Source organism: Pseudomonas fluorescens, from assembly GCF_019212185.1.
Taxonomy (GTDB): domain Bacteria; phylum Pseudomonadota; class Gammaproteobacteria; order Pseudomonadales; family Pseudomonadaceae; genus Aquipseudomonas.
Genome location: NZ_CP078138.1, coordinates 3,774,625 through 3,889,967 on the forward strand (window position 1 = coordinate 3,774,625; position 115,343 = coordinate 3,889,967).

Genomic DNA, 115,343 nt, shown 5'->3' on the forward strand with positions numbered 1-115,343 from the left:
AAGCACGCCTGCAAGGAGATCGCGCAGTTGCAGGGCAAGGCGATCACCTTCATGGCCAAGTGGCGTTACGACGCCGCCGGTTCCAGCAGCCATATCCACAATTCGCTGTGGGACAAAAGCGCGAAAAAGCCGCTGTTCTTCGATGCCAAGGCTGAGTTCGGCATGTCCAAACTGATGCGCGCCTGGGTCGCCGGGCAACTGAAATACGCCGGTGATATCACCTGCTTCCTCGCGCCTTATATCAACTCCTACAAACGCTTCCAGGCCGGCACCTTTGCGCCGACCCGGGCGGTCTGGAGCCGCGACAATCGCACCGCCGGATTTCGCCTGTGTGCCGAAGAAAGCAAATCGATCCGCATCGAATGCCGGATCGGCGGCGCCGACCTCAACCCCTACCTGGCCTTCGCCGCGCTGATTGCCGCAGGTCTGGCCGGTATCGACGAGAAGCTCGAACTGGCGCCGCCCTACGAGGGCGATGCCTACGCCGACGAGCAACTGCCGGAAGTCTCCAAGACCCTGCGCGAGGCCTGCGCCGCACTCAAGGTCTCGGGCATGTTGCGCGAGGCTTTTGGCGACGAGGTGGTCGAGCATTACGTGCACACCGCCGAGTGGGAACAGAAAGAGTACGACCGGCGGATCACCGACTGGGAACTGCAGCGCGGCTTCGAGCGCTATTGAGAACGGCATGACAACCAAGGTCCAGCTGATTTCCCCGGTCAATGGCCGGGTCTATGTCGAGCGCCAGTGTGCCGATGCGGCGCAGATCGACCAGGCCGTAGCGGATGCCTGCGCCGCGCAGATCCTCTGGCGCCGGCGCAGCCTCGACGAGCGTGCGGCACTGTGCAACGCGGCGGTGCAGGCGATGCTGTCGATGCAGGAGCAGATCGTCCCGGAGCTGGCCTGGCAGATGGGTCGCCCGGTGCGTTACGGCGCCGGCGAGCTGCGCGGGTTTGCCGAGCGCGCCCGCTACATGATCGGCATCGCCGCCCAGGCCCTGGCGCCCATCGAGCCCGAACCCATCGCCGGTTTTCGCCGAACCATCAAGCGCGAGCCGCTGGGCACGGTGCTGGTGGTCGCACCCTGGAATTACCCCTACCTGACGGCGGTGAACAGTGTCATCCCGGCGCTGATGGCCGGCAATGCAGTGATCCTCAAGCACGCCACGCAAACCCTGCTGGTGGGCGAGCGTTTTGCCCAGGCCATGCAGCAGGCCAATCTGCCGCCGGGGCTGTTTCACAACCTGCTGCTCGATCACTCGCAGACCGCCGCATTGATTGCCTCGGGCCGCGTACAGCAGGTCAATTTCACCGGTTCGGTGGACGCCGGGCGGGCCATGGAGAACGCCGCCTGCGGGCGCTTTATTGGCGTCGGCCTGGAACTCGGCGGCAAGGATCCGGCCTACGTGCGCGCCGACGCCAACCTCGAGCATGCGGTGGAAAACCTGGTGGATGGCAGCTACTTCAATTCCGGGCAAAGCTGCTGTGCGATTGAACGTATCTACGTCGACAGAAAGCTCTTCCCGGCCTTCGTCGAGCGCTTTATCGCCCTGACCAGCAAATACGTGCTCGGCAATCCGCTGAATGAAGCCACGACCCTCGGCCCACTGGTTTCGGCCGGCGCCGCCGACGCGGTGCGCGGGCAGATCGACGCGGCTGTGAAGCAAGGCGCGACGGCCCTGATCGATGCCCGCGCCTTCCCTGCCGACCTGCCAGGCAGCGCCTATCTGGCGCCGCAAGTGCTGGTGGATGTCAGCCACCGGATGGCAGTGATGCGCGAGGAAAGCTTCGGCCCGGTGGTGGGCATCATGCCGGTGGACGATGACGAGCACGCCCTCACCTTGATGAATGACAGCCCGTTCGGCCTCAGCGCCTCGCTCTGGACCCGCGACCTGACCGCCGCCGAGCGCCTGGGCAACGAAATCACCACCGGCACGGTATTCATGAACCGCTGCGATTACCTCGACCCGGCGCTGGCCTGGACCGGGGTCAAGCACAGCGGACGCGGGATCACCCTGTCGCGCCTGGGCTACGAACACCTGACCCGGGCCAAATCCTTCCACCTGCGGCACGAGGTGTAGCACATGAACCTGCGCGGAAACTGGAATTACCCCACAAGCATCCGTTTCGGCGTCGGGCGTATCAATGAGCTCGCCGAGGTCTGTCGAAGCCAGGGGATCCTGCGTCCGCTGCTGGTCACCGACAGCGGCCTGGCCCGCGCGCCGATTACCCTTGCCGCCGTGGAGGCGCTTCGTGATGCCGGGCTGGGGGTGGCGATGTTCAGCGACCTCAAGCCCAATCCCGTCGAAGCCAACCTCGCTGGAGGACTCGCAGCCTGGCGTGCCGGCCAGCATGACGGGGTCGTTGCGTTTGGCGGCGGCAGCGGCCTGGACATGGGCAAGCTGATCGCCTTTATGAGCGGCCAGACCCGCCCGGTCTGGGACTTCGAAGACATCGGCGATCAATGGACCCGCGCCGATGAGAGCCGCATCGCCCCGGTGATCGCGGTGCCGACCACCGCCGGCACCGGCTCTGAAGTCGGGCGCGCAGCAGTGATCATCGACGAACGAACCCACACCAAGCGCATCATCTTCCATCCGAAAATGATGCCCCGCGTGGTCATCAGCGACCCGGCCCTGACCGTGGGCATGCCGGCGAAAATCACCGCCGGCACCGGCATGGATGCCTTCGCCCATTGCCTGGAAGCCTATTGCGCCCCGGGCTTTCATCCGCTGGCCGACGGCATTGCGGTCGAAGGCATGCGCCTGGTCGCCAGTGCACTGGTGCGCGCGGTCCGCACCCCGGCCGACCTCGACGCCCGCGCGCAGATGCTCGCCGCCGCGGCGATGGGCGCCACCGCGTTCCAGAAAGGCCTGGGCGGCATGCACGCGCTGTCCCATCCGATTGGCGCGCTGCACGACACCCACCACGGCATGACCAACGCCACCGTGATGCCCTACATCCTGCAGTTCAACCGGCCGGCCATCGAGGAACGCATCACCCGCCTCGCCGCCTACCTGGGCCTGCCCAACCCGGGCTTCGACAGCTTCCTGGCCTTTGTCCTCAAGCTGCGCCAGGACATCGGCGTGCCCCACACTCTGCGCGAGCTGGTGGTAGGCGATCCCGAGGTCGAGCTGATTGCCGACATGGCGATCATCGACCCGTCCGCCAGCGGCAATCCGCTGACATTGAGCCGGGATGACGCCATCGGGATTTTCGACGCGGCCTGGCATGGCCGTCTCTAGCGCCTACGCCAGGCGCAGCACGTTTCAGGAGCAGTACAACAGGGTGTTGAACGCCAGGCCATCGCGTCCCATCGGCGCCGTGGTTATGAATCAAACCTGCAGGGGCACATGTGATGAATCCAGCAAGCCAGCCCGAATCCGCCGCCCATGACGACGACGTCAAGGCGTTGCACAGCATGGGTTACGCCCAGCAACTCTCGCGCCGAATGGGGGTGTTCTCCAATTTTGCGATTTCCTTCTCGATCATCTGCATCCTCTCCGGCGGCATCAACTCGCTGGCCCAAGGCACCTCGGGTGCAGGCGGCGCGGCCATCGGCATCGGCTGGCCCATCGGCTGCCTGATCTCCGGGGTGTTCGCCCTGGCCATGGCGCAGATCTCCTCGGCCTACCCCACGGCGGGCGGGCTGTACCACTGGAGTTCGATCCTAGGCAATCGCTTCACCGGCTGGCTCACTGCCTGGTTCAACCTGCTGGGGCTGGTGACGGTGCTCGGGGCAATCAACGTCGGCACCTATTACTTCTTCTTCGGCGCCTTCGGCCCGGCCCTGGGCATGGAGGACACCATCACCACCCGGGTGATCTTCATGGCGATCCTCACCGGCATCCAGGCCATGTGTAACCACCTGGGCATCGGCCTCACCGCCAAGCTCACCGACTTCTCCGGCTACCTGATCTTTGCCACCGCGCTGGCCCTGACCATTGCCTGCCTGATCGCCGCGCCCAGCTACGACTTCGCCCGCCTGGTGACCTTCGGCAACTACTCCGGCGAGGCCGGCGGCAGCGTCTGGCCCCAAGTGTCCAATGGCTGGGTGTTCATGCTCGGGCTGCTGCTGCCGATCTACACCATCACCGGCTACGACGCCTCGGCGCACACCTCCGAGGAAACCCGCCAGGCAGCGACCTCGGTGCCCTGGGGCATGGTCATGTCGGTGATCTGGTCGCTGCTGTTCGGCTGGCTGATGCTCAGCTCCTTCGTGCTGATGCTGCCCAGCCTCGACGAAGCCGCGACCCATGGCTGGAGCGTGTTCTTCTGGGCGATGGACACGCAGATGAACCCGACCGTGAAAATGGCCCTGTACGTGGCGATTTTCATCTCGCAGTTTCTCTGCGGCCTGGCCACCGTGACCTCGGTGTCGCGGATGATCTTCGCCTTCTCCCGGGATGGCGGCCTGCCCTGTTCGAAAGCTCTGGCCAGCGTCTCCCCCAGCCATCGCAGCCCGGTGGCGGCGATCTGGACCGGCGCGACCCTGGCGGTGCTGTTCGTCTGGGGCTCGTCCCTGGTGTCGATCGGCGAAACCCCGGTTTACACCATCGTCGTCTCCTGCACGGTGATCTTCCTGTTCTTCTCCTTCATCATCCCCATCGTCCTCGGCCTGTTCACCTACGGCACCGCCAAATGGCCGACCATGGGCCCATGGAACATGGGGCGCGGGCTGTACTCGCTGTTCGCCGTGCTGTCGGTCCTGTCCATGGTGCTGATCTTCATCATCGGCATCCAGCCACCCAACGAATGGGCGCTGTACATCACCATCGGCTTCCTGGTCCTGACCGCTATCATCTGGTTCGCCTTCGAAGCCCGCCGCTTCCAGGGCCCGCCCATGGGCGAGATGATCCTCAAACGCCAGGCGGAGATAGCCGCGCAGGAAGCGGCGTTGCACCGGTCGGGGGAACGGTGACCGCACTCACTCGGCAAACGATCCCGTGCGCACCTCGCCGGCGCGCACATAACGGCAAATCAGCACACCACTGGGTGTGCTGGTGACCTGCTCAAGCCTGAACGCCGCAGCCTGGGCATCGTCACCGAATAGACGCTGCCCGCGACCGAGCACTACCGGAAACGTCATCAAGCGCAACTCATCAACCAATCCCGCCGCCAACAGTTGCCGCACCAGATCGCCGCTGCCCTGGGTCAAGAGCGGCGCCCCTGTGTGGCGTTTCAACGCGCACTGCAGCCCACACTTCAAACCACAATTCCCCCCTTGGCGATCCGCCCAAAACCCGCTGCAATGCGCCCCGCCCAAGCCCGCCAACCAGAAAAACCACTTCCAGGCAAATAAACCAAAATCCCCATGTGTTCCCCTCGTCTTTTTAAACGTCGCACTGTTCATCGCCCGTTTTCAGCCGTCTGGAGTTCCCCCATGCCCTCACCCAAATCCCTGCCCACCGCACTCCTCGGGCTGGCCCTCGCCTGTCCGGCCCTGGCGCACGCCGAGGGGCTGGAGTTGGGGCAGGTGTTGATTGATGCGCCGGGGCTCGAGGGTGCCGACCAGAGCGTGGCCGAGGCCGAGGCGCGGTTGGCGCAGGTGCCGGGGGGCAGCAATGTGGTGGATATGCGTCTGCCGCTGCAGGGTCGGGTGGCGAGCAATCAGGATGTACTGGCGTATCAGCCGGGGATTTATGCGCAGTCGGCGGGTAATGAAGGGGTGAAGATTTCGATTCGCGGCTCGGGCATCAACCGCGCGCCGGGGGCCCATGCTTCGGGGCTCTACGCGATGCTCGACGGCCTGCCGCTGACCGGTCCGGGTGGTACGCCTTATGAGCTGCTGGAGCCGTTGTGGCTCGATCATGTGGAAGTGCTGCGCGGTGCCAACGGCTTTGATCGCGGGGCGCTGGCCCTGGGCGGCGCCATCGATTATGTCAGTCACACCGGCTACAACGCGCCGAAGTTGCAGGTGCGCTATGCCATGGGCAGTCACGGGTATGTGCAGCGTCAGGTCAGTTCCGGGCAGGTGCTGGGGGATCTCGATTACTACGTGGCGCTGACCGACGCCAGTGCCGACGGCTATCAGGACCACACCGCCAGCGAGAGCCAGGGGCTGATCGCCAATGTCGGTTATCGCTTCAACCCGCAGCTGGAAACGCGCTTCTATATGCGTTACCGCGAAACCGATAACGATCTCGCCGGGCGGGTGACCAAGCATTCCATCGAACACGATCCACGGGCCGCCAACCCGGCCTACGTAACCCGGGACGACAGCCGCAAGCAGCCCGGCAGCACCTTTATCGGCAACAAGACCACCTACTACATCGACGACGATTCCAGCGTGCAGACCGGACTCGTCTATCACGATTATCCGATGGACCTGCGTGAAGGCCCGAACCGCCTGAAGGTGGCCTACACCGATGTCAGCGGCACCTTCGACTACAAGCGTCGCGATACCCTGTGGGGCCTGGAAAGCCGCAGCACCCTGGGCCTGCGCAGCACCAAACATCTGCCGAACGCCGGGGCCAGCGAGCGGGTGCGCATTCCCACCATTCCAAACACCATCAACTACGCGCCGGGCACCCCCATGCGCAACTTCACCTACCAGGGCTCAGACAACGTCCTGCATGCCAGCAACGACCTGGAGATTGCCGACGACCTGTGGCTGACCACCGGCCTTGCGGCAATCTACACCCGTCGCGAAAGCGCAGTGACTTACCCGGACGGCGGCGGCAAGACCAGCATGAGCGACTGGGACTATGCCCCGCGCATCGGCCTGCGCTACCAGCTGACGCCCGAGGTGCAAGTATTCGGCAATCTCAGCCGTTCGGTCGAGGCGCCCCATCCGTGGTCGCTGATCTACAGTGCCAACCAGCGCTTCGGCGATGGCAGCGGCCCGGCCACCGGCACCCAGCAAGTGCCCATCGAGTTGCAGAACCAGACCGCGACCACCCTCGAACTCGGCGGTCGTGGCGATGCGGGGTTGGGTCAATGGAGCCTGGCCTGGTACTACGCCCAGGTGCGTCACGAATTGCTCTCGGTGCTGCCCGACGCCAGCGCCGTCACGCCCTATGAATTGAACGCCAGCGCCACCGTGCACCAGGGCGTAGAAGCCAGTCTGCAGAGTGCGCTGTGGGCGGCGGCGGATGGCGGCAAGCTGAGCTTGCGCCAGAGCTACACCTTCAGTGATTTCCACTACCGCGACGACGAGCGTTTTGGCGACAACCGCCTGCCCGGCCTGCCGATGCACTACTACCAGGGGGAATTGCGCTACGACTGGCCGCAGGGTTTCTTCGCTGCGCTCAACACGCAACTGGTGTCAAAGGTGGCGGTGGATTACGCCAACAGCTACTACGCCGACCCTTACGCGCTATTCGGTGCGACCCTCGGCTGGAACGCACCCAAGGGCGACTGGCAGACCTGGCTCGACCTGCGCAACCTGACCGACAAGCACTACGCCGCCACCGTTACTCCGGGCTACGACGACAAGGGCCTGGACGCCGCCCGTTCGACACCCGGCGAAGGCATGGCGGCGTACGTCGGCATCACCTGGAATTTGCTCTAAAGGCGCGCGCCTCAGCCGGCCAATTCGCGCAAGCGCGCCAGCTCGGCGGCCGGTAAGGCGATGCCTTGCGCCAACGAGGTGGCCCGCTCCTGAAAGCGTCGGTCACCGGGCATACGCTGCAGCCCCACCTCACGCATGTGCCGGACCAGTTCTTCGCTGCGGCTGGCGAACCCGGCGCCGCCGGCCTTGCTCGGGTCGATGACGATAATCAGCTGGCCGGTCCACGGCGTTTGCGCGCCAGGATGCTTGGACCAATCGAACTCGAAAGAGAAGTTGCCGCCGGTCAGCGCCGCCGCCAGCAACTCGACCATCATCGACAGCGCCGAGCCCTTGTGTCCACCAAACGGCAACAGCGCGCCGCCGCCAAGAATGGCTTTCGGGTCACGGGTTGGCTGGCCCTGGCTGTCGACGCCCATGCCTTCGGGCAACAACTCACCCTTGCGCGCAGCGATCTGCACATCGCCATGGGCGATAGCGCTGGTCGCCAGGTCGAAAACGATCGGCTCGCCGCCGGCACGCGGCGCGGCGAAGGCGATCGGGTTGGTGCCGAACAGTGGCCGTTGCGCACCGTGGGGCACCACGCAGGTCATGCTGTTGACCACACTCAAGGCGACCAGGCCTTCATCGGCAAACGGCTCGACGTCCGGCCACAGTGCGGCGAAGTGGTGCGAGTTACGAATCGCCAACACGGCGATCCCGGCGCTGCGGGCTTTCTCGATCAGCAGGCTGCGGGCCGCCGCCAGGGCCGGCTGGGCGAAACCGCCGCCAGCGTCGACTCGCACGAAACCCGACGCCGCGTCTTCAACCTTAGGCACTGCCTGGCCGTTGACCCAACCGCTGGCCAGCGACGACAGATAACCGGCAATCCGAAATACGCCGTGGCTGTGGGAGCCGTCGCGCTGGGCGCTGGCGCAGTTGTAGGCCAGCACCTTGGCGACGTCGCTCGAGGTGCCGTGGCGCTCGAAAATCTGTTGCAGCAACAGCGTCAGGTCGGCGAACGAGATGGCGGCCATTTCCGCCGGGGCGGCAGTGGGTTGGGACATGCTGAGGCTCCAATCGAATTGTTTTTATGAGTATGAGGCGGCGCGAGCAACTATCCAGCGATGACAGTTATCTGTCAAATATTGACTTTATGACAGAAAACATCCATTTTCTGCCGCAAGCGCTGAATAACAACAGGAAACAGCCTTGAGCCAGCCTATCAAACAACGCCTTGAAAGTAGCCTGTCCACCGCCGCCGCGTCGGGCCGGGCGATTGCCAGCTATATGCTGGCCAATCTCTATGAGCTGCCGTTCCAGACCGCCGCCGATATCGCCGCCAAATTGAACGTCAGCGAATCCAGCGTCGGGCGCTTCTGCCGCTCCATCGGCTACAGCCATTTCAAGGATCTGAAAAACGACCTCAAGGCCGACCTTGGCGATGGTCCGTGGCTGGTCGGCGACCGCCTGCAGGAATTCCGCCAGCAAGCCAGCGAGGGCCCGCAAGGCCTGCCGCGCAGTTTCGAGCTGGAAGTGGCGGCGCTGGTCAAGGTCTACGAATACAGCCTGACCCCGGCCTGGCACACCGTCAGCCAGCGCCTGGCGACCCGGCGCAAGGTGTTTGTCGCTGGTTTCCAGACCGAGCGCGGCATCGCCGCCTCCATGGTCCACCTGCTGCAGTACCTGCGCGATGACGTGCATTGGGTCGACGGCGCCGCCGGGCATTACGCCGAAGTGCTGCTCAGCGCCCCCGAGGACAGCGCCCTGGTGGTGTTCGAAGCCCGGCGTTATTCGCGCCACGCCTTGACCCTGTGCCGCAAGGCCCGCGAAGCCGGGATCCCGGTGACCCTGGTCACCGACACTTTCTGCGACTGGGCCGAGCAGAACGCCGACGAGGTGTTCCGCGTGCCCACCGAATTCAATCTGTTCTGGGAATCGACCGCAGCGATGCTGTCGCTGGTCCACCTGCTGGTCAACGACGTCTGCAAGCAAATGCCGGCGGCCGTCGAAAAGCGTCTGGAGGCCATCGCGGCGCTGCACAACGAGTTCGTTGGATACACATCGTCACCAAGCTCAAAACAATAAAACGAGGTGCTGGATGAAACACGTCATTCGCTTTGCCGGTGCATGCGCAATGGTCCTGGCTGCTGCCAGCAGCGCGCAGGCTGAAGTACTGAAGATCGCCACCGAAGGCGCTTACCCGCCGTTCAACTACGTGGACTCGGACAACAAGCTGCACGGTTTCGATGTCGATATCGCCAACGCGCTGTGCGAGCGCATGAAGGTCGAATGCAGCATCGTCGCCCAGGACTGGGAAGGCATTATCCCGGCGCTGATGGCGAAGAAATACGATGCGGTGGTGGCGTCGATGATCGCCACCGACGAGCGCAAGCAGAAGATCGATTTCACCGAGCACTACTACCGCACGCCGCTGTCGGTGGCGGTACCCAAGGACTCGCCGATCACCGACGCGCAGACCAAATTCAAGGGCCTGACCGTGGGCGCCCAGGCGTCCTCGACCCAGGCCATCTACGCCGAAGACCACTACGCGCCGGCTGGTGCCGATGTGAAGTTCTACCCGACCCTCGATGAGGCTAACAGTGATCTGGCGGCCGGTCGCGTCGACGGTGTAATCGCCGACAAATTCCCGCTGCTGGCCTGGCTCGGCACTGCCGGCAAGGACTGCTGCAAGATCATTGGCGACGTCAATGGCACCACCGCCGATGCCTCGATCGCCGTGCGCAAGGGCGACGATGCCCTGCGCGAGCGCTTCAACAAGGCGCTGGATGAAATCGTCGCCGACGGCACCTACAAGCAGATCTCCAGTCGTTATTTCGACTTCGATATCTACTGATCCCCCGCCCCTCGGGCTTGCCTGAGGGGCATTCCATGCCGACCCATCGCCTCCTGCCCCGGCGGGCGCGGTGCTGCGTGCGAGCTTAATTTCTGCAGAGGGTTCGAGCATGTTCGAACATCTATCATTACTGTCTTTCGCCAGCGGCGGCTGGGGCTCGGCCCTGCTCGCGGGTGCGCTGGTGACTATCGTCCTGGCCCTGAGCTGCCTGCCCATCGGCCTGCCACTGGGTCTGGGCCTGGCGCTGGCCGCACGCTCGAAACGGCGTTGGCCGCGCGCCATGAGCACGGTGTTCGCCACCGTGTTCCGTGGCCTGCCGGAATTGCTGACGCTGCTGATCATCTATTACGGCTGCCAGATCGGCGCACAGAAACTCTTGGCCGCCATGGGCTACGAAGCCGAAGTGGCGATCAACCCTTTTGTCGCCGCGATGATCGCCTTCAGCCTGGTGTTTGCCGCGTTCTCCAGCCAGATCTGGCTCGGCGCCTTCAAGACCGTGCCCAAGGGCCAGTTTGAAGCCGCTGCAGCACTGGGCCTGTCCAAGTGGACAACCTTCACCAAAGTGGTGCTGCCGCAACTGGTGCGCATCGCCCTGCCCGGCCTCTCGAATAACTGGCTGTCGCTGCTCAAGGACACCTCGCTGGTGTCGACCATTTCCCTGGTCGACCTGATGCGCCAGACCAACCTGGCCGTCAGCGTGACCAAGGAACCGATGCTGTTCTATACCGTGGCGTGCTTCGGTTACCTGTTTTTCTCGGCGCTGTCCGGTCGCCTGTTCCAGTACCTGGAGCAGTACTTCAGCCGCCATCAACGGAGCGCGCGGACATGAGCCTGGTGGAATTGCAGCAGATGTTCCTCAGCCCCGACTTGCTGGAACGCTACGGCCCGCGCTTTATCGACGGCCTGCTGGTGACCGCCAAGCTGGTGGCGATCTCCTTCACCCTCGGCGCCCTGCTCGGCTTGCTGCTGGCCTTGGGACGTTTGTCGAGCAACCGCTTTCTCAATCGTTTTACCAGCGTCTACGTGTACTTCTTCCGTGGCTCGCCGCTGCTGGCGCAACTGTTCATGCTTTATTACGGCCTCGGCTCGTTCAAGGGTTTCTGGCAGGACGTGGGCCTGTGGTGGTTCTTCCGCGATGCCTGGTTCTGCACCCTGCTGGCCTTCACCTTGAACACCGCGGCGTACCAGGCGGAGATCCTCCGTGGCGCCATCCTGTCGGTGGCCCAGGGTCAGCGCGAGGCCTCGAAAGCCCTGAGCCTGTCGCGCTGGACCACCTTCCGCAAAATCATTCTGCCGCAGTCGCTGCTGGTGGCCATCGGACCGCTGGGCAATGAACTGATCCTGATGATCAAGGCCAGTGCGATTGCTTCGCTGGTGACCATCTACGACCTGATGGGCGTGACCAAACTGGCGTTCTCCCGCAGTTTCGATTTCCAGATCTACCTGTGGGCCGCGGTGCTTTACCTGATCATCGTCGAAGTGGTGCGACGCAGCCTCAAGGCACTCGAAGGCCGCCTCGGCCGCCACCTGCAGTAACGCGAATTGACTCGGGCTGCCGTGGCGGCCCCCTGTATCAAGGATCTACCCATGCATTGCGACACCATCGTTCTAGGCGCCGGGATTGTCGGCGTCAGCACCGCGCTGCACCTGCAGGCCCGTGGCCGCAAGGTCGTGCTGATCGACCGGCAACAATCGGGCAACGGCACCAGCCATGGCAACGCCGGGCTGATTGAACGTGCCAGCGTGATTCCCTATGCTTTCCCGCGCCAGCTGTCGAGCCTGCTGCGCTACGCCGGCAATCAGCAATCCGACGTGCGCTACAGCCTCAAGCACCTGCCCAAGGCCGGCCCGTGGCTGCTGCAATACTGGCGTCATTCCGGGGCCAAGGGCCTGGCCGCCGCGACCCGGGCGATGCTGCCGCTGGTGGAGCGCTGCGTCAGTGAACACGACCAGCTCTCGGAGCCGGCGGGGATGCAGCACCTGATCCAGACCAGTGGCTGGATCGAAGCCTACAGCTCACCCGTCGCCTTCGCCAAGGCCCAGCAGGATGCCGCCGCACTCAAGGAGTTCGCCCTCAATTACCGAGTGCTGGACCGTACGCAGATGCACGCCAAACAACCCGGCCTGCACCCGGATGTCATCGGTGGCATTCACTGGCTGGACCCCAAGACCGTCAGCGATCCCGGCGGCTTGACCCGGGGTTATGCCGACCTGTTCGTCGCCCGTGGCGGAGTGTTCGTGATCGGCGATGCACTGACGCTGCAGCAGCGCGTCGGCAAATGGGAAGTGCTCAGTGAACAGGGCCTGGTGGTTGCCGATGAAGCGGTGGTCACCCTCGGCCCGCAGGCGCGGGGCGTGTTCGAACCGCTGGGCTACAAAATTCCGCTGGCGATCAAGCGCGGCTACCACATGCACTACGCCGCCCAGCCCGGCGCCTCCCTGCAGCAGCCGCTGCTCGATCCGGTGGGCGGCTACGTGCTGGCGCCCATGGTCGGTGGGATTCGCCTGACCACCGGCATCGAGTTCGCCGACAGTGATGATCCGATCAACGAAATCCAGTTGCGCCGCTGCGAGGAACTGGCCAGCGCGTTCTTCCCGCTGGGCGAACGCCTCAACGCCGAACCGTGGCTGGGTCGTCGGCCGTGCTTGCCGGACATGTGCCCGGTAATCGGCCCGGCGCCCCGACACAAGGGCCTGTGGTTCAACTTCGGGCATGCCCACCACGGCCTGACCCTGGGCCCGGTGTGCGGACGCCTGCTGGCGGAAATGATGACCGGCGCCGCCCCCTTCACTGACCCAACCCCTTACAGCGCCGAGCGCTTCCACTGATTGTCGGAGATTCACATGTCTGCTCTCTCTGCCGTTAAAGACGCCGCGCCGCAAACCCGTGCCGACAACCGCAAGGTGGTGGTCGATATCGCCGGCCTGAACAAGTTCTATGGCGCCTTCCATGTGCTGCACGATGTCGACCTGAGCGTGCACGAAGGCGAACGTATCGTCCTCTGCGGACCCTCCGGATCTGGCAAGTCGACACTGATCCGTTGCATCAACCAGCTGGAAATCGCCGAGAAGGGTCGGATTCTGGTCAACGGTACCGACCTCGCCCACACCACCCGCGAAGCGGCCAAGGTGCGCAGCGAAATTGGCATGGTATTCCAGCACTTCAACCTGTTCCCGCACATGAGCGTGCTCGACAACTGCACCCTGGCACCGATCTCGGTGCGTGGCCTGAGCCGCAAGAAAGCCGAAGAACTGGCCGAGCACTTTTTGCAGAAAGTCGGGATCGCCAGCCAAGCCGGCAAATACCCCAGCCAACTCTCCGGTGGCCAGCAACAGCGGGTGGCGATCGCCCGCGCACTGTGCATGGAACCGAAGATCATGCTGTTCGACGAACCGACTTCTGCCCTCGACCCGGAGATGGTCAGCGAAGTGTTGGACGTGATGGTCAAACTCGCCGGCAGTGGCATGACCATGCTCTGCGTCACCCACGAAATGGGCTTCGCCCGCCAGGTCGCCGAACGCGTGCTGTTCCTCGACGGCGGCCGCATCATCGAAGACGCCCCGCCCGAAGCCTTCTTCAACGCTCCGCAAAGCGCCCGGGCCAAGGCGTTTTTGGCGCAGATTGTTCATTAAATTCCGGCACACCGCGGACCCGGTGCTCCGCCACTCATACTCGCCGGGACCATCCCGGGCGGCGATCGGCTGCTCGGGATGAGGCCTCCACATCCGCCAGGTGCAACGCCTGACCCACCGCCATCGCGATGCTGCGGTGATCCGATAAGCCAGCGTCCGTAAAACCAATGCAACAATTAACGCCGCACCCATCCTGGCAAACACCGTTATCTTTCTCGCTGCCAAACATTGGCACTCTGCTCATCCACAAAAGGAATTTGATATGGACAGAAACAATGAAAGGTCTTTCGTTGCACGGGTTTATAGCGACGGCAAAAAGATGGAATTTCTTCAAACTTCCAGCAATGCAAACATATTGACCACCCGAGAAGGATCCGGCCCGCCCCACGCGTACGACCCGATAAGCAAAAAGTGGGTTCGCGTAGGTCGTGGTCCACTGAAGTCCACTCTGCTGGTGCACTTGCGCTGCTACGACAGCCACTACCAGTTGCAGATTCTTGGTAAAAACGACACTTACCTCAGCGCCGACTACGACGATATTCTGGGTGCGTTCTCCAGTACGCAGCGCAATGTAACAAACTTCACCCTGCTGAACGCCGAACATCAACCTATCACCCTGGACGACTTGAATGACCCTCAGGCAGATATCTACCTGCAAACCGACAACGCAGGGCTGATAAAGCAATCACTTTTTGAAAAGTGGGGCTACACCTATACCTGCTTCACCCACACCGCCGGTGACCTCAGGTTGTTCAATCTGGATATTTTGCAGCGACAAGTCGTAACCCCCGATAGCCCGGAACAATACGACTAACCCCGGTCGATCCGCAGGCTGATGGATGGCCTGCAATTGAAAAAAACCAAAAAAAAACCCCGCATCTTTCGATGCGGGGCTTTTTCATTCAGCGCCTGATCAGGCCGCCGGTTCCAGCTCGGCAACAGCCGAGGCAGGAACCACTGCTTGACCGCTCAGGGCCAGGTCCAGCAGCTCGCGGTTGGCCACTGCATACATGGCGTAGTCGGTGCCGCTGGCGGCACGGATTTCCACCAGCATGGCGCGCCAGCGTTCGAGCATCGCTTCGTGCTGACCCATCCACAGGGCCAGGCGCGCTTCCACGTCCTGGCTGCCATCGCCCTGCTGCAGGACCGAGATGGTGATCGCCCGCTGTTGCCAGTCGACGTCATCGCGGAACGCTTCGCGGGCCAGGGCCTGCCAGTTGTTTTCCACCGGCAAGGCACTGATCTGCTGCAAGTACCAGGTGATGTCCAGCTTCTCGCCGACCGCGAAGTAGGCCTTGGCCACTTCCGCCGGATCCTGACCGGTCACATCGGAGGCTTCGATCACCGGCAGCAGGGTGTACAGGTGCGAGGTACCCGCCACCATCCGTGCCAACAGCTCAGGTACGCCAGCTTCGACGTACGCCTGGTAACGCTTCTGCCAGCCTTCGCGGGTCGGGCCTTCCAGCAGTTCGTCGAGTTTGAGACCCAACTCCTTGAGGTGCGGACCGAAATGCGCGACGTCACGGGCAGCGTTCTGCTCGTTGCGACGGGTACGCAGGAACCAGCGCGTGGCACGCCGACCGAGACGCATCAGCTCGTCCATCATCTCCAGTTGCACGTCAGCCGAAACCTTGTAGTCCAGGGCTTCGATCTGACGGAACCAGTGCGGGAGGTGGAAGATGTCACGCACGATCACATAGGCACCGGCCACGTTCGCCGGGGTCATGCCGGTCGACTCTTTGAGTCGCTGCACGAAGGTGATGCCCATGTGGTTGACCAGGTCGTTGGCGATCTGGGTGCTAACAATCTCGCGTTTCAGACGGTGACGGCGCATGGCGGCGGAGAACTTGCTCACCAGGGTCGGCGGGAAAGCGGTTTCCATGTCGCGGGTCAGGTAGTCGTCGTCCGGCACCAGGGAGCCCAACAGCTGCTCCTTGAGGTCGATCTTGCTGTAGGAGATCAGCACCGACAGCTCGGCACGGGTCAGGCCATGGCCTGCCGCAACGCGCTCATTGAGGGCATCTTCGGCCGGCAGGAACTCGATGGCGCGATCCAGCTTGCCGCGACCTTCGAGGTCGTTCATCAGACGCTTGTACTCGGCAATCCGTGCATAGGCACGACGGGCTGCCAGGGACAGGGCCTGGGTCTGCTTGTAGTTGTTGCCCAACACCAGGCCGCCGACTTCGTCGGTCATGCTCGCCAGCAACTGGTTGCGCTGCTTGTCGGTCATGTCACCGGCCTGCACCACTTCGTTGAGCAGGATCTTGATGTTCACTTCGTGGTCGGAGCAGTCCACGCCACCGGCGTTGTCGATGAAGTCGGTGTTGGAGCCGCCGCCATTGAGGCCGAACTCGACACGACCCAGTTGGGTCATACCGAGGTTACCGCCCTCGCCCACGACCTTGCAGCGCAGTTCGTTGCCGTTCACGCGCAGCGCATCGTTGGCCTTGTCGCCGACATCGGCGTGGCTTTCAGTGCTGGCCTTGACGTAGGTACCGATACCGCCGTTCCACAACAGATCCACTGGCGCCTTGAGCAAGGCATTCAGCAGTTCGGTCGGGGTCAGCTTGTCGGCCTGGATGTCGAAGCGCTCTTTCATCTGCGGGGAAATCGCGATGCTTTTCGCGCTACGGGAGAAGATCCCGCCGCCTTCGGACATGATGCTGGTGTCGTAGTCCGACCAGGCCGAACGCGGCAGGTCAAACAGGCGCTGACGTTCGACGAAGCTGTTGGCAGGCGTAGGATTCGGGTCGATGAAGATGTGCAGGTGGTTGAAGGCTGCGACCAGTTGCAGCTTGTCGGACATCAGCAAGCCGTTACCGAACACGTCACCGGCCATGTCGCCGACGCCCACTACCGTGATGCTGTCTTCCTGGACATTGATGCCGCGCTCGCGGAAGTGACGTTGTACGCCAACCCACGCGCCTTTGGCGGTGATGCCCATTTTCTTGTGGTCGTAACCCGCCGAACCACCCGACGCAAACGCGTCACCCAGCCAGAAGCCGTAGTCGATGGCGATGCCGTTGGCGATGTCGGAGAAGGTTGCAGTGCCCTTGTCCGCCGCTACCACCAGGTACGGGTCGTCATCGTCGTGGCGAACCACGTTCAATGGCGGAACCAGCGCGCCGTCTTTCAGGTTGTCGGTGATGTCCAGCAGACCGGAAATGAAGATGCGGTAGCAGGCGATACCTTCGGCCGCGATCTCGTCACGGCTGCCGCCCAGTGGCAGGCGACGCGGCAGGAAGCCGCCCTTCGCACCCACCGGCACGATCACCGAGTTCTTCACTTGCTGAGCTTTTACCAGGCCGAGAACTTCGGTACGGAAGTCTTCTTCACGGTCGGACCAGCGCAGGCCGCCCCGTGCGACGTTGCCGAAGCGCAGGTGCACGCCTTCAACACGCGGCGAGTAGACGAAGATTTCGAACTTCGGTACCGGCTTCGGCAGCTCTGGAATGGCGTGCGGGTTGAACTTGAAGCTGAAGTACGACTTGTTCTGGCCGTTGGCATCGGTCTGGTAGAAGTTGGTCCGCAGGGTGGCCTTGATCAGGTCCAGGTAGCGACGCAGGATGCGGTCTTCGTTGAGCACCTGGACGTCGTCCAGGGCGGTCAGAATCGCCTGCTCCAAGCGCTGCTGCTTGTCGTCCAGGTCTTCGCTGGTCAGCTTGCGTGCCAGGTAGAAACGGGTCTTGAACAACCGGGTCAATTCGCGAGCGATGTCGGTGTGGTTGTTCAGGGTGCTGGCGATGTAGCCGAGGTCGAAGCCCAGGCGAATCTGCTTCAGGTAACGCGCATAGGCACGCAGCAGCGCAACGTCGCGCCATGGCAGGCCGGCGGTCAGCACCAGGCGGTTGAACGCATCGTTCTCGGCGTCGCCGCGCACGATGTGCACGAACGCATCCTGCAGGGTGTCGTTGAGTTGCTGGATATCCAGGTCCAGACCTTCGGCAGCGGTGAAGGCGAAATCGTGAATCCAGAACTCGCGGCCATTGGTGTGACGCAGGCGATACGGGAACTCACCGAGCACGCGCAGGCCGAGGTTTTCCAGGATCGGCAAAACGTCGGACAGGGCCAGCGGGGTGTCGGCGTGGTACAGCTTGCAGTGCAGCTCGCGCTGGCCGGAGACTTGGCCCAGCGGCTGGTAGAAGCTCATTACCAGCGGATTTTTTTCGTTGAGGCTCAGCAGGTGCTGCATGTCGACCACCGCCGAATGCGCAGCAAAGCGCTCGCGGTAACCGGCCGGGAAGCCTTTCGGGAAGTCGGCCAGGACATTGGTGCCGTGGGCTTCGCCGAAGCTTTCGACGGTCAGCGCGGCGTAGTCGTCCTGCCAGCTGCGGCAAGCCTGGACCACTTCTTTTTCCAGCAACTGCGTGTCGATGTCGAGGCGGTTTTTCGGGTCGACACGCAGGATCAATTGCACGCGGGCCAGTACCGACTCGGAGAAGAAGGTCCAGAACTCGCAGTCGCTGGCCTTCAGGCGATCCATCAGCACTTGCTGGATCTTCTGCCGCACTTCGGTGGAATAGATGTCGCGTGGCACGTAGGCCAGGCAGTAGCAGAAACGGCCATATGGGTCTTTGCGCAGGAACACGCGAATCTTGTTGCGCTCCTGGATCTGCACGATCGACATCACGGTGCTGAACAGCTCGTCGACCGGGGTCTGGAACAGGTCGTCACGGGGCAGCACTTCGAGGACCTGGGCCAGTTCCTTGCCCAGGTGCGCCTTGGCCTGGAAGCCGGAACGCTGTTCGATCACTTCGACCTTGCGGCGGATGTACGGAATCACCCGCACGCTTTCGCCATACACCGAGGAGGTGTAGAGGCCCATGAAGCGGCATTCCTTGATCACCTTGCCGTCGGCATCGATCTGGCGGATCGACACGTAGTCAGGGTACGCCGGACGGTGCACACGACTCGGGTGCGCGGCCTTGGCGAACGACAGCGGGGTCGCTTCACGCAGGTAATTCACCGCGTAGTCTTCGATGCGCAGGTCTTCGGCGGTGAGGCCGGCGCGCAGCAGCTTGGTCAGGCCAAGGAAGGAATCCTGGTCATATTCGATATGACCGCCCGCCTGGTCTTCACGCACCACAAATTCTTCGTAGCCGAGGAAGGTGAAGTGATTGCCCACCAGCCACTCGAGGAAGCTCTTGATCTCGCCCTTCTCGTCAGCGGCGATGGCGAACTGGCTGTTGTCGACGCTGTCGATCAGCGCCTGGACCTTGGCCTTCATCGGCTCGAAATCAGCAACGGCAACCCGCACTTCACCGAGCACCTGCTCCAGTTCCTTGCTCAACACGTTGAGTTCGGCGGCATTGGCGCAGCGGTCGATTTCCAGGTACATCAGCGATTCTTGCAGAATGCCTTCGCCCTGGGTGCCTTTGGGCAGGATTTCCAGCAACTCGCCCTTGGCACCGCGACGCACGCTGAGCACGGTGGTCTGCAGGGTGTGGATGCTGTAGCCGCGACGGTTCAGCTCGGTGCGTACCGAGTCGACCAGGAACGGCAGGTCATGGTGCAGGACTTCAACCGCGGTGTGGGTCGACTGCCAGCCGTGGCGTTCGTAGTCAGGGTTGTAAACGCGCACTTGCGGTTGCGCATGATCGAAACGCTCAAGCAGGCGCCAGGCGGAAAGCGTGCAGCCGGCGAGGTCGGACAACCGGCGCTGAGTCAGTTCATCAAGAGAAATAATGCCGAAGAATTGTTCAGCGAACAGCGCCACTTGTGGCAGTGCCTGTTCACTGATGTGCTGCGCCAGTGCCGCTTGCAGTTGGTGCTGGAAGTCGGCTTTGCTGGCTGCGGTGAAGAACGCCATCTGTGGTACTCCGCTAGGGCTTGTTATTGATGGAAGCTCGCGTGCAAAACCCCTTTCGGGGCGCTGCGTCACCCTGGTCCTGAAACTCGGGCAGAGGTCGACAGGGTGACAGGTGGGTGAAGCTGGACGCGGCGTTCGCGTCACATTCACGTGTCACGATGGGCATCTGCAAAAACGACTGCCCGCCATCGGGCAATGCCTTTACAGGTGTCCATCCGTTGCGCAGCTTAACGAGAGCGGCAAGACCCGTGCTTGCGATGCTGCGACATATTCGGTCATCGGTACGCTGCTGCGCGGCGCTGCATCGAACAACACTAGCAGGCGATAGTGGAAATGGCGGCTTTATGCCTGGTTTTTCCGGGGTGGCGTACCGGAAATGACTGGTTTGCCCAGACGCGTTCACGACATATTTTTTGACATTTGAGTCAGGCTCAGCGGCCCATTGCCCTTGAAAAAATCAATCGATTACCTCGTAAACCGCCTGAAACCGACTCAGGGTGCCGCAGTCGTAACACAGGGTTTCCACTTGCACCTTGTCCATCCGCAGATCGACATTGCTCGAGTCGCACTCGCGACAGAACAGTTCCATCCCTGACTCGTCCTCGCTGGCGAGAGAGAAAAAGCGCGGCAGCAGTTCTTCTTTCCAATAACGCCCTGGGGATTTTGAATAGCCAGCACTGCTGTCCTTGAGCACCACGTCATACAGCAGTCGATGCAACGCCGAGCGCGGGACGCGGGCATCACGACTGACGGGGTTGCGCCAGCCCTCTTCCAGTGCACGCTGCGCAGTGTTCAACATCCGGTTGGGAATCGTATTGGCGGCGTGGTTTTTGCCCTTGGCGTTGCCGGTCGCATGAAAATGCACGGCATTTTTTACTGCCAGCTTGGCGAAGTAGTGGATTTCGCTGACCGAAAAGTCCTGCAACAGCTGCCCCAGCACCAATTCGGCCTTGTGCTCGGCGCTGAAGTGAAAGTCCACTTCGCTGGCCAGAACCCGGATATAGCTCAGGGATTCGGCACGGGCAAGGCTGAACAGCAAGCCGTGCAGCTCTGCCTTGCAGGCTTGTGCCACGCTGCCGGACAAGTCTTGATAAAGCGCCTGGTACAGCTCCTCGCAGCTACTCCGCGGCCCCGCTGCAAACGCCAGATTGGGCTGCCAGCGCACTGCGCCGTAATGCTGAATGCGGTAGTCCGCCGTCCGTTCGAAAGCTTTGATCGCCGAGCCGGCATCCACCCGCAACACCCCACACTCATGGAGGTTTCTCAGCAAGTCTTCGGCACTTTCGACACTGCTCGCCAGTGGTTCGTTACGCGATGGCGCGTCGAGGGGCGCGATACTTTCGCAGGCCGGCTCACCCCCTTCGAGCAAAGCCAGCAGCGTCAATTTCTGCACGAAACCAAGACTGGCGTAGGCAATTGGCTGGCTTTCCAGCGGGTAGTGCTTGAGCAACGCTTCGCGATCGCGCACGGCCTGGGTGGCCAGTTCCTGCTGGTGGGCCTGATAACAACGAGTGCACTTGCAGGAACTGCGCCTGCCGTAGTGCCCGAGCGGTAGATGGCGGTGCTCGCAGCGCACACATTGATAGGTCGGCCGCTGGGAGGCCGGGGTGCCGCGGGCGTGTCGCCTGGCCCACATCGGCAGGTCGCAGTAGGGACATTTCAAATCTTTGCTGAGCAACGGCGGCAAGACCTTGAGCACACTGCGCACCGTCAGCGGGATCTTGTACTCGGCCAGCAGAGCGCTGGTTTTCTCGCCGGCCAAGTAGCGCTGGTAAAGGTGTTCAATAGCCTCTTCATCGAGGTGCCTGACTTCGGCCAACAGTTCGAAATATTGATTCATTGCAGAGGTTCCTTATTCAATCGGACAACCCCGTCCTCCTTGACATGGGAGCCGAGAAAGTAGAGGCAAAAACCACTGAAAAACAATCAATAAGTGCCGAACTCCATGATTTTCCTACGCCCTCCTATTCTCCTACCGGCCCTGCGGAAATATCGCTGATTGTTGATACTCACCCCCTTCGGAAAAGACCTACATAGTCGCTCGTCGATCTCCAACTCTGGAAAAACCAGCGCAGCAAAAAATGCCCAAGGCTGGCAAAATCCCCCTTTGCCCGCCCAGCACCAGGACTAGCTTGATGAAAATGACCACCGCCCACCTGATCGCCAACCCCTGCGATGACGAAGAAGACAACCTGGCCATGCTCTGCTGCCACAGCGATCAGGGCGAGATGTTCCTGATGACCCGCTATCCGGATGAAGACGAACTGGAGATCACCCTCGACGGCGAGCCTTCGACCCTTGATGGCGTCAAGGTCACTTTCAGCGCGACCCGCCTCCTGCTGGAAATCGCTGCGGCAGACGCCGATGCATTGAATGGCGCCGATCACCTGGAGATTCTCCACAGCACTGCGGCCGCTGACCTGGCCGAGGTCGAGCAAACCCTGCAGAACATCCTCAAGGGCACTGGCACCTACGTCAGCGAGCTGTGAGCCGGCGCTGTTTTCTTGACAAGCGATCAGCCTACGGGCATTGTCTGACAACCTGACTTGCGAGCCACCCCACCCCATGTTGCAGCTACAACGCCCCGACACGCTGGTCGAACGCGTGGTCAACGCCATCCGCGAAGAAATCGAATCCGGACGCCTGACCGCTGAATCGCGCCTGCCCACCGAGCAACAACTGACCGAGCAACTCAACGTCAGCCGCTCCGTGGTGCGCGAGGCCGTGGCGCAGCTCAAGGCCGATGGCATCCTCATCAGCCGGCGGGGCCTGGGCTCGTTCATTTCGCAAAACCCCAACGGCAGCGTGTTCCGCTTCCCCAGCACCAAGGGCCGTACGCCGGACCTGGTGCAGATGTTCGAAATGCGCCTGTGGATCGAGACCCAGGCCGCATCCATCGCGGCTCAGCGGCGTGACGAAGCGGACCTGCTGCGCATGCGTACGGCCCTGCAGGAAATGCACGATCGCCGTAGCGATTTCGCCGCCGCTGCACTGGCCGACGTCGAGTTTCACCGGGCCATTGCCGACGCCAGCAAGAATGACTACTTCGTTGCCTTCCACGACTTTCTGCGCGGCCAACTGGCCGAGGCGCGTCGCACTGCGTGGGAAAACTCCGCAGCTCACTCGGTAGGCGGCTCGGCCGACGCCGGGCGCGAACACCAGGCGTTGTATGAAGCCATCGCCGGTGGCGACCGCCAACAAGCCGCTGCCTGCGCTGAAGCACACCTGCGGGCCTCGGCCCAGCGCTTGAAAATCGACCTGCCCAGCATCGACTGAAACATCGCATCACAGGCGCCGCTTGCCGGCGCTTTTATTTGAAGTACTTTGTCTGACAACCTGATAAGCAGACTCTCTGCCACGCAATCCAAGGTGACACCTGCATGATCTACGACTACTGCATCATCGGCGGCGGCATCGTCGGCCTCGCCACCGCCATGGCCCTGCTGGAGCGACAGCCTGGCGCGTCGCTGCTGATCCTGGAGAAGGAAAACGTCCTCGCCCGGCACCAGACCGGCCACAACAGCGGCGTGATCCATGCCGGCATCTACTACGCGCCGGGCAGCCTCAAGGCCGATCTGTGCAAGCGTGGCGCCCAGGCGACGAAGGACTTCTGCACCGAACACAAAATCAAGTTTGAGGTCTGTGGCAAGCTGCTGGTGGCCTCGACGCCGCTGGAAGTCGAGCGCATGCATGCCCTGCATGAGCGCTCGAAGCAGAACGGCCTGAAGGTCGAACAGCTGGACGCCACTGAACTGCGTCGCCGCGAGCCGAATATCGTCGGCCTCGGCGGCTTGTTCCTCGATGCCACCGGGATCGTCGATTACAAACAGGTGTGCCAGGCCATGGCCCGGGTGATCGAAGCCGCAGGCGGCGAAATCTGCCTGCAGACCACCATCACCGCGATCCAGGAAAGCACCGATCAGGTCACCATCAGCAGCCATGACCGCGTGTGGCAAGCCCGGCAACTGGTGGCCTGCGCCGGCCTGCAGTCCGATCGACTGGCGGCCATGGCCGGGGTCAAAATCGATCACCAGATCATTCCGTTTCGCGGCGAATACTTCCGCCTGCCCGCCAGCAAGAACCAGATCGTCAATCACCTGATCTACCCGATCCCCGACCCGGAACTGCCGTTCCTCGGCGTGCACCTGACGCGGATGATCGACGGCAGCGTCACCGTCGGCCCCAACGCCGTACTGGGCCTGGGCCGGGAGAACTACAACAAGTTTTCGATCAACTGGCGCGACGTCGCCGAGTACGCGCGCTTCCCCGGTTTCTGGAAAACCATCTGGAACAATCTCGGTTCCGGCACCACGGAAATGAAGAACTCCCTGTTCAAGCGCGGCTACCTGGAACAGTGCCGCAAGTACTGCCCATCACTGCAAGTCGACGACCTGCTGCCGTACGAGGCCGGGATCCGCGCCCAGGCGGTGATGCGCGACGGCACCCTGGTCCACGACTTCCTGTTCGCCGAGACCCCACGCATGGTCCACGTCTGCAACGCCCCCTCGCCGGCCGCGACCTCGGCCATTCCCATCGGCCAGATGATTGCCCAGAGGATCTTCAACGCCCGCTGAACCCTGCTGCACGGGTGCCCGACACCCACTTGAAAATAACTACAAAGACCCACAAGGAACTCTCTGATGTCGGTACATCACGCGGCTCCGACCGCCCACGAAACTCCGCAACAAAAGCAAAAACGCCTGCGCAAGGTCGCGGCGGCGACGATTTTCGGCTCGATGCTGGAGTGGTACGACTTTTACCTGTACGCCACCATGGCGGCGATCGTGTTCTCGAAGATTTTCTTCGACCCCAGCAACCCTGCCGTTGCCTCGTTGCTGGCGTTCTCGACCTTCGCCATTGGCTTTATCGCCCGCCCGTTTGGCGGCATTCTGTTCGGCTACCTGGGTGACCGCTTCGGCCGCAAACAGGTGCTGGTGATCACCTTCTGCATGATGGGCGTGTGCACCACGTTGATCGGCCTGATCCCCAGCTATGCCTCGATCGGCATCTGGGCGCCGATCATTCTGGTCTTCGTGCGGATCATCCAGGGCCTGGGGGCCGGCGCCGAACTGTCCGGCGCGGCGGTGACCTCCTACGAGCACGCCAGTGAAGGCAAGCGCGGCAGCCAGGGTGCCTGGCCGGCGCTAGGGCTCAACCTAGGCCTGCTGCTGTCGTCACTGACGGTCTATGCCCTGACCATGAACGGCAACGATTTCCTGCTGGCCGGCGGCTGGCGCATCCCGTTCATCTGCAGCATCGTGCTGGTGGGTGTCGGCCTGTGGGTGCGTCGCAGCATCCCGGAAACCCCACAGTTCGAGAAACTCGACAGCACCCCGGAAAAACCCCAGGTGTCGCCGCTCAAGCTGCTGTTCAAAAACGATCTGAAGGGCCTGGCCGTGGTGCTGTTCGTCGCCATCGGCTACAACGCCCTGAGCTACATTTTCAAGACCTTCTCCCTGGCCTATCTGACCCAGTTCAAGGGCGTCGAAGCCCACGTCACCTCGCTGTCGGTGACCATTGCCAGCCTGGTGGCGATTGTCGCGGTGCCGTGCTTCGGCTGGCTGTGTGACAAATGGAGCAGCAAGCAGGTGTTGATGCTCGGTGGCGTGCTGTCGGCGCTGTTTGCCTACCCGTTCCTGAGCCTGCTGAACACCGGCGAGCCGATGATGATTTACCTGGCCATCGCCATTGGCACCGGGATCCTCGCGCCGATGATGTTTGCCCCTCAGGGTTCGTTCCTCAGCCGCCAGTTCCCGACCCAGACCCGCTCTTCGGGTTTCGGCACCGGGCGCGAAATCGGCACGGCGATTGCCGGTGGCCTGGCGCCCCTCGGCGGCCTCGCTCTGGTGGCCAACTCGGCGACCCACTCCACCGACGGCGTGGGCTTGATCCTGCTGATTTCCGGGGTGCTGGTGGTGGTATTCGCGTTTTTTGACCAGGGCCGCAAGCACTCCAGCTTCAAGAACTGACTCGCCGCACCTGCGCGGGAGCCCGCCAATGGGCTCTCGCCGACCGCCGCAATGGCGTTTATTTGCAGATTTTGCCCGGTGCCGTTAGTCGCCGAGGGCCCGGATAGATTAAAGTAGCAGCCCCCGACCGGGCGCGTTACGGCAAGACAGCCCGGCCCTCTTCCAGGAACACACGACGATGGAACACCGTGAAGCGCTGCTGGCGCTGCGAACCTTTCTCTCCGCGCAGATTCTCGGCCAGGAAAAGCTCATCGAGCGTTTGCTGATTGCCCTGCTCGCCGACGGCCACATGCTGGTCGAAGGCGCACCGGGCCTGGCCAAGACCAAGGCCATCAAGGAGTTGGCCGAAGGCATCGAAGCGCAGTTCCATCGCATCCAGTTCACCCCCGACCTGCTGCCCGCCGACATCACCGGTACGGAAATCTATCGTCCGGAAACCGGCAGCTTCGTGTTCCAGCAAGGGCCGATCTTCCACAACCTGGTGCTGGCCGACGAAATCAACCGCGCACCGGCCAAGGTCCAGTCGGCCTTGCTCGAAGCCATGGCCGAACGTCAGGTCAGCGTCGGACGCAGTACCTATGACCTGTCGCCACTGTTCCTGGTAATGGCCACGCAGAACCCGATCGAGCAGGAAGGCACCTACCCGCTGCCCGAAGCCCAGCTCGACCGCTTTCTGATGCACGTGAAAATCGGCTTTCCCGATGCGGCAGTTGAACGGCGGATCCTGCAACAGGCCCGTGGTGAAGCGCTGAATGGCGAAACCAAACCGGAACGCCGGGTCAGCCAGCAGGCGATTTTTGCCGCACGCAAGGAAATCCTCGGCCTGTACATGGCCGACGCCGTGGAGGAATACCTGGTGCAACTGGTCATGGCCACCCGCACGCCGGGCAAGTTCGACCCGGAGATGGCCGAGTGGATCGCCTACGGCGCCAGCCCCCGGGGCTCGATTGCCCTCGATCGCTGCGCACGGGCCCATGCCTGGCTGGCCGGGCGCGATTTTGTCAGCCCCGAGGACATCCAGGCGGTGCTGTTCGACGTGTTGCGTCACCGCATCATTCTGTCCTTCGAAGCCGAAGCCGCCGGGATCGACCAGGATCGGGTGGTCCAGCGGATTCTCGACGTCGTCGCCGTCGCTTGAGCCCGATGAACACACCGCCCGCGGAACCCGGCATGCGCGTCAGCCTCTCGGAACTGATCGAGATGCGCCATCGCGTGCGCGAAGTGCAGCTGTTTTCCACCCCCAGCCAGCGCAGCCCGTTGATTGGCCTGCACCACTCCAAGCTGCGCGGTCGCGGTGTCGACTTCGATCAGGTGCGGGTCTATCAGGCCGGCGACGACGTGCGCACCATCGATTGGCGGGTGACCGCACGCACCCAGGAACCCCACACCAAACTCTTTCATGAAGAGCGCGAACGGCCGATCTTCATCATGGTCGAGCAAAGCCGCCGGCTGTTTTTCGGCTCGGGGCTGATGTTCAAATCGGTGATCGCCGCCCAGGCTGCGAGCCTGATCGGCTGGGCCGCCCTGGGGCATAACGACCGAGTGGGCGGGCTGGTCTACGGCGACAACGAGCACTACGAAATCAAGCCGCGACGCAGCAAGCAGAGCCTGTTGCAACTGCTCAACCGCCTGGTGCGGGTCAACCAGTCGCTCAACACCGAGAGCGAACCGGCTGCCGACGACCTTGGCCTGGCCCTGCGCCGCGCTCGGGAGGTACTGCGTCCAGGCAGCCTGGTGATCGTGATTTGCGACGAGCGCGCCCTGTCGGATGGCGCCGAACAACAACTTAGCCTGCTGTCGCGGCATTGCGACCTGTTGTTGCTGCCGCTCTCCGATCCACTGGACCACGCCCTGCCCGCCGCCGGCCTGCTGCGCTTTGCCGAACGTGGCGCGCAACTGGAACTCGACACCCTGAATTTCGAGTTGCGCCAAGCCTATCGCGCCCAGGCCGAAGCCCGTATTGCCCGCTGGGAGTTGCTGGCGCAAAAGCTGCGGGTGCTGCTAATGCCCTTGAGCACGCAGAGCGAAATGGTCGAGCAACTGCGCGAGTACCTGAACCCGCAACGCCCGGTCAAAAGCCAATGAACGGCCTCGAGCAACTGCAACCGCTGATGAGCCCGCCGCCCATCCCGTTCTGGCCGCCGGCGCCCGGCTGGTGGCTGCTGCTGATCCTGTTGCCGCTGCTCGGCTTCGGCCTGTGGAAACTGCGGCGGTTTATCCCGATCAAGCGGCGCGTGGTGCGCGCCGAACAGCCGCTGGACCCGTTGCGGGTGGCGGCCTTGGCGGAGCTGGCACAGATGCCCAAACCCTACGACGGTGCGCCAGCCGGGGCCTGGCTGCAGCAACTCAACGGCCTGCTCAAGCGCCTGTGCCGCAATGACTATCCCTACAGCCAGAGCCACACCCTCAATGGCCGCAAGTGGCTGGCCTTCCTCGATAATCGCTGCCCGGCAGCGGGCCTGACGCGCTGGATGATCCTGGTTGAGGGCGCCTACAAGCCGGAATGCAAACTCGATGACAAGGCCATCGCCGGCCTGACCCAGGCCGTCGACACCTGGATCCGCAAACATGTTTGAATTTGCCTGGCCGTGGATCTTCGCCTTGCTGCCGCTGCCGTGGCTGATGCGCATCCTGCTGCCCGCCGCCGACAGTGGCGAGCCGGCGCTCAAGGTCAGTTTCCTCGGCGACCTTGAACAGCTCGCCCGCCGTCGTGCCAGGGCCAATCTGCCGACCTGGCGTCAGCAGGCGCCATTCATCCTGCTCTGGCTCCTGCTGCTGACGGCTGCCGCTCGTCCGCAATGGCTCGGCGAACCGCTGCCGATTGCCGCCAGCGGTCGCGACTTGCTGGTGGCGGTAGATGTCTCGGGTTCGATGGATTTTCCCGACATGCAGTGGCAAGGCGAAGACGTCAGCCGCCTGACCCTGGTCCAGCACCTGCTGGGCGATTTTCTGGAACAGCGCGACGGTGACCGCGTGGGTCTGATCCTATTCGGCAGCCAGGCCTACCTGCAGGCGCCGCTGACCTTCGACCGGCGCACCGTGCGCATCTGGCTCGATGAAGCGCGGATCGGCATCGCCGGCAAGAACACCGCCATTGGTGATGCCATCGGCCTCGCGCTGAAGCGCTTGCGCCAGCGTCCGGCACAGAGCCGGGTGCTGGTTCTGGTCACCGACGGCGCCAACAACGGCGGCGAAATCGCGCCGCTGACGGCGGCCAGGCTGGCGGCCGAGGAAGGCGTGAAGATATACCCGATTGGTATCGGCGCCGATCCCGAGCAGAGCGGTTCCCTGGGTTTTCTCGGCGTCAACCCGAGCCTGGATCTTGATGAGCCGGCACTCAAGGACATCGCCGAGGTCACCGGCGGCCGCTACTTCCGCGCCCGCGACGGCGCCGAGCTGGAAGAGATCCGCCAGACCCTCGATCAACTGGAACCGGTCAACCAACAGCCGACCCAGGCCCGTCCGGCACAGGCCCTGTATAGCTGGCCGCTGGCCGCCGCGCTGCTGATGAGCCTGTTGCTGGTGGTGCGCGAGCGCTGGCCGAACAACCCGGTGCAACGCCTGCTCAGCCGCTCGCATTTCCTCCAGCAACACCCTGACTGGCGCGAACGCCTGAAACGCCTGCGGCTGCGGAGGCGTCGATGATCGATCTCTGGCCCCATTGGTTCCGTCCGTTCTGGCTGCTGTTGCTGCCGCTGCTCGGCTGGCTGCTGTGGCAACTCTGGCACCGGCAAAAGCGCGCCGGGCGCTGGCAGATGATCCTGCCGCCAGCCTTTCACGCAGCCCTGCTGCAGGGCGGCAGTGGCCGCGAAAGCAAGGCGCCGTGGATTGTCCTCGGCCTGGCCTGGCTCCTGGCGCTGCTGGCATTGCTCGGTCCTGGCTGGGATCGGGTCGAGCAAACCGCGCAAAAACCCGCCGATCCGCTGGTGGTGCTGCTCGAACTGACCCCGGAAATGCTCGCCACCGATGTTGCGCCGACGCGCCTGGAACAAGCGCGGCGCAAGCTGCTCGACCTGCTGCAGAGCCGCAGCGACGCGCAGACTGCGATTGTCGTGTACGCCGGCAGCGCCCACACCCTGGTGCCGCTGTCGGATGACCTGGCCACCAGCCGTAACCTGCTCGAAGCCCTCAAGCCCTCGATCATGCCCGAGGCCGGGCACCGTGCCGACCTCGCCGTGACCAAGGCGCTGACCCTGCTCGAACGCGGCGCCCTCGGCCAGGGGCGGATCCTGCTGATTGGCTCGTCCCTCAGCGAGCAGGAACGCCTGGGCATTCGCCAGGCTTTGCGCGGTCAGGCACCACAGTGGTTAATGTTGGGTATCGGCACCGCTCAAGGCGCACCGGTCACCGCCGAAGACGGCAGCTTTCTCAAGGATGCCCAGGGCGCCATTCTCGTGCCGCGCCTCGACAGCCCGAGCCTTAAGGCCTTCGCCAATGAACTGAGCGGGCGCTATCGCCAGGCCCGGGTCGACGACAGCGACCTGCGCGGCCTCGGCCTGTTCGATGCCCCCCACAGCGTGCGCGAGGATGGCCAGACCCTGCGCCTGGACACCTGGGCCGACCAGGGTTACTGGCTGTTGCTGCCACTGTTGCTGCTGGCGGCATGCGCCGGGCGGCGTGGCTGGCTGCTGTGCCTGCCGTTGTTGTGCCTGCTGCCGCAACCGAGCTACGCCTTCGAATTTAACGACCTGTGGCTGCGCGCCGATCAGCAGGGCCTGCGCCTGCTCAAGGAAAAACAACCGCTGGCCGCCGCCGAGCACTTCGCAGATCCGCAATGGCAAGGTGTGGCACTCTATGAGGCCGGCCAGTATGCGGCGGCCGCCGAGCGCTTCGCCCAGGGCAGCGACGCCCGCGCCCACTACAATCGCGGTAATGCGCTGGCCCGCAGCGGCGAACTGGAGGCTGCCCTGGACGCCTACGATCAGGCCCTGGAATTGCAACCCGACCTGCGTCCGGCGCTGACCAACAAAGCCCTGGTCGAGGCCCTGCTCAAGCAGAGCAAGCCGCAACCGCCCGCTGAGGAGCCGCCGGCCGAAGAGCAGCCTGCGCAAACCGCCGAGCAAGCCACGCCACCCGGCCCGACCAGCGAAGCGCCCGGCAGTGAAACACCGCCGCACGAGGGTCAGACCGAGCCTGGCGAGCCAGCCGTCGCCCACGAAAGCGACACCCCGGCGGATCAACCCGGCGCAACCGACAAGCCACCGCAGCCGGGCAATAATGAAGTCCCCGGCAGTGAATTGGGCGACGAGCAGACCACCGTGCCGCCGATCAGCGACGCCGATGTCGACCTCGATGGCGAACACCGCGAAGCTCTTGAACAATGGTTGCGCAAGATCCCCGATCAACCGGGTGAACTGCTCAGGCGCAAATTCTGGTACGAACAGCAGCAACATCAGGATCAGGGAAAAACTCGATGACCCGCTTCACCGCATTCTCGCTCAGCCTGCTGCTCTGGACTATCAATGCCCAGGCTGCCGGGCTGGGCGCCAGCGTCGATCGCAGCCAGCTGAGCGCCGGCGAAACGGTCGAGCTGACTCTGGAATCCAGCGATGTCACGCTGTTCGGCAAGCCCGACCTGAGCAGCCTCGACCCGCTGTTCGAGGTGCGTGGCACGCGCCAGGTCAATCAACCCACGACCCTCAATGGCGAAACCCAGGCCACCACCCGCTGGATCATCACCCTGCTGCCCAAACAGACCGGGACCGTGGTCATTCCAGCGCTGCAACTGGGGGAATTCAGCAGCGAACCGATCGAACTGCAAGTCGCCCCCGAGCAGGCTCAGGAGACCCCGAGCACCCTGACGCCGGTGTTCATCGAAGCCAGTATCGACCAGGACAGCGTGTACGTGCAGGCCCAGGCCATCCTGACCTTGCGCATCTACCACTCGGTGTCGCTGTACGATGACAGCAGTGTCACGCCCTTGCAGATGGCCGATGCCCGCGTCGAACAGCTGGGCGAGTCGCGCACCTATGAAAAACTGATCAACGACGTGCGTCATGGCGTGATCGAAGTACGCTATGCGATCTATCCGCAACACAGCGGCGTGCTGAACATTCCATCCCAGGTGTTCACCGCGACCCTGGTCGACACCCAGTCCGGCCAGGCGCCGAAGTCGGGTAAGTTGCTGCGCATCACTTCCGCCGAAGCCCGCCTCAACGTCAAGGCCAAGCCGGCTGACTATCCAGCCGACACCCCTTGGTTGCCGGCGCGCAGCCTGACCCTGGGCGAGAACTGGAGCCCGGAACCTGACCGCAGCCAGGTCGGCGATTCGCTGACCCGCAGCCTGACCCTTAAGGCCGAAGGCCTGGCCAGTTCGCAATTGCCGCCCTTGCCGGCGACTGACGTCAATGGCCTGCGGCGTTATCCCGACCAGCCACAAATGAGCAACCAGAACACTGATCATGGCTTGATCGGCAGCCGTGAAGACCGCGAAGCGCTGGTGCCGACACGCAGCGGCACTATCGAGTTGCCGGCGGTGGAAGTGGTCTGGTGGAACACCCAGGAAGATCACCTGGAGCGCAGCAGCCTGCCGGCGCGCACCCTGCACATCCTCAACAACCCGAGCCTGATGGTGGACACGCCAGCGGGTAACGCCACCGCGCAAAACGCGGTGGACAGCGAGGAACTCTGGTACTGGAAACTCGCCACGTTGATCCTCGCCTGCACCACCGCACTGGGCTTCGGCCTTTGGTGGCGAGCGCGCTGGCAACCGGCGATCCTGCGCGCCGCGCAAACCGGCCCGAGCCCGCGCACGGTGCTCGACGACCTCAAGCGCGCCAGCCTGGCCAACGACCCGCAAGCCACCCGCCAGGCCCTCGACGCCTGGGCCCGTCAACAACCGGAAACCCTGGCCGACATGGCCGCGCGCTTCGTGCCATTGTCCGATGCGCTGGATGGCCTGAACGGCGCGCTGTACAGCGAAAGCGGGCAGTATTGGCAAGGCGAAGAGCTGTGGCGCGCAATCCGCGCCATCCCCACCGCCGAAGGGGTCCAGGCGCCACAGGGCGACAGCAGTTTGCCGCCGCTTTATCCCAAATAATCACCGCCACCCTGACAATCTTCGCGAGCAGGCTCACTCCCACAGGGATCTGCGGTGAATGCAAACATTGTGATCGACCGAAGGCTGCCCATACAGCGCACCCTTCATGAATTCAACGGAGTCCGCCTTGCGTCTGTTTCACACTTCCGACTGGCACCTGGGGCAAAACCTCCACGGCCAGGAACGCGACTTTGAACACGGCTGTTTCCTCGACTGGCTGCTGCGTCAACTGGGGCAGGAACAGCCCGACGTGTTGCTGATCGCCGGCGATATCTTCGACACGGTCAACCCGCCGGTCAAAGCCCAGGAGCGGCTCTATGACTTCATCGTCAGCGCCCACGAACAGCAGCCGTTGCTGACCATCGTGATGATCGCCGGCAACCACGATTCCGGCTCGCGGATCGAGTTGCCCGCGCCACTGATGCGCCGCCTGCGCGCCCATGCTCTGGGCCGCGTGCTGTGGCTCGATGACGGCCAACTGGACGCCGAGCGCCTGCTGATCCCACTGCCGGACGCCTCGGGGGCGATTGCCGCCTGGTGCCTGGCCCTGCCCTTCCTGCGCCCGGCGGAAGTCACCGGCGCCCATCTTGGTGACAACTACTTGCGTGGCATCGGTCAGGTCCACGAATGGCTGATCGAAGCGGCCAACGCCAAACGCCTGCCGGGCCAGGCGCTGATCGCCATCAGTCACGCGCACATGGCCGGCGGCTCGGTGTCCGAGGATTCCGAACGCAGCCTGATCATCGGTAACGCTGAGGCCCTGCCGGCCAGTCTGTTTGGCCCGAGCATCAGCTACGTTGCCCTCGGTCACCTGCACAAGCCGCAGAGGGTCAACAGCGAGGAGCGCATTCGTTATTGCGGCTCACCGATTCCGCTGTCGTTTTCCGAAATCGGCTATCAGCACCAGATCCTCGACGTGCGCCTCGACGGCGAAACCCTGGTCAGCGTCGAACCTCGGCTGATCCCGCGGGCGGTCAATCTGCAGCGCATCGGCCCGGCGCCGCTCAGTGAAATCCTCGGACAGCTTGCGGAACTGCCAGACATCGACCTGCTGGCCGAGGTTCAGCGCCAACCCTGGCTGGAGGTGCGAGTGCGCCTCGACGAGCCACAACCAGACCTACGCCAACAGCTTGAAGTCGCCCTGCAAGGCAAGGCGGTGCGCCTGGTGCGGATTGCCGTTGAATACGCCGGCAGCGGCAGCCGCGACGGCCATGACGACAACAGTCAATTGATTGAATTGGACCAGCTCACGCCCCAGGAACTGTTCAGTCGCGCCTGGCAGGACAGCTACGGCAGCACCGTTGACGAGCAGACCCTGCAGGACTTCGCCCAACTGCTGCAGGACGTGCAACAGGAGAGCGAACAGCCGTGAAAATCCTTGCCATTCGCCTGAAAAACCTCGCCTCACTGGCCGGGCCGTTCGAAATCGACTTCACCCGCGAACCGCTGGCCAGCTCCGGCCTGTTCGCCATTACCGGCCCCACCGGCGCCGGCAAAAGCACCCTGCTCGATGCCCTGTGCCTGGCGCTGTTTGGCGCCGTACCACGGCTGAACAGTACCGGACGTGACGCCAAGGTCCCGGACGCCGATGGCGAAATCGCCAGCGGCGATCCGCGCACCCTGCTGCGCCGCGGCACCGGCGAGGGCTTCGCCGAAGTCGATTTCCTCGGCATCGACGGCCGCCGCTATCGCGCCCGCTGGGAAGCCAACCGCGCCCGAGAGAAAGCCACCGGCAAGCTGCAAGCGAGCCGCCAGAGCCTGCGCGACCTGGACACCGATCAACTGCTGGCCAGCCAGAAAGGCGAGTACAAGAGCCAGCTCGAAGCCGTGCTGGGGCTTAACTTCGAGCAGTTCACCCGCGCGGTGATGCTCGCCCAGAGCGAGTTCAGCGCCTTCCTCAAAGCTGACGACAACGATCGCAGCGAGTTGCTGGAAAAACTCACCGACACCGCGCTCTACACACGGCTGGGCAAGCGCGCCTTCGACAAGAGCAAGGAGACCCGCGAAGCCCACAAGCTGCTGCAGGACCAGGCCAGCGGCATCACCCCGCTGGCCGCCGAGGCCCGCGCCGAACTGAATCAACGACTGGCAGACGCGCAGCAGCAACTGCAGCACGGTCAGGCACAACTCAAGCAGCTTGAACTGCAACACAGCTGGTTCAACGAATTGCAGCAGATCCAGGCCTTGCACCAGGCCGCCGTCGACCAACTGCAGCAAGCACAACGGGACGCCGATGCCCTGGCCGACGACCGTCTGAACCTGCAGCGTCTGGAGCAATTGGCGCCGCAGCGTCACCAGTTTTCCCGGCAGGTTGAACTCGACGCCCAGCTAACCCCGTTGGCTGCACAGATCCAGCAACACAGCAGCCAACAGAGCGCGCATCAGGCCCGTCAGGCCGAGCTCGAAGTGGGCCTGGCCAGCGCCAAAGCCGCGCTGCTCCAGGCTCAGGAACAACACAGCAGCAATGCCCCGCGCCTGCGCCAGGCATTTGCCGAACAAGCCAATCTGCAGCGGCTGGTCGAGGCCATCACTGCCGCGAACGAGCACAAGCTCAGCGCCGAACAGGCCAGCCTCGGCGGCCAGCAGGCGATTGCGCAGATGCTCGAACAGCAACAGCGCGCCGCCGAGCAACTGGCGAGCATCGCCAGCCAGCTGGAGCACAGCCTGCACCTGGCGCCGGTCTGCGACGCCTGGCGCCTGCACCGCGAGCGCCTGCAGCAACTGATGCTGGTGGGCAATCGCCTGAAACAGGGCGAGACCGAGCTACTTGCGCTGCAGCAGCGCGCCAGCGACAGCGCCAGTCACCTGGACCAGCAACGCCGACAACTGGCGGTGCTCTACAGCGAGGCCGATGTCGAGCCGGCGGCGGTCGCCGAGCAGGTGCAGATCCTCGGCAGCCTGCTGCAGGACAATCGCAAACAGCTGCGGGCGATCGAAGAGCTGTCCCGTCTGTGGGCCAGTCAGCAGCAACTGCACAGCCGCGGCCAGGCGCTGCAAGAACGCCTGAACAGCGTGCACGGCGAACGCGAACGCCTGACCGCTGACGGGGTAAAGGCCAAGGCCGAATTGACCCTCGCCGAGCAGGCCCTGCAGGTCACCCGAGAACTGCTAGAGCGCCAGCGCCTGGCTCGCAGCGCCAGTGTCGAGGAACTGCGCGCACAGTTGCAGGACGACCAGCCTTGCCCGGTGTGCGGCAGTGCCGAGCATCCCTATCATCAGCCTGAAGCCCTGCTGCAAAGCCTCGGCCGGCATGACCAGAACGAACAGGCCAGCGCGCAGTTGGCCGTCGATCAACTCAAGGAAAAACTCGGTGAGTTGCGCGCCGAAGTCGGCGGCCTGATCGCCCAGCAAAAAGAACTGCTGCAGCAACAGGAGCAACTCGCGCTCCAGCAGCAGAGCCTCAGCCCGGAGCTCGAAGCCCATCCACTGGCCATCCAGCTGTTCGATCAGGACGACGCTCGTCGCGAGCCCTGGCTGGCCCAGCAGACCGCGCAATTGCAGCAACGCATCGGCCAGGACGAACAACGCCAAAGCGTCCTGCTCGCCGTGCAACACGAGGCTGCACGCTTGACTCAGGCGCTGCAGGCGGCCGAAAAGGCCAGCCAGCAAGCCAGCCAACAGTTGACCCTGCAGCAACATGAATTAAGCAACGACCGCAAACGCCTGGAGGAAGAGCTCACAGGCTTTGCCAACTTGCTGCCGGCTGAGGTCATGGACGGTTTGCGTAGTGAGCCGGCCGCGACCTTCATGCAGCTCGACCAACAGGTTAGCCAGCGCCTGGAGCAACTGAGCCGGCAACGCGAGGAACTTGAAGAGCAGCAACAGCGCCAACAGCACCTGGAGAAAGAACAGGAACGGCAACTGCATCGCAGCGCGCAATTGCAGGCGGCACTGCAACAGCACGGCCAACTCGCCGAGCAACAGCAAGCCGCCCGCGACACTCTGGGCGAGCTGCTGGGCGAACACGCCCGTGCCGAACAATGGCAAGAGCATCTGGAACAGTCGGTGGAACAGGCACGCCAGGCGCAAAGCCAGGCTGAGCAGCACTTGCAGGACGTTGCCAGTCAGTTGATTCAGGTGGCTGCCGAACTCAAGGCTGAGCAGGAGCGTCAGCAGACGCTAGAGGCGGAGCGCAGTGATCTGGGCAAGCGCATCGCCGACTGGCGCGCCTTGCATCCGCAACTGGATGACGGCGGTCTGGAGCGGTTGTTGGGTTACAGCGATGAGCAAGTCAGCCAGTTGCGCCAGCAACTCAAATCGAGCGAGTCGGCCATCGAACAGGCCAGGGTCTTGCTGCAGGAACGCGAGAAGCGCCTGCACGACCACCAGGCGCTGCACAGCGAGCCATTCGACGCCGAGCAACTGGCCGGCGCCCTGGTCGCGGTCCAGCACGACAACGCCCAGCGCGAACAACACTGCGCCGAACTGCGTGCGCAACAAGCCGAGGACCAGCGTCGCCAGGACGCCAATCAAGCCCTGGCTCAGCGCATCGATGAGGCTTACAACGAGTGGCAGCGCTGGGCACGGCTCAACGCGCTGATCGGCTCGGCCACCGGCGACACCTTCCGCAAGATCGCCCAGGCCTACAACCTTGACCTGCTGGTGCACCACGCCAACGTCCAGTTGCGCCAACTGGTACGACGCTACCGGCTCAAGCGCGGCGGCAGCATGCTCGGCTTACTGGTGCTGGACACCGAAATGGGCGATGAGCTGCGTTCGGTGCACTCGTTGTCCGGCGGCGAGACCTTCCTGGTGTCCCTGGCCCTGGCGTTGGGGCTGGCGTCGATGGCCTCGAGCACGCTGAAAATCGAATCACTGTTTATCGACGAAGGCTTCGGCAGCCTCGATCCGGAATCCCTGCAACTGGCCATGGACGCCCTCGACGGGTTGCAGGCGCAGGGGCGCAAGGTCGGGGTGATCTCCCACGTCCAGGAAATGCATGAACGGATCCCGGTGCAAATCCAGGTCCACCGCCAGGGCAATGGCCTGAGCACCCTGGAGGTCAAATGAATACCCTGTATTCGTTCCGCCGCTGTCCCTACGCGATGCGCGCCCGCCTCGCCCTGCGTTACAGCGAAGTGCCGCTGCAGATCGTCGAAGTCAGCCTCAAGGCCAAGCCCGCCGCCATGCTCGCACTGTCACCCAAGGGCACGGTGCCGGTGCTGAGCGCGGACGGCCGGGTGTTGGACGAGAGCCTGGACATCATGCGCTGGGCCCTGCAACAGCACGACCCGCAGGACTGGATGCTCAAGGACGACGCCGATGCACAACCGTTGATGGCGGCGCTGATTGAGGAAAACGACCAGTCGTTCAAGCTGCAACTCAATCGCTACAAATACGCCGAGCGCTATCCCGAACAGCCGATGGAACACTATCGCAGTGAAGGCGAGGCGTTTCTGCGCAAGCTCGACGGCTTGCTGCAACGCCAGGCTTTTCTCCTGGCCGCACACCCCAGCCTGGCCGACATGGCCCTGCTGCCCTTCATCCGTCAATTCGCCCACGTCGACCGCGACTGGTTCGCGCAGACGCCGTATCGGCATTTGCAGGCGTGGTTGGAGGGTTTGTTGCAATCAGGGCTGTTTGTGGCGGTGATGATCAAGCAGAAGTAGCAGCTCTTGTAGGAGCGCCCATTCGCTAGCCAGCTAGCGAATGGGCCATCAGCAACACACCCGAAATGTGCAATCAATGCTGAACCTTATGATCCAGCGCCGCATAGAAATTGGCGCTCTGCTGCAGGTACTTCTGGGTGTAGCTATGGGTCGCGGATTTTTTCGAGCTGATTTCGACACTGGCGCCCGCCGGCAACACCACGCTGGCGGAAATGGCGGAAGCGGCGATCACGGAGAAGAGATTGAAATTCATGGCGGTAACCCTCGTGTGCAGTTGGCTTGTTTGCCTGTGTAGGCCGTGAAGCAAACTTACGCCTGATGCTTGGAGCGCTTGAAATCTTTTGTAGCAGTAGCCGTTATCACTCTGATTAATACAAGCACGCAGGCCCCGTCAACCGGGGCCTGCAGCCTTATTCAGCAGAGAAGAACTTGATGTCGCTGGGGGCATCGAACGGCAGTTTCTGCACGGTCTTGCCCAGCAAGCCCGTCTGCCGGTCACGCTCGATGACCACGATCTGATTGCTCTTCTGGTTGGCCACCAGCACGAATTTTTCGCTCGGATCGAGACTGAATTCGCGCGGGTGATCGCCCTCCACCGAACGCCGTTGCAGCTCTTTCAGCTCGCCACTGACCGGATCGATGGCAAACACCAGCAGTTCGTTGGCGGCGCCACGGTTGCTGACGTAGAGAAACTTGCCATCGCGCGATGCGTGCAATGCGGCAGCGGCTTTGTTGGCTGCCGGTTGCCCTGCCGCCAGGTCCACCAGTTGGCGTTGGGTCAGTTGCCCCGCCTGGTAGTCGAACACTGCCACTTGCGCACTCATTTCCATGCTCAGGTAGGCGTGCTTGCCGTCGGCACCGAACAGCAGATGGCGCGGCCCACTGCCGGGCGGCAATTGCACCGAGGCCGGCGTCGCGGCGACCAGCGGATGCTCGGGGTGGGCCTTGGGCTCATAGCGATAGACGAATACCCGATCGGCCCCCAGGTCGTTGGAAAACACGTACTGACCATCCGGCGACGACACGGTCGAATGCACATGCGCTGACCGTTGCCGCTCGGGGTTGATCCGACTCGCCGGGTGGCTGCTCAACTGCACCGGCGGCGACAACCGGCCGCCGGCATCCACTGGCAATACCGCCAGGCTGCCGCCCGGATCCTCAGCCACCGAATAATTGCTGACAAACAGGTAACGCCCATCGGCGCTCAGGCTCGAATGCGTCGGCTCATTGCCGAGGCTTTGCACCTGATTGATCGGGCTCAATTGCCGAGACTTGGGATCGACGGCGAAACTGCTGACCCGTCCGACCACATCACGTTGTCCTGGACCGTTCTCGTTGACCGCGAACAGACGGCGCTGGTCGGCCGAGAGCGTCAGCCACGACGGGTTGGCGCTCTTGATCACCTGCAGCGGCTTGGCATCGAGCAGGCCGGTCTGGCTGTCGAAGCTGAGGTGATAAATCCCCTGGCTGGTGCCTTGGGTGTAGCTGCCGATCAGCAATTGATGGGGCTGAGCCGCGACTGCTGGCCCACCCATTGCCCCGATGCCTGCGACCACCAATAGCGGCCAGACCTTAGGCATCCGCATGCTCGTCGTCCTCTTGGTTGCTACCACTGAGCGCGCTCAGGCACACCAGGCGATGCTCGCCGGCATCGCTGCAGAGGGTCCAGCTGTGCAGTGTGCTATCGAACACTGCTGCCTCTACCTGGGCCAGGCTGAACTGCCAACGCTTGTTGGCGCGGCCGTCCATGCACTCGATGTGCAGGTTATCGTCCTCGTCGAGGTAGAAATCGAAGGCGTGCAGGCCGTCGATTTCCAGCATGTCGCAGTTTTCCAGGGCGTTGAGCAAGGTGTCGGTCACAGCAGTCATGGCAATTAATCTTTGGGTGGAAAAGCCAGCATGATACCCCATTGCGCCCAGCGCCAAGTCAGGCTTGAGCAGGCACGTTTGCGGCTGATCCGAGCGGTAGCGCGCTAGCGCACAGACGCTTGCCGCGCCCTCCATTCTGGCAGCGAAGTCCCTTATTTTCGCTGCAGAAAGGAATCCGCCATGCCAGACCAAACCACCCTTCTACCCATATCCTTGAGCGACGCCCCCGCCCAGGCGGTCGCCCTGCGATTTGCCGGCCGACCGACCCTGCGCCAGATCGTCGGGCACGTGCTGGCCGCCAGTATTCTCGAGCAATACCCGAGCCTGCCGCTGGATCCGCAGGTTACCCGCCTGGCCGTCCCGAACCGCACCGGGGGCTGGGATTTCATCCTGCTGATCGACGTCGCCCTGGACTTTCTCGCCCACGGCACTCGCCTCGACCTCACTCAGGAAATCGACGGTCGTACGCACTTCCTCAGCAACCAGTTGCCCTCGCGCTTGTACTTTACTGGCTCGCAGGGCCCCGGGCGTCCGGACATGGCGGTCATCCAGGATCAGATCCTGGCCCTGGCGGATACCCTCGGCACACACCTGCAGAACGCCCTGAGCGACTACTGGAACCAGCTCGACGAACACGGCGACAGCCACTGGAAATGGCTCGGCGACTTGCTGGCCAGCGGCCTGAGCAGCGCTACCAGCCTACTGCCCGTGATGCAGACAACGGCCAGGGACGCGCTCTACCAATTGGCCCGCCACCCAGACCGCCGCGAGCGTAAAGCCATCCTCTGCCCCGGCGGTTTTGTGCATGCCTGGTGCCTGGAAACCCGCTTGCTCAGCCATGGCCAAAGCCACTCGTTGCTCAGCCCCGATCTACTGATCGTCCAGGCCGAACGGGTGTTTTTGTACCGGAGTTGCGGGCGCCTGGAGTCATACCCGGACATGCACGCCTTTAATCAGGCCTGGGGGAGCGAAGTGGAGCGCCAATTCCAAGCCGAGACCCTGGTGATCGAGCGCTCCGAGCCTGACGGCAATATCTTCGATACCCAGGCCGCCTTGCTGCTGGAGCGTCAGTTGCAAAGTCTGGATGCTCTGCGTTTCCCCGCTGATCAAGGGGTGGCCGCCCTGGAGCGACGCATCGCCGCCTGCACCGATCCCAGTCGATTTTTTCGCGATGCGCCTGTGCCAGTCGCGCCCGCCATGGAAAAAATCCACGCTGCCCTGCCGCAATGGCTCAAGGATGGAACCGATACCCAGCGCGACGAGTACCGCCAGTTACTGGTGGAGCAAGCTCGCCTGCAGCGACTGACCGCAGGCAAGTCATTCCTCGACGGCATCGACAACCTGCAAGCCTTCACCCTTGAAGCCTTGCGCACGCAGTTACGCCTCGATCATCCAGATGTGCAAAACGAGCCGCAGGATCTGCTACTCAACTTCCATGTCGCGGCCGGTGATTTCGGCAGTGGTTTCGTCACCCACGTGCCGATGCCGTTGAGCGAATTGGCGATCCGCAACCTCAGCGCCATGCCCTCACGCAACATGACCGTCAGCGACAGCAGCGGCAAAGCCGTTCCTGCCTGGCTGAACGCCGACTACATCCTCGGTGTACCGGGCCTGTTCAGCAGCACCGAGGGGCTGATCAGCCGGGTGAACATTGGTCAACGCTACCCGCAGCAGCTAAAGGCCCTATTGCTCGACGACGCCGGTGAATCTGCCCGCCGCGCCAGCCTCTTTGGCCAGATGCTCAAGGTCCAACTGCCGCTGCAGGCACTTGAACATGCCATACGTGGCGAACACGGCCTGAGCTTCCACGGATACCGCTGCGTCAGGGCGGTTCTGCACAGCCAGGCACCCGAGCGCGTGGTCGACGGCCAGGACATTGTGATCCGTTCGCTGGCCTTTATCCGCCAGCCCGGCGCGAGCGCGGACGTGGTCGAGAATATGTTCATCATTGAACCGCGAGACATTGCGGTTGGCCCGCACATTCTCTACCGCCCCGTGTACCGGGACGCCCTGCTACAGTTCGCCAGCCGTGAAGCCCTGTTCGAGGCCATTGCCCATACCGGTGCCCTGCAAGACAGCGTGTTGAGTTGGCTGCCGGACAAGGCCCGGCCGATCTACAGCCATGACGGTTTCAACAGCCCGCATATCCTACAATTTCTGTCGGGGGACGACAGCGTCCGTTGGGAAAAGCCGCAGCCGGCACAGTTGGCTCAGGATACAAGCGCCCAGGCCCTGGCCAGCGTCAACCTGACCCAGTACCTCTACACCTGCAACGCCCGAGCGCTGGTCGACCTGGCAGACAGAGAGTCGGTGTCCAACGCCGAGAGCCGCTGGGCGATTGTGCGCGAGGGCGGCTGGCTGCTGTTCAACACCATCCTCCTGCCGGTGCTCAGTGGTCCGGCAATGCTCGCCGGCTGGATGCTGCAACTGGCCGTCAGCCTCAATCAGGATATACCGGCGCTGCACAGTGATGATCCGACCGCCAGGGAACTGGCCTGGGTCGACCTGCTGCTCAACGTCGGCCTGCTGCTGATGCAACTGTCCTCCCGTGGACATCCGCCTCTGCCGGTGCACGAGTCGCCAGACCCGGCGCTGCATCTCGCAGCCTTGCGTCGCGCCCCCGAAGAGACATTTGTGGCAAGCGCCGTTATCGAACAAGGTGCCACCGGCCTGCCCGCATCGCCGCCGGCGGGCGACAGCACCCAGATCGATTTCATTCACTCCAGCGCCAGAGATTCGTCCAGCCGACGCTTGCTCAATGCCTTGCTTGAGTTGCACGTCGACTGGCCCGTGCCGGCTCCCGAGCCTGTCGACATTGGGATAGTCAGGGGCCTTTACCGTATCGACCATCAATGGTACGGGTCGGTGGCGGGCCTGTTGTTCAAGGTCACTGTCGATCTCGACCTAGGCGAGGTGTACCTCATTCACCCGCACAAGCCTGGGCACCCCGGGTTCAAGCTGCAGACTGATGGTCAGGGCCACTGGACACTGGATCGCGGGTTGAAGTTGCGAGGGGGCGGCCCCAAGAATCGCCTGCAGAACAAGCTGGCGGAGATCGAGAAGAAGCGCCAACAGGTGCGCGACGAAGTCGGTCGAATCGGCGAGAAGGCGTCACAGCTGATCAGCCAGGCCAGGGATCTGGACCATCTACTGAGCGTTGCCAAAACCGCCTACGAAAAAAATCACAACGAGCTGGGAGTCGCCCGGGCGCGTCTGCGAGCATCACCCGACGACCAGCAACTGATGGATACGCAGCGGTTCAAGGTGCTTGCGCGATCCCGCAGCCGCCTGGATTTCCAGGTGCTGCAGGAACGAGAAGAGATCGTCATTGACCAACTGATCCAGGCCCGGCGTGAGCTGATCGAGGCTTTCCGCCAGCTCAAAGAGGTCGACGCGAGGTTCGACTTCGAGGGCAGCGCGACCGACGAGTACCATAAGATTTTGGGGGCCCACGTCTTGCGTATCCATCGCCTGACCGACCTCTATTTGGCCAGCTTCATTTCCGAGCAAGGCGAACCGCTGATCGAGAGGCAGCACAAAATCAATGACATTGAAGGCTCGCAGCGCATGTACGACATGCTGGAGAACAATTTTGCCGCCTCCGAGCGCTACACCCAGGCGATGATCGCCTTCGACGAGGTGCTGACGGAGCTGGCGCAGAACTTCAAGACCGGGCCGGCCATCCGCCTGAAGTTTCTCAAGGACAATCCGCGCACCCGCTACTACAACCGCGATGCGGCGGTCCTTGAGTCACTGGATGTCCTCAACACCCTGAGCGTTGACTTCTTCAGCGATGCCAGCACGCCCCAGGAACAGTACTTCATCAAGGCCTACGAGGCGCGTCGTGACGACATGGTGGCGTTTGAAAACTCCCACCTCGACCTGATGATCACCGATGGCTTCACCCCACAGGAGCGCAAGGACGTCCTGAGCAACGTGATCAAACACTATGAAGAACGCCTGACATTCAATCGTTCGTTGCAGGAGCTCGGGTCACCGCTGATCCGGCAGCCCTTCATGGACCTGCTGATGACCCGCCTGGAGACCGCCCGCAGCAGTGCCGAGGCCGAACTCGCCGATCTGTTGCGCGAAGATGAATTTCTGCCTCCTTCATCGGCGGCACTTAAAACGCTGAAAGTCCCGTCGAACACCAAGCGCGTGTTCAAGTCACGGGACAAAGGTGCACTGGTGGGTGAGCTGGAGCCGGCGCAGGCCGGTATGCCGTTTGCGACGATGGTCAGCCGCCATCCGGTGACCCTGCAGGTGGGCGGCCGATTCATGGAGCACCCCGGTGAGGGATGGGTCGAGATTGTCGACGCCGCACCGGTAAAACCGACCCTGACACCCCCGCCGCGTGCTTTCGCCGTCCTGCGGGCAGAGGGGCAGCGACTGATCGACGAGGTCCCGGCCATTGAGCGTTCAATCGACTTTCAAAGGAAGAAGCTCGCCGATCCGCTACGCCGCGATCAGCTCAACCCGCGTGACTGGAACGACATGCTGGGCTACCAGGCCGAACGGATCGAAACCCTGGCCGGCGAGCTTGAGCGCACCCATGCCGAGCATCCGCAACTGGCCGGCGCCCTCGAAACCCTACGCAGTGGTGCCGCGCAAGCCCGCCTGAAGGGCCAGCAACACTGCATCGAGGGTTTCAAGGCACAACGTCCGCGCGAGGAAAACATTCAGTACCTGCGTGATCACCAGGCGGTGGATATTGGCCTGGTCCAGGCGCTCAAGCGCACCGCAGCCAAAGACTATCTGACGGAGTTTGCGATCCGTGAGAAAAACTCGCTGAAGGTCCTGTGGTACGCACACTTTCACTATGCCCAGGCGAGCAGCACGCCTGCGAGCTACAGCGTCGCCCACCTGAAGCGCCCGGAGCATCGTTTTATCACGCTCAAGGACCTGATAGCCAAGGCCGGAGCGGACAACACAGTGATCGTCCGCGATCTCTACAGTCCGATTACCGCGCCACGGGATCAACGTCTGTTTCTGAGCATGCTGCCGAATTGATCGCCGCTCGTTGAACGGCGAAAGCCGCGCCTTTTCAGGGGCGCGGCTTTCGCGTTTCAACACAACCGAAGGATCAGTGGGCGAACAGCGAATTGCCCTTCTGCCCTGCCAGTTTCTCCGGCTTGATCAGGAAGCGCGCCAGCGCTGGCAGCAGCCACAGGGCACCGAACATGTTCCACAGCAACATAAAGGTCAGCATCAGGCCCATGTCGGCCTGGAACTTGATGGCCGAGAAGATCCAGGTGCACACGCCGATGGCCAGGCACAGGCCGGTGAACAGCACGGCTTTACCGGTGGACTTCAGCGTCTCGTAGTAGGCCTCTTGCAGCGGCAAACCGGCGCGCAGGAAACTTTCCAGGCGGCTGTAGATGTAGATGCCGTAGTCCACACCAATCCCCACGCCCAGCGCCACCACCGGCAGGGTCGCCACCTTGACGCCGATGCCCATGAAGGCCATCAGGGCGTTGCCGAGCACCGAGGTCAACACCAGCGGCAAGACGATGCACAGGGTCGCCGCCCACGAGCGGAAGGTGATCATGCACATGGTCGCGACGCAGATGTAGACCAGGATCAGAATCGTCAGCTCCGACTCCTTGATCACCTCGTTGGTCGCCGCCTCGATCCCGGCGTTACCGGCCGCGAGGATGAACTCCAGACCGTCCTTGTTGTTCTCCTTGGCGAACTCTTGCACCGCATGCACTGCGCGGTCGAGGGTTTCGGCCTTGTGGTCGTTGAGGAACACCAGCACCGGCGCCAGCGAGCAACTGTTGTTATACAGACCGTCGGCACGGGCGATGGAGTTGTTCAGCACGTCCGGGTTGCGCGACAGGGTCTCCCATTTCAGGTTGCCCTCGTTCATGCCCTTGATCATCTGCTTGGATACGGTGACCAGGGAAATCGCCGACTGCACGCCCTCGGTGTTCTGCATCTTCCACATCAGTTCATCGATCGGCGCCATGGCTTCGTAGCGCGAGCAGCCTTCAGCCTTGGTCTTGACCATCACCACCAGCACGTCGGAACTGGTGGAGTAGTTGCTGATGATGAAGTTGTTGTCCTGGTTGTAGCGCGAGTCCGGACGCAGTTCCGGCGCGCCTTGGTCGAGGTCGCCGATCTTCAGGTTTTTGCTGTACCACAGGCCGCCACCGAAGGCGACCAGGGCGATCAGGATCGACACCGGGGCGACTTTCGAGCTGGCGAAGTTCGACAGCAGGCGCCAGAACGGATGCTCGCGGGTCGCGTCCTTCTTGCTGCGGGCGATTGCACGCTTGCTGATGCCGACATAGGAAATCGCCACTGGCAGCAGAATCAGGTTGGTGAACACGATCACCGCCACGCCGATCGAAGCACCGATGGCCAGCTCGCGAATCACCCCGATGTCGATGATCAGCAAGGTGATGAAGCCCACGGCGTCAGCCAGAATCGCGATCATCCCCGGCAGGAACAGCTGGCGGAAGGTGCGCCGGGCTGCGGTCAGGGCGTTGTCGGCCTCACCGGATTGCAAAGCGATGCCGTTGATTTTCTGCACGCCGTGGGAAATACCGATGGCGAAGATCAGGAACGGCACCAGCATCGAGTACGGATCGAGGCCAAAGCCGAACGCATGCATCAGCCCCAGTTGCCAGATCACCGCCACCAGGGTGGTGATCAATACGGCCACGGTGCTGCGCACGCAATGGGTGAACCACAGCAGGAGGATCAGAGTGATGACGAAGGCCACGCCGAAGAACAGCACCACCATGATCAGGCCATCGATCAAGTCACCGACTTTCTTGGCGAAACCGACGATGTGGATCTTGATGTTGGGGTTCTGCTTTTCGAACTTGTCGCGGATCTTCTCTTCAAGCTCGTGGGAGAACTTCTGGTAGTCCAGAGCCAGCAGCTTGCCCTGGTCCTGCGGGTCCGGGTAGGACTCCAGCAGCGGGATATCGACGATACTCGACTTGAAATCGTTGGCCACCAGACGCCCGACCTGCCCCGACTTGAGCACGTTGTTACGCAGCAGTTCGAGGCTGTCGGCCGAGCCGTTGTAGCTCTGCGGGATCACTTCACCACCGGCAAAACCTTCCTCGGTCACTTCGGTCCAGCGCACGCTTGGACTCCACAGCGACTTGAGCCCCGAGCGATCAACGCCGGAGATGTAGAACACCTCGTCGTTGATCTGGCGCAGGGTCTCCATGTACTCCTTGGAGAAGATGTCGCCGTTGGTGGCCTCCACCGAAATCCGCACGGTGTTGCCCAGGTTGGCCAGGTCGTTGCGGTGCTCCATCATTTTTTCAATGAATGGATGTTCCAGCGGGATCATTTTTTCAAAGCTGGTGGACGGCCGGATTAGCGTCGCCTGCCAGAACAGGAAAATGCTCACCAGCAAGCAGATCACGATGACTGCCGGGCGGTTGTTGAAAATCAGGCGTTCGAGAAAGGTCGCCTTGTCTTGGTGGTGGCTGCTCATGGATGTCATCTCTCCGCCTTCTTATTATGTGCCCGGCTCATTTGCTTAGCTCAGCGCCGGTTGGCATCGACACGCGAACGCCGCCCTGTCCGACCAGAATCAGGTTGCCATTGCCTGCGGCAGTCACGCCCGAGACGGAGATCCGGTCCGGTCGATTTAACACGCTGAAGCTTTGGCCATCGTCACTGCTGCGCACCACACTGCCGCCGTTGCCGACGATGACGATGGAGCCATCGTCGAGCAGGGTCGCGCCCGACAATCCGAACTCCAGCGCACCGCGTGCGGCCTTGAGTTCGACCGGCTCCCAGGTGCTGCCGAAATCACGTGAGCGAAACAGGTTGCCGCGCAGGCCGTATGCCAACAGGGTTGCTGGTTGGGCGGTGCCGATCACGCCGAATAGCGAGCCTTCATACGGCCCTTCGACGTGTTCCCAGGTCTCGCCCCAATCGGCCGAGCGGAACATGCTGCCTTGCTCGCCGACGATGAACAGTCCGGAATCCTTGACCGCGGCAATGCCGTTGAGGTGGTACTGATCTTCGTTGTCGAGGCGGTCGCTGACGTCTTCCCAGGTCTTGCCACCGTCGGTGGTGGTCAATAGAGCGCCATAGGCACCCACGGCAAAGCCGCTGTTGGTGTCCTTGAACCAGACGTCGAGCAAGGGTGCTTCGCGCTTGAGGTCTTCGAATTGTTTGGTCCAGGTGAGACCGCCATCGGTGCTGGCGAGGATCTGCGCATCGTGTCCGACGGCCCAGCCGTGCTGCTCGTCAACGAAGAACACGGAGGTCAGCAGTTGCCGGGTCGGCACTTTGGCCTGGGTCCAGGTGGCGCCCTGATCATTGGAGTAGAGAATGTGCCCGCGATCGCCGACCGCGATCAGCCGGTTGCCGGCGTGCACCACATCGAGCATCAAGCCCTTGGCGGCCTTGGCCGATTCAATTGAATAGACGGTTTCGACGGCGGGCGTCGCGGCCGCCAGCACCGGGGCCGACAGCACTGCAGTCGCCAGCAGCGAGAGCGCTGTAGCCAGCATTGCGAATCTGCGCAGTGCCGGCGGGCGGCCAATACCCACACCCATGACAGGCTCACTCATAGACCTTTCTCCCATTATTATTGTCAGGTCGTTTAACCCTTGGGGCGCCGTTCAGGGAGTTCATGCTCTTTTTAAACAGATTCAACACACTGCTGAAACCTGCCGTCTAGAGCCCCTTCTGCGGGCTGGCTTATCCTATCCAGCTTTGGAATCGTCTGACAATCAACGCCACGTTATGTTTTGTTAACCTGGGGATTGAGGGTAGATGCTGAATGAGCGGTCATTCGTGGGGATGATGAAAAAAGCTCGCTGAACTCGATGTTTGTAGGAGCTTGCTGGCGAAGGACTTGAGAGCGCCGCGTGCAGTCAGGAAACCCGCGTCATCGTTCAAGACCTTCACCGGCAAGCCGGCTCCTAGTGAATCTGCGTCGCCTGGTTGAGCATCAAGCCAGGCTTTTGCTGACCACCTCATACACATCGCTGGACAACTCACCGGAGGCACGGATGCGTTCCAGCTCGGCCTTCATCAATGCCTGGCGGGCGCTGTCGTATTTACGCCAGCGGGTCAGCGGCGCCAATTGCCGGGAGGCGATCTGCGGGTTGAAGCCGTTGAGTTCGATCACCAGATCGGCGAGGAAACGGTAGCCGGAGCCGTCGGCGGCATGGAAGTTGATCAGGTTCTGCCCGGCGAATGCACCGATCAGCGCCCGTACCTTGTTCGGGTTCTTGATGGTGAACGCCGGGTGCTGCATCAGCGTCTTGACCCGCTCCAGGCCACCCGGCAAGGTGCTGCCGGCCTGCACGCTGAACCACTGGTCCATCACCAGCGGGTTGGCCTTGAAGTGCTCGGCGAAGCTGGCCAGGGCCTCGGCCTTCTGCTCGTCGAACGGCGAGTTGACCAACACCGCCAGCGCGGTCAGACGTTCGGTCATGTTGTCGCAATGTTCGAACTGCTCGAGGGTCGCCGCCAACACTTCCGGCTTGCCGCTGAGCATCAGGTACGACAGCGCGATGTTCTGCAGGGCGCGCCGGGCGAAATGCTCGGCTTCGGCCACGTACGGGGTCTGGCGGGACAGGTCGCGATTGGCCTGGTAACGCAGCCACAGGCCTTCGAAAAGGGCGTCTGCCAGTTGCTTGCGGGCGAATTCGCGGGCGTTGTGGATCGCTTCGACGTCTGCCACTTCGCTGATTTCAGTCAGGTATGCCTCACCTGGCAGCGAGAGCATTTCGGCAACCATGGCCTGGTCCAGCGACTCATCGGACAGCACGGTTTTCAGCGCCGTCACCAGCCGTGGATCGAGAGTCAGCGTCTCGCCCTTCTGCTGCTGAGCGATCAATTCCTGCAACACCTGCACCGCCAGTTGCTGTCCAGCATCCCAGCGGTTGAAGCCGTCGCTGTCGTGCTGCATCAAGAACATCAGCTGGTCGCGGTTGTACGGGAAGCTCAGCTTGACCGGCGCCGAGAAGCCACGCAGCAGGGACGGCAGCGGTTGTTCGGCGATGTCGACGAAGATGAAGGTCTGTTCCGCTTCGGTGACCGAGATCACCCGGGATGTACCTTGAGCGGCGGCTTCGCCGGTCAGGCGCAGGGCAATCTCGTTGCCTTGGCTGTCCAGCAGGCCCAGCGCAACCGGGATCACGAATGGCAGTTTTTCCACCTTGTCCGGGGTCTGCGGGCAGCTCTGGCGGAAGGTCAGGCTGTAGGTCTTCGCGGCGGCGTCATAGGACTCGCTCACCGCCAGGCGTGGTGTACCGGCCTGGCTGTACCAGCGCTTGAACTGGGTCAGGTCGACGCTGTTGGCATCTTCCATGGCCTTGATGAAGTCATCGCAGGTCACCGCCTGGCCGTCATGGCGTTCGAAGTACAGGTCGCTGCCTTTACGGAAACCCTCGGCGCCAAGCAGGGTGTGAATCATACCGACCACTTCCGAACCCTTCTCGTAGACCGTCAGGGTGTAGAAGTTGGAGATCTCGATGAAGCTGTCCGGGCGCACGGCATGGGCCATGGGGCCGGCGTCTTCGGCGAACTGGTGGGTGCGCAGGAACGCCACGTCCTGGATGCGCTTGACCGTGGCCGAGTTCATGTCGGCGGAGAAGCCCGAGTCGCGGAACACGGTGAAGCCTTCCTTGAGCGACAACTGGAACCAGTCGCGGCAGGTCACGCGGTTGCCCGACCAGTTGTGGAAGTATTCATGGGCGACGATCGCTTCGACCCGCTGGTGCGCGGCATCGGTGGCGGTCTCGGCGCGGGCCAGCACGGCGCTGGAGTTGAAGATGTTGAGGCCCTTGTTCTCCATGGCCCCCATGTTGAAATCGTTGACCGCGACAATCATGAAGATGTCCAGGTCGTACTCGCGGCCATACACCTCTTCGTCCCAGCGCATGGACTTCTTCAGGCTGTTCATCGCGTGCTGGCATTTGTCGATATTTTCCGGCTCGACGTAGATGCGCAGCGCCACGTCGCGCTGGTTCATGGTGGTGAAGCTGTCTTCGACGCACCACAGGTCACCGGCCACCAGGGCAAACAGGTACGCCGGTTTCTTGAACGGGTCTTCCCAGGTCGCCCAGTGCCGGCCGTCTTCGCCAGGACCGGACGCGATCGGGTTGCCGTTGGACAGCAACACCGGGTAGCTGTGCTGCTCGGCGACCACGGTGGTGGTGAAGGCGCTCATCACATCCGGGCGGTCGAGGTAATAGGTGATCTTGCGAAAGCCCTCGGCTTCGCACTGGGTGCAGAACATCGTGCCGGATTTGTACAGGCCTTCCAGGGCGGTGTTGGTTTCCGGGTGGATGCGCACGCTGGTGTCGACCGTGAAGGTGGTACTGGTCGGGTGCAGGGTCAGGTGGCTGTCAGTCAACTGGTAGTCGCCGGCGTCCAGCGCATGGTCCGCCAGGCTCACTGCCAGCAGTTCCAGCTGTTGGCCATCGAGCACCAACGGTGGCAGGCCCGGGCCACGCTCGGGGTTGCGGCGCATCACCAGTTGCGCGTGGACCAGGCTGTGGTCCTCGAACAACTCGAAGGTCAGGTGTGTTTCGTCGATCAGGTACTCGGGTGCCTGATAGTCCTTGAGGTAAATCATCTTCGGTTGTTCGGTGCGCATGCTGGAGTCCTTACTGATGCACGGCGAGCTGGTAGGCCGTGTACTTACGAATATTGATCACGCCGGTGTCGAAAATCAGGTACTGGCCCTTGATTCCCATCAGCGTGCCTTCGGCAATCGGCTGCTTGTCCAGGTTGAAGCTGACAATCTTGGCCGGGTACTGCTCGACCGGATAGCGAATTTCCAGCGGCGCGACGTCGGTTACTGTCTGGATCGCCTGCAGGCCAAATCGTTCCTGCAGGCCCTGCAAACCGTCGGCACAACTGGCGAACAACTGATCGCGCACCTGAGCCAGGTCGACAGGCGTGGCATCGCCCTTGAGCAAGGCGCGCCAGTTGGTCTTGTCGGCCACCTGGCTGCGCAGCAGGTCTTCGACGAAGCCCGATTGCTGGCGAGTGGCAACACGCATGATCGGCAGGGCCTGGCTGGCACCCTGGTCGATCCAGCGGGTCGGCAGTTGGGTAGCGCGGGTGATCCCGACCTTGACCCCGGAGGAATTCGACAGATACACGATGTGATCGGTCATGCAGAACTGCTCGCCCCACTGCGGCTCGCGGCAGGTGCCGGCGTCGTAGTGGCAGCGCTCGGGGCTCATGATGCAGACGTCACACTGGGCCAGTTTGGTCATGCACGGGTAGCAGTAGCCCTGGCTGAAACTGGTCTTGGTCTTGCGCCCGCAATGGGTGCAGTGGATCGCCCCCAGGTATTCCAGGCGCACTGTGGAGCCGATCAACGGATTGACCGGCACCTCGCTGTCGCCCAGGCGAAAAGCATATTGCACGTTCGGCCCGTCGAGGCGCGCCGACATTTTACTGATTGCACCGCGGCCAATCTCGATCAATGGATGGCATCCGACTTGAACAGGATATTTGGCACCTGAATCGACTTCGAGCTGCATTCCTGCGGGCCCATGTAACCGGTGCGCTGGTCTTCCGGCAGGTTCTGCAATTCCCAGGCGATCATCGCCTGCAGGGACAGTTCACGCTGCTCGGTGGTCAGTTTGCCGCCGTCGGACCACTTGCCGATCTCCACCGCCAGTTTCAGGCTCTGGTAGATCTCGGGGGTGATGTTGCTGATCATTTCGTTGAAAGAGGACATCAGGGTCTCCGTGCTCTTCAGTGACGTAACAGAATTAGAGGGCGATTTTACGGCGACTGTACAAGCCGCCCAACAAACCGCTGAAGCATCCGACGAGTAACCCGCCGACATGGGCCGCGTTGGCGATTTCGCCGAAGCCGATCATCGACATCAGCCCGGACATGCACAGCGCCAGCCACACCAGCATCATCACCAGCACCCCACGGGGCAGGCGATACGCCGGGTTGGGCGCCAGCCACTGGTAGATCCAGCAGTGTCCGAGCAAGCCGTAGAGCACCCCGGACAGGCCGCCGAACAGCCCCGGACCGCCGTAGTAATATTGCGCGTAGTTCGACACCAGGCTGAACAGCAGGGTCAGGCCCAGCAGGTTGATCCCACCCTGGCGCGCCTCGATGCGCCGCCCCAGTTCCCAGTACCACATGCCGTTCATGGCGATGTGCAGGAAGCCGAAGTGAATCAGCATCGGCGTCACCAGGCGCCACCACTGCCCTGCCGCCAGGCTCTCGGTCAGCGAGGTGAACTGGATGTATTCGCCCGCCACCCGGTATTGCAGGAAGGAAAACCATTCCATGGTGTCGAGATTGGAGCCCAGCAGCGTCAGGCCGCCGACGATCAGGGTTGCCAGCAGCACCAGCGCGGTCATCGGGCTGTGGCGCAGTTGCTCGACAAAGCCCGGACGCTGCGAGCGCGCGGCCGGTGGCAGGTCCAGTTGCTGATCGGGATCGCCCGCCGGAAAGCGCTGATACAGCGAGCGCACGTCCTCACTGATCGCCTCCGGCGCCCACAGCACCTGCTCGCCAGCCTCTTCGCTGACCCGATGGGGCACCTGCATACGCTGCAGCAGTTTGACGAAACCACTGAGATCAACACTCAGCGGCAGGCGCAGTACGGCAACAGCAGTCATTGCGGGGCCTCCGGCCGTTCAACATCGACCCAGACGAACTTGTTCGGGTCGAGACGGGTTTCCTGGTCCAGGCGATAGGCGACCAGCTTGCCGTACAACACGGCGCTGTAGTCCAGGCACGCCAGGTTGGAGCGGATCGGCGCCGGCGTGCCGCTGCGCCAGTAGTGACCGACAAACAACAGTGGCTGTTCGACGTCGTAGCGCAGCAGTTTGTTTTTTTCCACTGGCGACAGCGGCGTCTGTGCCACGGGTTCGGGCAAGGCATCCGGCTGGAACACAATATCGCCGTAGGTCTGCGGGTTGTCTTCCCAGAACTTGGTGCGGAAGAACGCGCGCGTCAGGCCATCGCCGCTGGTCATGGTCTGGCCATGGGGCAGGCGCATGTCGGTGCCGCGCAGCAGGCGGTCGAAGGCCATGCAGGCAAAACTGCCAGGCACTGCCGCCGCCTGGACGAAATGTTCATCGACGCGGCCGTCAGGATACTGTTCGCGCAGCAGGTCGATCAGCGCGCCGTCCCAGCAGGCATGCACCACGCGGAAACGCCCGGAATCGACGAACAGCGGCATTTCGTAGAACCAGGCGAGGAAGTCGTGCCAGTCCCCCGGATGGTGAGCGAACTGGGTCAGGGTTGCTTCGATCAGGCGCGCATGGCGTGGGGTGTGTTCACGCACGTACTGCTTGCCGCTGCCCGGTGGTGCCGGAGTGGACCAGCCCAGCGCGTTGAACTCATGGTTGCCCATGATGCACAGCGCCTGCCCGGCCTCGACCATGTCGTGGACGATGTGCAGGGCCTCGCGGATCCGCGGGCCACGGTCGATCACATCACCGAGAAACACAGCCATGCGCCGGGCGTGACGCCACACGCCACCGTGCTTCTCGTAACCGAGCCGGTCCAGCAGATGCTCAAGGGTATGAGCGCAACCGTGCACGTCACCGATCAGGTCGTAGCTACGCGCGGGATCGAGCATCAGTCGCCTCCACCACCCAAGCGGCTACCCCAGCCCAGCTTCGTCCGGCAGACTTCGTAGTAGTTGTGATCCAGCGGATGGATCAGGCGCAATTTCTGCGCTTTTTTGCTGATGGTGATGGTGTCACCCGGGGCGCAAGTGAAGTGGTTCTGCCCGTCGCAGGACACCTGCGGGTAGATCTGCATATCCTTGGACACGACGATTTTCAGCTCGCTGTTGCCATCGACCACGATCGGCCTTCCGGACAAGGTATGGGGGTACATCGGCACAATCACAATGGCATCGAGCTTGGGATGCATGATCGGGCCGCCGGCGGACAGGGCATAGGCGGTGGAACCGGTGGGGGTCGAGACGATCAGGCCGTCGGCCTTCTGGCTGCAGACGAACTGGCCGTCGATGTACAGCTCGAACTCGATCATCCGCGTCGATTTGCCGGGGTGCAGCACCACGTCGTTGAGTGCATCGCCCTGGCCGATGGCTTCGGCATGCCGACGGACTTCGGCCTGCAACAGGAAACGATTTTCCACCAGGTAATGGCCGTCGAGCACTTCGGCGACCTTGACTTCCAGTTCATCAGGACGGATGTCGGTGAGAAAGCCGAGGTTGCCGCGGTTGATCCCCAGCACCGGGATATTGTGGCGCGCCAGGGCACGGGCGGCGCCCAGCAGGCTGCCGTCACCGCCGACGACAATGACCATGTCACAGACTTCGCCGAGCATTTTGCGCGACGAGGTTTGCAGGCCGTGGCCAGGCAGGACTTCGGCGATGGTGTCTTCGAGAATCACGTGCAGGTGCCGGTCAAGCAGGAATCTTTTCAGTCGGCGAACGGTATCCAGCACCTGAGAACTGCCCAGGCGACCGATGATGCCGATATTGCGAAATTGCTCCATGGGGCTCCTAGCGAGGGTCGGTTGGCCGTGGGGGCTGTGCCGCCCAGGTCGGCAGACCCTGAGGTCTGCAACAGCGAAAAGCCCAATTATGGGCGAAAGCGCGCCGTAGACAAAATCCTTTCAGCGGCAAGGGGCCACTGCGGTTTGCGGCTATGCTCGCAGGATGATCCTATTTCCCGATTTACTGCAGTTGCCCCAGCAATTACGTCACCCTGAAGTGCGTGACCTAGCGTGGGTCATCCTCGCCCCGCCGATGCTCTGCGCCACGCCCTGGCCACAACGCCACCCGCTGGCCGGCAGCGACTGGGTGCGCGACCCGCAGCGGCTGGAGCACTGGCTGCGGCAACTGGACCGCGACAGCTATGCACTGCTGCATTGGTTGTCCCAGGCCCGCACTCGACGCCTGGGTCTGTACTACGAGCGTTTGTGGCAGTTCGCCGTGGCGCAGGCGCCGGGGATCGAGCTGATCGCGGCCAACCTACCGATTCGCCGCGAGGGTCACACCCTCGGGGAGTTGGACATGCTGCTGCGTGATCGCGAGGGTGTGCATCACCTGGAACTGGCAATCAAGCTGTACCTGGGGCCGCAGCACGGCGATGGCGCGGATCCGGCTCAGTGGCTGGGCCCCGGTTGTCACGACCGGCTGGACCTGAAGCTGGCGCATCTGAGTCAGCACCAACTGCCGATTTCCGCCCGCCCGGAGAGCCGCGTCGCCCTTGCAGCGTTGGAGGTGGAAGATTTCAGCGCCACCTTGTGGCTCGGCGGCTATCTGCTCTACCCCTGGCCAGGCCACGCCGCCGCCCCTCACGGCGCCCATCCGCAGCACCTGCGCGGTAGTTGGCTGCACCAACAGGACTGGTCGGCTTTCGTCGCGCAACGCCCGCCCGGCCGCTGGCAACCCCTGCCCCGCCACGCCTGGCTGGCCCCGGCCCACTACCCGGCAGATCAAACCTGGGACGCTGGGCAACTTCAGGATTGGCTGGAAAACCTCGACCCACTGGCGCCGGCGCAGCTGTTGGTGCGTCTGAGCGAGAACGCCCGGGGTGATTGGGAAGAGGCCGAACGGCTGTTCCTGGTCTCGGACCACTGGCCGAATGTACCGGGGAATTGATGTGCCTGGGCTTGATACACCATCATCCCCAGCCTCAGAACCCCACCGTCAACCGCACCGCCAACGCCGCCAGCGTCAGCAACAACACCGGCAACGTCAGCACAATCCCGACCTTGAAGTAATACCCCCAGCCAATCAGGATGCCCTTGCGCTGCAGTACATGCAGCCAGAGCAAGGTCGCCAGGCTGCCAATCGGGGTAATTTTCGGCCCCAGGTCGCTGCCGATTACGTTGGCGTAGATCATCGCCTCCTTGACCACCCCGGTCGCCTGGCTGGCATCGATGGACAAGGCGCCAATCAGCACGGTGGGCAGATTATTCATCAGCGATGACAGCAGCGCCGTCAGCAACCCGGTGCCCATGGCCGCGCCCCATACCCCTTGCCGGGCGAAAGTGTCCAGCCAGCCGGCCAGGTAGGCGGTCAGCCCGGCGTTGCGCAGGCCGTAGACCACCAGGTACATGCCCAGCGAGAAAATCACGATCTGCCACGGCGCCTCCTTGAGCACCTTGCGCGTGGAAATCCTGTGACCACGCCCGGCTACGGCCAGCAGCAGCGCCGCGCACACCGCCGAAATCGCACTGATGGGTACCCCCAACGGCTCCAGGGCAAAGCACCCCAGCAGCAGAATGACCAGCACCACCCAACCGGCAAAAAAGGTCGCCTTGTCGTGGATCACGCTCTTCGGCTCATCCAGTTGCCCGGGATCATAGGCCTGCGGAATGTCCCGACGGAAAAAAACCATCAGCACCACCAAGGTCGCCGCGACGGCCACCAGGTTGACCGGCACCATCACCGCGGCATAGCGGTTGAAGCCAATGTGGAAGAAGTCCGCCGAGACAATGTTCACCAGGTTTGACACCACCAGCGGCAGGCTGGCGGTATCGGCGATAAATCCGGCGCCCATGACGAAGGCCAGGGTCGCCGTCGGTGAAAAACGCAGGGCCAGCAACATCGAAATCACGATCGGCGTCAGGATCAACGCCGCGCCATCGTTGGCAAACAACGCTGAGACCAACGCCCCCAGCACGATCATCCAGGCAAACAACCGACGCCCGTTACCCCGCCCCCAGCGCGCCACATGCAACGCCGCCCAGGCAAAAAAACCCGCCTCGTCCAGCAGCAGGCTGATGATGATCAGCGCGACAAAGGTGGCGGTGGCATTCCAGATGATCTCCCACACCAGTGGGATATCGCTGATCTGCACCACGCCACTGAGCAACGCCAGTCCGGCGCCGAGCATCGCACTCCAGCCCACACCCAGGCCACGGGGTTGCCAGATCACCAGGGTGATGGTCAGCAGGAAGATGGAGGCGGCGATGAGCATGCGTGGGGCCTGCAACAACTGGAGAAGGGAGTCACCTATCCATCAGTTGCTGCGGGCTTGTCAAGACTCGCCACGGGCCCCATTGATGCGCTGGAGCAGGCGCCGGCTTCAGGAATCAGGCGAATATCCACTCGTCGATTCTCGACGCGCCCGGCGGCCGTGTCATTGCTGGCAACCGGCTGATTGGCGCCAACCCCCTGGATAACGAAGCAGCCACTGGGGATATCACCCATGCGCTGCATCCAGTCACGAACAGCCAGGGCCCGGGCGTGGGACAACTGCAGATTGCGCTCGGTGTCGCCGGAACTGTCGGTGTGGGCACTGATGACGATCAACCAGCCTGGCCGAGCCTTGATAGTGACCAAGGCGTCGATCAGCACCTTGGCCGAATCGGTCCTGAACTCGGCGCTGCCGGGTGCAAACAACAGCAGACTGTCCAGACGCACGGGCGTTGGAGCTTCTTGCTGCTGAAAAGCCAAGGCGAAACGCTGCAACTGCTCCCCCGCCAGACCCAACAGCGCCAGACCGATTGCCAAGCCGCTGGCCGCCACAACGCCGAGCCACAAACCGGTACGGCGCCTGGTCACCGTCACCCGAGGCGGTGGATTGGCAGGCCAAATGACAATTGGCATCGGCACTGGCAGCGGCAGCGTCGAGATCGGCCCTCTGACCGACTGCGCCAAGCGTTCGCTGACAAGCGTGCTGTGCTGCAAACGCGGGATCACGCTCTCAAGCTGTTGACGCAGCCACTGTAACGGCGGCACAGCCATCTGTACCTGTACCTCCAGTTGCCGTTGCAAGGTCAACAGGCTGTTGTCCAGTTGCAGCAGCGACGGCACATCCTGCGAACTCAGCGGCAAACTGCGCAGCAATGGCTGCCATTGCCCAAACAGCCAGGCGAGGATGTTCAGGCGCAATGACGGCGACGCCGGCCACAGGACTGGCCATTGATTGCTCAGGGCGTCGATCAATGCCGTGCCCTGGAGCATGCCCTCCAGGCCGCGCCGGTGGCTACGCGCCAGGGCGAACGCGGCCGCCGTTTGCAGGTCTGCACCGTTGTGCTCGAACAAAGCCTGACACCACTGCTCGACCCTGGCCCAGTCCACATCGGGACAGGCCGGGTGATTCAGCTTGGCCAACTCTTCATTCAGCGCGACAAAATCGGCGCAAGCGGACGGATCGCCGCCCACGCGTATGTGCATCTCGAAAAAAACGCTCATCGGGACACCCATTGCTGACGTTTCAGATGGCTCACCAGCACCTTGCCTTCGGCGGTCAGCGCCGTCGCGAATGTGAGCTGCCGGCCGCCTTTGAGCTGCAGGTCGAGTCGGTATTGCAGATGGCCTGGCAGCGGTTGTGGCAGCAACTCCAGCTGCACCCCCTCCAGGCGCGGTTCGTAACGCAGCAAGGTATTGCGCAGGCTATTCATCAGCTCATGTGCCGTGCCGGGCATGCCCTGCAGAACCCGCCCCATATCGGGAAGCCCATAATCAGGCAGATGCGCCAGGGTGCCGGCGCGGCTATTGAGGATGCGCTGCAGGTTGTCCAGCACTGACAACATGCAGTGGTCATCTTCGTCAACCTGATAGAGAGGCAGGTCAGCGTCAAAATTCTGCAGCAGCGTTTCATACAGCGAAGGGCTGGATTCGGTCATCCGTCACTCCTTGACCAGGGGCCGCAGGTTCAAGCGGTTATCACTCAGCTCGATCACTCTGGCGCGATCCGGGTCGAGTTCTTCAGTTTCCAATGTCAGGCGCCAGCTATCCGAGACCGTGTCGGCATGCCGGAACAAGCCGACCACTGCGACAAAGCGCGCGTCCTTGGCCATGGGTACATCCAGTTGCGCGCCCTCCCCCGGCTTGATCAGTGCCGTGTGCTTGTCCAACAGGTCGCTGCCGAGCGCCCGATCATCGTCGTCGAGCAAATTGTCGTACGTGGCGTTGTCCAGCGTCTTGAGGCTGCGCAATTGGTAAACGCGCACCAGGGTCGGCAGCGCCATCGTATTCATCTCGGCCTGGTCGCGGTTGATCGCGGTGCGCGCACTGAGGTCCAGGTGCAGGGTTGTCACCTGCTTGTAGAAAATCGCCCGCGCCGTGGATGCGGTGGATTGCGAGACTGACTGGGTCATACCGCAGCCAGCAAATAGAGTGGCGAGCGTCGCCAGCAGCAGAGTCTTACCAACGGTACGCGACATGCTGTACCTCCTTGTTCCGAGGGTTTTTCGAAAGGCCCTGATAGCGGCCCAGATTGAGGGTGACAGTGGCGCTTCCCGCGCCCTGCCTGGTATGGCTGCCTGGATCAAGCATGGCGGTCATCCCGAGCAACAGCGCGGCTCGTCCGAGCACAGGTCGGGGCAAACTGCACAGCGGCAGCGACAACTGTAATTTTGCGCTGCAGCGCCAGCCCAGGTAGACCCGCAACAGCACCATCAGGTCGTTGTACAGTTGACCGCCCGGCAACCAGCCACGGGCTTCATCCGGGTCCTGGGTAAACAACGCCAGATGCAGCTGGCTGTTGGCGTCATGGCCGACGCTGCCCAATGGTGTGCCCTGGGCCAGACTTACCGGGTGTGCTTTCGACAGACTGGCCGGCTTCGTCAGCAGGACTTTCTGTGGCCAGTGCGGGGTCACCCTGGCCTTGCTTTTGGGGGCTAGCAGCGTCACCAGGGCGGTGATGCCTTCGGCATTGCGGGTGGGCAGGCGCATCACGCTGAGCAGTGCAAGAAAGCGCGACACCGGCGTGGCGATGCGCTGGGCGGTGCCGGGAATCCCCAGGCCGATCAGGCCCAGCAGACACTGCGACGTAGCGTCGGTGGCACCCGCCTCGAAGCTCGCCGGGTATGAATACTTGCGCCAGATTCGATAAAACTGGGTGAAGATCCGGTGATTGAAAATATCGAGAAATGCCTCCAACGCTTCATGGCCCTCGCGACGCTGGGCGATATCGTCAATAAAAGCCGTCGGCATGGGTGAGTCCACACCGTACAAACCGAGCAAGCGCGTGCGCAGCGTCGCCGGACGCTGCGGATGCAATGGGTCGATTTCGATGTACTTCAGCTCGCCGCCCGGAAAGCCCATGCCGGGGTCCGGGCGAAACCGTACCGAATCGTCCGCCGGGTGCGTGGTGCTGCCCAGTGGTGGGTGATCGGGCATGGCTTTTTCCAGCAATTGGCAGATGCGATACACACTGGCCTCGGCCACGCGCCCCTGCAGCACATCGAGTAATCCGCTGGCTTTCAGCCGGGAATACGCTGACTGTGGTTCTCGTTCCATCGCAGGCACTTTCCTGAAGGTTGAAGGATCAGCGTGAGCTGGTTGTACAGGTGGATGTCGGCATACAAGGCGAAGAAGCGCTGGAGCATTTCGCCGAACAGGCTGATGTCGCCCTCGCCGCAGAAGCCATTGGCGTCGACGGTGACTTCGATGTCGACGCCGCGCAGCAGGAAGCCTTTTTCGAAGCGCTGCACCAGGTGATGCCTGACCTCGAGAATCGCTGCCAGACGTCGGCGGTTCAATTCGCTGGCCGTCCAGTCGTACAGCGCCAACGTCCCGCGCAAGACTTCGGCGCTGTCGAGCATCGGCAGGAAATTCGAGCCCAGGTGGCTGAGCACGCGCCAATGGAAACGGTCGCGATTCGGCGGATAGCAGGGCAAGGTCGGCGCACACAGATTGCGCACCCGTACAGGGGTCGGTGATGACGCTCCCGGCGTATCGAGCAAAGTACTTTGCAGGGCCTTGCGTGGCAGTTGGCCGTGGGTGCCGGTGAGTTGCAGCGACAGACTTTCCTCATTGCGCAAGCGATCCAGATCAAAACCCTCGCCGCCGAGGATCAGCCAGGTATCGTGCAGCCCATTGGCGCCGCGCTTGAGCCGCGTATGGTAGTAACGGTCGGGAGCCTCGTCGCGCAGCATCCCGCCCTTGTGGCGAAAGCTGGTGAAGGGCACGTATTCATGACGAACACCGGTCCGCATCGCCGTGACCTGATCCACCGAGTAAATTTCGATATGACCGTCCTGCAGGCGCATGGGCCGGAGCAGATAGTCGGTTTGCAACGGCTGCAGCTCCATCGGGTCACATTCGAGCTTGAACAGGTTGATCACCGGCACGGCATGCAGGCGCAGGTGCTCGGCACCGAGGTTGAACGTGGCTGGCCACGCCTCACTCAGCACCACCTCCAGGTCGAAGCGGGTGGTGCCTGGCGCAAATTCAAAGGTCTCGAGCCCACAGAGGGTGACGAACATGAATTTTTCCCGAAAGGTGAAGTACTCCAGCAGCAGTTGATACCCGCTGAAAGCACTGTCGCCCTTGGGCCACAGGCGATCGTCGTCGGCGAAGCCCTTGGGGGCAAAGTGAGCTGCCAAACGCCGGCGATGCGCCTCGCCCGGCAAGCGTACGTAGACCGCCTGGGCGTTGCGGGTCAAAGCGTGGTGCAGGGCGCTGGCCAATGCGGCGTCGGCGTTGAGGTACAGCGGCAGGCGACTGAGGTCAGTCTTGCTCCATTCGATCTGCGCATTACAGGCAAATCCCACGCGCAACAACGAGCGTCCGTCAGGCTCTTGGTCAACCCGTACCGACTCGATGGCCAGTGGGCGCAGCCTCAGCTCCTGGGTGGTGGTATAGCAGCAGCGGGTACGCCGAGGACCGATGGGTTGCGACAGCACTTCAAAACCTGCGGCAAGCACCTCGTTGTGCTTGATGTGGGTCAAATCGGGCGCCAGTTCGACGATCGACAAAGAAGGAATGGTGCGCAAGTAATGCGGCCACAGCAGGCTGACCAGTCCCTCGGTCAACTCAGGCAAGTCGTCGTCGAGTTTCTCGCGCAAGCGCCCCATCAAAAAGGCAAAGCCTTCGAACAGGCGCTCCACATAAGGGTCGCGGGCACCCGGCTTGTCCAGATTGAGGTGTGCCGCGCGGTCCGGAAACGCCTCGGCGAACTCTTGGCCCGCTTCGCGCAGGTAGCGCATTTCGGCATCGTAGTAATGCAGTGTCAGATTGTCCGTGCTCAAAGAAAAATTCCTGATGATGAGGATTCAGCCGCACAACACGGCGGCGCGTACCGGATCGAGGGTGACCAGAGCCGCCAGCAACACCTCCATCCGGGGTGCCAGCAGCGCCTTGTCGGCGGTATTGCGCTGCGCCCGTAGGCGCAGCAATTTCAGCAGGCGTGCCTTGACCTCGAATTGCAGTTCCGGCTCCCAGTCGGCCAGCGCCTGGCGTTGCGCCGTGGCGTCCAGCTCACCGAGCAGGTGCACGGCCAGGTCGCTCTTGCCACATTGCTCAGCGACCCGTGCCATCAGCAGGCGCAGGAGCCAGCGTTGACGGCCGCTTTCGATACCCGGACGCTCGGCCAGCCAGGCCAGTGCCTGCTCTACGCCATCGCTGTCGGCCTGCGCCAGGGCTTCGCTTTCCAGGGACAAAATCTCGGCATCGCTGGTGCTCGGTGCCACCACCGGCGCCGGCGCCCACTGGGGTTCCCGATTGCCGCTGACGTGCTGCGCGATCCAATCGCGTGTGATCTCGTCAGTGAACGGCGTGCCATCGCACCACTTCAGTTGTTCCACACCTGGCAGGCGCTCAATGAACATCCCCAGGTCACGCTTGACGATGTCAGCCCAGCCATCCTGCGGCGCGGGCTGTTTACTCAGCGCCTGGTGCAGATACCATTGCAGGTCGAGCCAGAAATGGTTCACGCCCTCAACGTAGATGCGCTCAGCCAAATCGAGCAGTTCAGTCCAGTTGCCCTGCAAGTGCAGCCGCTTGAGTTGCGCCCGGTAATGGCTGTCTGGCGGCGCTAGCAGGGTTACACCGTTGGCATCCTGGGGCGGCGTCCGTTGCAGGGTGTCCCAGCGCAGACTTTTCATCAGCCGATGGGCCGCAAGCCAACCTTGGGGTTGTTCAAGCAGGTACTCCGCAAGTGCTCGACCGCCGTCCAGCAGGTCGCGTCCGGATTGGATCCTGTTATCGGCCACTGATGGCCCCTGAAGCGGTGCAACGGCGCTGTGCTGCGGCACCAGGGCATCTACGCCGCCGGCCCGAGTCAAGCGGGCGGACAACGCTGCGTGCAGGCCTTCCAACTGCGGTCGCTGCTCCTGCGGCCAGGTTTGCAGCCCATGCTCCAGCCAGGCCAAGGCGGCCACAGTACGCTCGGCCTCGGCCTTGACCACTTCGGGATAACGCAGAAGGCAATCCAGTACCTTGCCACTGCTCAGCCATTCCAACGCCTGCTTGCGGCTGTTAGGCCGCAGCGGCAATACCTCTTCGGCGTAACGCTCGAGCAGCGCGGCAAGCAGACTCAGGCCGTCGGCCAGGCCCTTCTCGCCCTCGCCCTGCACACGCGCCCACAGGTAATAAGTGGCGACGCGCAGGTCCTTGCAACGCTGGCGGAACAACTTTTCTGCCAGCTGTACCACCAACGCCGCATCCGCCCCGGAGAGCTTGTTGACTTCTTCACGCATACGCTGGAAATCATCGTCGTAGCCCGGGTCTTCGCCCACGGCTGAATCGGCACTGAGCGCTTGTAACCACGGCTGCCAGCGCTCGCCCTGCTCTCGGGCCAGCACCAGGGGATCGCGCTCACCCAGACAGCGTTCCAGCAATGTTCGCAAGCTCATTTCTTGCCCCCTTTATTGGCAACCGGCCGGGCTTTGTCGCCCTCCTGCAAAAACACCTCAGTCGGCAATTCAAACCCGCGCAGTTTCAGCAACTCCAGCGGACCGGTACCCAGTTCGGTGCGTAAATTCCAGGTCAATTCCAGGTTGTCCGGCGCCTTGATTTGCACGCGCATCTGGCTGTCGCTGTCGTTCAACGGGGTGATGCGTGCGTGTTCCAGCAGGCGGATCAGGCCCCAGGTGCCTTCGTAGTCGGCGAACAGGCGTTCGCCGGTGTAGACGCTGGTCCACAGCAGGCGGCTGCCGGGGTGGTTGCTGGTGCCGGGCCAGGTGAAGCGTTGCCAGCGTTCGCGCTGGTTGAAGTAGTGATGTTTTTCGCCGTTGAGGATGAAGGTGGTGTCGACGATGTCGCGCACACCTTTGCCCCGCAGTTCGAAGCTCACACCCAGGCCGCCGTCGGTAAAGAGCACGTCGGCGAGTTGGCTGAGTTGATTGATCGCCGTGAGAAATTGCGGGTTGAAACGCAGGCCCTGGCTGTGGCGGGTGTCCGCAACCCAGCGCTGGCCTTCCTTGCGCAGTACGCCGCCGAGTTGCTGCTGGAGAAATTGCTCCAGCCGTCCGGAGTCGGCGCGGATCATCTGCCCGAGCATCGGCAGCGAGGCGTCGCTGGTGGTCGCGGCAAAGGGGTAGCGACCGGCGAATGCGCTGTGCCATTCGTTGACGATCGAGCGTTGCCACTGGCTGTTGAGGCCCGCTGCCGAGGGTTGCAAAACCCGCTGCCAGGCTTGTTCCAGCGGCTGCACAAACAGCGTCTGGCCGATGCCGTCCCACTCGGCGCCGAGGCTGGCGGCCAGCAGGCTGCCGTAGGATTGGGTGTCGGTGAGGTCGACGTTTTGTCCTTGGAACACGCTTTGCGCCAGGGCTTGGGTCATTTCTTGCGGGTTGGTCGCGTTGCTCACTTGCTGCAGTTTCAGGCGAACCCGGGTAACGCGGTTAAGGAAGGCGGCGAGGCTCAGGCGCTCGGAGTTTTCGCTCTCTTTGCCGATCAAGGCCAGCAAGGGGCCGAAGGTTGGGTCCAGCGGGCTGGTCGCTCCGGGTAGCTGTTGATCGATGGCCGCCACGGCGTCCTGATTGATGAGTTTTTGCGCTGACTTGACCAATGATTCACTGAACGCCGGACCACGGGCACCGGCCTGGCCCTGATAAGCCAGCGTGTTCATCAGCGCAATCAGCGGCGACTGCCGCGCATCGCTCATCAGCGCCAGTTGGTCGATCACCTCGCCCAGGCTCTTCACTTCTCGCCAGCGCAGGCCGTTGAGGAAGTTCAGCCAGGCGTTGGCGTAGTCCTGAAAATAGCGCTCGGTGAGACGCTGACGCAGTTGCTCGGGCGTCAGGTCGGCGGCGATTTCGTGGTGGCTGTCGCTGAGCACCCAGTCGATTTCTTCGCGACGCTGCTCGGCGATGGCGTTGATGGCCTGACGCACCTGCCCTTCCCAGGCCTGCCGGGTGAACACCCCGGGCACTTCCGCTCGGCTGGAAAACAGCGCTGAGGCATCGGTGTCGCCGACCATCTGCGCCAGACGCAAAGCCGGGGCCTGATTGGCGGCATCAGCGAGGACTTTTTCATAAAGGCTGACTTCGGCATTGCGCTGACCGAGTTGGCTGAGCAGCACTTGCCGGGCCTGGGCCACCAACTTCGGATCGGCCTCAAGGCGCCACTCCGGGTGGGCCGGCAGTTGCTCGGCGTAGAACTTCCAGAGCTCGGGGGTGAGCGCTTGCCAGAGGCCCGGTGAAATACCGTCGCGCTCGGTTTCGGTCTCGCTCAGGGTCTTGGCGAGAAAGGCACTGTCGACCTTGTCCGGACGCGTCAGCATCAAATAAGCCTTGAGCTGATCGTAGGCCTGGGCCGAGAGTTTGCTGCGTAATGGGCTGTCAGCCGGCAGCTTGATCAGACGATTCAGCGCGGCCTGCAGGTTGGCCGCCGCTGGATCGCGCAGCAGCCGCTGATTGGCCTCGACGTAACGCGGCCACAGGGCTTCAAGCAAGGCGTCGTTCTGGTTCAGGCCAAAACGCTGATACCAGGGCGTGCCGTGGGCGGCGCGGTAATCCAGGCGGTCGAGCTCGCGGGTCAACTCGGAAAACGCACGAAGCTGTGGGTCGCCCTGCTCCGCCGTTTGCAGGGTCGCGAGGGAGTTCTGCAGATGGGCGATCTGCGTGCGGTTGCTGGTGAAGGACAGCAGCATGCCGACGCCCCAGACCAAGGCCAGTCCCAAGGCCAACCGATATGCGACCCGCGTCGCTGGCCAGCCGAGGCGTTTAATCCGCTGCTTGCGCCCATTCAACACCCCGGCCCAGGCCGGCTCATGGGGCCAGTGATGATTATTGGATTTTTCCCCGCTGGGCAGCGGCAAACTGAACCACAAACCGCGCAACGGCAGGCTGCGAGCGTACATGCCGAATAACGGTGCCAGGGCTTGGCGCCAACGGGCGATGCCTTCGACCTGGAGATCCCGCGACAGGCGCAGCAGGAAATCGTGTTTGAAGTCCTTGCTCACTTCTGCCCAGCCTTCCTGGCGCAGCGGTTGGATCAACGTCTGCAACGCATCGTCAATGGCTTGCGCGGTCGTTTTTTCTGGCAGCGCGCAACCGACGGCCTGGGTTGGACGCATAGGTTGCGGCCATTGACTGTCGCACACCTGCCACACATGCAGCGGCAACGACCAACCCAGTTTTGTGGCCAGCTCACCCAGACGTGTCACACCATGACTGAGGATTTGTTGTTCTTTGCTCTGTGCGGGTGTCAGGGCCCAGATCACGCCGTCGAGGGCGCGCCAGCGGGTGAGCTGTTGGCACAGTTCGGTGACCGAGGGAGTAAGCGGCGCTTGTACGCTGCCGCCCCAGAGCAGGACGTTGTGTTCGCCGTGCAGCCAGTGGTCCTGGGAGAGATGGGGGGCGATGGCCTGGATTTGTTCAGGCTCGCCGATGACCAGGTACAGACGGGTTTTTCGGCGCCAGAGGGGGCCGTGGTGGAAGCGTAAGTATTTGCCCAGATTGTCCCGAGTAGACGGTTTCCGATTCGCCGAGAGGCCCTTCGTCAACATTGGCGTTGGCAGTTTCGCAATGAAATTAAGCGGCCCAAGCTTTCTCACTGCCAGCACGCCAAGATTGTCAAGGAACAGCATGACCATGCAGGCCGCCAGCAACCCAGCAAACAGCGTCATCCGTTCATGGGAGGTTGTGACGTTAAGAACGGAGTCATCCACCCAAATCAATAGCCCGCCGACTACGAACAGACACATCACCAGCATCCAGACACTAATATGTTTCATGACTGTTCCTTATTAATCTCGACCGGGCGCACGAAGCACCATTGTGGTGAGGCGTCTTGCAGCACGATGAGTTGGGGCAGACTCGACGCCGCCGCGTGTTCGCTGGCTACCACCAGCGCCAAATTGCCGACTGCACTGCCCGGCAAACCCAGTACGTCATCCAGGCGCTTGATGCGATCACCGGCCGGTGAGTAGCCCGCTGCCGTCATCACCTTGCTCATGCGGCACTGGTCCTCTGCGGATACCTGGGTTTGCCAGGAAAAATATGAAGCGTCCGTCTCTGCAACCTGCCCCCAAAGACACGCGTCTTTGAATGAATCGACCTCGTCAGTCATTGCGACCGGACGCTGTACCCAATCGGCAGGCACGACGCTTTCACCGGCACACCACTCAGGCAGCGCCAGCAACACGGCAGACACCGATTCCGCCTGTTCGGCAACGGGCTGCAGGAACAGATGAATCTCCAATGACAGCATCAGTGCCGCAGGCGACGGCTGATCCAGCCAATGGTCCAGCCAAAGCAAACCGTCGTCCTGAGAGGCAAACTCCACTTGATCGAAGACCCGCGCCTGTCCAATACACGCCTGCCACAGGGACAAGACCTGATCGTCAGGCAATACCTGGTTGTGCTTGATCCGCAGGCGCATCGGTGTCTTTTTCACCAGTGCTTGGACATCTTCATCCAGCCCGTCCACCACCTGCTGCAAACGGGCCGTGAGACGCTGCGTATATTCGGCTTCGGTGAATAACTTGGTCTCCGGGAGCAACTGACTTACCCGTAAGGTCGTTCGCGACTCTTGTAGATAGAGCGGCTGCAGCGAGCTGGCACCGTTACACAGCGCCTCGGCCAATCGATTGTTGGCGGTGGCCGTGCAATACGAAGTCGTCACTACAGCAAGTTGGCGCTGGCCGACCTGAACGAGCCATTGCTCGTGCTCTTCGCGCTGCAGATTCCAACTCTCGGCAAAATCGCGCTGACGTTCATAAAACAGACGTCTCAAAGCCAATAGAACTAATCCGCTCAGCAGCGGAAAAACCACCGCACAACACCAGAACCACAACGACGACTGATCCTGCAATTCAGGCCAAAGCCCGATCACCAGCCCCGCCCCCAGCGCAGCCCAGGTCACTATCACTACACTCCAACGGCGCACACTGGGCGGCGTCGGCAGTGCCAGCGGTTGCGGCAGCGCTCGTAAATCAATAGGCACGTTATTACCTCCCGCCCTGAGGTTGCAGCGCAAAAAGACTGCATCCCCCCTTGCACTGGATAAACCTGTTTCCGCCATCAGCGGCCCACACGACGCCGCCGGCGGACACTTGGTCGCCGATGGGAATAACACCCGACATAGAACCTCCAGAACTTGATCGCGAGTGTGCGAATCAGCTCTTCAACTTGGGCAGGAAGGACACATCCACATGGTGTTTTTTGGGATTATTTCGCTGAATCCAGACTTTGAGAGTGTCACTCTTTATAAAACCCGAAGGATCGAACCAGATGTTTTCACTTTCAAAGAGATGCAATTCACCGGAAACCGGGTCCAACCATTGACAGACAATAACGAAGGGATTTCTGCCGTTGATCGACACACTGTGATTCGCTGCCACAGACTGGAATTTTGCCTCGATTGCTACGCCAGTGCGTTGCAAGCGATTCTTTCTACGTTTGCGTAATAGGCTGACGGTAACCATAAGCCCGCCGACAAACGAAAAGGCAATACCTAATACCAGCGTCACCCAGTAACTGGCCCACAACTCGGCATAATTGTTGATTTTTGCATTCTGGACATCGACAGGTAGATACAGAAGTTCCACCGCTTCGCCGACTGAGTAAGGCGGTGGATTGCTGGACATCGACGAGGTGAATTCGACCTTCTGACCGTCGCGCGTGGCGAACTCAACAACTGGCTTGAAGGTGATGGAATTTTCGCCCCTGACACTGACCAGATCCACCACAGAACCAGGAACGGCGATGGCGCTTTCGAGGAAGGTAGTGGTGCTGTTATTGAGCATCATTGCGCCGGCGAGCAGTGCGATGCCGATGAATGAAAAGATGTATTTTAGTGCGGATATTATTTTCATGTTGAACTTCCCTTTAAGGTTTTGATTTTTTCGGAACTGCGTTAGTTAGCAGGCGCAATAATCTGCGCGAGCATTCAAAGTTTGAAATCCCCTAGCGTATTCGTACTCCATTTAGATAACCGGGCTCGGACTGTTGACCACGCAGCGAGCCGTCTTGAAGCTTAGATAAGGCACGCCATCTCCCCAATCATGACCATGCGGCTCAACGGCAGTTCGATGCACATTCACTCCACCACCCCAAGCAGGGTCAGCAAGACTTTGTCCACGCATCACTTTTGCATGTTGTCCAAAGTAATTTTTGAACGAGGGGTAATCGGGCCCCTGGGGATCTTTCAATGGCGAATATTTATAATATTCAGGGTCGTACCAATCATGTACCCATTCGAGCCCGTTATCTGACATTGAATATAGGCCCAAAGGATTGGGTGGAAACTGATCGACCGGTAATGCAGTCAACCCTTCCGTTCCCCACCCCATTTTGACGGCGAATGCCTCCCGATCCCATTCCGACGAAATATTCACGCCCCGAAGTCCATGTTCCCCAGGAATTCGTTCGGGTGCTACTTTGTAGGTCCCATCATCTGTGGCCACCATAAAAAACTGACCACGACTTCGGGCGGCATATTCCCATTGTGCTTCCGTTGGTAGAGCAAACGGCAGCCCACTGACATCCATCAACCATTTGCAGTATTTTTCCGCCTCATACCAGTCCATATGTGCAGGATTATTTTCAGGCTGACTGAAAATCTTGAACATCCTACTAGAGATATCTTGACGCAGCGCCAAGCCGTTGTACCTCAGATAAAACTGAAACTCACGATTAGTAATTTTGGATTTATCAACGGAATAACTAGTTAGCTGCACCTTATGAAGTGGCTTGCTATCTTTATCCGCGTCGTAAGGCAATCCCTCCGGCCCATGCTCCACACCATAGTCCCCCATCAGGTACTCACCACCCTCGACAAATATCAGGTTGCCTTTCACCGCTTTAACGAAATCTGCAATTTGGTCCGTGACATTAACATCCGTGTTTTGGGCAGGTTTTACCTCCTGCCCACATCCTGCCAATGCAATAATCACAAGCAACCCGATGCCCACCCACACCGCGGCACGGGTCGCCTCTATACGCTTATAATTTCTGCCCATTTTCAACTCACTGGCTCAGGACTATTAACTACGCAGCGTGCTGTTTTTGAACTCAAGAATACAGACTTGTCAGCAGACGCGAATCCATGCGGTTCAGCTGCGGTTCGATGTACATTGATACCTCCGCCCCAAGCCGGATTGGCCAGGCTTTGACCCCGAACGACCTTCGTATCGCGCCCGAAATAGTCCTTGAAAACAGGTTCATCCGGGCCTTTAGGATCCTTTAATGGTGAATGTTTATAATAGTCTGGGTCGTACCAATCATTTAGCCATTCGAGTCCATTATCAGACATCGAGTAAAGTCCCAGTGGGTTTGGCGGAAACTGATCAACCGGTAGAGGCGTCAGACCTTCCGACCTCCATCCCATTTCTTTTGCAAACGCTTGCCGATTCCATGTCGATGATATGTTGAGGCCTCTGAGTCCCTGCTCACCTGGTATACGTTCACGAGTTACTCTATAGGTGCCATCATCAGTCGCTACCATCATGAATTGACCACGGCTTGTTGCCGCATATTCCCATTGTGCTTCCGTGGGCAATGCAAAAGGCAATTCACTGATATCAGCTAACCACTTGCAGTATTTTTCGGCTTCGTACCAGTCCATATGAGCGGGAACATTCGGAGGCACACTATACACCTCGAACATTCCGCCCGAAATATCGTGACGAAGCTCTAAACCATTAGCCTTCAAATATAAATTGAATGCACGATTAGTAATTTTGAATTCTCCAATCGAATAGCTACTCAATAGTACGTCATGAAACGGCTTGCTATCGACATCCGAATCATATGGTAGGTGCTCAAAACAATATTCAGCGCCGTAGTCACCCATCAAGAAGCTGCCACCCTCTACGGAAATCAAATTACCCTTCAGCACCTCGACAAACTTCTTTAATTCTGTAGATACAGGCGACTTCCTCACACCGACAACTATCTCGGGTGACCTATCACACGCAACCAACCCAACAACACAGAACAAACTCACAATGACTTGCAACGCCTTCATGACCACCTCTCATTCATCCAAGTAGAGTTAAATCATCTACACACGAAACAAACGCACATTGCGCCGGATAATGAGAGTTCGGGGCAGAATTTAGTTGATAGTAGGGCGTATCATTCATGGCTAGTGCGTAACCCCAAGCTATTTCCACTTTTAAAACCTTGTAGATAGCTGCAAACTGCTCCTTCGCTATAAACAAATCCTCAACACGATCAACCCCTTCCTGAAGAAATCTTATTAAGTGCTGCTCCTGTAAAACAACCGTTGAATCCTTATCACCCCCCTCTGCCAAACTCCTCCCATCGGGACTCATTCGGCACATCACCTTTCGCCACTCAGCAATCGTCTGAATACTTCTTAATACCCATATCACTGACTCCTTGCGGTCGCTATATATATCCGGAGTGAATTTTTCGCCATAATTCTCATAATCCAAATGATCCCAAAACCCGTGCCGAGTCAGGACATACAGCAGTATCCCTTTGGCCTCCGGCGTGTACCGGAGTAGGTTCATAGGCTGGCTATTTATATTTTTCGCAATTTGATTTCTGCGCTTTGAAGCCTCTAACTTATTTTTATCTTCATCTATCAAAGAACCCATAAACTCTTCAAACCTTTGGCTCACAAAGTCAACTCCACGCCCCACTCCGCCAAAAGTCGAATACAAACTACTCCCCACACTTTCCAGCTGCATCACACAATACTGCCCATACGCTTTGAAAGCTCTTTTACTCACCAAATCAAAAAACCCAAAATCCAACCGATACAACTGATAAATCAACCAGGCCCCAAACTCCGCAATCGTATTAGTCCCCACCTCACAAATAACCCCGCCCTTCGCCCCGACGCCCCAGCACAAACTGGCGGCGACGTGGAAACAGAACTTGCCGTTGATAAAGGTGCAATAGAACTTGCCGCCAGCCCCCGCGCCCGCCAGACCGGCGATGCTGCTGCCGATGGTGCAGAAGTCGGTGTATTTGCCGGTCGATTGCAACAGACCGGCGACGTTGGGATTGAGGTCGCGTGGCGGGGTGGGTTTCAGCCATTGCAAGCTGCCCTTGAGGCTGCCTTCGACACGGGCGCCGGCGAAGGCTTGGGCTGTGACGCTGAGGCCTTCGTCTTCGGCGGCCATTTGTTGATGGAACACCGCGCCCCTGGTTTTTCGTTCATGAAAACGCGGCAGGCGTCCGCCGGGTTGGCCCATCAGCACTTGCTGGTCGCCGCTGCGGGCGATCTGTAGCTGGCCTTCAATCTGCACCGAGGCGCCGACGAAGCCGGTCAATTCGGGGGTCAGGCACAGTCGCAGCAGGCCCATGTTGAAGTCATTGCCGCGGTCGTCGGTATAGCGCAGGGCCCAACCCAGGCGGTCGGGGACGTAGGCGGTGTAACTGACCTTACCCGAGGCCACTGTCAGCGCTGCATTGGCTTCGCCCTTGAATGCGCCGGTGCCCTTGGCAACGTCAAACTCGCCACTGGCACCGACATTCGAGGCAAAGCGCATGAACTGCGCGCCACGGCTCAGGTCGAGACTGTCGGTCAGCTCCTTGGTGCCGACGAACTGGCTGTGGTTCCAGCTCTCGGCCCAATCGAACAGCACGAAATCGCTTTTCAGTTTATCCAGATCGAAATCCGAGCCGGCCCACTTGAGTACGTCGCGCAATTCCAGTTTGATCTTCGGCCACTCCAGGGCCGTCAACTGTTCCGCCAGTGTGCTGCTCGATATAACGGTTTTTCCGTTTTTATCCTTGCTGTAGATGCTGGCTTGCGCCGAGCGTTTGTCCTTGCCTTTCAGGGAAACGTTATGCAGCTTCCGACCGGCCTGGGTCTGGCTGAAGTAGCCTTTCTTGACGTAGACATAAGGTTTCGATTTGCCGTTGCGGCCACCCTTTCCCTGTACGACCGGGATCAGTTCGATCACCTCGTCGTAGCTCATCGAATCCAGGGAAAAATCGCCGAGTTCTTTCTTGATCGCAGCGCGGCTTTTTTCCAGCGCTTGCTCAGCTTCGGTGAGCGCCATCTGGCGCTTTTCTGTTTCACCGGGAGGCAGTGCCACCTTCGACGAAGCGCTGGCATAACGCTCCAGCGCGGTGGAATAGTTGGCGCTGGCACGATGAAAGGCGTCCATGCGCGCATTCATTTCCTGCCAATGAAGTTCAAACTTGCCGGCGTGGTCGTCATCAATGAAGATCAACTCTTCCGTGTCCGGGCGGAAGTAGCACTGCGCGGATTGATGACAGACAACGGCGACAGGATCTTTCCTGCTGCAGCGCAGTGTAGCGACGGGCGTTTCGGCCTGGCTCATGGGTCAAACTCCTCGATTAGTCAAAAAACAGTTGAATGTTTTGTGGGTCGAGACCGTGATGGCGCTGGGTGTAACCCTCAGCATCGGTGACACCGTGCACGAGACTGCCGTCGGCGGTTGCCATCCGATAAGCCACATAAGGTTTGAGCTCGTTGCTTGCTGCGTCCTTGATCTGAAACCTGCCCGACATCGGATTGGCATAAACCGGATCCTTCAAGGTCATGGCGCTCAGGGATTTTTCCAGAGACGCCGTTGCACTGACCTGGACGGTGGCGCCCTTGACCCGTATCTCGCCCGGCGCACCGATTTCGATGGCACCGTCCTTGAGCTTGATGTAGGCGCCCCGGCTGACGAGGGTGATGCCCTGCTCTGCGTTCAGGGTAATTTCGTCGCTGATGCTGTTGAGGGTCAGCGCCTTGTGCGCTTGCAGGGTCATGGCATCGCTTTGCGCCTGAATGTCCACCGCTCCGCGAGCAGCGATGAGCTTCATCCCGAGCTTCTGCGCAAATAAACTGACCGCCTCGCCTGCGGCAAGGCTGAAGCGTTTGAATACACTGACGTCGGCACTGTCGCCCGCCGTAGCGATGAGGTTCTGGCCGGCCGAGAGTTGCAGATTGGCCGGTGTTGCCAAGCCAATACCGGCAGGCGCAGACGCCAACAATCCCGCCTTTTGCAGACCGCTCAGGGCCTGCTGCAACCCCTGTTGCGCTTGCGTGTCGGCGGCTAATGCGCCGGATACATCAGCGCTTTGCGCCAGAGCATTGACCAGATGCAAGGCGTTTTTGAGTTGCGCCAGGGCGGCGTTCATGTCGAGCACCGGGCCCTGCGCCTTGGGCTGCGCATCCGCACTGATAAAGATCCCCTTGCCGGCCCGAATCACCCCCCAATCATCCGTCCTCAGTTCAACCCCTTCCCCACGCTTCTGTTTCTTGGCATCCACCAAATGCCCCAGATTCAGCTGACTCTTACCGCCATATTCCGTGCTGAGCTTGACGTGCTCCTGCCCGCGCAAATCCTCCATGCGCAATTTGTTGTTGGCCGGGGTGCGCAGGACGTTGCGGCTGTGGTCGCGCTTTCTGTCGGTGATGACGTCGGGGCGGTCGCTGTCGTGCAGGGCGTGGGCGATGTAGGGGCGGTCCGGGTCGCCTTCTTCGAAAGCGATCGCCACTTCGGTGCCGAAAATCAGCGGTAGATGTAGGCCGTAGGTGTCGCCGGCGTAGGGCCGGGCCAGGCGCAGCCAGCGGCTTTCGCGGCCTTGGGGCCAAGTGTCGCGGTCGAAAAGGAATTTGACCCGGTAGTAGCCATGGCCGTCGAGGTAGGCATAGGTGTCGCCGGCGGAGTGGCTGCTGATCCGCGCAGGAAGTGTCCCGACCATTTGTGGTTTTGGCAGTACGGGCGGACGGAAGCAGATGAAGTGGTCGTAGGGCATCGCCTCGAAGTGGGCGATGAAACTGGCGTCGCGGGCAGCGCAGGTGCGCAGGTGGGTGATCACCGCGCCTGGGCGAAAGGCCTGGGGGGCGCCTTCAGGCATGTTCAGCACTTGCCCGGGGGCCAGGGTCGGGCTGTCGGTGCTGCCGCTGAGGCGGGTGCGTTGGTTGAGAAAACGCTCGTGACGCAGGCGGGCAAAGTGGTAGCCGCTTTCGCTGGCCAGGCTTTCGAATTGGTACAGCTTGTTGCCCAGTTCGCTGTAGGGCAAGCCGTAGTAAAACGCCTCGCCAGAGGTGGTCTTGTCGTTGCGAACCTGATTGACGTCGCCATCAAGGTAGGCGCGGGCATCCAGCGGTTTATAGCTGCGGAAGGTGATGTGTTTTTCCACCACCTGGTGGCGGGTCTGCAGGTTCCACACGCTGTCCTGATCGCCGCTGCTCAGGCCCGTGAGGCCGCGGTACGGCAGCTCGATGTCGAATTGATAACCCTTCTGTTCATCGTGAAATTCCACGACGTCATGACCGGTTGTCGGGTGGCAGCCGATGCGGTACCAGATGCCGACTTCGGCGAGCAGACGATGAATAAAATCCAGGTCGCTTTCGTCGTACTGCATCACCTGCTCGCGCCGCGGGTACTCACGCACCAGATGGAACGGGCAGTCGAAATGCTCCATGTCGTGACGGCCGAGCAGGATGCTTTTGACGATTTCCGGCACCGACTGCTGTTGGTAAATCCGGCTCTGCTTACCGCGCCCGGCCAGGGCCAGGCGCGGTTGCAGGGTGACCGAATAGCGCGCCTCGTCGCGGCTGGCGGATAGGCGCTGAAAGCCGGTGATCACCCCATAAAAGGTGCGCAAAAGCGTGGACACCGGGGTTTGAAAGAACACGAGATTCTTCACCGGCGGCGCGTGCAGGCTGAACCAGGCACGCTGATTGAGCACCTGCTCGACGCTGATGTCCTGCTCGGCGCTGGTGAATTCAATGGTGTAGAGGAAGGGCTGACTCAGGCCTTCGACGCCGTCGAAAGTGAGGACGTCGATGGGGGCCTGGAGGTTGTTGATTTCGAGGATGTGGCGGCTGTGGTTGTAGAACACACGCGCAAGGCTGGTCATGCTCAAACCTCCATCGCCGCAGCAGGCACCGCGAGCGGTGTATCGATGAACTGCAAGGTGATCCCCTCTTTATCGTCATACCCCAGAACGACTCCGAGGGTTTTCACCTGCGCAGCCTGGCGCTGTAGAAGTTGCTGACTCAGTACCGGCAATATCTGCTGGTTGAGCAAGCTGTCGATATTGCGCGCGCCGGTGTCGGGCAGCAGACAGGCAGCGACCAGCCCATCGGTGAGTGCTTCATCGATCTGGCAGGTCAGGCCGTAATGACGATGCAGTCGCTGGGCAAGCCGATCGAGCTTGATCGCGACTATTTCTTTTAGGGCGTCGGCGGGCAGCGGCCGATAGATCAGGGTCTGAAAGCGCGCCAGCAATGCCGGCTGGAAATGCTCGCGCAAAATCGGTCGCAGCCACTCCTGCAGGGTGCTGTCGCTGGCTTCGGGATACTGCTGCAAACCCGCCTGCAACTCATCGCTGCCCAGATTCGAGGTCATCAGGATGACGGTGTTGCGAAAGTCGATTTCGCGCCCTTCGCCATCACGCATGAAGCCGCGATCGAAGACCTGGTAAAACAGGTTGAGTACATCACGATGGGCTTTCTCCACCTCGTCCAGCAGGACGACGCTGTAGGGCCGCTGACGCACCGCTTCGGTGAGCACACCACCTTGGCCAAAGCCGACGTAACCGGGCGGCGCACCCTTGAGTTGACTGACAGTGTGGGCTTCCTGGTACTCGGACAGGTTGAGGGTGATCAGCGATTTTTCACCCGCGAACAGGCAGTCGGCCAACGCCAGAGCGGTTTCGGTCTTGCCGACGCCGCTGGTGCCCACCAGCAGGAACACCCCCAGCGGTGCCTGTTCTTCGGTCAAGCCCGTTTTCGCCGCGCGCAAGCGCCGTGCCAGGGCCGCCAGTGCCGCTTCCTGCCCTTTTACCCGAGTGGCCAATTGACCCTCCAGTTCCAGCAAGCTCGCCTGTTCATCCTTGAGCAGGCTGCCCAATGGCACGCCCGTCCAGTCGGCGATGACTTCGGCCACGCTGCGGGCGCACACATCCAGCGAGAGCAACGGCTGATTGCCCTGAATCTCGCTCAAGCGCTCTTGCAGCGCCACGCACTGTTCAAGTTGCAAAGGTTCGGCCTGGCGGGCGTCGAGCAATTCTCGGGTGAGGTCCAGTTCCTGGCGGTATTGCCGGGCCAGTTCGATGTGCTGATGTTCAAGCTCAGCGTGTTGCCTGGCAATCAGCGACAGCCGTTCGTGCGCAGAACTGCCGAGCAGTTGCAGGTCTTCGTCCAGAGCTTCGCGCTCCAACTTCAGGGCTGCTTGCCGGGCCTTGAGGCGGACCAGGGCCTGGGGTTCGCAATCCAGGCTCATGCGCACACGGGCGCTGGCGGTATCCAACAGGTCGACGGCTTTGTCCGGCAACTGGCGCCCGGTAAGGTAACGCCGTGACAGACTGACTGCAGCCTGCACCGCGGCATCCTGGATATGCACGCCATGATGGCTGGCATAACGGGCCTTGAGACCGCGCAACATCAGGCAGGCGCTGGCCTCGTCCGGCTCATCGACCTTGACCACCTGGAACCGCCGTTCCAACGCCGCGTCGCGCTCGAAGTATTGCTTGTACTCGCTCCAGGTAGTCGCGGCGATAGTGCGCAGTTCGCCACGGGCCAACGCCGGCTTGAGCAGATTTGCCGCATCCGCCCCGCCCGCCTGGTTGCCCGCGCCGATCAGGGTATGGGCTTCATCGATGAATAGCAGCACCGGATGGGGCGAGCGCTGCACGGCATCGATCACGTTCTTCAGGCGTTGCTCGAACTCGCCCTTGACCCCGGCACCCGCCTGCAACAACCCCAGGTCCAGGGTGCGCACGCTGACCGGTTTGAGGCTGTCCGGCACATTGCCCTCGGCAATGCGCAACGCCAGGCCTTCGACCAGCGCGGTTTTCCCTACCCCTGGCTCACCTACGAGTAGCGGGTTGTTCTTGCGCCGCCGACTCAAGATATCGATGACTTGGCGGATCTCATCGTCGCGGCCAAACACCGGGTCGATCTGCCCGGCCTGCGCCTTGGCGGTGACGTCCTGGGTGAATTTGTCCAGCACCGCCTGCAAGGCATTTTGAGTGCCATCAGTCACTGCGGGGGCTTGTTCCAGGACGACGTTTTGCTGCAGCAGTGGTCGTTCTTCGGAGTATTGATCGAGCAGCACCTGCAACTGCTGCAATTGATTTTGGCTGAGGCTCAGCAGGGGCCAGACCGCGTCGCAGGCCAGCCAATGGGGATTTAGCAGCAGTTCGCCAAGCAGGTCCACGGAGCGCACGCTGTCATTGCCGCCCAGGGAGGCGCGCAGCCAGGCGCTCTCGATCAGTTGCTGCAACTGGTTGCACAGCTGCGGCTTGCCTTGCACGCTGCGTGGCAAGGTGTCGAGATGATCCAGCAGTCCGCGCCAAAGCTCGTCCATGTCCCACTCATAACGGCGGGCGATAAGGGTCAGGTCGCCCTCGCCCTGCTCCATTAATTTGAGCAGCCAGTGCTCGATACTGATCTGCCCGTGGGCGCGACTTTGACACAGCGTTGCCGCCGCGCTGAGCGCTTGCGCGCAATAGGGATTGAGACGCCGCAGCAGGCGCGTTGCGTGATGAGTCATGGGGGAACATCCTTGCGCTGAAGGCTCAGCGGGTAATCGGTTGTGCGAGTGCACGGCGTCGGGATGTGCCGGATTACATGCCTGTTGGCAAAGGAGTGAGCCGACACAACGCAGCCAGCAGGCGATTGCCTGCTGGCTGCGACCGATCAGCTCGCGCGACGCTCCTGCCAGGAGTCCGAGTGGCTAATGGTGCCCTCTTTGAAGAGCCAGTTGATCTTCTCGTAACGCAGACTGATCAACTCGTAGGGAACGTGCGCCTCCCTGGATTGTTCCTTGATGTTTTCCATGGTTTTGTCGATTCGAACCACCTTGACGTTTTCCAGCGTGGTGATTTTTTTGACGACCAATTCACCATTGTTATTGACTTCATATTCGCGAATCTCAGCGCTTTGAAAGCTTTGACCGGTGGTCACTGCCTGCAACAGGTAATTGCTGGTCTTGTCGACGACCTTGGTGATCTTGAACGGTTCGTGGGTCCGCTCTCCGGTCAGATGCCCCGTATTGCTATCGGTGGGGATAGAAATGGTGTGGCTGAGGGCGACAACCTCAATGCTGCCTTCGCAACCAATCTTCCTGACGGGACCATTGAGGACCGCTCCATCTTGATTGGTCAGCCACAGGTAAACCGGATTAGCCATGTGAAGCTCCTTTTCTCGAACATATAGGTCGCGTTCAGCGACAGGGGTTAAACGCCCGCCGCCGCAGTGGGCAGCGCGCACGCCCCCACCTCCGGCAGCAGACGAATTTCGACGCGACGGTTGGCCTGGCGCCCCGCCTCGGTGTCATTGCTGGCGATGGGTTGGCTTTTGCCGAAGCCTTGGATCGCGAAACAGCTGTCGGGCAGATCGCCCATGCGTTGCATCCACTCCCGCACGGCGACGGCGCGGGCACGGGACAAGCGAAGGTTGTGTTGGTCGTTGCCAACGGCATCGGTATGCCCGGCAATCACGATCAGCCAGCCGGGCTGCGCCTTGATCCCGACCAGGGCGTCGATCAGTACCTTGGTTGACTCCGGCTTGAGCTCGGCACTGGCGCTGCTGAACAGCGACAGGCTGTCCAGGCGCACCGTGCGCGACGCCTTGCGTGTCATGGAGGGCTGACTGTGGTCGGCGATGGTTGCCAGTACCCACTGGCGCAACGGCTCGGCGCTGTACAAACCCAGGCCCAGCGACAGGGGTTCGCCGTTGCGGTAATAGCGGTTGAGACGCTCGGCATCCTGATGCAGCACGCTCAACGCCTGCTCGCGCAGGGCGAACTCGGGTTGCTCCTTGCGAGTGGGGACTGCAATGCTGTGGTAATGCCGCAAATCGTCGCTGACCTCGCGCAACAGCTGCTTGTTCTGCCAGGCGGAATTGCCCAGAGCGGCGATGCTGGCGAGCGCAAACAGCCACAGCGCGACGATTTGCGCCTGATGTTTCGACGAGCTTCGGGCTTGTACCGGCAGCAGGTGCAGCAAAGGATCCGGAAATGACCAACGGGCCTGTGGACCTGGGGGGACCTCGGCAGCACCGAGTAATCCGGTGCGGGCGCTCAGCCAGCGTTGCCACAAGTTACCCGTGACAGCGGGCATATCCGGCATCAGGGTGAGTGCACAGGCCACCGGCCGGCCAATGGCATGACGGGGCTCAGGCCCGCAAAAGTGTGCCAGGACATTATCATCCAGCCACGCGTTCGCGCTGTTGAGCTGGACAATGACCTGCATCCGCTCTGCACGGACGGCGGCATCGCCGCCCTGGCGTTGCCAATCGTCCGTGCCACTGCAAGCCCCGTTCTCCCGAACAAAGCACTGATTCCCGGCATTTTCCCAACTGAACCAGGGGCCGATGCCCCGCGCCGCCTGCAGATAGGTCACCAGCATCCAGGGCAACGCGATGCCACGCTTGCGAATCAACCCCGCCTGATAGTTGAACGTGCGCAGATAGCCGGCCAAAACCCCGGCATCCGTCTGTGCGCTCGGGTTGAGCACCAGCATTGCACTGAGCTGGCCGCCCCACTGTGGGCGTAGAGCAAGAATGCTCTGCGCCAGATGCGGTAGCTGTTCCGGCTGTGCGACCCGCAGGTAGCAACCCTGATCAGTCACGCGCAGTGCAGGTTGGTCCGCTGGCGTCTCGGCAAACAGGTGATCGAGGTCATCGCCACACATCAGCACGACAGGCTGTTTATAGGATGCGGCTGGCAGTTGCAACGAACCCTCTCCTGCCAACTCCTGGCGCAGTTGCGCATCAAAGCGGGCCTCGCGCTTCCAGGCCAGGACGATCCCGCCCACCACGACCAGCGCCATCGCGGCGCGGCTCCAGCCCGTTCCAGGCAAGAGTGCGACCAGCAACACCGCCAATGCCCCAGCCCACAACCAGAGGCTTTGTCTGTGTTTGAGCGTCATCGGCTCACCTCAGACTTGCGCGGGTGAGAACGAGGCGACCAGGCTACCGAGCCACTGATCCAGCCCCCACCACACACCGACCATCAACAACCCTGCCACCAGCCCGTGATACCGCGGTGTATCCAGTCTTGAGAACAGGCGTATCCCAGGACCGTTCCTGGACTCTGTAATCAAGGTACGCCCCAGATGCATCGGGGCGACCCGCGCACTCAAGTCCGCCAGCAATTGCAGGCGCTCGGGATCATCGACCTCGCGATAACGCCCCTGAAAACCCAGCATCAGTACGCGATGAAATGCCGTCAGTACCTGCACGTCCGGCGCCGGTTCGCGCAGCACTTCACGCATGTCCTCATAGAGAAACTCACCGGCCTGGTGTCGATTGAAAAAGCGTGCCTGTAACGGTTCGCTGGCCCAATGAGCATGCGCCTTCGGATCGCCCTTGATGCAACTGAGCAGGGTCTCATCGAGCAACGCGCACTGCGCGTGACTGATATGGTCGATGCTGCGTTGAGGCAGGTCAGCCTCCTTGAGCCGCGCCCCTACCTGTTCGACCTGTTCGATACACAGTGCCTTGAAGGCTTCGCTGCCCAGCACCGAGGCACCGTTACGCAACTGCAGCACCAGCAGGTAGCTGTCCTGCAGCAACTCGTCGACATCCAGGGTCATTGCCCTGGGTTTTGCAGTTGTCCGATTCATGAGCGCAACACCGCGAAAAGTTCGAGTTGGACGTCGCCCAGGGTGCTCGGAACATAGAAGGCACAGGTTCCCGAAGCCAACATGGCCTGGCCTTTTTCGTGAGCGAGATCGAGGGCGAAGTACTGGTTTTCCAGGCGCAGCGGAATCGCCGCCGGGACATGGCTGAGCGATTGCAAAGGCACGCCGTGGAGGGCCGCATTGATCAGTTGATTGACATCATCCGGACTGCCGATCTTGCACAGCTGCGGGAACTGGCTTTGCAACTGCGCAGCGGACAACCGACTGCGAACCGACAGATAGAAATCGGCGCCGTCGGGCTCGCGCAGTCGATCATCTTCAAGCTTGACCTTCCAGCGATTGCTCCCGTCAGCTTCCAGCATCAGCGCAATGACCCGCGATGGCAGGCTCGCTTCGAGCAGAGTGGAAATCAGCCGCATGAGCGGCGGAAAAACCACGTCCAGTTGCTGGTGCTGATACCCCGGAATTTGCTCTATATCGTGTTCAAGGGAAAAGGTGAGCAGGCTGCCAGCCAGTTTTGTCAGCTCGAGATAAACCTGCTCGGGATGTCTCATGGGCCAGGCCTTGAGGTCCGCGAGCAGTGGTTGGTAGGTGTTCAAGGCATTGAGCAGCCAGAACAGCGACACATCGGCGACCGCGAAGTCGGCCATGCGCTGGTTGCTTTCGCGGCGCATGCCCATCAAGCGCTGGCGTTTGGCGGACAGTTGGGTCAATAGATTGTCCAGTTGCGTCAACAGTCCGGGATGTGCGGAAAAACTCAGGAGCGGCGGTACATACGCAGCGTCCAGGGACCATCCTTCCTGCCCGTCACGCTGCAGGCGCGCGATTGGGCAGGTCAGGTAGTCACCATTTTCATCGTGACCGAATCGCAGACTCAGCACATGCTCGAGCACGCCGACTGACTGCTGTTCATCACCGTAAATGTCCTGAACCTGCCGCCAATCCTGACGATAGCGGGTCGGTCGCTGGGCCGTGTCGGCGTCAAACAGGCAGTTGTTGCCGTTGGCCTGCTCCAATGGCAGGGCCAACACCACCGTTGCCTCCTTGCGGTCTGCAGGCAGCAGTCGCGCCAGCTCCAGGCCATCAGGCAGCCGATCGACTTGATGGCTATCGATCAATGTGCCATCCGGCATGCGGACCCGCAGCAACGTCGCCTTGAGTTTGCCCAGGCGCAAGGCTTCGGGGTCAAAATCCACGGCCTGCACCCCCCAAGGGTGCACCAGGGAAAGATGGGCCAACTGCTCATTGGCCCAGGCCTCCCAACGTGCCTGTTGCTGGAACTGCTGCGGAGACAGCAAAGCCCCCGCTGCCCACAAGGGGCGGTCGATTTTCATGTATGCGTTTCCCTGCAAATTGGCATGCTGCTCAGGTGACTCAGGCCTTGGCCTTGGGCATCTGGGAGACCAGCGACAAGTTGACGTCCATGCCCTCCACCTGGAAGTGCGGCACGGCGAACAGCTTGATGCGGAAAAAACCAGGGTTGTCCTCTATATCCTCGACCTCGACCTTCGCTTCACGCAGTGGGTGTGAAGCCCGCAGGTCATCACCCGGGTTGGTCATTTCGGTGACTAGCCCCCGTATCCACTTGTTCAACTCCAACTCAAGCAAACGACGGTCCTTGGTCGTACCAATGTTTTCGCGCTGAATCAGTTTCATGTAGTGGGCAATGCGCGACAGCAGGAGGATGTAAGGCAGGCGCGAGTTGATCCGGCTATTGGCAGTGGCATCTGCCGCGTCATACAGCGCGGGCTTCTGTGCCGAGTTGGCAGAGAAAAAGCAGGCGTAGTCGCGATTCTTGTAATAGGAGAGAGGGATGAAGCCGAGGTTGGCGAACTCGAATTCTCGCGTTTCCGGAATCATCACCTCTGATGGGATTTTCACCTGATTACCGGTGCCCAGATCGTACAGATGGATTGGCAGGTCAGTGACCGCACCACCCGCCTGCGGCCCGCGAATCTGCACGCACCAGCCATTGGCAATGAAACTCTTGACCATATTGGCGGCGAACGCATAAGAAGCGTTGGTCCACAGGTATTTGTCGTGGTCGGGCCCTTTGACGTTTTCGATGTAATTGAAGTTGCGCACCGGCATCGTATCCGGGCCGTAAGGCAAACGGCCCAAGACCCGTGGCATCAGCAAGCCGATGTAGCGCGCGTCGTCGCTCTCGCGAAACGATTTCCACTTGATGTACTCGGCGCGATCAAAGTAGTTGCCGATGTCCTTGATCGCGGCCACTTCTTCCATCGACTCCTTGCCAAAGAAAGCCGGACCGACCGAACCGATAAAAGGCATGTGCGCCGCAGCACACACTTTGGAGAGGTTGCGCAGCAGCGCTATGTCCTGGGGATTGCGGTCGAACTCGAAGTTGGATATAGCCGCAGCAATCGGCTCGCCACCCGGCGTATCGTATTCCTGGATGTAGGTATGCAGGTACAAACCGCTTTGGGCAATCTCCGGTGCGTCATCGAAATCCTGAACCAGATGGTTTTTGCTGATATCCAGCAGTTCGATACACACGTTATGGCGGAAATCGGTTTGATCAATCAGCGACTTGACTCCGCGCCAGGTAGATTCAACTCGCTGAAAATCCGGATGATGCAACACCGCATCGAGTTGGCGACTGATCTGTGCATCCAGCGCTGCAATGTGCTCATCCAACAGGGCCCGATCCAGGCGCTCAACCTTTTGCGAGGATTGTTGGAGCAACTTCAGAAAGACATTGACCGCTGCCGTTACACGTTCATCGGCAGTCGCTTCCGCGAGCCCTTCCACGCTCTGAAAGTTGTCGATACCGGCCAATGATTCGACCGGACTCAAATTGATTTTTCCAAATAATCCGGCGTATACACTTTTCTCGGACAACACTGTAGTGCCGCGCGATTGCACGTTTGAATTTTCCGGGGACATTGCGATAACTTCCTTTTAGACGAACCGACTTGAATTAGTTAACTTGCGCAGGTGCCAGGGCGGCCAGTTCAGCGCGCAATTCGTCACTCAGCGCATCATCCTTGAGGATGCGTTCCAACTCGTAGCGAAAGGTCGCGTTGTCCAGAAGATTGGACTTGAGATCGCGCAATAGGTTACGCATGGCTAATAAAGCGCGAAGTTGCGGAATTTGCCGAGCCACTTGTTCCGGCTCGAAATCCTTCATGCACTGAAAGCTTAACTCAACCGCGGTCTCGGCCCTGCCCTCCCCCCGCACATCGTCCACGGCGAATTTCAAGGCAGGCGAAAATTCGGCCAGCACGCTATCGAAGTTATTCCGATTGACGCCAATTTTGCTCCGCTCGGACAGTGCACGCTGCTCGCGACCATTGCTGTAATCGCCCATGACCATCAACTTCAAGGGCAATTCGATTGATTTTTTTGCACCTCCGGTGTGCAAGTCGAGCTTTATGTTAACCCGCGCCTTGGGCACTTCATTTTGAAAGCTATTCGAAGCCATAACTCCTCCTTAAATTACAGTAGTGCCGTTTATCTCAACACTGAGGTACCGGTTAAATCTCAACAATACCTCGACACAATTAAGTCGTAAAAAGCTCGACTCACAATTGATTCCTGAACGAACCAGCACCCACGACAGAGCACCTATTCGGCCAAGGACCAAACAAGAGTGGACTATCCCACGGCAAGTTTCTATACCGCCCCATCACTATAGGAAGCGTCCCACAAACGTTGCAGAACGAAACTACAAAAACCGTGGCTTATTGAAGACAGGCACTACATATTGTTATTTTTTCTGACTAAAAAGTTTCAAAATCATGACAGTACAAACCTTGAAAAACATCAAGCACTCAGATTTCCTGAATGACTTCAAGATATTTTAATGGGACGTTTATGCCATTATTGAGGCCAATATTAAACCGTTGGCCTAGAGGAGTGATCTCTTACGCCAACGGTAGCTCGGAGAGGCAGGGACTTAAATGTCCAGAATGACCTTGCCCTCACACCTTCTTGTGCTGCTCCACCCACCCCGCAAATGCATCGATAAAGCTCTGCAAGAACGGCTGAACCTTATCCGACAGCTTGCCCGACTCATCAAAAAACGTCCCTGCCCCACCCAGATAAGCTTCCGGCTGCTGCAGGCACGGGACGTTGAGGAATACCAGGGACTGGCGCAGATGGTGGTTGGCGCCGAAACCGCCGACGGCGCCCGGAGAAACGCTGATCACCGCACCGGGCTTGCCGCTCCAGGCGCTTTTGCCGTAGGGCCGGGAGCCAACGTCGATGGCGTTTTTCAAAGGCGCCGGCACTGAGCGGTTGTATTCGGGGGTGACGAACAGCACTGCGTCGGATGAACGTACCTGCTCGCGGAAAGTGCTGTAGGCTGCCGGCGGTGTTTCGTCGATGTCTTCGTTATAGAGCGGCAGGTCGCCGATCTCGACGATGTTCAGCTTCAGGGTGGCCGGGGCCAGTTCCGCCAGCGCCAGGGCAACCTTGCGGTTAATCGACTGTTTTCGCAGGCTGCCTACCAGGACAGCGACCGTATGGACCTTGCTCATGGGAATTCCCGACTATCTGGCTAAAGGAGCTTGTAGTTATAGATGATCCACGGGCAGTGCAGCGGGTTTGGCTCGGGCAATCACGGCAATTCACTATTTTTTTCCGGAAGGAAAACTTCCCACGCTTGACGACGGTCTACTGAACCGCAAATTGAATGACTTATTCCCAGAGGTTCTAAGCAGATGGCAGCAGTACTCGTCGGACAATTCCATGCAAGAGACGCGCAGGGCCGCGTCTACTCGGTGCATGAGTTCCAGGAATCCACCCCAGCGGTCGACAGTTTCGGCGGATCCGCACCGGTCATGACCTACAAATTGGCGATCGGAGACCGGGTCAATAAAGTCGATGACAACCAGTTCGTGCTGGTACAAACAGGCGTCACGCTGATTCGCGAACCCGAATCCGTGGTCAGCGCCTGAGTAATTCCACGACCCGTTGGAGTCATGGTTGCGGACTTGGGTTAGGATTCAGCCACTACCCCTCACCCGCTGAACATGGACTTCACGCATGCGTCTACGCCATATCGAAGTGATCCAGGCGCTCCTGCAAACCGCTCACGTGGGTACCGCAGCCGAGATGTTGCAACTGCCGGTGACCGAGATCGAGAGGGTATTGCGCGAGGCCGAGGATCAACTCGGCTTCATGCTATTCGCCAGTGTTCGCGGGCGCTTGCAGGCCACGCGTGAGGCGCGGTTGTTGCAGGTGCAGATCGCCAACGTCTATAGCGCGTTCGAACCTGTGCAACGCCTGGCTGAAAGCCTGCGCCAGTACCACGCGCCGCCATTGCGAGTGATTGGCACGCCGCCCCTGGCGTATCAACTGCTGCCGCAGGCTATTGCCAGTTTGCGCCGGCGCTTCCCCGATATGCCCTGCTCTCTGCAGAGCCAGCCCACCGCCGACATCGTCAGGAGCCTGTTGCTGCGCGAAAGCGACTTGGGATTGAGCCTGCACGACCCCGAACACAGTGACATCCAATGCCAGGTGCTGGCCCAGGGCAAGCTGCAACTGCTGGCGCCCCACGGCTGGCTGCAACCGCGACAGAAGTACATCTCGGCCCAAGACCTGGCCGGCCAGGCGCTGGTCGGGCTGGAAGGCCATGACCCATTGAGTGTGCTGTTCGACAGCAAGCTACAAGCGTTGCGCCCTGCGCCCGTGGTGCAGACCCGGGTGCAGACCCACCAGATGATGCGCAGTATGGTCGAGGCCGGTGAAGGCCTGGCGATTGTCGATCCGTTTACCGCCCTTGGCGCCAAGGCGTCCGGACTGGATGTGTGCCCGGTGTCGCCGGCGGTGCCGATCAGTCTTTACGCCCTGAGCCTGAAGAATGTTGAGCCAACAACGGCGCAGGAAGCGCTGCTGGAGATCATCACGACGAACGCCCAGGCACTGTTGCAGGGTTGAGGGCGGTTGCTTCGTCGAAAAATCGATACCAGAACAACGCCACTTCCTGGGTGCGTGGATCAATCCCCCGATAGCGCAGGTGATCGATGCCGCCCAGCACGTAGCCGCAACGCTCATACAGCCGACAGGCACCGAGGTTATTGTTCTGAGTCTCCAGCATGATCCCCGGCAGCAGTTTCTTCTGACTCCAGAACTGCGCCACGTCCAGCAAGGCCTTGGCCACGCCATGCCGCCGGGCCGGCGCATGCACCGCCACTTCATCGATATGGGCCAGGCCATTCCAGTTGGTGCTGACCACGATATGCCCCACCGCCTGCTCGTCCAGAAAGGCCATGAAAATCGCACTGTCGGGGGCATCGTGGTAACTCGCGAACTCTTCGGCGTCAATGCCATAACATTTGCGGTAAGGCGTCACCGCGTGCAACGGCCACTGCGCCACCGGCCGGTCGATATGGGCACTGATATAAGCGCTGATTTCAAAACTGAAATCACTGGCGCAGATATAGGCGGCAAAGCCCTGGTCGGCGACACGCACCGCGAGATTCGGCTGTCGGGGGTTGCTCAGCGGTTGCATAGGGGGAAACGTCCTCAGGTGCAAATACAGTCGACGGTGTAGCAGCGCCCGCTGCCCGCGTCTTCGTGTTGCAGGCCGTGCACATCGGCGACGAACCCGGGAAAACTGATGTCGAAGGTACGGGCGAATGCCAGGTAGTCGATGATCGAGCGGGTCGCCTCGGTGAAACGCTCGCCTGGCATGATCAGCGGGATACCTGGTGGGTACGGTACCAGCATCACCGCGGCGATGCGCCCTGGCAATTGATCGATCGGCACCGCCTCGACGTCGCCGCGCACCAGATGGTCGTAGGCCTCGGCCGGCTTCATCGCCACTTCAGGCAGCACGGTGTACATGCGTTTGAGGTGTTTGGCCGTGGCATTGCTGCGGTAACACGCGTGCAACTGATCGCACAGATCGCGCAGCCCCATGCCCTGGTAACGCGCCGGGTCACACCGGGACACACACGGCAAGCAGGCGGCGAGACTGAGGTTGGCGTCGTAACTGCGCTTGAACTCCAGCAATTCGGTGAGCAAGGTGCTCCACTTGCCCTTGGTAATGCCCATGGAAAACAACACCAGGAACGAGTACAGCCCGGTTTTTTCCACCACCAGCCCACGCTCCCAGAGGAACTTGCTGACCACCGCCGCCGGAATCCCTCGCTCGCTCAAGGCGCCGCCAGCGGTCAGACCGGGCATCACCAGAGTGACTTTGACCGGGTCCAGCAGCACGTAGTCCTCGGCGACGTCGCCAAAGCCATGCCATTCCGCGTCCGGCTGCAACAGCCAGTCGGCGGTGGCGATTCCGGTCACCTGCGGCGGCTGCCAGATCGAAAACCACCAGTCGTCGGCGTTGATGTGTTGGCGCAAATTGTCCAGGGCGCGACGAAAACTCAGGGCCTCATCGAACATTTCCTGCAACAGCGAACGCCCGGCCGGGCCTTCCATCATCGCCGAGGCGACGTCCAGAGAGGCGATGATGCTGTACTGCGGCGAGGTCGAGATGTGCATCATGAACGCTTCATTGAAACGGTCGCGATCCAGTTGCCGGGCTCCGCCGTCCTGCACATGGATCATCGAGGCCTGGCTGAAGGCGGCCAACAGCTTGTGCGTGGAATGGGTGGTGAACACCAGCGGGCTGGTGGGCGAGCGCGAAGTGCCCATGCCATAGCGACCGGCGAAGAACTCGTGGAAAGCCGCGTAGGCGTACCAGGCCTCGTCGAAATGCAGGACTTCGACGCTGTCGCCCAGGGTTTGCTTGATCAGCTCGGCGTTGTAGCACAGGCCGTCGTAGGTTGAATTGGTGACAACCGCCAGCTTGACCTTGGCTGGCCGTCCACGGGTCAGCGGGCTGGCGTCGATCTTGGCGCGGATCGACTCGGGGCTGAATTCACTCAGGGGAATCGGCCCGATGATCCCCAGCTCATTGCGCTCGGGGCAGAGGTACAGGGGGATGGCGCCGGTCATGATGATCGAGTGCAGCACCGATTTATGGCAGTTGCGATCCACCAGCACCAGGTCGTCGCGGGCGACCATGGCCTGCCAGACGATCTTGTTGGCGGTGGACGTGCCGTTGATTACGAAAAAGGTGTGATCGGCGCCGAAATTGCGCGCCGCCCGCGCCTCGGCTTCGGCCAGCGGACCGGTGTGATCCAGCAGCGAGCCGAGCTCGGGCACCGACACCGAGAGGTCGCAGCGCAAGGTGTTCTCGCCAAAAAATTGGTGGAATGCCTGCCCCACCGGACTTTTGTGATAGGCCACGCCGCCGCCATGCCCCGGTGTGTGCCAGGAGTAGTTCGAGTCGGCGGTGTGCTGCACCAGGGCGCGGAAAAACGGCGGCAACAGGCCATCCAGGTAGGTGCGTGCCGCCCGCGCCACCTGGCGTGCAAGAAAGGCCACGGTGTCTTCGAACAGGTAGAGAATCCCACGCAGTTGGTTCAACTCGCTCATGGCATCGGCGGGGGCGTTTTCCAGGGTCACCTGTTCGCCGAGGGCGAAGATTGGCAGGTTGGGTGCGCGGGCGCGGGCGACGCGGATCAGCTCGACCATGTTCTGCAGCAGATGGGTGTTTTCCCCGGCGCCCTCGGCGGCAATCAACACGCACGCCAGGCCGTGATGGGTGGCGGCGACCAGGCGGCCTTCGGCGTAATCCACCGCCGAGAAAATGCTGAAGCCTTCCTGCTCCAGCTCGCGGGCGATACCGCGCACACGGTCGCCGGCGACGGTGTCGGCCTTGATGTCGCGGTGAACGATAAGGACCGGAAATTTCAAGTCTTTGTACATGGGGAGCGGCGTCCTGAGATGACAGGCCATGGCCTGATCCCCGTCAGTCAAGGACCTTGTAGGAGCAAGCCTGCTCGCGATGGACTCAAGTACGCCGCGTGCCCCTTGTAGGAACGCGCTATCGTTGACGACCATCGCGAGCAGGCTCGCTCCTACAGTTGATCCCCATCGCTCAACTGATCGGCACTGGACCACACCTGCCTGAATACATTCAGGGTAGAAGGTCAAACCCCATGTCGCGAGGCCGCGTGTATCAGCCCTGGCTCTGCGCTTCGAGCAACTGGGTCCAGAGCGCCGGAGCGCCGGCGGACTTGGCGATGATTTCCAGGCGTGCGGCGTGCTCGGCCAGCTCTGCTTCGCTGGCGCGGATGATCCGTGCTGGCGTGCGGTCGGCCGGCAAGCGGCGGATTTCCGTGGCCTGGCTGCCGGAGCCGTCACCGGCACCGTCAGAGGCATTACCCGCCAGCGACAGGCTGGTCTGGCCGCCGGTCATGGTCAGGTAGACGTCGGCGAGAATCTCCGAGTCGAGCAAGGCGCCGTGCAGTTCACGGCCGGAGTTGTCGACGCCGTAGCGTTTGCACAGGGCATCGAGGCTGTTGCGCTGGCCGGGGTGACGCTCACGGGCCATCAACAGGGTGTCGAGGATCGAGCAGTGCTGGGTGATGTCGGCCAGGTCGTGGCGACCCATCAGCGCGAATTCGTTGTTAATGAAGCCAACGTCGAACGCCGCGTTGTGGATGATCAGCTGCGCGCCCTTGATGAACTCGAAGAACTCATCGGCCACTTCGGCGAAGCGCGGCTTGCCCACCAGGAACTCGTTGGTGATGCCGTGGACGCCAATCGCGCCCTCGTCACTTTCCCGGTCCGGCTGCAGATAGACATGGAAATGCCGGCCGGTCAGGCGTCGACCAAGCAACTCGACGCAACCGATCTCGATGATCCGGTGGCCGTCGGTCACCGGCATACCGGTGGTTTCAGTGTCGAGCACCACCATCCTTTGAGCCATCTTGTTTCAACCCCTCATCGTGCCGTTTTGCGTAGGGGCGCGATCTTATCACAGAGCGTACGAGGCACGCCGACCGGGTCGATCGGCGTGGGCTCAGCCCTGGTCGCCACCGCCCACGGGCATTACCAGTCCGGTGATGTAGGCCGCATCATCGGAGGCGAGGAACAGAATCGGCTCGACTTGCTCGTCGATGGTGCCGTAGCGCTTCATCAGGGTGCTGTCGACGGTCTGGTCGACGATCTGCTGGTACCAAACCTTCTCCTCGGGGCTTTGTTCGGCGCTGTTGCGCGGGATGCGTCGTGGCGGCGCTTCGGTGCCGCCCGGAGCCGTGGCGTTGACGCGGATGCCGCGCTCGGCGGTTTCGAATGCCAGACAGGCGGTCAGCGCGTTGACTCCGCCCTTGGCGGCGCCGTAGGGCACCCGGTTGACGCTGCGGGTGGCGATCGACGAGACGTTGACAATCGCACCGCTGCCCTGCGCCAGCATGAATGGCAAGGCGGCGTGGCAGCACCACAGGGTGGGAAACAGCGAACGCCGCACTTCGGCTTCGATCTGCTGTTCTTCGTAGTGCTCGAAAGGCTTGGCCCAGATGGTGCCACCGACGTTGTTGATCAGAATGTCGAGCCGACCGAAACGCTCTACCGCGGCCTGCATGACCCGGCTGCACTCGGCGTATTGCTCAAGATCGGCGGTCAGGGCCAGCACTGGGTGCTTGCCGGCCAGTTCGGCTTCGAATTCGAACACCAGCTCCGAGCGGTCGACCAGCACCAGGCGCGCGCCCTCGGCTGCCAAACGCTCGGCCACCCGCCGGCCGATCCCTTGGGCGGCGCCGGTGACCAGGGCGATTTTGTCTTGGAATCTGTGCATGTTGGGTTCCTTTGAATCATGGACATCTGACTGGACAGCACCCCTGTAGGAGCATGGCGATGGCGGTGTATCAGGTACACCGCGGCCGCCCGACAAGCCAGCTCCCACAAAGTCAACAGACCATCCGCCGACCTCGATCACGCCGCGCTGGCAGCAAATTTCTCGTAGTAGAAGTTCTTCGGCGCAATGCCCTGTTCGCGGATGTACTGGCTGACCGCTTCGACCATCGGCGGCGGGCCGCAGAGGTAGACGTCGACGTCGCCCTCGTTAAGGTGCTGCGGTTCGATGTGCTGGGTCACGTAGCCCTTGAGCGGATGAGCGCTTTGTGGATTCGCCACGCAGGCACTGAAGCTGAAGTTGGGGATGCGCGCGGCCAGGTCCTGCAGGCGATCCAGTTCTACCAGGTCGAAATCGTTGGTCACCCCGTAGATCAGATGCAGCGGATAGGCACTGCCCTGCTCGGCGATTTTCTCCAGCATCGCGGTGAACGGCGCCAGGCCGGTGCCGCCGGCCAGCAACAGCAGCGGGCGCTGGATTTCGCGCAGGTAGAAACTGCCCAGTGGCCCGGCCAGGCTCATGCTGTCGCCGGCCTTGGCGATGCCGGTGAGGAAACTGCTCATCAGGCCGCCCGGGACGTTGCGGATCAGGAAGCTGACCTCGCCGTCGCGTTGCAACGAACTGAAGGAATAGGCACGGGTCTGCTCGCTGCCGGGAATCCCCAGGTTGACGTATTGCCCCGGCAGGAACGCCAGTTTGCTCAAGGCGTCGCCCTTGATCGACAGAGCAATGGTGCTGTCGGACAACTGCCGCACCTGGCTGATGGCCGCGCTGTAGCTGGCCTGCTGGGTCCGGCAGACGTCCGAGGACGCCGGCACCCGCACCACGCAATCGCTCAGGGCGCGCATCTGGCAAGTCAGCACGAAGCCTTGCTCGGCTTCCTCGCTGCTCAAGGCGTCTTCGATGTATTCCTCGCCCAGTTCATAACGGCCAGCCTCGGCGAAACACTTGCAGGTACCGCAGGCGCCGTCGCGGCAGTCCAGCGGAATGTTAATGCCCTGACGGTACGCAGCATCGGCCACGGTCTCGCCCGGCTTGGCGTCGACGAACCGGGTCACGCCATCTTCGAAATTCAGTGCAATGGAATGCGTCATGACCGTGACCTCACAAATGGTAGACATCGATAACCTGGCGAACGTAGTCGTTCTTCAGGATCACTTTCTTGGCCTTGATCAGCGGGCTGTCGCCGCGCACGTCGAGGGTGTAGAAACTGCAACCGAAATAGCTGTCGACGGTCTTGTAGCGAAAGCTCAGGGTGTGCCAGTTGAAGCGCACCTTGCACAGGCCGTCAGCCTGTTCCAGCAGCTCGATGTTGCTGATGTTGTGGGAGGTCCGGGTGTCCGGCACGCTGGCGCTGGAACGCTCGGTCTTGATCCGGAAGATGCGGTCCTCCAGGCCCATGCGGTTGCCGTACCAGATCAGTGAGATTTCCCGCTGTGGGTCTTCAGTCAACTCGTCGTTGTCATCCCAGGACGGCATCCAGAAACTGGCGTCAGCGGCGTACAGTTCCAGCCAGTTGTCCCAGTCCTTGTCGTCGAGGTAGCGCGCTTCACGGTAGAGGAAGTCGCGCACGGCGTCGTAAGAAATGCTCATGCCAGCGCCTCCAGCTTGATCAAGGCCGACTGCTCTTCGGCCAGGGCCTTGAGCATGGTTTCCTGCCAGTATTTGTGCTGCAGCACGAACAGCCCTTCGTCTTCGGTGCGCACACCGCTGAGCAGTGGCTGCAGGTCAATCTCTTTGGCCGCCTCATCGGCGCCCTCGACCCAGTGCTCGGCACCACGGGACATGTCGTTCCAGGCCGTGTTGCTGCCCTGATAGCCCATCTGGCAGGAGCGGAACTCTTCCAGGTCATCCGGGGTGGCCATGCCGCTGACGTTGAAGAAGTCTTCGTACTGGCGGATCCGGCTGGAGCGCGCGGTGTCGCTTTCGCCTTTGGGGGCGATGCAATAAATGGTGATTTCCGTGCGATTGACCGAGATCGGCCGGGCGATGCGAATCTGCGAACTGAACTGGTCCATCAGATAAACGTTGGGGTACAGGCACAGGTTGCGCGAGTTTTCGATCATCCAGTCGGCGCGGGCCTTGCCGAAGTCGCGGGCGAGTTCGTCGCGACGCTCGTACAGCGGCCGGTCCTCGGGGTTCGACCAGCGGGTCCAGAGCAGCATGTGCCCCTTGTCGAACGAGTAGAAACCGCCGCCCTGCTTGGCCCAGGTGCCGGCGCTCATGGTCGGGTTCTCGTCGCCGCATTCGCGTTGCTTGCGCTGGTTCTGGGTCGCCGCGTAGTTCCAGTGCACCGAGCTGACGTGGTAGCCGTCGGCGCCGTTTTCGGCGGTGAGTTTCCAGTTACCTTCATAGATGTAGCTGCTGGAGCCGCGCAGGACTTCCAGGCCGTCCACCGACTGATCGACGATCATGTCGATGATCTTCGCCGACTCACCCAGGTGCTCCACCAGCGGCACCACGTCGGCCTTGAGGCTGCCGAACAGGAAGCCACGGTAGGACTCGAAGCGCGCCACCTTGGTCAGGTCGTGGGAGCCCTCGCAGTTGAAGCTCGCCGGGTAGCCGGCCGCCGCTGGATCCTTGACCTTGAGCAGCTTGCCGGAGTTGTTGAAGGTCCAACCATGGAACGGGCAGGTATAGGAGCTCTTATTGCCGGTTTTGTGCCGGCAGAGCATGGCGCCACGGTGGCTGCAGGCATTGAGAAAAGCGTTGAGCTCACCGTCCTTGTTACGGGCGATAAAGATCGATTGGCGGCCCATGGTGGTGGTGTAGAAATCGTTCTTGTTGGGAATCTGGCTCTCGTGAGCGAGGTACAGCCAGTTGCCCTCGAAAATGTGTTGCATTTCAAGATCGAACAGGCGCGGGTCGGTAAACATCTCCCGCTTGCAACGGAAGAGGCCCTGTTCTTTATCGTCTTCGAGCAGGGATTGAAGATATTCGGGTCGCAGGGTCATGGCCGCCGCCTCCATTGTTATTGTTCAGGCAAGGCTCATGCTAGAACGGGCGCTGGAGGGCCAATATCCACTGGGTGCAAAGCACTATCCGTTTTGTGCAACCAGGTCGATACGCGGGCTGCGCGCATCGACTGACGATCAGTGGCGGCGCTTGAGGGTGTCCGACGGCAATTCGTCGAACTGCTTTCGGTAGCTTTCGGAAAACCGACCCAGGTGCAGGAAACCGTAATCCATGGCCAGCTCGGTGACGTTGCGCACGGTGCAGGTGGGGTCGCTGAGACAGGCGTTGACCCGTTCCAGCTTCTTCTGGCGAATGTAGTTTTTTGGCGTGGTCGCGGCATATCGCTCGAACAGCCCGTACAGCGAACGCAGGCTCATGCTCGCCTGGCGGGCCAGTTCCTCGCTGCAGATGTCCTGCTTGAGGTTGCGTTCGATGTAATCGGTGATCCGCTCGAAGCAGGCAGTCTGCGAACCAAGGCCGGCGCGGCTGACGTTGGTTTTCATCAGGCTGAGCATCTTGCTGACGATGATCTGTGCGTAGTGATCCTGGACCCGCGGCATGCTGTCGAACGCTTCGGCCTCCTGGCAGATCATGCCCAGCAGGTTGAAGAAGCCTTCCAACTCATCCAGTTGATAGCGATTTTCGAGAAAGCGCACGCCCTGCCCCGAGTGCAACCAGCGCTGCTCCTGGCACACCGATTCCAGCAGGCTGGCGGGCATTTTCAGGATGAATTTTTCGCAGTCGTCGGAATAGGTCAGGTCCACCGGATCGTCCGGATTGATCAGCAACAACTCGCCGGGAGCGAAGTAATGCTCCTGACGATGGCCGCGCCACAGGCAGTGGCCACGCAGCAGGACTTGCAGGTGGAAGATAGTTTCCAGGGCTGGTGAGGTGACCCGCACGCTGCCGCCGTAGCTGATACGGCACAGGTCCAGGCTGGCGAATTTGCTGTGATTGAGACTGGCCTGCGGGCTGCCGCTGCCAGGCAGGCGGATGCAGTGGTTGCCCACGTGTTGATTGACGTACTCCGACACCGCATAGGGGTCGGCCTGGGCAAACACGCGGCTGCGCTCACTCAATAGATGCGCTTGCATAACCGTCTCTCTCATTGTTGTTATGGGTACATCGGACCGGGCCATTGTATGCCAGGTGCCACAACGGCAAAAACCACGAGATAAACGGTGGTTTATCTCGTGGTCGGTGAGCCGCGTGTTATCAGTCTTCCAGGGCGCGAACTCGCTCGTGACGCTGCTGCTCGTCAGGCTGAGCCGAGGACTGCAGGGTGAAATCGAACTCGATTTCGGCGAATTGCCCGCTCACGCCGTAGGCTGCGGCGCGTTGCTGATCGTCGCTGAAGGTGATCTTGGCGATCAGTTCGTCGCGGGTGGCGTAGGCAAAGTCGTCGTGCAGGTACTTGTCGCCATCCAGGTTGATCTGGGTGGTCAGGTGACGATGATCGTCTGCCGAGATGAAGAAGTGGATGTGCGCCGGACGCTGGCCGTGACGGCCCAGTTGATCGAGCAGTTGCTGGGTCGGACCGTCCGGTGGGCAGCCGTAGCCCGACGGCACGATGCTGCGGAAACGATAGCGACCTTCGGCATCGGTGACGATACGACGACGCAGGTTGAATTCCGACTGGCTGCCATCGAAGTACGAGTAAGTGCCGCCGGTGTTGGCGTGCCAGACGTCGACCACGGCGCCGGCCAGTGGCGAGCCGTCGGTGTTCTTCACTTGGCCTTGCATGAACAGCACCACACCCGGATCGACGCCGTCGTCCAGGCGCGCTTCGCCGGTGGACAGCGGCGCACCGGCTACGTACAGCGGGCCTTCGATGGTGCGCGGGGTGCCGCCGGTTTTACCGGCCTGCTCGTCTTCCGCGTCCATCAGCAGGTCGAGGTAGTGCTCCAGGCCCAGGCCGGCAACCAGCAGGCCCGCTTCCTGGCGTGCGCCGAGGACGTTCAGGTAGTTCACCGCTTTCCAGAACTCTTCCGGGGTCACGTTGAGGTCTTCGATGATGTTCACCGAGTCGCGCAGGATGCGGTAGATCAGCGCCTTGGCGCGCGGGCTGCCTTCATCGTTGTGCAGGCCACTGGCTTCTTCGAGAAACTTCTGGGCAGTGGCAGTGTGGGAAATTTTGACGTTCATGATAATTCCTCATCTTGTAGTTATTAGAGTGCAGTACGGACGACGCCGGCTCAGCGATCGTCTTCGTGAATAGAAGAAGGATGCCTGCACATCGCGTTCACTTCGATGGCCATGTACGGGTACAGCGGCAGTTGCATCAAGGTGTCGTGCAGTTCCTGCACGCTGTCGACGTCGAACACGCTGTAGTTGGCGTAGAGCCCGGCGATTCGCCACAGGTGCCGCCACTTGCCCTGTTCCTGCAGGCGCTGGGCCAAGGCCTTTTCATCGGCCTTGAGCTGGGCAGCCCGCTCGGGATTCATGTCGACCGGCAGGTTCACGGTCATTTTTACGTGGAACAGCATGCGCATCTCCTCAGGCGGAATACAGGGTGGTGGCGGTTTTGTCACGGCGGAAGAACGCCAGGCGCTCCTCGTCCAGGCTCAGGCCAAGGCCCGGCTCGCGTGAAACGTGCAATTGGAAATCACGGTACACCGGTGGCTCGCTGAGAATATCTTCGGTCAGCAGCAAGGGGCCGAACAGCTCTGTGTCCCAGCTCAGTTTGTTCAGGGTCAGGAACGCATGGGCCGAGGCCAGGGTGCCGATCCCGCCTTCGAGCATGGTGCCGCCGTACAGGCCGATCCCCGCTGCTTCGGCAATGGCGGCGGTGCGCAACACGGCGCGAGGGCCACCATTCTTGGCGATTTTCAGGGCGAACACCGACGCCGCGCCTTCGCGGGCCAGGTTGAAGGCGTCTTCGACGCACTCGATGGACTCGTCGGCCATGATTGGCGCCGGGCTCATTTCATTGAGGCGGACCATGCCGGAACGGTTGTTGCGCGAGATTGGCTGCTCGATCAGGTCGATGCCGTTGCCGCCGAGAATCCGGCAGGCGCGCAAGGCCACGGCCTCGTCCCAGGCCTGGTTGACGTCGACCCGCACACTGGCGCGATCGCCGAGGGCTTTCTTGATCGCGATCACGTGAGCCAGGTCACGATCGACTTCGCCGGCACCGATCTTCAATTTGAAAATCCGGTGACGACGCAGGTCGAGCATCTGTTCGGCTTCGGCGATGTCCTTGGCGGTGTCGCCGCTGGCCAGGGTCCAGGCCACGGGCAGCGCGTCACGCACACGGCCACCGAGCAACTCACTGACCGGCAAACCAAGGCGCTTGCCCTGAGCGTCGAGCAAGGCGGTTTCGATACCGGACTTGGCGAAAGTGTTGCCACGGATGCTGCGATCCAGACGCAGCATCGCGGCGTTGATGTTGCAGGCGTCCTGGCCCAGCAACAGCGGCGTAAAGTGCTGGTCGATGTTGGTCTTGATGCTGTCCGGGCTTTCGTTGCCGTAGGCCAGGCCACCGATGGTGGTCGACTCACCGATACCTTCGATGCCGTCGGCGCAGCGCACACGGATGATCACCAGGGTCTGGTTCTGCATGGTATGCATCGCCAGCTTGTGCGGGCGGATAGTCGGCAGATCGACGATGATCGTCTCGATCGATTCAATGGCAGAAGAAAGCATGTCCATACCCATCAGGTTCTTGAAGTTCTGGGACCGATTCTCGTACGGCTTTTTTCCGGGTTCCAATATAGAATTGGTCTGGATCGATACCTTTTAGGTATTTTCAAGATTCAACTGTGGAGGACTCATGGAACTACGTCATTTGCGCTACTTCCAGGTGCTGGGGCACACCCTGAATTTCACCCGCGCCGCCGAGCGCCTGCACATCGCCCAACCGCCTTTGAGCCGGCAGATCCAGCAATTGGAAGATGAGTTGGGGGTGGTCCTGCTGGAGCGCGGACGGCCGCTGCGCCTGACCGAGGCCGGGCGGTTTTTCCTTGAGCACTCCACGGCGCTGCTGGAGCAACTGCACAAAGTCTGCGACAACACCCGGCGGATTGGCCTGGGCGAGAAAACCTGGCTGGGTATCGGTTTTGCGCCATCGACCTTGTACGGCGTACTCCCCGAGTTGATCAGGCGCCTGCGCAGCAACGACGCCCTGGAGCTGGAGTTGGGCTTGTCGGAAATGACCACCCTGCAGCAGGTGCAGGCGCTCAAAGCGGGTCGGATCGATGTCGGTTTCGGGCGGATTCGTATCGATGACCCGGCGATCATCCAAACCGTGCTCAACGAAGACCGCCTGGTCGCCGCCCTGCCCGCCGGCCATCCGCTGCTGGCCCGACCCATCAGCCTCAGCGAGCTGGCCAACGAGCCCTTCGTGCTCTATCCCGGCAACCCACGGCCAAGCTACGCCGACCATGTGATCGCGTTGTTCGAGTCTTATGGGGTGAGCATCAAGGTGGCGCAGTGGACCAACGAACTGCAGACGGCGATCGGCCTGGTGGGTGCGGGCATCGGCGTGACCCTGGTGCCGGCGTCGGTGCAATTGCTGCACCGCGACGACATCGGCTTCACCCCGGTCCTGGAAAACAACGCCACCTCGCCGATCATTCTCAGTCAGCGCATTGGCGACGTTTCACCGGGGTTGAAGCACTGTTTGCGCTTGATCGACGAACTGCGCAGCTTTTCAGCCGATCAGGCCTGCTTGTAACCGCGCACATCATCGACGCCGCGGTTGGCCAACTGGTCGGCGCGCTCGTTACCCGGATGGCCGATGTGGCCACGCACCCACTTCCAGGTCACGTTGTGGCGATTAACCTGTTCGTCCAGTTGCATCCACAGGTCGGCATTCTTGACCGGTTCCTTGGCAGCGGTTTTCCAGCCGCGCTTTTTCCAGTTGACCATCCACTCGTTGATGCCCTTCATCACGTACTGCGAGTCGGTCACCAGCAGCACATCGCAGGGCCGCTTGAGCTCTTCCAGGCCACGAATTGCCCCCATCAACTCCATGCGGTTGTTGGTGGTGTTGGCTTCGCCGCCCCAGAGCTCCTTTTCCACGCCCTTGCACACCAGCAAGGCGCCCCAGCCGCCGGGGCCGGGGTTGCCCTTGCAGGCGCCATCGGTGAAGAGTTCTACGCTATCGCTCATGCAATCTATCCAGAATAAGTCGGTGGCTTGTCGGCCTGGGTCGACAATGCCTGGGCCGGGCGAACCCGGCTGGAGTAATAAGGAAGGGGGGTTACGGCTTGCTGTCGCGTCGGTTGACCTTGGCCATCGGCAGCGGGATCAGCTTGCCCATCGGCTCGCGCCGCACCTGGCGCACCGGGCGCAGGCCCACAACAATCTTGCGTGCGACCAATAGATAGAAGCCGCCACCGGACAGTTGCCAGTTACCCGCCCTGCGCTCCCAACCGGCCAGGCGAGCTTGCCAGGCAGGAGACGCAAGCGGCGGACGATAGCACCCGAAGCGGCGTTTCTCCAGCGCGAAGCCCAGCAGGTTGAGCCAGTCGGCCACTCGCGACGGCGAAATGCAGCGCGCCTTGCGCATCCCGTCAGCGGCGAACACATGGCGCATGCCCCAACTGCTCCAGGGGTTGATGCCGATGATCAGCAAATGCCCGCCAGGGCGGACGGCACTGGCGGCCTCGCGCAGCAGGCCGTGGGGCGACAGGCAGAAATCCAGGCCGTGCTGCATGACCACCACGTCGGCGGCGTGCTCGCTGAGCGGCCATGCCTGTTCTTCACAGACAATTTCCACCCCCGGCAGCGGCGCACCGAGGCGCACATTGCGTTGCACCTGCGGGGCGTTGGGCGGCGTTTCAGCCGAGGGCCCGTAATGCACCAGGTAGCCGCCGAAGAAGCGCCCGAGTTCGTCTTCGAGCATGCGCCGCTCTTCATCCAGCAGAAACTGGCCGATGGGCCCGGACAGCCACTCGCGGGCAGCGCCGATCAACTCCAGCCACTGCGGATCGGCCTGCGCGAACGCTTTATCGGTCATTGCATTCTCCAACTCGCCAGGAAGCTCTAAGATGCGCCAATGTATTCCGCTTGGCGAATTTCGTAATGATACCCATCACAGCCCTACCCGCCTTCACCGACAACTACATCTGGTTGTTACAAGATGAAGCAAATTTCCGCTGCGCCGTGGTCGATCCGGGCGATGCGGCACCGGTTCTGGCCTGGCTGGCGGAACATTCCGACTGGACCCTCAGCGATATTCTGGTCACCCACCATCACCATGACCACGTCGGCGGCGTCGAAACCCTCAAGCAAGCCACCGGGGCCAAGGTCTACGGCCCAGCCAGCGAAGCCATCCCGGCGCGCGACGTGGCCCTCAACGATAACGACCAGATCAGCGTACTCGGTCATACCTTCGACGTGTATGCGGTGCCGGGCCACACCCTCGGCCACATCGCTTACTACACCCCGGGCGTGTTGTTCAGTGGCGACACCCTGTTCGCCGCCGGTTGCGGCCGCCTGTTCGAGGGCACTGCGCAACAGATGCACCACTCGCTGAGCCGCCTCGCTGCCTTGCCGGACGCGACCCTGGTGTATTGCACCCACGAGTACACCCTGAGCAATCTGCGCTTTGCCGTCGCCGTCGAACCGAATAACCCGGACGTCGCCAAGCGCTTCAGGAATGTCTCGCAATTACGCGAAGCCGGGCAGATTACATTGCCGTCCAATCTGGCTTTGGAAAAGCTGACAAATCCCTTTTTGCGCACCGGCGAAACATCCGTTAAAGAAATATTAGACGAACGGAGTGACTCCAAAGACCGGGCGCCCAGTGAGGTTTTTGCGGCACTTCGGGCTTGGAAGGATAGGTTCTAAACAGGGCCAGCATAGGTCGGAAGATTCTCAAAGGTTGACCGCACCGGGTGCCCTTTCTAGAATCGCCCGACATTTTTGCCCGGAACTTACTTCCAGCCAATGTCGTCATCTATACGTAAATCCATCAAATCAGACGCATTGACCCGCCTGGCTCAAGCCATCGCGGTGGCTGTGTCCGCCACCCTGGCGGGCTGCAGCAGCACCGGTCAAGTGCCGCAAACCGATGCGGCACACACCCTGTCCGCACGCCCCAAGCAAAAGCCGATCTGGCTCAGCGAAAAACCCACGCCGGAGGTCCCGCAGGATGTCTGGGAGCGCATGCGCCAGGGTTTCCAGTTGCAGGACGGCCTGGGCGTCAACCCTCGGATCGAGCAACAGCGCCTGTGGTTCGCCAGTAATCCTTCCTACCTGGAAAGCGCCGGCGAACGCGGCAGCCTGTACATGCATTACATTGTCGAGCGCCTCGAAGAACGCAACATGCCGCTGGAGCTGGCGCTGCTGCCAGTAATTGAAAGCTCCTACAATCCCTTGGCCTATTCACCGGCCAACGCGGTAGGCCTGTGGCAGTTCATTCCGTCCACCGGACGTTACTTCAACCTGCGCCAGACCCGTTTCTATGATGGTCGTCGCGACATCACCGCGTCGACCACCGCCGCCCTGGATTACCTGACCAAGCTGCACGACATGTTCAACGGCGACTGGCTGCTGGCTCTGGCGGCCTACAACGCCGGCGAAGGCACGGTCAGCCGGGCCATCGAGCGCAACGAAAAACTCGGCCTGCCCACCGATTACTGGAACCTGCCACTGCCGTCGGAAACCCAGGCCTACGTGCCCAAGTTGCTCGCCCTGTCCCAGGTAGTGATCACCCCGCAAGCCTACGGCGTCAATCTCAACCCGATTGCCAACCAGCCCTACTTCGAAGTCGTTGAAATCAACCAGCGCATGGACCTGTCCAAGGTCGCCGCGGTGGCCAATATCGACGAAGACGAGTTGTTCCAGCTCAACCCGGCTTTCAAGCAACGCACCACCATCGACGGCCCCCAGCATCTGCTGGTGCCAACCTCCAAGGCACAGCTGCTGACGGCCAGCCTGTCGACCATGAAGCCCGAAGAGCTGATCAGCAAGCGGCCGCTCAAGCCGGTGTTCGACGGTGCCGACAGCCCGGTGATTGCCGGTGCCAAGCGCAGTTATCGGGTCAAGCGTGGCGACAACCTGACCGCCATCGCCAAGGCCAATAAGGTCGACGTCAAGGACCTGCAGCGCTGGAACAACCTCAGCGGCAAGCACCTCAAGGCCGGCCAGACCCTGGTCATGCAGGACACCCGCCGCAGCAGCGGCCGCACTACCACCACCCTAGCCGCCAACAGCAAGAAGCAGACGAAGTACAAGGTCCAGCGCGGTGACTCGCTGTACATGGTCGCCAAGCGTTTCAATGTCGAGATGCAACACCTCAAGCGCTGGAACCCACGGGTGGGCCAGGCGCTGAAGCCGGGGCAGTTGCTCACCGTCTCCTCGCCGCGCTGAGAGTCAATGCGTGTCTAATGGACGATAAGTGGTAGGAGCGAGCTTGCTCGCGAAAAATGTCAACGATGAGGCGCCCATTCTGAATAAATGCGGCGGCCTCAGGTTTTTCGCTGCGATGCGGCGTCCCGACAACCCAGCTCCTACATTTGAACAGCCCCCTCCTCCGGCTTTTTCCTGTCAAGACAAGCTGTTACTGTACGAACCATGTAGCCCAAGCCGCCTGGATCGAAACCCTGACTTGAAGCCTGTCTTTCCCCTCCTGCTGATCAGCCTGGCCTTGAGCTTCCCTGCGAGCGCAACCATCAGCGAAAGCCACGGTTATGCGCAGTTCGGCACACTCAAGTACCCAGCCCGCTTTACCCACTTCGACTGGGTAAATCCGCAAGCGCCCAAAGGCGGCACCTTGCGGTTGATGGCGTTTGGCACTTTTGACACCCTTAACCCCTACACCTTCAAGGGCACCAGCCCGGTTGCCACGCCCAATTTCCTGCAATACGGCATCAACGAGCTGAATGAGCCACTGATGGTCGGCACCGGGCAATACGCACCCTCCGGCGACGAGCCGGCATCCAGCTACGGGCTGATCGCGCAATCCGTGGAATACAGTGAGGACCGCAGCTGGGTGGTGTTCAACCTGCGCCCCGAGGCACGTTTCCACGACGGAAAAGCCATCACTGCCTACGACGTGGCCTTTTCCTACCGTTTATTGCTAAAGGAAGGTCACCCGCGCTACCGCACCAGTCTGCAGGAAGTGCAACGGGTCGATATCCTCAACCCGTTGCGCATCCGCTTCGTTTTCAAGCGCGCCGGCAACCCCCTGTTGATCCTGCGCCTTGGCGAGTTGCCGGTGTTGCCGCAGCACTACTGGAAAGGTCGCGACTTCAAGGCCACCACCTTCGAACCACCACTGGGCAGCGGGCCGTACCGCATCATCCAGGTTCAGCCGGGGCGACAGTTGCAGTTCGAACGGGTCAAGGATTACTGGGGCAAGGATCTGCCGGTCAATCGCGGCAAATACAACTACGACAAGGTCGAGGTCGAGTTTTACCGCGACAGCGACGTCGCTTTCGAAGCCTTTAAGGCCAACGAGTTCGACATCTACATCGAACACCAGGCGAAGAACTGGGCCAATGGCTATAACTTCCCCGCCGTGCGCCGGGGCGAGGTGATCAAGGCACAGATCAAGCACCAGATCCCGACCCAGACCCAGGGCCTGTTCATGAACACCCGGCGCAGCACGTTTGCCGACGCCAAGGTGCGCCAGGCCCTGGGCCTGATGTTTGACTTCGAATGGACCAACCGCACCCTGTTCAGCGGCGCCTACCAACGGGCCATGAGTTACTACCCCAACAGCGAATTCTCTGCCAGCGGCCTGCCGGTGGGCCACGAATGGCTGATGCTCTCGCCCTATCGCGAGCAGTTGCCCGCCAAGCTGTTCACCGAGCCGTTCAGCCTGCCACGCACCGAGGGCCGCGGGATTCCCCGCGAGACCCTGCGCCAGGCCCTGGGCCTGCTGGCCGAAGCGGGCTGGAAGCTCAATGGCCAGCGCCTGCAGAACGCCGCCGGCCAGCCGTTGCGCCTGGAGATTCTGCTGGTCAACCCGAACCTGGAACGGATTCTCCAGCCCTACGCGGAAAACCTCGCCAGCATCGGCATCGACGCGCGCCTGCGCACGGTCGACCGCGCCCAGTACAAGCAGCGTCTGGACCAGTTCGATTTTGACATGATCCTCATGACCCTCGACCAGACCCTCAGCCCCGGGCTGGAGCAGTGGCAGTACTTCCATTCGAGCCAGGTCGCGGTCAAGGGCAGCAAGAACTACGCCGGCGTCGCCAACCCGGTGGTCGACCACCTGCTGGAACAGTTGCTCGCGGCCCAGTCCCGCGATGAACAATTGGCCGCCGGCAAGGCGTTGGACCGCGTGCTGCTGTGGCAGCACTACATCATTCCTAACTGGTACATCAATTATCACCGCCTGGCGTACCGTAACCGGTTCGCCTTCGTGACCACGCCGCCCTACACCCTGGGCCTGAACGCGTGGTGGCTGAAGACTTCGGAGAAAGCTCAATGATGCCTGTGCGTACCCTCCTCGGCCTGCTCCTCGCGGGTGTAGCCTGTGTCGCCCAAGCGGCGCCGCAACACGCCTTGACCCTGTACGACGAACCGCCCAAGTACACGGCGAATTTCAAACACTTCGATTACGTCAATCCGGATGCGCCCAAAGGCGGGACCTTCCGCCAGGCCGGCTTCGGCAGCTTCGACAGCCTCAACCCCTTCATCAGCAAAGGCGTACCGGCCAACGACACCGACCTGATCTACGACACCCTGGCGCGGCAAAGCCTGGACGAACCCTTCACCGAATACGGGCTGATCGCCAGCAAGATCGAGAAAGCCCCGGACAATAGCTGGGTGCGCTACTACCTGCGCCCTGAGGCACGCTTCCATGACGGCCATCCGGTCCGTGCCGAGGACGTGGTGTTCAGCTTCCAAACCCTGATGAAAAGTGGCGCACCGCTGTATCGCGGCTACTACGGCGATGTCGACCAAGTGGTCGCCGAAGACCCACTGCGGGTGCTGTTCACCTTCAAGCACAACAACAATCGCGAGCTGCCGCTGATCATCGGCCAATTGCCCGTGCTGCCCAAGCACTGGTGGGAAAACCGCGACTTCACCAAGGGCAATCTCGAAGCGCCGTTGGGCAGCGGGCCGTACAAGGTCAGCGAGGTCAAGGCCGGACGTTCAATCCGTTACGAGCGGGTCAAGGACTACTGGGGCAAGGACCTGCCGATCAATCGCGGTTTCTACAACTTCGATGTGATGAGCACCGACTATTTCCGCGACAACACCGTCGCCCTGGAAGCCCTCAAGGCTGGCCAGTTCGACTACTGGCTGGAAATTTCCGCGAAAAACTGGGCCAACGCCTACAACATCCCGGCGGTCAGTGAAGGTCGACTGATCAAGGAACAGATCGTCAACGGCAACTCCACCGGCATGCAGGGCTTTGTCTTTAACCTGCGCCGGCCGCTGTTCCAGGACGTGCGGGTGCGTCAGGCCCTGAGCCTGTTGCTGGACTTCGAATGGACCAATAAACAGCTGTTCAACGGCGCCTACACCCGCACCCGCAGCTACTTCGAAAACTCGGAAATGGCCGCCACCGGGCTGCCGGATGAAGCCCAGTTGCAGATCCTCGAACCCCTGCGCGGCAAGATTCCCGAGCAAGTGTTCACTGAGGCCTTCGCCAACCCGCTGAGCGATGCCAGCGGCATGATCCGCGCCCAGCAACGCCAGGCCTATCAACTGCTGCAGGAAGCCGGTTGGCGCATTGTCGACGACAAGATGGTCGACGCCAGCGGCAAACCGGTGAAGATCGAATTCCTGCTGGCGCAGACCGAGTTCGAGCGCGTGCTGCTGCCGTTCAAGCGCAACCTCAGCGACCTCGGGATCGATCTGGAGATTCGCCGGGTCGACGTCTCGCAGTACATCAACCGCGTGCGCTCGCGGGACTTCGACATGGTGGTCGGCGGTTTCCCGCAGTCCAGTTCGCCGGGCAACGAACAGCGCGAGTTCTGGAAATCGGAAAGTGCCGACAAGCCGGGTAGCCGCAATTACATTGGCCTCAAGGACCCGGCCATCGACCAATTGGTGGAGGCGCTGATCAATGCCGACTCGCGCAGCAGCCTGGTGGCTCACGCCCGCGCCCTCGACCGAGTGCTGCAATGGGGCTATTACGTGATCCCCAACTGGCACATCAAGACCTGGCGTGTGGCCTACTGGAATCACCTTGGTCACCCCAAGGTTTCGCCAACCTTCGACATCGGCATCAACACCTGGTGGATCAAGCCCGACGCCAAGCCGGCGATCGAGGTGCTGAAACAAGAGCAAGCCGAACCTGCGGCCGGGGAGCAATAAGATGCTGGCCTACATATTACGGCGACTGCTGCTGATCATTCCTACCCTGTTCGGCATCCTGCTGATCAACTTTGTGATTATCCAGGCCGCGCCCGGTGGCCCGGTGGAGCAGATGATTGCCAAGCTCGAAGGCTTCGAAGGCGCCACCAGCCGGATTGCCGGTGGCGGTGCCGAAGTCTCGGTGGCTGGCTCCAGCTATCGCGGCGCCCAGGGCCTGGACCCGGCGCTGATCAAGGAAATCGAGCAGATGTACGGCTTCGACAAGTCGGCGCCGGAACGCTTGTGGATTATGATCAAGAACTACGCGCGCCTGGATTTCGGCGACAGCTTCTTCCGCGATGCCAAGGTGATCGACCTGATCAAGGAGAAGATGCCGGTGTCGATCTCCCTCGGTTTGTGGAGCACCCTGATCATGTACCTGGTGTCGATCCCCCTGGGGATCGCCAAGGCCACGCGACACGGCAGCCATTTTGACGTCTGGACCAGTTCGGCGATCATCGTCGGCTATGCGATCCCGGCGTTCCTGTTCGCCATCCTGCTGATCGTGGTGTTCGCCGGCGGCAGCTACCTCGATTGGTTCCCCCTGCGCGGCCTGACCTCGAACAACTTCGACGAACTGAGCCTGGGTGGCAAGGTCCTCGATTACTTCTGGCACCTGGCGCTGCCGGTGACCGCCCTGGTGATCGGCAACTTCGCGACCATGACCCTGCTGACCAAAAACAGCTTCCTCGACGAGATCAACAAGCAGTACGTGGTCACCGCCAAGGCCAAGGGCCTGACCCGCCACCGGGTGCTGTACGGCCATGTATTCCGCAACGCCATGCTGCTGGTAATCGCCGGTTTCCCCTCGGCCTTCATCGGGATTTTCTTCACTGGCTCGCTGCTGGTGGAGGTGATCTTCTCCCTCGACGGCCTCGGCCTGATGAGTTTCGAGGCGGCGATCAACCGTGATTACCCGGTGGTCTTCGGTACCCTGTTCATCTTCACCCTGCTGGGCCTGGTGGTAAAACTGATCGGCGACCTGACCTACACCCTGGTCGACCCACGTATCGACTTCGAAACCCGGGAGCATTGAGATGAACCTTTCCCCTCTCAATCGACGCCGTTTCGAGCTGTTCAAGGCCAACAAGCGCGGCTGGTGGTCGCTGTGGATCTTCCTCGTGCTGTTCGGCCTGAGCCTCGGCGCCGAGCTGATCGCCAACGACAAGCCGCTGGCCGTGCACTACGACGGCGAGTGGTACTTCCCGGCACTCAAGCGCTATCCAGAGACCACCTTCGGCGGCGAATTCCCGCTGGAAGCCAACTACAAGAGCCCGTACATCCGCGAGTTGCTCAAGGCCAAGGACGCCTGGACCCTGTGGGCACCGATCCCGTTCAGCTACCAGAGCATCAATTACGACCTGAAAGTCCCGGCCCCCGCGCCGCCGTCGGCGGATAACCTGCTGGGCACCGACGACCAGGGCCGTGATGTGCTGGCCCGGGTGATCTACGGTTTCCGGGTATCGGTGCTGTTTGCCCTGACGTTGACCGTCCTCAGCTCGATCATCGGGGTGATCGCGGGTGCCCTGCAGGGCTTTTATGGCGGCTGGGTCGACCTCGCCGGGCAGCGTTTCCTGGAAATCTGGTCGGGCTTGCCGGTGCTGTATCTGCTGATCATTCTCGCCAGTTTCGTGCAGCCCAACTTCTGGTGGCTGCTGGGGATCATGCTGCTGTTCTCCTGGATGAGTCTGGTGGATGTGGTCCGTGCCGAGTTCCTGCGTGGGCGCAATCTCGAATACGTGCGTGCCGCCCGGGCGCTGGGCATGCAGAACGGCGCGATCATGTTCCGCCATATCCTGCCCAACGCCATGGTCTCGACCATGACCTTCATGCCGTTCATCCTCACCGGCGCCATCGGCACCCTGACCGCCCTGGACTTCCTCGGCTTCGGTTTGCCGGCCGGCAGTGCGTCCCTGGGTGAGCTGGTATCCCAGGGCAAGTCCAACCTGCAGGCGCCGTGGTTGGGTATCAGTGCCTTTGCGGTACTGGCGGTGATGTTGAGTTTGCTGGTGTTTATCGGCGAGTCCGCTCGCGATGCCTTCGACCCGAGGAAGTGAAATGAATCAGGACAATCTGATCGAAGTGCGCGACCTCAGCGTCGAGTTTGGCATCGGCGACCGACGGCATCGGGTGGTCGAGGGTGTCAGTTTCGACATCAAGCGCGGCGAAACCCTGGCACTGGTCGGCGAAAGCGGTTCGGGCAAGTCGGTCACCGCGCACTCGATCCTGCGCCTGCTGCCCTACCCCCTGGCCCGTCACCCCAGCGGCAGCATCAACTACTCCGGGCATGACCTGCTGAGCCTGAAAGAAAAAACCATCCGCCACATTCGTGGCAATCGCATCGCGATGATTTTTCAGGAACCCATGACCTCGCTGAACCCGCTGCATTCGATCGAGAAGCAGATCAACGAGGTGCTGGGGATCCACAAGGGTCTCACCGGCAAGGTCGCGACCAAGCGCACCCTGGAACTGCTGGAACTGGTGGGCATCCCTGAACCGCACAAACGCCTCAAGGCTCTCCCCCACGAATTGTCCGGCGGCCAACGACAACGGGTGATGATTGCCATGGCCCTGGCCAACGAGCCGGAACTGCTGATCGCTGACGAACCGACCACCGCGCTGGACGTCACCGTGCAGCTGAAAATCCTCGATTTGCTCAAGGATTTACAGGCGCGCCTGGGCATGGCGCTGCTACTGATCAGCCACGATTTGAACCTGGTGCAAAGAATTGCGCATCGGGTATGTGTCATGCAGCGCGGTTGCATCGTCGAACAGGCATCGTGTGAGGAATTGTTTCGCGCGCCACAGCATCCGTACACCCGTGAATTGCTGGCAGCGGAGCCCAGCGGACGGCCGGCGAGCAATGAAATCGGCCCGCCGCTGCTGCAAGTCGAGGACCTGAAAGTCTGGTTCCCGATCAAGAAAGGCTTTATGCGCAGCACCGTCGATTACGTGAAGGCGGTGGACGGAATCAACTTTAGCCTGCCCCAGGGCCAGACCCTGGGCATTGTCGGCGAGAGTGGTTCGGGCAAGTCGACGTTGGGCCTGGCGATACTGCGTTTGATTGCCAGCAAGGGCACGATCCGTTTTGAAGGCAAATCGCTGGACAGCCTGACGCAGCAACAGGTCAGGCCGCTGCGGCGGGAGATGCAGGTGGTGTTCCAGGACCCCTTCGGTAGCCTGAGCCCACGCATGTGCGTGAGTCAGATCGTCGGCGAAGGCCTGCGAATTCACAAGATCGGCACGGAAGCAGAGCAAGAGCAGGCTATTATTGCCGCGCTCGAGGAAGTAGGCCTGGATCCGGACACCCGGCACCGCTACCCTCACGAATTTTCCGGTGGGCAACGGCAAAGAATCGCCATTGCCCGGGCATTAGTGCTAAAACCGGCGTTGATTTTGCTGGACGAGCCGACTTCGGCCCTCGACCGCACCGTGCAACGCCAAGTGGTTGAACTGCTGCGCAGACTGCAGAGCAAGTACAACCTGACGTATCTGTTCATCAGCCATGACCTGGCTGTGGTGAAAGCGCTGAGCCACCAATTGATGGTGGTCAAGCATGGCCAAGTGGTCGAACAAGGTGCTGCGCAAGCGATCTTTGCCGCACCGCAACATCCCTATACCCAGCAGTTGCTGGAGGCCGCCTTCCTGGCCCCAGCATCAGCCGAATAACCTGAAAGAGGAGCAACACATGGGTTTTCTCGCCGGTAAGCGCGTACTGATCGTCGGTGTCGCCAGCAAGCTGTCCATCGCATCCGGCATCGCTGCCGCCATGCATCGCGAGGGCGCTGAGCTTGCCTTCACTTATCAGAACGACAAACTCAAGGGTCGTGTCGAAGAGTTCGCACAAGGCTGGGGTTCGAGCCCTGAGCTGTGCTTCCCGTGCGACGTGGCCAGCGATGAAGAAATCGCCAAGGTCTTCGAAGCCCTGAGCCAGAAGTGGGACGGCCTGGACTGCATCGTGCACTCCGTGGGCTTCGCCCCGGGCGACCAACTGGACGGCGACTTCACCGAAGCCACCACCCGTGACGGTTTCCGCATTGCCCACGACATCAGCGCCTACAGCTTCGTGGCCCTGGCCAAGGCCGGTCGCGAAATGATGAAAGGCCGCAACGGCAGCCTGCTGACCCTGTCGTACCTGGGCGCCGAGCGCACCATGCCGAACTACAACGTCATGGGCATGGCCAAGGCTTCCCTGGAAGCTGGCGTGCGTTACCTGGCCGGCTCCCTGGGCCCGGACGGCACCCGCGTGAACTGCGTATCGGCTGGCCCGATCCGCACCCTGGCGGCTTCCGGCATCAAGAACTTCCGCAAAATGCTGGCCGCCAACGAAGCGCAAACCCCGCTGCGTCGCAACGTCACCATCGACGAAGTCGGCAACGCCGGCGCCTTCCTGTGCTCCGACCTGGCGTCGGGCATCAGCGGTGAAATCATGTATGTAGACGGTGGTTTCAACACCACGGCTATGGGTAACATCGAAGAGTAATCTTCGGCTATTAGTTGATCATTGTGGGAGCGAGCCTGCTCGCGAAGGTCTCAAGGTCACCGCGCCTTAGCTGAAAAAGCGCGTTATCGTTGACGACCTTCGCGAGCATTCGAGCGTCGACCGGCTGCTCCCACATGGTTTTGTTATCCCTTGCCATGCCCCCCGGCCACCGTCGCCGACGCCGCCAACATCGCACGCAACAACACCGCACACCCAGCCGCCAGATCATCCGGTGCGGCATTCTCAATCTCGTTGTGGCTGATCCCCCCCTCACAAGGCACAAATATCATCCCCGCCGGGCCCAGTTCCGCGAGGAAGATCGCGTCATGTCCCGCGCCGCTGACGATGTCCATGTGCGACAAACCCAAGCCTTGCGCCGCCCCGCGAACCGCCTCGACGCAGTCCTGGTGGAAGTACAGCGGTGGGAAATCGGCGGTGGGCGTCAGTTCGTAACTCAGGCCGTGTTCCTCGCAGGTGGTTTCGATCACCTGGCGCACTTCGGCGATCATCGAGTCTAGGCGCTCCGGTTGCAGATGACGGAAATCCAGGGTCATGCGCACCTCGCCCGGGATCACGTTGCGTGAGCCGGGATAGGCCTGCAGACACCCGACGGTGCCGCAGGCATGGGGCTGGTGCCCCAGAGCTGCGCGATTGACTGCACCGACGATCACCGCAGCACCCACCAGGGCATCCTTGCGCAGGTGCATCGGGGTTGGCCCGGCGTGGGCCTCGACACCGCGCAGCTTAAGGTCGAACCACTTCTGCCCCAGCGCGCCCATTACCACGCCAATGGTCTTGTGCTCATCTTCAAGAATCGGCCCCTGTTCGATATGCGCTTCAAAGTAGGCACCGACCTTGTGCCCACTGACTTTACGCGGACCGGCATAGCCAATCGCGTTGAGTGCCTCCCCCACCGTTACGCCCTCAGCATCGACCTTGGCCAGGGTTTCCTCCAACGTAAATTTCTCGGCGAACACCCCGGATCCCATCATGCACGGGGCGAAGCGCGAACCTTCTTCGTTGGTCCAGACCACCACCTCCAGTGGTGCCTCGGTTTCCACGCCCATGTCATTCAGGGTGCGCAGCACCTCGACACCGGCCAGAACACCGAAACAGCCGTCAAACTTGCCGCCGGTGGGCTGGGTGTCGATGTGGCTGCCAGTCATGACCGGCGGCAGGTCGGGATTGCGTCCGGGGCGGCGGGCAAAGATGTTGCCCACCGCGTCCACGGTGACCGTGCATCCGGCGTCCTCGCACCAACCCACGAAAATGTCCCGGGCCTGGCGATCGAGGTCGGTCAGCGCCAGGCGACAGACGCCGCCCTTGACCGTGGCGCCGAGCTTGGCCAGTTCCATGAGTGAACGCCACAGGCGGTCGCGGTTGATGTGCTGGTGGCTGGACTGCAGAACGTCTACGGCCGCGTTCATGGTGATCTCCTCGGGGTTGTTCTTATGGGTTCGTTCAGGTGGTTTTTGGGTGGGTTTGAGGGCCCCTTCGCGAGCAGCGGAACGCCGCCCACTACACCGCAGATTTCGCCACCGATTGACTGGAGCGCATCGAGCACAGCCCGTAGTAAATCAGGCCGCCCAACGCCGAACCAGTGAACCAGCCGTAGCTGTAGAACCAGTTGAAGACATCACTGCCCAGCGACAGCAGAGTCAGCGCCACAGGCACCGCGAAGGCAATGAAGCCGTACCAGTTCCACGCCGGATAGACGTCATCGCGGTACAGGCCGGCGAGATCGAGTTGCTGTTTCCTGATCAGGAAATAGTCCACCACCATGATCCCGGCGATCGGCCCCAGCAGGCTCGAGTAGCCCAGCAGCCAGTTGGAATAAACCGACTCGAGGCTGATTTCGGAGACGATCCAGCCGAGCTTTTTCAGCAGCTCATGGCCCATCAGCGCCAGGCCCACCAGACCGGTGAGCATTACTGCCTTGGTGCGGTTGATCAGCTTCGGCGCGAGGTTCTGGAAGTCATTGGTGGGCGAGACGATGTTGGCGGCGGTGTTAGTGGACAAAGTGGCGATAATGATCAGCGCCATGGCCAGTGCGACCCAGGCCGGGCTCTGGA

The 115,343-nt window shown here is 61.4% G+C and carries 89 protein-coding genes and 1 pseudogene (2 of these 90 only partly in view); 38 read left to right on the forward strand and 52 right to left on the reverse strand.

The genetic code is table 11. The features are described from left to right. The 4 genes from KW062_RS16895 to KW062_RS16910 all read left to right on the forward strand — a co-directional run. Nucleotides 1–678 carry the 3' portion of a glutamine synthetase family protein gene (locus KW062_RS16895; protein ID WP_105755373.1) on the forward strand. The gene continues 696 nt to the left of window position 1, outside the view, so 678 of the gene's 1,374 nt are visible here — the last part of the coding sequence; its start codon lies beyond the left edge, outside the window; its stop codon occupies nucleotides 676–678. Nucleotides 679–685: 7 nt separating this feature from the next. After that, the gene (locus KW062_RS16900; protein WP_105755374.1) at nucleotides 686–2,077 is read left to right on the forward strand and encodes an aldehyde dehydrogenase family protein; all 1,392 of its coding nucleotides are present in this window, start codon (nucleotides 686–688) and stop codon (nucleotides 2,075–2,077) included. Nucleotides 2,078–2,080: 3 nt separating this feature from the next. Then, nucleotides 2,081–3,241 carry an iron-containing alcohol dehydrogenase gene (locus tag KW062_RS16905; RefSeq protein WP_105755375.1) on the forward strand — a complete coding sequence of 387 codons (1,161 nt, stop codon included), beginning with the start codon at nucleotides 2,081–2,083 and terminating at the stop codon, nucleotides 3,239–3,241. A 113-nt stretch (nucleotides 3,242–3,354) separates the two neighbouring features. Then, on the forward strand, nucleotides 3,355–4,917 hold the full coding sequence (locus tag KW062_RS16910; RefSeq protein ID WP_105755376.1) for an amino acid permease: 1,563 nt from the start codon (nucleotides 3,355–3,357) through the stop codon (nucleotides 4,915–4,917). Between the two features lie 6 nt (nucleotides 4,918–4,923). Here KW062_RS16910 and KW062_RS28965 read toward each other — a convergent pair. Then, nucleotides 4,924–5,184: pseudogene (locus KW062_RS28965) on the reverse strand (dihydrofolate reductase family protein); the annotation flags it as partial. Between the two features lie 195 nt (nucleotides 5,185–5,379). Here KW062_RS28965 and KW062_RS16920 point away from each other — a divergent pair. Further along, on the forward strand, nucleotides 5,380–7,509 hold the full coding sequence (locus tag KW062_RS16920; protein WP_105755378.1) for a TonB-dependent receptor family protein: 2,130 nt from the start codon (nucleotides 5,380–5,382) through the stop codon (nucleotides 7,507–7,509). A gap of 11 nt (nucleotides 7,510–7,520) precedes the next feature. Here the strand turns inward: KW062_RS16920 and KW062_RS16925 are convergent, their stop codons facing one another. Beyond that, nucleotides 7,521–8,552: an Ldh family oxidoreductase gene (locus KW062_RS16925; protein ID WP_105755379.1), complete on the reverse strand. Its 1,032-nt coding sequence runs from the start codon at nucleotides 8,550–8,552 to the stop codon at nucleotides 7,521–7,523. A gap of 145 nt (nucleotides 8,553–8,697) precedes the next feature. On the opposite strand from KW062_RS16925, the gene KW062_RS16930 reads away from it, so the two are divergent. From KW062_RS16930 to KW062_RS16960, 7 genes are all read left to right on the forward strand, one after another. Continuing rightward, complete coding sequence (locus KW062_RS16930; protein ID WP_027616562.1) at nucleotides 8,698–9,573, forward strand: MurR/RpiR family transcriptional regulator; 876 nt, start codon at nucleotides 8,698–8,700, stop codon at nucleotides 9,571–9,573. A gap of 13 nt (nucleotides 9,574–9,586) precedes the next feature. Continuing rightward, complete coding sequence (locus KW062_RS16935; protein ID WP_027616561.1) at nucleotides 9,587–10,342, forward strand: transporter substrate-binding domain-containing protein; 756 nt, start codon at nucleotides 9,587–9,589, stop codon at nucleotides 10,340–10,342. A 109-nt stretch (nucleotides 10,343–10,451) separates the two neighbouring features. Continuing rightward, a complete protein-coding gene (locus KW062_RS16940; RefSeq protein WP_105755380.1) occupies nucleotides 10,452–11,171 on the forward strand; it encodes an ABC transporter permease in 720 nt (239 codons plus the stop codon). Beyond that, complete coding sequence (locus tag KW062_RS16945) at nucleotides 11,168–11,878, forward strand: ABC transporter permease (protein ID WP_027616559.1); 711 nt, start codon at nucleotides 11,168–11,170, stop codon at nucleotides 11,876–11,878. Before KW062_RS16940 ends, KW062_RS16945 begins: the two co-directional genes overlap by 4 nt. 51 nt (nucleotides 11,879–11,929) lie before the next feature. Further along, nucleotides 11,930–13,171 (forward strand): NAD(P)/FAD-dependent oxidoreductase, encoded by a 1,242-nt coding sequence (locus KW062_RS16950; RefSeq protein WP_105755381.1) that lies wholly within the window; start codon nucleotides 11,930–11,932, stop codon nucleotides 13,169–13,171. A 15-nt stretch (nucleotides 13,172–13,186) separates the two neighbouring features. Next, entirely contained in the window at nucleotides 13,187–13,975 is a 789-nt protein-coding gene (locus KW062_RS16955; protein WP_105755382.1) for an amino acid ABC transporter ATP-binding protein, read from the forward strand. Between the two features lie 262 nt (nucleotides 13,976–14,237). Beyond that, nucleotides 14,238–14,789, forward strand: coding sequence for a hypothetical protein (locus tag KW062_RS16960; protein WP_105755383.1), 552 nt, complete (start codon nucleotides 14,238–14,240; stop codon nucleotides 14,787–14,789). A gap of 99 nt (nucleotides 14,790–14,888) precedes the next feature. Here KW062_RS16960 and KW062_RS16965 read toward each other — a convergent pair whose 3' ends face one another. Further along, nucleotides 14,889–19,784 carry an NAD-glutamate dehydrogenase gene (locus tag KW062_RS16965; protein ID WP_027616555.1) on the reverse strand — a complete coding sequence of 1,632 codons (4,896 nt, stop codon included), beginning with the start codon at nucleotides 19,782–19,784 and terminating at the stop codon, nucleotides 14,889–14,891. Nucleotides 19,785–20,241: 457 nt separating this feature from the next. Beyond that, entirely contained in the window at nucleotides 20,242–21,624 is a 1,383-nt protein-coding gene (locus KW062_RS16970; RefSeq protein WP_105755384.1) for a hypothetical protein, read from the reverse strand. 295 nt (nucleotides 21,625–21,919) lie between these two features. Here KW062_RS16970 and KW062_RS16975 point away from each other — a divergent pair, with 295 nt between their 5' ends. The 13 genes from KW062_RS16975 to KW062_RS17035 all read left to right on the forward strand — a co-directional run bounded on the left by KW062_RS16975 (nucleotide 21,920) and on the right by KW062_RS17035 (nucleotide 38,401). After that, nucleotides 21,920–22,273, forward strand: coding sequence for a hypothetical protein (locus tag KW062_RS16975; protein ID WP_027616553.1), 354 nt, complete (start codon nucleotides 21,920–21,922; stop codon nucleotides 22,271–22,273). A gap of 76 nt (nucleotides 22,274–22,349) precedes the next feature. Further along, nucleotides 22,350–23,060 (forward strand): FadR/GntR family transcriptional regulator, encoded by a 711-nt coding sequence (locus tag KW062_RS16980; protein ID WP_027616552.1) that lies wholly within the window; start codon nucleotides 22,350–22,352, stop codon nucleotides 23,058–23,060. Between the two features lie 104 nt (nucleotides 23,061–23,164). Continuing rightward, nucleotides 23,165–24,358, forward strand: a complete 1,194-nt coding sequence (gene lhgO, locus KW062_RS16985; protein ID WP_105755385.1) for an L-2-hydroxyglutarate oxidase — start codon at nucleotides 23,165–23,167, stop codon at nucleotides 24,356–24,358. 66 nt (nucleotides 24,359–24,424) lie between these two features. Next, nucleotides 24,425–25,753: an MFS transporter gene (locus KW062_RS16990; RefSeq protein WP_027616550.1), complete on the forward strand. Its 1,329-nt coding sequence runs from the start codon at nucleotides 24,425–24,427 to the stop codon at nucleotides 25,751–25,753. A 178-nt stretch (nucleotides 25,754–25,931) separates the two neighbouring features. Further along, nucleotides 25,932–26,891: an AAA family ATPase gene (locus KW062_RS16995; protein WP_027616549.1), complete on the forward strand. Its 960-nt coding sequence runs from the start codon at nucleotides 25,932–25,934 to the stop codon at nucleotides 26,889–26,891. A gap of 5 nt (nucleotides 26,892–26,896) precedes the next feature. Then, on the forward strand, nucleotides 26,897–27,838 hold the full coding sequence (locus KW062_RS17000; RefSeq protein WP_027616548.1) for a DUF58 domain-containing protein: 942 nt from the start codon (nucleotides 26,897–26,899) through the stop codon (nucleotides 27,836–27,838). Then, entirely contained in the window at nucleotides 27,835–28,329 is a 495-nt protein-coding gene (locus KW062_RS17005; protein WP_027616547.1) for a DUF4381 domain-containing protein, read from the forward strand. Before KW062_RS17000 ends, KW062_RS17005 begins: the two co-directional genes overlap by 4 nt. Further along, nucleotides 28,322–29,398, forward strand: coding sequence for a vWA domain-containing protein (locus tag KW062_RS17010; RefSeq protein WP_027616546.1), 1,077 nt, complete (start codon nucleotides 28,322–28,324; stop codon nucleotides 29,396–29,398). Before KW062_RS17005 ends, KW062_RS17010 begins: the two co-directional genes overlap by 8 nt. Further along, the gene (locus KW062_RS17015) at nucleotides 29,395–31,170 is read left to right on the forward strand and encodes a VWA domain-containing protein (RefSeq protein ID WP_105755386.1); all 1,776 of its coding nucleotides are present in this window, start codon (nucleotides 29,395–29,397) and stop codon (nucleotides 31,168–31,170) included. The genes KW062_RS17010 and KW062_RS17015 overlap by 4 nt, the downstream gene beginning before the upstream one ends. Beyond that, nucleotides 31,167–32,792 (forward strand): BatD family protein, encoded by a 1,626-nt coding sequence (locus tag KW062_RS17020; protein ID WP_105755387.1) that lies wholly within the window; start codon nucleotides 31,167–31,169, stop codon nucleotides 32,790–32,792. The genes KW062_RS17015 and KW062_RS17020 overlap by 4 nt, the downstream gene beginning before the upstream one ends. Before the next feature lie 127 nt (nucleotides 32,793–32,919). Next, on the forward strand, nucleotides 32,920–34,164 hold the full coding sequence (locus tag KW062_RS17025; RefSeq protein ID WP_027616543.1) for an exonuclease SbcCD subunit D C-terminal domain-containing protein: 1,245 nt from the start codon (nucleotides 32,920–32,922) through the stop codon (nucleotides 34,162–34,164). Continuing rightward, a complete protein-coding gene (locus KW062_RS17030; protein ID WP_105755388.1) occupies nucleotides 34,161–37,802 on the forward strand; it encodes an AAA family ATPase in 3,642 nt (1,213 codons plus the stop codon). The genes KW062_RS17025 and KW062_RS17030 overlap by 4 nt, the downstream gene beginning before the upstream one ends. Further along, on the forward strand, nucleotides 37,799–38,401 hold the full coding sequence (locus KW062_RS17035; RefSeq protein WP_105755389.1) for a glutathione S-transferase: 603 nt from the start codon (nucleotides 37,799–37,801) through the stop codon (nucleotides 38,399–38,401). Before KW062_RS17030 ends, KW062_RS17035 begins: the two co-directional genes overlap by 4 nt. A gap of 73 nt (nucleotides 38,402–38,474) precedes the next feature. Here KW062_RS17035 and KW062_RS17040 read toward each other — a convergent pair whose 3' ends face one another. The 3 genes from KW062_RS17040 to KW062_RS17050 form a co-directional block, all read right to left on the reverse strand. Continuing rightward, nucleotides 38,475–38,654 (reverse strand): hypothetical protein, encoded by a 180-nt coding sequence (locus tag KW062_RS17040; RefSeq protein WP_027616540.1) that lies wholly within the window; start codon nucleotides 38,652–38,654, stop codon nucleotides 38,475–38,477. A gap of 157 nt (nucleotides 38,655–38,811) precedes the next feature. Continuing rightward, entirely contained in the window at nucleotides 38,812–39,981 is a 1,170-nt protein-coding gene (locus tag KW062_RS17045) for a lactonase family protein (RefSeq protein WP_105755402.1), read from the reverse strand. Further along, entirely contained in the window at nucleotides 39,974–40,270 is a 297-nt protein-coding gene (locus KW062_RS17050; RefSeq protein ID WP_105755390.1) for a DUF5629 family protein, read from the reverse strand. Before KW062_RS17050 ends, KW062_RS17045 begins: the two co-directional genes overlap by 8 nt. A gap of 180 nt (nucleotides 40,271–40,450) precedes the next feature. On the opposite strand from KW062_RS17050, the gene KW062_RS17055 reads away from it, so the two are divergent. Continuing rightward, a complete protein-coding gene (locus KW062_RS17055; protein WP_105755391.1) occupies nucleotides 40,451–45,280 on the forward strand; it encodes a DUF6543 domain-containing protein in 4,830 nt (1,609 codons plus the stop codon). 73 nt (nucleotides 45,281–45,353) lie between these two features. Here KW062_RS17055 and KW062_RS17060 read toward each other — a convergent pair whose 3' ends face one another. The 8 genes from KW062_RS17060 to KW062_RS17095 form a co-directional block, all read right to left on the reverse strand. Further along, nucleotides 45,354–47,729, reverse strand: coding sequence for an efflux RND transporter permease subunit (locus KW062_RS17060; RefSeq protein WP_027616536.1), 2,376 nt, complete (start codon nucleotides 47,727–47,729; stop codon nucleotides 45,354–45,356). A 37-nt stretch (nucleotides 47,730–47,766) separates the two neighbouring features. After that, the gene (locus KW062_RS17065) at nucleotides 47,767–48,819 is read right to left on the reverse strand and encodes a WD40/YVTN/BNR-like repeat-containing protein (protein ID WP_105755392.1); all 1,053 of its coding nucleotides are present in this window, start codon (nucleotides 48,817–48,819) and stop codon (nucleotides 47,767–47,769) included. A 383-nt stretch (nucleotides 48,820–49,202) separates the two neighbouring features. Beyond that, nucleotides 49,203–51,860, reverse strand: a complete 2,658-nt coding sequence (gene pepN / locus KW062_RS17070; RefSeq protein WP_105755393.1) for an aminopeptidase N — start codon at nucleotides 51,858–51,860, stop codon at nucleotides 49,203–49,205. Nucleotides 51,861–51,870: 10 nt separating this feature from the next. Next, nucleotides 51,871–52,701 carry a DUF2797 domain-containing protein gene (locus tag KW062_RS17075; RefSeq protein WP_027616533.1) on the reverse strand — a complete coding sequence of 277 codons (831 nt, stop codon included), beginning with the start codon at nucleotides 52,699–52,701 and terminating at the stop codon, nucleotides 51,871–51,873. Continuing rightward, nucleotides 52,698–52,958: a YeaC family protein gene (locus KW062_RS17080; protein ID WP_027616532.1), complete on the reverse strand. Its 261-nt coding sequence runs from the start codon at nucleotides 52,956–52,958 to the stop codon at nucleotides 52,698–52,700. The genes KW062_RS17075 and KW062_RS17080 overlap by 4 nt, the downstream gene beginning before the upstream one ends. A 34-nt stretch (nucleotides 52,959–52,992) precedes the next feature. Then, on the reverse strand, nucleotides 52,993–53,862 hold the full coding sequence (locus KW062_RS17085) for a rhomboid family intramembrane serine protease (protein WP_105755394.1): 870 nt from the start codon (nucleotides 53,860–53,862) through the stop codon (nucleotides 52,993–52,995). Beyond that, nucleotides 53,859–54,830, reverse strand: coding sequence for a metallophosphoesterase (locus KW062_RS17090; RefSeq protein ID WP_027616530.1), 972 nt, complete (start codon nucleotides 54,828–54,830; stop codon nucleotides 53,859–53,861). The genes KW062_RS17085 and KW062_RS17090 overlap by 4 nt, the downstream gene beginning before the upstream one ends. After that, the gene (locus KW062_RS17095) at nucleotides 54,830–55,720 is read right to left on the reverse strand and encodes an NAD(+) kinase (protein ID WP_027616529.1); all 891 of its coding nucleotides are present in this window, start codon (nucleotides 55,718–55,720) and stop codon (nucleotides 54,830–54,832) included. Before KW062_RS17095 ends, KW062_RS17090 begins: the two co-directional genes overlap by 1 nt. Nucleotides 55,721–55,883: 163 nt before the next feature. On the opposite strand from KW062_RS17095, the gene KW062_RS17100 reads away from it, so the two are divergent. Beyond that, nucleotides 55,884–56,831, forward strand: a complete 948-nt coding sequence (locus KW062_RS17100; RefSeq protein WP_027616528.1) for a DUF1853 family protein — start codon at nucleotides 55,884–55,886, stop codon at nucleotides 56,829–56,831. Nucleotides 56,832–56,865: 34 nt separating this feature from the next. Here the strand turns inward: KW062_RS17100 and KW062_RS17105 are convergent, their stop codons facing one another. The 22 genes from KW062_RS17105 to KW062_RS17210 all read right to left on the reverse strand — a co-directional run bounded on the left by KW062_RS17105 (nucleotide 56,866) and on the right by KW062_RS17210 (nucleotide 87,399). Further along, complete coding sequence (locus tag KW062_RS17105; RefSeq protein ID WP_105755395.1) at nucleotides 56,866–58,155, reverse strand: arsenic transporter; 1,290 nt, start codon at nucleotides 58,153–58,155, stop codon at nucleotides 56,866–56,868. Nucleotides 58,156–58,190: 35 nt separating this feature from the next. Continuing rightward, nucleotides 58,191–59,375, reverse strand: a complete 1,185-nt coding sequence (locus tag KW062_RS17110; protein WP_105755396.1) for an OmpA family protein — start codon at nucleotides 59,373–59,375, stop codon at nucleotides 58,191–58,193. Further along, nucleotides 59,372–59,809 (reverse strand): type VI secretion system baseplate subunit TssE, encoded by a 438-nt coding sequence (tssE, locus tag KW062_RS17115; protein ID WP_105755397.1) that lies wholly within the window; start codon nucleotides 59,807–59,809, stop codon nucleotides 59,372–59,374. Before tssE ends, KW062_RS17110 begins: the two co-directional genes overlap by 4 nt. Nucleotides 59,810–59,812: 3 nt before the next feature. Beyond that, nucleotides 59,813–60,349 carry a type VI secretion system lipoprotein TssJ gene (gene tssJ / locus KW062_RS17120; RefSeq protein ID WP_105755398.1) on the reverse strand — a complete coding sequence of 179 codons (537 nt, stop codon included), beginning with the start codon at nucleotides 60,347–60,349 and terminating at the stop codon, nucleotides 59,813–59,815. Further along, a complete protein-coding gene (gene tssG / locus KW062_RS17125) occupies nucleotides 60,330–61,427 on the reverse strand; it encodes a type VI secretion system baseplate subunit TssG (RefSeq protein WP_105755399.1) in 1,098 nt (365 codons plus the stop codon). The genes tssJ and tssG overlap by 20 nt, the downstream gene beginning before the upstream one ends. Then, nucleotides 61,391–63,160, reverse strand: a complete 1,770-nt coding sequence (tssF, locus tag KW062_RS17130; RefSeq protein ID WP_105755400.1) for a type VI secretion system baseplate subunit TssF — start codon at nucleotides 63,158–63,160, stop codon at nucleotides 61,391–61,393. Before tssF ends, tssG begins: the two co-directional genes overlap by 37 nt. A 24-nt stretch (nucleotides 63,161–63,184) precedes the next feature. After that, nucleotides 63,185–64,765, reverse strand: a complete 1,581-nt coding sequence (tssA, locus tag KW062_RS17135; protein WP_105755401.1) for a type VI secretion system protein TssA — start codon at nucleotides 64,763–64,765, stop codon at nucleotides 63,185–63,187. Then, nucleotides 64,762–68,091 (reverse strand): ImcF-related family protein, encoded by a 3,330-nt coding sequence (locus KW062_RS17140; RefSeq protein WP_256350801.1) that lies wholly within the window; start codon nucleotides 68,089–68,091, stop codon nucleotides 64,762–64,764. Before KW062_RS17140 ends, tssA begins: the two co-directional genes overlap by 4 nt. Next, on the reverse strand, nucleotides 68,088–69,302 hold the full coding sequence (locus tag KW062_RS17145) for a hypothetical protein (protein ID WP_146118263.1): 1,215 nt from the start codon (nucleotides 69,300–69,302) through the stop codon (nucleotides 68,088–68,090). The genes KW062_RS17140 and KW062_RS17145 overlap by 4 nt, the downstream gene beginning before the upstream one ends. A gap of 172 nt (nucleotides 69,303–69,474) precedes the next feature. Further along, the gene (locus KW062_RS17150) at nucleotides 69,475–70,173 is read right to left on the reverse strand and encodes a DUF3592 domain-containing protein (protein ID WP_105756118.1); all 699 of its coding nucleotides are present in this window, start codon (nucleotides 70,171–70,173) and stop codon (nucleotides 69,475–69,477) included. Nucleotides 70,174–70,284: 111 nt separating this feature from the next. Further along, nucleotides 70,285–71,319: a formylglycine-generating enzyme family protein gene (locus KW062_RS17155; protein ID WP_105756117.1), complete on the reverse strand. Its 1,035-nt coding sequence runs from the start codon at nucleotides 71,317–71,319 to the stop codon at nucleotides 70,285–70,287. Between the two features lie 2 nt (nucleotides 71,320–71,321). Beyond that, entirely contained in the window at nucleotides 71,322–72,326 is a 1,005-nt protein-coding gene (locus KW062_RS17160) for a formylglycine-generating enzyme family protein (RefSeq protein WP_105756116.1), read from the reverse strand. A 13-nt stretch (nucleotides 72,327–72,339) separates the two neighbouring features. After that, entirely contained in the window at nucleotides 72,340–74,625 is a 2,286-nt protein-coding gene (locus tag KW062_RS17165; protein WP_218424795.1) for a hypothetical protein, read from the reverse strand. Between the two features lie 16 nt (nucleotides 74,626–74,641). Further along, a complete protein-coding gene (locus KW062_RS17170) occupies nucleotides 74,642–77,164 on the reverse strand; it encodes a type VI secretion system Vgr family protein (RefSeq protein WP_218424797.1) in 2,523 nt (840 codons plus the stop codon). 2 nt (nucleotides 77,165–77,166) lie between these two features. After that, a complete protein-coding gene (gene tssH / locus KW062_RS17175) occupies nucleotides 77,167–79,803 on the reverse strand; it encodes a type VI secretion system ATPase TssH (RefSeq protein ID WP_105754559.1) in 2,637 nt (878 codons plus the stop codon). A 146-nt stretch (nucleotides 79,804–79,949) separates the two neighbouring features. Further along, nucleotides 79,950–80,441, reverse strand: a complete 492-nt coding sequence (gene tssD, locus KW062_RS17180) for a type VI secretion system tube protein TssD (protein WP_105754560.1) — start codon at nucleotides 80,439–80,441, stop codon at nucleotides 79,950–79,952. A gap of 47 nt (nucleotides 80,442–80,488) precedes the next feature. After that, complete coding sequence (locus tag KW062_RS17185) at nucleotides 80,489–82,183, reverse strand: OmpA family protein (RefSeq protein WP_105754561.1); 1,695 nt, start codon at nucleotides 82,181–82,183, stop codon at nucleotides 80,489–80,491. A gap of 9 nt (nucleotides 82,184–82,192) precedes the next feature. Further along, nucleotides 82,193–82,879 carry a type VI secretion system protein TssL, short form gene (gene tssL / locus KW062_RS17190; RefSeq protein WP_105754562.1) on the reverse strand — a complete coding sequence of 229 codons (687 nt, stop codon included), beginning with the start codon at nucleotides 82,877–82,879 and terminating at the stop codon, nucleotides 82,193–82,195. Beyond that, nucleotides 82,876–84,231 (reverse strand): type VI secretion system baseplate subunit TssK, encoded by a 1,356-nt coding sequence (tssK, locus tag KW062_RS17195; RefSeq protein WP_105754563.1) that lies wholly within the window; start codon nucleotides 84,229–84,231, stop codon nucleotides 82,876–82,878. The genes tssL and tssK overlap by 4 nt, the downstream gene beginning before the upstream one ends. Before the next feature lie 40 nt (nucleotides 84,232–84,271). Next, entirely contained in the window at nucleotides 84,272–85,804 is a 1,533-nt protein-coding gene (gene tssC / locus KW062_RS17200; protein WP_027616524.1) for a type VI secretion system contractile sheath large subunit, read from the reverse strand. Nucleotides 85,805–85,838: 34 nt separating this feature from the next. Next, nucleotides 85,839–86,342 (reverse strand): type VI secretion system contractile sheath small subunit, encoded by a 504-nt coding sequence (tssB, locus tag KW062_RS17205; protein ID WP_105754564.1) that lies wholly within the window; start codon nucleotides 86,340–86,342, stop codon nucleotides 85,839–85,841. A gap of 499 nt (nucleotides 86,343–86,841) precedes the next feature. After that, nucleotides 86,842–87,399, reverse strand: coding sequence for an NADPH-dependent FMN reductase (locus tag KW062_RS17210; protein WP_027616522.1), 558 nt, complete (start codon nucleotides 87,397–87,399; stop codon nucleotides 86,842–86,844). A 183-nt stretch (nucleotides 87,400–87,582) separates the two neighbouring features. On the opposite strand from KW062_RS17210, the gene KW062_RS17215 reads away from it, so the two are divergent. Together KW062_RS17215 and KW062_RS17220 are read left to right on the forward strand one after the other, a co-directional pair. Beyond that, nucleotides 87,583–87,819, forward strand: coding sequence for a hypothetical protein (locus tag KW062_RS17215; protein WP_027616521.1), 237 nt, complete (start codon nucleotides 87,583–87,585; stop codon nucleotides 87,817–87,819). 88 nt (nucleotides 87,820–87,907) lie between these two features. Beyond that, on the forward strand, nucleotides 87,908–88,801 hold the full coding sequence (locus KW062_RS17220) for a LysR substrate-binding domain-containing protein (RefSeq protein WP_027616520.1): 894 nt from the start codon (nucleotides 87,908–87,910) through the stop codon (nucleotides 88,799–88,801). On the opposite strand, the gene KW062_RS17225 is transcribed toward KW062_RS17220, so the two are convergent. The 11 genes from KW062_RS17225 to KW062_RS17275 form a co-directional block, all read right to left on the reverse strand. Further along, entirely contained in the window at nucleotides 88,767–89,375 is a 609-nt protein-coding gene (locus KW062_RS17225; protein WP_027616519.1) for a GNAT family N-acetyltransferase, read from the reverse strand. The genes KW062_RS17220 and KW062_RS17225 overlap by 35 nt on opposite strands. Nucleotides 89,376–89,389: 14 nt before the next feature. Beyond that, nucleotides 89,390–91,636 (reverse strand): Orn/Lys/Arg decarboxylase N-terminal domain-containing protein, encoded by a 2,247-nt coding sequence (locus KW062_RS17230; RefSeq protein ID WP_105754565.1) that lies wholly within the window; start codon nucleotides 91,634–91,636, stop codon nucleotides 89,390–89,392. 253 nt (nucleotides 91,637–91,889) lie between these two features. Continuing rightward, nucleotides 91,890–92,642, reverse strand: coding sequence for a DNA polymerase III subunit epsilon (gene dnaQ / locus KW062_RS17235; RefSeq protein ID WP_027616517.1), 753 nt, complete (start codon nucleotides 92,640–92,642; stop codon nucleotides 91,890–91,892). A gap of 93 nt (nucleotides 92,643–92,735) precedes the next feature. Then, complete coding sequence (locus KW062_RS17240) at nucleotides 92,736–93,509, reverse strand: 1,6-dihydroxycyclohexa-2,4-diene-1-carboxylate dehydrogenase (protein WP_105754566.1); 774 nt, start codon at nucleotides 93,507–93,509, stop codon at nucleotides 92,736–92,738. A gap of 137 nt (nucleotides 93,510–93,646) precedes the next feature. After that, nucleotides 93,647–94,660, reverse strand: a complete 1,014-nt coding sequence (gene benC / locus KW062_RS17245; protein WP_105754567.1) for a benzoate 1,2-dioxygenase electron transfer component BenC — start codon at nucleotides 94,658–94,660, stop codon at nucleotides 93,647–93,649. A gap of 10 nt (nucleotides 94,661–94,670) precedes the next feature. Beyond that, the gene (benB, locus tag KW062_RS17250) at nucleotides 94,671–95,159 is read right to left on the reverse strand and encodes a benzoate 1,2-dioxygenase small subunit (RefSeq protein ID WP_105754568.1); all 489 of its coding nucleotides are present in this window, start codon (nucleotides 95,157–95,159) and stop codon (nucleotides 94,671–94,673) included. Next, nucleotides 95,156–96,520, reverse strand: a complete 1,365-nt coding sequence (benA, locus tag KW062_RS17255) for a benzoate 1,2-dioxygenase large subunit (RefSeq protein WP_027616513.1) — start codon at nucleotides 96,518–96,520, stop codon at nucleotides 95,156–95,158. Before benA ends, benB begins: the two co-directional genes overlap by 4 nt. 138 nt (nucleotides 96,521–96,658) lie before the next feature. Further along, nucleotides 96,659–97,615: an AraC family transcriptional regulator gene (locus tag KW062_RS17260; RefSeq protein WP_027616512.1), complete on the reverse strand. Its 957-nt coding sequence runs from the start codon at nucleotides 97,613–97,615 to the stop codon at nucleotides 96,659–96,661. A gap of 121 nt (nucleotides 97,616–97,736) precedes the next feature. Next, nucleotides 97,737–98,666 carry a catechol 1,2-dioxygenase gene (catA, locus tag KW062_RS17265; RefSeq protein ID WP_027616511.1) on the reverse strand — a complete coding sequence of 310 codons (930 nt, stop codon included), beginning with the start codon at nucleotides 98,664–98,666 and terminating at the stop codon, nucleotides 97,737–97,739. Nucleotides 98,667–98,716: 50 nt separating this feature from the next. Continuing rightward, nucleotides 98,717–99,007, reverse strand: coding sequence for a muconolactone Delta-isomerase (gene catC / locus KW062_RS17270; protein ID WP_027616510.1), 291 nt, complete (start codon nucleotides 99,005–99,007; stop codon nucleotides 98,717–98,719). Nucleotides 99,008–99,017: 10 nt separating this feature from the next. Next, nucleotides 99,018–100,166, reverse strand: a complete 1,149-nt coding sequence (locus tag KW062_RS17275) for a muconate cycloisomerase family protein (protein WP_027616509.1) — start codon at nucleotides 100,164–100,166, stop codon at nucleotides 99,018–99,020. Between the two features lie 127 nt (nucleotides 100,167–100,293). Between KW062_RS17275 and KW062_RS17280 the strand changes: the two genes are divergently transcribed. Then, a complete protein-coding gene (locus KW062_RS17280; protein WP_027616508.1) occupies nucleotides 100,294–101,196 on the forward strand; it encodes a LysR family transcriptional regulator in 903 nt (300 codons plus the stop codon). Here the strand turns inward: KW062_RS17280 and rnhA are convergent. Beyond that, nucleotides 101,181–101,633, reverse strand: coding sequence for a ribonuclease HI (rnhA, locus tag KW062_RS17285; protein WP_027616507.1), 453 nt, complete (start codon nucleotides 101,631–101,633; stop codon nucleotides 101,181–101,183). The genes KW062_RS17280 and rnhA overlap by 16 nt on opposite strands. A gap of 91 nt (nucleotides 101,634–101,724) precedes the next feature. Beyond that, complete coding sequence (locus tag KW062_RS17290; protein WP_027616506.1) at nucleotides 101,725–102,483, reverse strand: class I SAM-dependent methyltransferase; 759 nt, start codon at nucleotides 102,481–102,483, stop codon at nucleotides 101,725–101,727. Nucleotides 102,484–102,548: 65 nt separating this feature from the next. Between KW062_RS17290 and gloB the strand changes: the two genes are divergently transcribed. From gloB to fabI, 8 genes are all read left to right on the forward strand, one after another. Next, nucleotides 102,549–103,316: a hydroxyacylglutathione hydrolase gene (gloB, locus tag KW062_RS17295; RefSeq protein WP_027616505.1), complete on the forward strand. Its 768-nt coding sequence runs from the start codon at nucleotides 102,549–102,551 to the stop codon at nucleotides 103,314–103,316. 99 nt (nucleotides 103,317–103,415) lie between these two features. After that, nucleotides 103,416–104,840: a transglycosylase SLT domain-containing protein gene (locus KW062_RS17300; protein ID WP_105754570.1), complete on the forward strand. Its 1,425-nt coding sequence runs from the start codon at nucleotides 103,416–103,418 to the stop codon at nucleotides 104,838–104,840. A 238-nt stretch (nucleotides 104,841–105,078) separates the two neighbouring features. Continuing rightward, nucleotides 105,079–106,911 carry an extracellular solute-binding protein gene (locus tag KW062_RS17305; protein WP_027616503.1) on the forward strand — a complete coding sequence of 611 codons (1,833 nt, stop codon included), beginning with the start codon at nucleotides 105,079–105,081 and terminating at the stop codon, nucleotides 106,909–106,911. After that, on the forward strand, nucleotides 106,908–108,749 hold the full coding sequence (locus tag KW062_RS17310) for an extracellular solute-binding protein (RefSeq protein ID WP_105754571.1): 1,842 nt from the start codon (nucleotides 106,908–106,910) through the stop codon (nucleotides 108,747–108,749). The genes KW062_RS17305 and KW062_RS17310 overlap by 4 nt, the downstream gene beginning before the upstream one ends. Before the next feature lies 1 nt (nucleotide 108,750). After that, on the forward strand, nucleotides 108,751–109,824 hold the full coding sequence (locus tag KW062_RS17315) for a microcin C ABC transporter permease YejB (protein WP_027616501.1): 1,074 nt from the start codon (nucleotides 108,751–108,753) through the stop codon (nucleotides 109,822–109,824). Nucleotide 109,825: 1 nt separating this feature from the next. After that, entirely contained in the window at nucleotides 109,826–110,845 is a 1,020-nt protein-coding gene (locus KW062_RS17320) for an ABC transporter permease (RefSeq protein ID WP_027616500.1), read from the forward strand. A 1-nt stretch (nucleotide 110,846) separates the two neighbouring features. Next, a complete protein-coding gene (locus tag KW062_RS17325) occupies nucleotides 110,847–112,457 on the forward strand; it encodes an ABC transporter ATP-binding protein (RefSeq protein WP_105754572.1) in 1,611 nt (536 codons plus the stop codon). 19 nt (nucleotides 112,458–112,476) lie between these two features. Next, nucleotides 112,477–113,271 carry an enoyl-ACP reductase FabI gene (fabI, locus tag KW062_RS17330; RefSeq protein ID WP_027616498.1) on the forward strand — a complete coding sequence of 265 codons (795 nt, stop codon included), beginning with the start codon at nucleotides 112,477–112,479 and terminating at the stop codon, nucleotides 113,269–113,271. Between the two features lie 143 nt (nucleotides 113,272–113,414). Here the strand turns inward: fabI and KW062_RS17335 are convergent, their stop codons facing one another. Continuing rightward, nucleotides 113,415–114,698: a Zn-dependent hydrolase gene (locus KW062_RS17335; RefSeq protein ID WP_105754573.1), complete on the reverse strand. Its 1,284-nt coding sequence runs from the start codon at nucleotides 114,696–114,698 to the stop codon at nucleotides 113,415–113,417. Between the two features lie 91 nt (nucleotides 114,699–114,789). After that, a protein-coding gene (locus KW062_RS17340; RefSeq protein WP_027616496.1) for an NCS1 family nucleobase:cation symporter-1 crosses the window boundary here: on the reverse strand, nucleotides 114,790–115,343 show its end. It continues 931 nt past the right edge of the window; only the last 554 of its 1,485 coding nucleotides appear in the window; its start codon lies off the right edge, out of view; it ends in the stop codon at nucleotides 114,790–114,792.

Coding starts and splice junctions, on each gene's coding strand:
- KW062_RS16900 (WP_105755374.1), top strand. CDS start 686: ATGACAACCAAGGTCCAGCTGATTTCCCCGGTCAATGGCCGGGTCTAT.
- KW062_RS16905 (WP_105755375.1), top strand. CDS start 2,081: ATGAACCTGCGCGGAAACTGGAATTACCCCACAAGCATCCGTTTCGGC.
- KW062_RS16910 (WP_105755376.1), top strand. CDS start 3,355: ATGAATCCAGCAAGCCAGCCCGAATCCGCCGCCCATGACGACGACGTC.
- KW062_RS16920 (WP_105755378.1), top strand. CDS start 5,380: ATGCCCTCACCCAAATCCCTGCCCACCGCACTCCTCGGGCTGGCCCTC.
- KW062_RS16925 (WP_105755379.1), bottom strand. CDS start 8,552: ATGTCCCAACCCACTGCCGCCCCGGCGGAAATGGCCGCCATCTCGTTC.
- KW062_RS16935 (WP_027616561.1), top strand. CDS start 9,587: ATGAAACACGTCATTCGCTTTGCCGGTGCATGCGCAATGGTCCTGGCT.
- KW062_RS16940 (WP_105755380.1), top strand. CDS start 10,452: ATGTTCGAACATCTATCATTACTGTCTTTCGCCAGCGGCGGCTGGGGC.
- KW062_RS16945 (WP_027616559.1), top strand. CDS start 11,168: ATGAGCCTGGTGGAATTGCAGCAGATGTTCCTCAGCCCCGACTTGCTG.
- KW062_RS16950 (WP_105755381.1), top strand. CDS start 11,930: ATGCATTGCGACACCATCGTTCTAGGCGCCGGGATTGTCGGCGTCAGC.
- KW062_RS16955 (WP_105755382.1), top strand. CDS start 13,187: ATGTCTGCTCTCTCTGCCGTTAAAGACGCCGCGCCGCAAACCCGTGCC.
- KW062_RS16960 (WP_105755383.1), top strand. CDS start 14,238: ATGGACAGAAACAATGAAAGGTCTTTCGTTGCACGGGTTTATAGCGAC.
- KW062_RS16965 (WP_027616555.1), bottom strand. CDS start 19,784: ATGGCGTTCTTCACCGCAGCCAGCAAAGCCGACTTCCAGCACCAACTG.
- KW062_RS16970 (WP_105755384.1), bottom strand. CDS start 21,624: ATGAATCAATATTTCGAACTGTTGGCCGAAGTCAGGCACCTCGATGAA.
- KW062_RS16975 (WP_027616553.1), top strand. CDS start 21,920: ATGAAAATGACCACCGCCCACCTGATCGCCAACCCCTGCGATGACGAA.
- KW062_RS16980 (WP_027616552.1), top strand. CDS start 22,350: ATGTTGCAGCTACAACGCCCCGACACGCTGGTCGAACGCGTGGTCAAC.
- lhgO (WP_105755385.1), top strand. CDS start 23,165: ATGATCTACGACTACTGCATCATCGGCGGCGGCATCGTCGGCCTCGCC.
- KW062_RS16990 (WP_027616550.1), top strand. CDS start 24,425: ATGTCGGTACATCACGCGGCTCCGACCGCCCACGAAACTCCGCAACAA.
- KW062_RS16995 (WP_027616549.1), top strand. CDS start 25,932: ATGGAACACCGTGAAGCGCTGCTGGCGCTGCGAACCTTTCTCTCCGCG.
- KW062_RS17000 (WP_027616548.1), top strand. CDS start 26,897: ATGAACACACCGCCCGCGGAACCCGGCATGCGCGTCAGCCTCTCGGAA.
- KW062_RS17005 (WP_027616547.1), top strand. CDS start 27,835: ATGAACGGCCTCGAGCAACTGCAACCGCTGATGAGCCCGCCGCCCATC.
- KW062_RS17010 (WP_027616546.1), top strand. CDS start 28,322: ATGTTTGAATTTGCCTGGCCGTGGATCTTCGCCTTGCTGCCGCTGCCG.
- KW062_RS17015 (WP_105755386.1), top strand. CDS start 29,395: ATGATCGATCTCTGGCCCCATTGGTTCCGTCCGTTCTGGCTGCTGTTG.
- KW062_RS17020 (WP_105755387.1), top strand. CDS start 31,167: ATGACCCGCTTCACCGCATTCTCGCTCAGCCTGCTGCTCTGGACTATC.
- KW062_RS17035 (WP_105755389.1), top strand. CDS start 37,799: ATGAATACCCTGTATTCGTTCCGCCGCTGTCCCTACGCGATGCGCGCC.
- KW062_RS17040 (WP_027616540.1), bottom strand. CDS start 38,654: ATGAATTTCAATCTCTTCTCCGTGATCGCCGCTTCCGCCATTTCCGCC.
- KW062_RS17045 (WP_105755402.1), bottom strand. CDS start 39,981: ATGCCTAAGGTCTGGCCGCTATTGGTGGTCGCAGGCATCGGGGCAATG.
- KW062_RS17050 (WP_105755390.1), bottom strand. CDS start 40,270: ATGACTGCTGTGACCGACACCTTGCTCAACGCCCTGGAAAACTGCGAC.
- KW062_RS17055 (WP_105755391.1), top strand. CDS start 40,451: ATGCCAGACCAAACCACCCTTCTACCCATATCCTTGAGCGACGCCCCC.
- KW062_RS17060 (WP_027616536.1), bottom strand. CDS start 47,729: ATGAGCAGCCACCACCAAGACAAGGCGACCTTTCTCGAACGCCTGATT.
- KW062_RS17065 (WP_105755392.1), bottom strand. CDS start 48,819: ATGAGTGAGCCTGTCATGGGTGTGGGTATTGGCCGCCCGCCGGCACTG.
- pepN (WP_105755393.1), bottom strand. CDS start 51,860: ATGCGCACCGAACAACCGAAGATGATTTACCTCAAGGACTATCAGGCA.
- KW062_RS17080 (WP_027616532.1), bottom strand. CDS start 52,958: ATGTCCTCTTTCAACGAAATGATCAGCAACATCACCCCCGAGATCTAC.
- KW062_RS17085 (WP_105755394.1), bottom strand. CDS start 53,862: ATGACTGCTGTTGCCGTACTGCGCCTGCCGCTGAGTGTTGATCTCAGT.
- KW062_RS17090 (WP_027616530.1), bottom strand. CDS start 54,830: ATGCTCGATCCCGCGCGTAGCTACGACCTGATCGGTGACGTGCACGGT.
- KW062_RS17095 (WP_027616529.1), bottom strand. CDS start 55,720: ATGGAGCAATTTCGCAATATCGGCATCATCGGTCGCCTGGGCAGTTCT.
- KW062_RS17100 (WP_027616528.1), top strand. CDS start 55,884: ATGATCCTATTTCCCGATTTACTGCAGTTGCCCCAGCAATTACGTCAC.
- KW062_RS17105 (WP_105755395.1), bottom strand. CDS start 58,155: ATGCTCATCGCCGCCTCCATCTTCCTGCTGACCATCACCCTGGTGATC.
- KW062_RS17110 (WP_105755396.1), bottom strand. CDS start 59,375: ATGAGCGTTTTTTTCGAGATGCACATACGCGTGGGCGGCGATCCGTCC.
- tssE (WP_105755397.1), bottom strand. CDS start 59,809: ATGACCGAATCCAGCCCTTCGCTGTATGAAACGCTGCTGCAGAATTTT.
- tssJ (WP_105755398.1), bottom strand. CDS start 60,349: ATGTCGCGTACCGTTGGTAAGACTCTGCTGCTGGCGACGCTCGCCACT.
- tssG (WP_105755399.1), bottom strand. CDS start 61,427: ATGGAACGAGAACCACAGTCAGCGTATTCCCGGCTGAAAGCCAGCGGA.
- tssA (WP_105755401.1), bottom strand. CDS start 64,765: ATGAGCTTGCGAACATTGCTGGAACGCTGTCTGGGTGAGCGCGATCCC.
- KW062_RS17140 (WP_256350801.1), bottom strand. CDS start 68,091: ATGAAACATATTAGTGTCTGGATGCTGGTGATGTGTCTGTTCGTAGTC.
- KW062_RS17150 (WP_105756118.1), bottom strand. CDS start 70,173: ATGAAAATAATATCCGCACTAAAATACATCTTTTCATTCATCGGCATC.
- KW062_RS17155 (WP_105756117.1), bottom strand. CDS start 71,319: ATGGGCAGAAATTATAAGCGTATAGAGGCGACCCGTGCCGCGGTGTGG.
- KW062_RS17160 (WP_105756116.1), bottom strand. CDS start 72,326: ATGAAGGCGTTGCAAGTCATTGTGAGTTTGTTCTGTGTTGTTGGGTTG.
- KW062_RS17165 (WP_218424795.1), bottom strand. CDS start 74,625: ATGAGCCAGGCCGAAACGCCCGTCGCTACACTGCGCTGCAGCAGGAAA.
- KW062_RS17170 (WP_218424797.1), bottom strand. CDS start 77,164: ATGACCAGCCTTGCGCGTGTGTTCTACAACCACAGCCGCCACATCCTC.
- tssH (WP_105754559.1), bottom strand. CDS start 79,803: ATGACTCATCACGCAACGCGCCTGCTGCGGCGTCTCAATCCCTATTGC.
- tssD (WP_105754560.1), bottom strand. CDS start 80,441: ATGGCTAATCCGGTTTACCTGTGGCTGACCAATCAAGATGGAGCGGTC.
- KW062_RS17185 (WP_105754561.1), bottom strand. CDS start 82,183: ATGACGCTCAAACACAGACAAAGCCTCTGGTTGTGGGCTGGGGCATTG.
- tssL (WP_105754562.1), bottom strand. CDS start 82,879: ATGAATCGGACAACTGCAAAACCCAGGGCAATGACCCTGGATGTCGAC.
- tssK (WP_105754563.1), bottom strand. CDS start 84,231: ATGAAAATCGACCGCCCCTTGTGGGCAGCGGGGGCTTTGCTGTCTCCG.
- tssC (WP_027616524.1), bottom strand. CDS start 85,804: ATGTCCCCGGAAAATTCAAACGTGCAATCGCGCGGCACTACAGTGTTG.
- tssB (WP_105754564.1), bottom strand. CDS start 86,342: ATGGCTTCGAATAGCTTTCAAAATGAAGTGCCCAAGGCGCGGGTTAAC.
- KW062_RS17210 (WP_027616522.1), bottom strand. CDS start 87,399: ATGAGCAAGGTCCATACGGTCGCTGTCCTGGTAGGCAGCCTGCGAAAA.
- KW062_RS17215 (WP_027616521.1), top strand. CDS start 87,583: ATGGCAGCAGTACTCGTCGGACAATTCCATGCAAGAGACGCGCAGGGC.
- KW062_RS17220 (WP_027616520.1), top strand. CDS start 87,908: ATGCGTCTACGCCATATCGAAGTGATCCAGGCGCTCCTGCAAACCGCT.
- KW062_RS17225 (WP_027616519.1), bottom strand. CDS start 89,375: ATGCAACCGCTGAGCAACCCCCGACAGCCGAATCTCGCGGTGCGTGTC.
- KW062_RS17230 (WP_105754565.1), bottom strand. CDS start 91,636: ATGTACAAAGACTTGAAATTTCCGGTCCTTATCGTTCACCGCGACATC.
- dnaQ (WP_027616517.1), bottom strand. CDS start 92,642: ATGGCTCAAAGGATGGTGGTGCTCGACACTGAAACCACCGGTATGCCG.
- KW062_RS17240 (WP_105754566.1), bottom strand. CDS start 93,509: ATGCACAGATTCCAAGACAAAATCGCCCTGGTCACCGGCGCCGCCCAA.
- benC (WP_105754567.1), bottom strand. CDS start 94,660: ATGACGCATTCCATTGCACTGAATTTCGAAGATGGCGTGACCCGGTTC.
- benB (WP_105754568.1), bottom strand. CDS start 95,159: ATGAGCATTTCTTACGACGCCGTGCGCGACTTCCTCTACCGTGAAGCG.
- benA (WP_027616513.1), bottom strand. CDS start 96,520: ATGACCCTGCGACCCGAATATCTTCAATCCCTGCTCGAAGACGATAAA.
- KW062_RS17260 (WP_027616512.1), bottom strand. CDS start 97,615: ATGCAAGCGCATCTATTGAGTGAGCGCAGCCGCGTGTTTGCCCAGGCC.
- catA (WP_027616511.1), bottom strand. CDS start 98,666: ATGAACGTCAAAATTTCCCACACTGCCACTGCCCAGAAGTTTCTCGAA.
- catC (WP_027616510.1), bottom strand. CDS start 99,007: ATGCTGTTCCACGTAAAAATGACCGTGAACCTGCCGGTCGACATGAAT.
- KW062_RS17275 (WP_027616509.1), bottom strand. CDS start 100,166: ATGCTTTCTTCTGCCATTGAATCGATCGAGACGATCATCGTCGATCTG.
- KW062_RS17280 (WP_027616508.1), top strand. CDS start 100,294: ATGGAACTACGTCATTTGCGCTACTTCCAGGTGCTGGGGCACACCCTG.
- rnhA (WP_027616507.1), bottom strand. CDS start 101,633: ATGAGCGATAGCGTAGAACTCTTCACCGATGGCGCCTGCAAGGGCAAC.
- KW062_RS17290 (WP_027616506.1), bottom strand. CDS start 102,483: ATGACCGATAAAGCGTTCGCGCAGGCCGATCCGCAGTGGCTGGAGTTG.
- gloB (WP_027616505.1), top strand. CDS start 102,549: ATGATACCCATCACAGCCCTACCCGCCTTCACCGACAACTACATCTGG.
- KW062_RS17300 (WP_105754570.1), top strand. CDS start 103,416: ATGTCGTCATCTATACGTAAATCCATCAAATCAGACGCATTGACCCGC.
- KW062_RS17310 (WP_105754571.1), top strand. CDS start 106,908: ATGATGCCTGTGCGTACCCTCCTCGGCCTGCTCCTCGCGGGTGTAGCC.
- KW062_RS17315 (WP_027616501.1), top strand. CDS start 108,751: ATGCTGGCCTACATATTACGGCGACTGCTGCTGATCATTCCTACCCTG.
- KW062_RS17320 (WP_027616500.1), top strand. CDS start 109,826: ATGAACCTTTCCCCTCTCAATCGACGCCGTTTCGAGCTGTTCAAGGCC.
- KW062_RS17325 (WP_105754572.1), top strand. CDS start 110,847: ATGAATCAGGACAATCTGATCGAAGTGCGCGACCTCAGCGTCGAGTTT.
- fabI (WP_027616498.1), top strand. CDS start 112,477: ATGGGTTTTCTCGCCGGTAAGCGCGTACTGATCGTCGGTGTCGCCAGC.
- KW062_RS17335 (WP_105754573.1), bottom strand. CDS start 114,698: ATGAACGCGGCCGTAGACGTTCTGCAGTCCAGCCACCAGCACATCAAC.